This is a genomic window from Hymenobacter sp. BT559 (assembly GCF_017571525.1).
Taxonomy (GTDB): domain Bacteria; phylum Bacteroidota; class Bacteroidia; order Cytophagales; family Hymenobacteraceae; genus Hymenobacter; species Hymenobacter ginsengisoli.
In genome coordinates this window covers 1-115,343 of sequence record NZ_JAGETY010000008.1, presented here as the reverse complement: position 1 = coordinate 115,343, position 115,343 = coordinate 1, and the positions used below count along the sequence as shown (strand labels likewise).

93 protein-coding genes and 1 tRNA gene (1 of these 94 running past the window's edge) are annotated in these 115,343 nt (G+C 59.4%); 48 read left to right on the top strand and 46 right to left on the bottom strand.

Annotated elements, in window-relative coordinates:
• From J4D99_RS12645 to J4D99_RS12590, 12 genes are all read left to right on the top strand, one after another.
• Window positions 1–757 carry the 3' portion of a bifunctional riboflavin kinase/FAD synthetase gene (locus J4D99_RS12645; RefSeq protein WP_208132078.1) on the top strand. 194 nt of this gene lie to the left of the window's left edge, so only the last 757 of its 951 coding nucleotides appear in the window; its start codon lies off the left edge, out of view; it ends in the stop codon at window positions 755–757.
• Between the two features lie 64 nt (window positions 758–821).
• Window positions 822–2,039 carry a carboxypeptidase-like regulatory domain-containing protein gene (locus J4D99_RS12640; protein WP_208132077.1) on the top strand — a complete coding sequence of 406 codons (1,218 nt, stop codon included), beginning with the start codon at window positions 822–824 and terminating at the stop codon, window positions 2,037–2,039.
• Between the two features lie 59 nt (window positions 2,040–2,098).
• The gene (locus J4D99_RS12635; protein ID WP_208132076.1) at window positions 2,099–3,313 is read left to right on the top strand and encodes a carboxypeptidase-like regulatory domain-containing protein; all 1,215 of its coding nucleotides are present in this window, start codon (window positions 2,099–2,101) and stop codon (window positions 3,311–3,313) included.
• Complete coding sequence (locus tag J4D99_RS12630) at window positions 3,310–4,011, top strand: CoA transferase subunit A (RefSeq protein WP_208132075.1); 702 nt, start codon at window positions 3,310–3,312, stop codon at window positions 4,009–4,011. The genes J4D99_RS12635 and J4D99_RS12630 overlap by 4 nt, the downstream gene beginning before the upstream one ends.
• Window positions 4,012–4,034: 23 nt before the next feature.
• Entirely contained in the window at window positions 4,035–5,345 is a 1,311-nt protein-coding gene (locus tag J4D99_RS12625) for a serine hydrolase domain-containing protein (protein WP_208132074.1), read from the top strand.
• A 20-nt stretch (window positions 5,346–5,365) separates the two neighbouring features.
• Window positions 5,366–6,034 carry a 3-oxoacid CoA-transferase subunit B gene (locus J4D99_RS12620; RefSeq protein ID WP_208132073.1) on the top strand — a complete coding sequence of 223 codons (669 nt, stop codon included), beginning with the start codon at window positions 5,366–5,368 and terminating at the stop codon, window positions 6,032–6,034.
• A gap of 310 nt (window positions 6,035–6,344) precedes the next feature.
• Window positions 6,345–7,892: a bifunctional GNAT family N-acetyltransferase/carbon-nitrogen hydrolase family protein gene (locus J4D99_RS12615; protein ID WP_236018653.1), complete on the top strand. Its 1,548-nt coding sequence runs from the start codon at window positions 6,345–6,347 to the stop codon at window positions 7,890–7,892.
• A gap of 278 nt (window positions 7,893–8,170) precedes the next feature.
• Entirely contained in the window at window positions 8,171–9,025 is an 855-nt protein-coding gene (locus tag J4D99_RS12610; protein WP_208132071.1) for a hypothetical protein, read from the top strand.
• A gap of 81 nt (window positions 9,026–9,106) precedes the next feature.
• On the top strand, window positions 9,107–9,790 hold the full coding sequence (locus J4D99_RS12605) for a response regulator transcription factor (protein ID WP_208132070.1): 684 nt from the start codon (window positions 9,107–9,109) through the stop codon (window positions 9,788–9,790).
• A gap of 37 nt (window positions 9,791–9,827) precedes the next feature.
• Window positions 9,828–11,237: a histidine kinase dimerization/phospho-acceptor domain-containing protein gene (locus tag J4D99_RS22095; protein WP_208132069.1), complete on the top strand. Its 1,410-nt coding sequence runs from the start codon at window positions 9,828–9,830 to the stop codon at window positions 11,235–11,237.
• Between the two features lie 327 nt (window positions 11,238–11,564).
• Window positions 11,565–14,750 carry a SusC/RagA family TonB-linked outer membrane protein gene (locus tag J4D99_RS12595; protein WP_208132068.1) on the top strand — a complete coding sequence of 1,062 codons (3,186 nt, stop codon included), beginning with the start codon at window positions 11,565–11,567 and terminating at the stop codon, window positions 14,748–14,750.
• Window positions 14,751–14,762: 12 nt separating this feature from the next.
• Window positions 14,763–16,250, top strand: coding sequence for a RagB/SusD family nutrient uptake outer membrane protein (locus J4D99_RS12590; protein ID WP_208132067.1), 1,488 nt, complete (start codon window positions 14,763–14,765; stop codon window positions 16,248–16,250).
• Window positions 16,251–16,421: 171 nt separating this feature from the next.
• On the opposite strand, the gene J4D99_RS12585 is transcribed toward J4D99_RS12590, so the two are convergent.
• The gene (locus tag J4D99_RS12585) at window positions 16,422–17,153 is read right to left on the bottom strand and encodes an RDD family protein (protein ID WP_208132066.1); all 732 of its coding nucleotides are present in this window, start codon (window positions 17,151–17,153) and stop codon (window positions 16,422–16,424) included.
• 96 nt (window positions 17,154–17,249) lie between these two features.
• Between J4D99_RS12585 and J4D99_RS12580 the strand changes: the two genes are divergently transcribed.
• From J4D99_RS12580 to J4D99_RS12530, 11 genes are all read left to right on the top strand, one after another.
• Window positions 17,250–18,212 carry a stage II sporulation protein M gene (locus tag J4D99_RS12580; protein ID WP_208132065.1) on the top strand — a complete coding sequence of 321 codons (963 nt, stop codon included), beginning with the start codon at window positions 17,250–17,252 and terminating at the stop codon, window positions 18,210–18,212.
• 3 nt (window positions 18,213–18,215) lie between these two features.
• Window positions 18,216–19,232, top strand: a complete 1,017-nt coding sequence (locus tag J4D99_RS12575; RefSeq protein ID WP_208132064.1) for a hypothetical protein — start codon at window positions 18,216–18,218, stop codon at window positions 19,230–19,232.
• Window positions 19,233–19,294: 62 nt separating this feature from the next.
• Window positions 19,295–20,101, top strand: a complete 807-nt coding sequence (locus J4D99_RS12570) for a DUF4129 domain-containing protein (RefSeq protein WP_208132063.1) — start codon at window positions 19,295–19,297, stop codon at window positions 20,099–20,101.
• Between the two features lie 23 nt (window positions 20,102–20,124).
• Window positions 20,125–21,198, top strand: coding sequence for a glycosyltransferase family 4 protein (locus J4D99_RS12565; protein WP_208132062.1), 1,074 nt, complete (start codon window positions 20,125–20,127; stop codon window positions 21,196–21,198).
• Between the two features lie 12 nt (window positions 21,199–21,210).
• Window positions 21,211–22,554, top strand: a complete 1,344-nt coding sequence (locus J4D99_RS12560; RefSeq protein WP_208132061.1) for a DUF4350 domain-containing protein — start codon at window positions 21,211–21,213, stop codon at window positions 22,552–22,554.
• Between the two features lie 180 nt (window positions 22,555–22,734).
• Complete coding sequence (locus J4D99_RS12555) at window positions 22,735–23,781, top strand: AAA family ATPase (RefSeq protein WP_208132060.1); 1,047 nt, start codon at window positions 22,735–22,737, stop codon at window positions 23,779–23,781.
• 32 nt (window positions 23,782–23,813) lie between these two features.
• A complete protein-coding gene (locus J4D99_RS12550; RefSeq protein WP_208132059.1) occupies window positions 23,814–24,257 on the top strand; it encodes a hypothetical protein in 444 nt (147 codons plus the stop codon).
• Between the two features lie 68 nt (window positions 24,258–24,325).
• Window positions 24,326–25,678, top strand: a complete 1,353-nt coding sequence (locus J4D99_RS12545) for a DUF58 domain-containing protein (protein ID WP_208132058.1) — start codon at window positions 24,326–24,328, stop codon at window positions 25,676–25,678.
• 101 nt (window positions 25,679–25,779) lie between these two features.
• A complete protein-coding gene (locus J4D99_RS12540) occupies window positions 25,780–27,693 on the top strand; it encodes a beta-N-acetylhexosaminidase (RefSeq protein WP_208132057.1) in 1,914 nt (637 codons plus the stop codon).
• Window positions 27,694–27,758: 65 nt separating this feature from the next.
• A complete protein-coding gene (locus tag J4D99_RS12535) occupies window positions 27,759–28,181 on the top strand; it encodes a carboxypeptidase-like regulatory domain-containing protein (RefSeq protein WP_208132056.1) in 423 nt (140 codons plus the stop codon).
• Between the two features lie 16 nt (window positions 28,182–28,197).
• Window positions 28,198–28,401: a hypothetical protein gene (locus J4D99_RS12530; RefSeq protein WP_208132055.1), complete on the top strand. Its 204-nt coding sequence runs from the start codon at window positions 28,198–28,200 to the stop codon at window positions 28,399–28,401.
• A 12-nt stretch (window positions 28,402–28,413) separates the two neighbouring features.
• On the opposite strand, the gene J4D99_RS12525 is transcribed toward J4D99_RS12530, so the two are convergent.
• A complete protein-coding gene (locus J4D99_RS12525) occupies window positions 28,414–29,376 on the bottom strand; it encodes an XdhC family protein (protein ID WP_208132054.1) in 963 nt (320 codons plus the stop codon).
• Between the two features lie 12 nt (window positions 29,377–29,388).
• On the bottom strand, window positions 29,389–30,237 hold the full coding sequence (gene pucL, locus J4D99_RS12520) for a factor-independent urate hydroxylase (RefSeq protein ID WP_208132053.1): 849 nt from the start codon (window positions 30,235–30,237) through the stop codon (window positions 29,389–29,391).
• A 70-nt stretch (window positions 30,238–30,307) separates the two neighbouring features.
• Between pucL and allB the strand changes: the two genes are divergently transcribed.
• The 6 genes from allB (at window position 30,308) to J4D99_RS12490 (ending at window position 36,479) form a co-directional block, all read left to right on the top strand.
• Window positions 30,308–31,642: an allantoinase AllB gene (allB, locus tag J4D99_RS12515; RefSeq protein WP_208132052.1), complete on the top strand. Its 1,335-nt coding sequence runs from the start codon at window positions 30,308–30,310 to the stop codon at window positions 31,640–31,642.
• Between the two features lie 73 nt (window positions 31,643–31,715).
• Window positions 31,716–32,966: a Zn-dependent hydrolase gene (locus J4D99_RS12510; protein ID WP_208132051.1), complete on the top strand. Its 1,251-nt coding sequence runs from the start codon at window positions 31,716–31,718 to the stop codon at window positions 32,964–32,966.
• A gap of 199 nt (window positions 32,967–33,165) precedes the next feature.
• Entirely contained in the window at window positions 33,166–33,912 is a 747-nt protein-coding gene (gene allE / locus J4D99_RS12505; RefSeq protein WP_208132050.1) for a (S)-ureidoglycine aminohydrolase, read from the top strand.
• Between the two features lie 265 nt (window positions 33,913–34,177).
• Entirely contained in the window at window positions 34,178–34,681 is a 504-nt protein-coding gene (gene uraD / locus J4D99_RS12500) for a 2-oxo-4-hydroxy-4-carboxy-5-ureidoimidazoline decarboxylase (RefSeq protein ID WP_208132049.1), read from the top strand.
• Entirely contained in the window at window positions 34,678–35,016 is a 339-nt protein-coding gene (gene uraH, locus J4D99_RS12495; RefSeq protein WP_208132048.1) for a hydroxyisourate hydrolase, read from the top strand. The genes uraD and uraH overlap by 4 nt, the downstream gene beginning before the upstream one ends.
• A 23-nt stretch (window positions 35,017–35,039) precedes the next feature.
• Window positions 35,040–36,479 (top strand): DUF6986 family protein, encoded by a 1,440-nt coding sequence (locus tag J4D99_RS12490; RefSeq protein ID WP_208132047.1) that lies wholly within the window; start codon window positions 35,040–35,042, stop codon window positions 36,477–36,479.
• Between the two features lie 100 nt (window positions 36,480–36,579).
• On the opposite strand, the gene J4D99_RS12485 is transcribed toward J4D99_RS12490, so the two are convergent.
• The 22 genes from J4D99_RS12485 to J4D99_RS12380 all read right to left on the bottom strand — a co-directional run bounded on the left by J4D99_RS12485 (window position 36,580) and on the right by J4D99_RS12380 (window position 67,280).
• Window positions 36,580–37,047: a hypothetical protein gene (locus tag J4D99_RS12485; RefSeq protein ID WP_236018644.1), complete on the bottom strand. Its 468-nt coding sequence runs from the start codon at window positions 37,045–37,047 to the stop codon at window positions 36,580–36,582.
• A gap of 400 nt (window positions 37,048–37,447) precedes the next feature.
• Window positions 37,448–39,736, bottom strand: coding sequence for a xanthine dehydrogenase molybdopterin binding subunit (locus J4D99_RS12480; protein ID WP_208132046.1), 2,289 nt, complete (start codon window positions 39,734–39,736; stop codon window positions 37,448–37,450).
• 133 nt (window positions 39,737–39,869) lie between these two features.
• A complete protein-coding gene (locus J4D99_RS12475) occupies window positions 39,870–41,393 on the bottom strand; it encodes an FAD binding domain-containing protein (RefSeq protein ID WP_208132045.1) in 1,524 nt (507 codons plus the stop codon).
• A gap of 83 nt (window positions 41,394–41,476) precedes the next feature.
• Complete coding sequence (locus J4D99_RS12470) at window positions 41,477–45,313, bottom strand: DUF8818 domain-containing protein (RefSeq protein ID WP_208132044.1); 3,837 nt, start codon at window positions 45,311–45,313, stop codon at window positions 41,477–41,479.
• A gap of 146 nt (window positions 45,314–45,459) precedes the next feature.
• Complete coding sequence (locus J4D99_RS12465; protein ID WP_208132043.1) at window positions 45,460–45,864, bottom strand: hypothetical protein; 405 nt, start codon at window positions 45,862–45,864, stop codon at window positions 45,460–45,462.
• Window positions 45,865–46,009: 145 nt separating this feature from the next.
• Window positions 46,010–49,741 (bottom strand): sensor histidine kinase, encoded by a 3,732-nt coding sequence (locus J4D99_RS22325; RefSeq protein WP_208132042.1) that lies wholly within the window; start codon window positions 49,739–49,741, stop codon window positions 46,010–46,012.
• Window positions 49,742–49,953: 212 nt separating this feature from the next.
• Entirely contained in the window at window positions 49,954–50,205 is a 252-nt protein-coding gene (locus tag J4D99_RS12455; RefSeq protein WP_208132041.1) for a CAMCR motif-containing small membrane protein, read from the bottom strand.
• A gap of 34 nt (window positions 50,206–50,239) precedes the next feature.
• On the bottom strand, window positions 50,240–50,821 hold the full coding sequence (locus J4D99_RS12450; RefSeq protein WP_208132040.1) for a DUF420 domain-containing protein: 582 nt from the start codon (window positions 50,819–50,821) through the stop codon (window positions 50,240–50,242).
• Window positions 50,805–51,497, bottom strand: coding sequence for a hypothetical protein (locus J4D99_RS12445; protein ID WP_208132039.1), 693 nt, complete (start codon window positions 51,495–51,497; stop codon window positions 50,805–50,807). Before J4D99_RS12445 ends, J4D99_RS12450 begins: the two co-directional genes overlap by 17 nt.
• A gap of 8 nt (window positions 51,498–51,505) precedes the next feature.
• Complete coding sequence (locus tag J4D99_RS12440) at window positions 51,506–51,862, bottom strand: cytochrome C oxidase subunit IV family protein (RefSeq protein WP_208132038.1); 357 nt, start codon at window positions 51,860–51,862, stop codon at window positions 51,506–51,508.
• Between the two features lie 70 nt (window positions 51,863–51,932).
• Window positions 51,933–52,709, bottom strand: a complete 777-nt coding sequence (locus J4D99_RS12435; protein ID WP_208132037.1) for a cytochrome c oxidase subunit 3 — start codon at window positions 52,707–52,709, stop codon at window positions 51,933–51,935.
• A gap of 43 nt (window positions 52,710–52,752) precedes the next feature.
• On the bottom strand, window positions 52,753–53,343 hold the full coding sequence (locus J4D99_RS12430) for a cytochrome c oxidase subunit 3 (RefSeq protein WP_208132036.1): 591 nt from the start codon (window positions 53,341–53,343) through the stop codon (window positions 52,753–52,755).
• Window positions 53,344–53,435: 92 nt separating this feature from the next.
• Complete coding sequence (gene cyoE / locus J4D99_RS12425; RefSeq protein ID WP_208132035.1) at window positions 53,436–54,287, bottom strand: heme o synthase; 852 nt, start codon at window positions 54,285–54,287, stop codon at window positions 53,436–53,438.
• 55 nt (window positions 54,288–54,342) lie between these two features.
• Window positions 54,343–55,434, bottom strand: a complete 1,092-nt coding sequence (locus J4D99_RS12420) for a COX15/CtaA family protein (RefSeq protein ID WP_345229273.1) — start codon at window positions 55,432–55,434, stop codon at window positions 54,343–54,345.
• 176 nt (window positions 55,435–55,610) lie between these two features.
• Entirely contained in the window at window positions 55,611–57,467 is a 1,857-nt protein-coding gene (locus J4D99_RS12415; protein WP_208132033.1) for a cytochrome c oxidase subunit I, read from the bottom strand.
• A 29-nt stretch (window positions 57,468–57,496) separates the two neighbouring features.
• Window positions 57,497–58,594, bottom strand: a complete 1,098-nt coding sequence (locus J4D99_RS12410) for a cytochrome c oxidase subunit II (protein WP_208132032.1) — start codon at window positions 58,592–58,594, stop codon at window positions 57,497–57,499.
• A gap of 90 nt (window positions 58,595–58,684) precedes the next feature.
• Window positions 58,685–59,992 (bottom strand): quinol:cytochrome C oxidoreductase, encoded by a 1,308-nt coding sequence (locus J4D99_RS12405; protein ID WP_236018643.1) that lies wholly within the window; start codon window positions 59,990–59,992, stop codon window positions 58,685–58,687.
• 7 nt (window positions 59,993–59,999) lie between these two features.
• Window positions 60,000–60,749 carry a c-type cytochrome gene (locus J4D99_RS12400; RefSeq protein WP_208132031.1) on the bottom strand — a complete coding sequence of 250 codons (750 nt, stop codon included), beginning with the start codon at window positions 60,747–60,749 and terminating at the stop codon, window positions 60,000–60,002.
• Between the two features lie 2 nt (window positions 60,750–60,751).
• The gene (locus J4D99_RS12395) at window positions 60,752–61,348 is read right to left on the bottom strand and encodes a DUF3341 domain-containing protein (RefSeq protein WP_208132030.1); all 597 of its coding nucleotides are present in this window, start codon (window positions 61,346–61,348) and stop codon (window positions 60,752–60,754) included.
• Window positions 61,341–62,819: an NrfD/PsrC family molybdoenzyme membrane anchor subunit gene (nrfD, locus tag J4D99_RS12390; protein ID WP_208132029.1), complete on the bottom strand. Its 1,479-nt coding sequence runs from the start codon at window positions 62,817–62,819 to the stop codon at window positions 61,341–61,343. Before nrfD ends, J4D99_RS12395 begins: the two co-directional genes overlap by 8 nt.
• A gap of 48 nt (window positions 62,820–62,867) precedes the next feature.
• Window positions 62,868–65,933 carry a TAT-variant-translocated molybdopterin oxidoreductase gene (locus tag J4D99_RS12385; protein ID WP_213019561.1) on the bottom strand — a complete coding sequence of 1,022 codons (3,066 nt, stop codon included), beginning with the start codon at window positions 65,931–65,933 and terminating at the stop codon, window positions 62,868–62,870.
• A gap of 114 nt (window positions 65,934–66,047) precedes the next feature.
• Window positions 66,048–67,280 (bottom strand): cytochrome c3 family protein, encoded by a 1,233-nt coding sequence (locus tag J4D99_RS12380; protein ID WP_208132028.1) that lies wholly within the window; start codon window positions 67,278–67,280, stop codon window positions 66,048–66,050.
• Window positions 67,281–67,761: 481 nt separating this feature from the next.
• On the opposite strand from J4D99_RS12380, the gene rpsF reads away from it, so the two are divergent.
• The 6 genes from rpsF (at window position 67,762) to priA (ending at window position 75,865) form a co-directional block, all read left to right on the top strand.
• Window positions 67,762–68,145: a 30S ribosomal protein S6 gene (gene rpsF / locus J4D99_RS12375; RefSeq protein WP_208132027.1), complete on the top strand. Its 384-nt coding sequence runs from the start codon at window positions 67,762–67,764 to the stop codon at window positions 68,143–68,145.
• Between the two features lie 19 nt (window positions 68,146–68,164).
• Window positions 68,165–68,437 carry a 30S ribosomal protein S18 gene (gene rpsR, locus J4D99_RS12370; protein ID WP_151085757.1) on the top strand — a complete coding sequence of 91 codons (273 nt, stop codon included), beginning with the start codon at window positions 68,165–68,167 and terminating at the stop codon, window positions 68,435–68,437.
• Window positions 68,438–68,447: 10 nt separating this feature from the next.
• Window positions 68,448–68,891 carry a 50S ribosomal protein L9 gene (rplI, locus tag J4D99_RS12365; RefSeq protein WP_208132026.1) on the top strand — a complete coding sequence of 148 codons (444 nt, stop codon included), beginning with the start codon at window positions 68,448–68,450 and terminating at the stop codon, window positions 68,889–68,891.
• 77 nt (window positions 68,892–68,968) lie between these two features.
• Window positions 68,969–71,146, top strand: coding sequence for a GSCFA domain-containing protein (locus tag J4D99_RS12360; RefSeq protein WP_208132025.1), 2,178 nt, complete (start codon window positions 68,969–68,971; stop codon window positions 71,144–71,146).
• A gap of 58 nt (window positions 71,147–71,204) precedes the next feature.
• Window positions 71,205–73,247 carry a thioredoxin domain-containing protein gene (locus J4D99_RS12355; RefSeq protein ID WP_208132024.1) on the top strand — a complete coding sequence of 681 codons (2,043 nt, stop codon included), beginning with the start codon at window positions 71,205–71,207 and terminating at the stop codon, window positions 73,245–73,247.
• A gap of 71 nt (window positions 73,248–73,318) precedes the next feature.
• Window positions 73,319–75,865: a replication restart helicase PriA gene (gene priA / locus J4D99_RS12350; RefSeq protein ID WP_370551425.1), complete on the top strand. Its 2,547-nt coding sequence runs from the start codon at window positions 73,319–73,321 to the stop codon at window positions 75,863–75,865.
• A gap of 76 nt (window positions 75,866–75,941) precedes the next feature.
• Here the strand turns inward: priA and J4D99_RS12345 are convergent, their stop codons facing one another.
• Window positions 75,942–76,553, bottom strand: coding sequence for a hypothetical protein (locus tag J4D99_RS12345; RefSeq protein WP_208132023.1), 612 nt, complete (start codon window positions 76,551–76,553; stop codon window positions 75,942–75,944).
• 272 nt (window positions 76,554–76,825) lie between these two features.
• On the opposite strand from J4D99_RS12345, the gene J4D99_RS12340 reads away from it, so the two are divergent.
• The gene (locus tag J4D99_RS12340) at window positions 76,826–77,539 is read left to right on the top strand and encodes a class I SAM-dependent methyltransferase (RefSeq protein ID WP_208132022.1); all 714 of its coding nucleotides are present in this window, start codon (window positions 76,826–76,828) and stop codon (window positions 77,537–77,539) included.
• Window positions 77,540–77,598: 59 nt separating this feature from the next.
• Here J4D99_RS12340 and J4D99_RS12335 read toward each other — a convergent pair whose 3' ends face one another.
• The gene (locus J4D99_RS12335; protein WP_208132021.1) at window positions 77,599–78,888 is read right to left on the bottom strand and encodes an aminopeptidase P family protein; all 1,290 of its coding nucleotides are present in this window, start codon (window positions 78,886–78,888) and stop codon (window positions 77,599–77,601) included.
• 119 nt (window positions 78,889–79,007) lie between these two features.
• Between J4D99_RS12335 and J4D99_RS12330 the strand changes: the two genes are divergently transcribed.
• Entirely contained in the window at window positions 79,008–79,685 is a 678-nt protein-coding gene (locus J4D99_RS12330) for a phosphatase PAP2 family protein (RefSeq protein ID WP_208132020.1), read from the top strand.
• Here J4D99_RS12330 and J4D99_RS12325 read toward each other — a convergent pair.
• Window positions 79,682–80,749 carry a fatty acid desaturase family protein gene (locus tag J4D99_RS12325; RefSeq protein WP_208132019.1) on the bottom strand — a complete coding sequence of 356 codons (1,068 nt, stop codon included), beginning with the start codon at window positions 80,747–80,749 and terminating at the stop codon, window positions 79,682–79,684. The two genes, J4D99_RS12330 and J4D99_RS12325, sit on opposite strands and share 4 nt — an antisense overlap.
• 403 nt (window positions 80,750–81,152) lie before the next feature.
• Window positions 81,153–82,208, bottom strand: a complete 1,056-nt coding sequence (locus J4D99_RS12320) for an acyltransferase family protein (RefSeq protein ID WP_208132018.1) — start codon at window positions 82,206–82,208, stop codon at window positions 81,153–81,155.
• Window positions 82,209–82,561: 353 nt separating this feature from the next.
• Between J4D99_RS12320 and dnaE the strand changes: the two genes are divergently transcribed.
• Both dnaE and trxA read left to right on the top strand, forming a co-directional pair.
• Window positions 82,562–86,278, top strand: coding sequence for a DNA polymerase III subunit alpha (dnaE, locus tag J4D99_RS12315; RefSeq protein ID WP_208132017.1), 3,717 nt, complete (start codon window positions 82,562–82,564; stop codon window positions 86,276–86,278).
• A 120-nt stretch (window positions 86,279–86,398) separates the two neighbouring features.
• The gene (trxA, locus tag J4D99_RS12310; protein WP_144849028.1) at window positions 86,399–86,728 is read left to right on the top strand and encodes a thioredoxin; all 330 of its coding nucleotides are present in this window, start codon (window positions 86,399–86,401) and stop codon (window positions 86,726–86,728) included.
• 94 nt (window positions 86,729–86,822) lie between these two features.
• Here the strand turns inward: trxA and J4D99_RS12305 are convergent, their stop codons facing one another.
• Window positions 86,823–87,140, bottom strand: a complete 318-nt coding sequence (locus J4D99_RS12305) for a hypothetical protein (RefSeq protein WP_236018642.1) — start codon at window positions 87,138–87,140, stop codon at window positions 86,823–86,825.
• Window positions 87,141–87,320: 180 nt separating this feature from the next.
• Here J4D99_RS12305 and J4D99_RS12300 point away from each other — a divergent pair, with 180 nt between their 5' ends.
• Together J4D99_RS12300 and J4D99_RS12295 are read left to right on the top strand one after the other, a co-directional pair.
• Window positions 87,321–87,746: a hypothetical protein gene (locus tag J4D99_RS12300; RefSeq protein ID WP_208132016.1), complete on the top strand. Its 426-nt coding sequence runs from the start codon at window positions 87,321–87,323 to the stop codon at window positions 87,744–87,746.
• 100 nt (window positions 87,747–87,846) lie between these two features.
• A complete protein-coding gene (locus tag J4D99_RS12295; RefSeq protein WP_208132015.1) occupies window positions 87,847–89,763 on the top strand; it encodes an SPFH domain-containing protein in 1,917 nt (638 codons plus the stop codon).
• Between the two features lie 80 nt (window positions 89,764–89,843).
• Here J4D99_RS12295 and J4D99_RS12290 read toward each other — a convergent pair whose 3' ends face one another.
• Window positions 89,844–90,332 (bottom strand): Lrp/AsnC family transcriptional regulator, encoded by a 489-nt coding sequence (locus tag J4D99_RS12290; RefSeq protein WP_208132014.1) that lies wholly within the window; start codon window positions 90,330–90,332, stop codon window positions 89,844–89,846.
• Window positions 90,333–90,801: 469 nt separating this feature from the next.
• Between J4D99_RS12290 and J4D99_RS12285 the strand changes: the two genes are divergently transcribed.
• The gene (locus J4D99_RS12285; protein ID WP_208132013.1) at window positions 90,802–92,130 is read left to right on the top strand and encodes a hemolysin family protein; all 1,329 of its coding nucleotides are present in this window, start codon (window positions 90,802–90,804) and stop codon (window positions 92,128–92,130) included.
• A gap of 69 nt (window positions 92,131–92,199) precedes the next feature.
• Here J4D99_RS12285 and J4D99_RS12280 read toward each other — a convergent pair whose 3' ends face one another.
• Window positions 92,200–92,826 carry a TM2 domain-containing protein gene (locus J4D99_RS12280; protein ID WP_236018641.1) on the bottom strand — a complete coding sequence of 209 codons (627 nt, stop codon included), beginning with the start codon at window positions 92,824–92,826 and terminating at the stop codon, window positions 92,200–92,202.
• Window positions 92,827–93,130: 304 nt separating this feature from the next.
• Window positions 93,131–94,369, bottom strand: coding sequence for a carboxypeptidase-like regulatory domain-containing protein (locus J4D99_RS12275; RefSeq protein ID WP_208132012.1), 1,239 nt, complete (start codon window positions 94,367–94,369; stop codon window positions 93,131–93,133).
• A 138-nt stretch (window positions 94,370–94,507) separates the two neighbouring features.
• Here J4D99_RS12275 and J4D99_RS12270 point away from each other — a divergent pair, with 138 nt between their 5' ends.
• Window positions 94,508–96,988: an MG2 domain-containing protein gene (locus J4D99_RS12270; RefSeq protein WP_208132011.1), complete on the top strand. Its 2,481-nt coding sequence runs from the start codon at window positions 94,508–94,510 to the stop codon at window positions 96,986–96,988.
• 34 nt (window positions 96,989–97,022) lie between these two features.
• On the opposite strand, the gene J4D99_RS12265 is transcribed toward J4D99_RS12270, so the two are convergent.
• The 7 genes from J4D99_RS12265 to accD all read right to left on the bottom strand — a co-directional run bounded on the left by J4D99_RS12265 (window position 97,023) and on the right by accD (window position 102,680).
• On the bottom strand, window positions 97,023–97,550 hold the full coding sequence (locus J4D99_RS12265; protein WP_208132010.1) for a gamma carbonic anhydrase family protein: 528 nt from the start codon (window positions 97,548–97,550) through the stop codon (window positions 97,023–97,025).
• Window positions 97,551–97,554: 4 nt separating this feature from the next.
• The gene (locus J4D99_RS12260) at window positions 97,555–98,538 is read right to left on the bottom strand and encodes a radical SAM protein (protein WP_208132009.1); all 984 of its coding nucleotides are present in this window, start codon (window positions 98,536–98,538) and stop codon (window positions 97,555–97,557) included.
• A gap of 101 nt (window positions 98,539–98,639) precedes the next feature.
• Window positions 98,640–99,410 carry an endonuclease III domain-containing protein gene (locus J4D99_RS12255; protein ID WP_309509627.1) on the bottom strand — a complete coding sequence of 257 codons (771 nt, stop codon included), beginning with the start codon at window positions 99,408–99,410 and terminating at the stop codon, window positions 98,640–98,642.
• Between the two features lie 173 nt (window positions 99,411–99,583).
• On the bottom strand, window positions 99,584–100,297 hold the full coding sequence (locus J4D99_RS12250) for a YiaD family glycine zipper/OmpA-like lipoprotein (RefSeq protein ID WP_208132008.1): 714 nt from the start codon (window positions 100,295–100,297) through the stop codon (window positions 99,584–99,586).
• Between the two features lie 210 nt (window positions 100,298–100,507).
• Complete coding sequence (locus tag J4D99_RS12245) at window positions 100,508–100,783, bottom strand: YMGG-like glycine zipper-containing protein (protein ID WP_208132007.1); 276 nt, start codon at window positions 100,781–100,783, stop codon at window positions 100,508–100,510.
• A 141-nt stretch (window positions 100,784–100,924) separates the two neighbouring features.
• Window positions 100,925–101,668 carry a YiaD family glycine zipper/OmpA-like lipoprotein gene (locus J4D99_RS12240; RefSeq protein ID WP_370551430.1) on the bottom strand — a complete coding sequence of 248 codons (744 nt, stop codon included), beginning with the start codon at window positions 101,666–101,668 and terminating at the stop codon, window positions 100,925–100,927.
• Between the two features lie 166 nt (window positions 101,669–101,834).
• On the bottom strand, window positions 101,835–102,680 hold the full coding sequence (gene accD, locus J4D99_RS12235; RefSeq protein WP_208132005.1) for an acetyl-CoA carboxylase, carboxyltransferase subunit beta: 846 nt from the start codon (window positions 102,678–102,680) through the stop codon (window positions 101,835–101,837).
• A 252-nt stretch (window positions 102,681–102,932) separates the two neighbouring features.
• Between accD and J4D99_RS12230 the strand changes: the two genes are divergently transcribed.
• Complete coding sequence (locus tag J4D99_RS12230; RefSeq protein ID WP_309509626.1) at window positions 102,933–103,934, top strand: OmpA/MotB family protein; 1,002 nt, start codon at window positions 102,933–102,935, stop codon at window positions 103,932–103,934.
• An 86-nt stretch (window positions 103,935–104,020) separates the two neighbouring features.
• The gene (locus tag J4D99_RS12225) at window positions 104,021–105,454 is read left to right on the top strand and encodes a hypothetical protein (RefSeq protein ID WP_208132004.1); all 1,434 of its coding nucleotides are present in this window, start codon (window positions 104,021–104,023) and stop codon (window positions 105,452–105,454) included.
• 72 nt (window positions 105,455–105,526) lie between these two features.
• Here the strand turns inward: J4D99_RS12225 and J4D99_RS12220 are convergent, their stop codons facing one another.
• The 4 genes from J4D99_RS12220 to J4D99_RS12205 all read right to left on the bottom strand — a co-directional run bounded on the left by J4D99_RS12220 (window position 105,527) and on the right by J4D99_RS12205 (window position 111,865).
• Window positions 105,527–108,337 (bottom strand): TonB-dependent receptor, encoded by a 2,811-nt coding sequence (locus J4D99_RS12220; protein WP_208132003.1) that lies wholly within the window; start codon window positions 108,335–108,337, stop codon window positions 105,527–105,529.
• Window positions 108,338–108,841: 504 nt separating this feature from the next.
• Window positions 108,842–109,831 (bottom strand): MBL fold metallo-hydrolase, encoded by a 990-nt coding sequence (locus J4D99_RS12215; RefSeq protein WP_208132002.1) that lies wholly within the window; start codon window positions 109,829–109,831, stop codon window positions 108,842–108,844.
• A gap of 53 nt (window positions 109,832–109,884) precedes the next feature.
• The gene (locus tag J4D99_RS12210; RefSeq protein WP_236018640.1) at window positions 109,885–110,499 is read right to left on the bottom strand and encodes an SGNH/GDSL hydrolase family protein; all 615 of its coding nucleotides are present in this window, start codon (window positions 110,497–110,499) and stop codon (window positions 109,885–109,887) included.
• A gap of 226 nt (window positions 110,500–110,725) precedes the next feature.
• Window positions 110,726–111,865 (bottom strand): cystathionine gamma-synthase, encoded by a 1,140-nt coding sequence (locus J4D99_RS12205; protein ID WP_208132000.1) that lies wholly within the window; start codon window positions 111,863–111,865, stop codon window positions 110,726–110,728.
• Window positions 111,866–112,023: 158 nt separating this feature from the next.
• Here J4D99_RS12205 and J4D99_RS12200 point away from each other — a divergent pair, with 158 nt between their 5' ends.
• The 3 genes from J4D99_RS12200 (at window position 112,024) to J4D99_RS12190 (ending at window position 113,926) form a co-directional block, all read left to right on the top strand.
• Window positions 112,024–112,932, top strand: a complete 909-nt coding sequence (locus J4D99_RS12200; protein ID WP_208131999.1) for a DUF2167 domain-containing protein — start codon at window positions 112,024–112,026, stop codon at window positions 112,930–112,932.
• Between the two features lie 86 nt (window positions 112,933–113,018).
• On the top strand, window positions 113,019–113,729 hold the full coding sequence (locus tag J4D99_RS12195; RefSeq protein ID WP_208131998.1) for a TVP38/TMEM64 family protein: 711 nt from the start codon (window positions 113,019–113,021) through the stop codon (window positions 113,727–113,729).
• 123 nt (window positions 113,730–113,852) lie between these two features.
• Window positions 113,853–113,926, top strand: a tRNA-Arg gene (locus tag J4D99_RS12190).
• 444 nt (window positions 113,927–114,370) lie between these two features.
• On the opposite strand, the gene J4D99_RS12185 is transcribed toward J4D99_RS12190, so the two are convergent.
• Together J4D99_RS12185 and J4D99_RS12180 are read right to left on the bottom strand one after the other, a co-directional pair.
• A complete protein-coding gene (locus J4D99_RS12185; RefSeq protein WP_208131997.1) occupies window positions 114,371–114,640 on the bottom strand; it encodes a DDE-type integrase/transposase/recombinase in 270 nt (89 codons plus the stop codon).
• Window positions 114,641–114,986: 346 nt separating this feature from the next.
• On the bottom strand, window positions 114,987–115,196 hold the full coding sequence (locus J4D99_RS12180; protein ID WP_208131996.1) for a transposase: 210 nt from the start codon (window positions 115,194–115,196) through the stop codon (window positions 114,987–114,989).
• Between the last annotated feature and the right edge of the window lie 147 nt (window positions 115,197–115,343).

Below are 115,343 nucleotides of genomic sequence, written 5' to 3'. Positions count from 1 at the left end.
CTCGCACCCCGAGCTGCTGGAGTTGCAGCTGCTCAATACGTTGGAGGAGCGCGTGGCCCGGCTAGCTGAGTTTGGGGTTGACTATTTATTGGTAATGCCGTTCACCCGCGAATTTGCGGAGTGGACTTCGGAGGAATACATCCAGGAGTTATTGCTCAAAACCGTGGGTACCAAGCACCTGGTAATTGGCTACGACCACCGCTTTGGCAAAAACCGGGAGGGCGGCTTCGATTACCTCAGCCGGCACGCGGCGCGCTACGGCATCACGGTAGAGGAAATTCCGCGCCAGGACGTGGACGCGGTGGGCGTAAGCAGCACCCGCATCCGCAAGGCGCTACGCGGCGGCGACGTGGCCACCGCGACCGCCTACCTGGGCTACCACTACCCCGTGACGGGGCTGGTCGTGACCGGCCAGCAGCTGGGCCGCACCATCGGCTACCCGACGGCCAACCTGGAGGTACCCGAGAAACTAAAGCTGGTGCCGGCACAGGGTATTTATGCGGTGTGGGCCACCACAGCGGCGGGCACGCGCCATCCGGCCATGCTCAGCATTGGGGTGCGGCCCACCATCGGCGCGGGGCTAGCGCAAACCATTGAGGTAAACCTACTTGACTTCAGCGGCGACCTATATGGGCAATTCCTGACGCTGGAATTCGTTGCCTGGTTGCGGGGCGAGGAAAAGTACGACGGCCTGGCGGCCCTCACGGCCCAGCTGGCGCTCGATGCGCAGGCTACCCGCGCGGCGCTGGGCGTGTAGGCCGGTCCTCGGCCCGACTATTGCAACGCGCCGCTAGCCTGCCGGGCTACTACCTACCTTTTTTATGCACAAGACACTCGCCTTTCTTCTGTTCTTATTGCCGGGGCTAGCCCTGGGCCAGGGCCGCCTCAGCGGCGTGGTGCAAGACTCGGCCACCCACCAGCCGCTGGCGTTTTCGAGCGTATTTCTGGCCAACACCACGCTAGGGGCTACGACCGACGACCAAGGCCGGTTCGAGTTTCCGAAGGTGCCGGCCGGCACTTACGAGGCGGTGGGCACCTACGTGGGTTACCGGCTTAGCAAGCAGACCATTACCATTGGCAAGGCCGCCGCGCCGCAGCAGCTTACCTTTTTGCTAGGCTCGGCCGGGCCGCAGCTGGGTGAGGTGGTGGTGCAGGCCAACCCGCACCGCGAGGAAGACTTCAAGAAGTTCACCAGCTACTTTCTGGGGGAGAGCACGTTTTCGCAGCAGTGCCACATCACCAATCCCAAAGACATTGTGGTGTACACCAACGACTCGACCAAGGAGCTGACGGCGGCGGCCAAAAACTTCGTGCAGGTCGAAAATGAGGCGCTGGGCTACCGGCTCAAGTATTTCGGCATGTTCTTCACCTACAACCCCGAAACGGACTTTGTGGCCTTCAGCGGCTCGCCGGTATTTGAGGAAATGACGCCCCGCGACGCGGCCCAGCAGCGGCAGTGGGAAGCCAACCGCGCGACGGCCTATATCGGCTCGTTTCCGCACTTTTTGCGCAGCGTGTACACCGGCCAGCTGCGGGCCAATGGCTTTATGGCCCAGCAGGTGCGCATTATGCCCAACAAGCGTTTTGAGCGGCTTGAGCCGCTGTCGCGCCGCCCGGCCGGCTCGCTCACCGATGCTGAGCAGGATTCGCTCGAAGTGCTGGGCAAGCTGGCGCCGGCTTTCGCCACGCTCTACCCGGCCGCCAGGTCTCTCGACAGCCTGCGCCGGGTGGCCGATGGCCGCGTGTACCTGCGCTTTACGGGCGAGCTGCAAGTGGCGCACTTTGGCGAGGCGCCCGACCGCAACTACTCGGAGCCCATGGCCACGCTAGGGCCCGAGCCGCGCAAGCAGCCCTACCCCGCCCAGCGCGAGGTGTCGCGCCTGCGCCTGCAAACCCGCGAGGCCGAAATCAGGCCCAACGGCACGCTGCGCAACCCGGCCGATGTCTCGACCGGCGAGTACTGGGGCTTCGAGAAAATGGGCGAGTTTCTGCCGCTCGACTACCAGCCACCCGTGCTAGCCCCCACGCCGGCTAAGTAACCGCGCCGACCGCCGGCTGGGGCAACTTTTGCCCGGCCGCTTGGGTACATGGGTGCGCAATGCGTACGGTGCTGGCCTTTTTCTGCTTGTTGCTGCCGGGGCTGGCCTTGGGCCAGGGTCGCCTCAGCGGCGTGGTGCAAGACTCCGTTACGCACGAGCCGCTAGCCTTCGCCAGCGTGTTTCTGGCCAATACCACGCTCGGCGTCACGACCACCGAGCAGGGCACTTTCACCTTTCCGAGCGTGCCGGCCGGCGGTTATGATGTGGTGGCCTCCTACGTGGGCTACCGGCTAGCCCGCCAGGCAGTTACGATAGGCGCGGCGCCCCAGCAGCTCACGCTACGGCTAGCCCCTTCGGCCAATAAGCTGGGTGAGGTAGTGGTGCGTCCCAACCCCAACCGGGCCAGCGACTACCAGAAATTTTTGGACCTCTTCTTGGGCCGCAGCACCTTCTCGAAGCAGTGCCGCATTGCCAACCCCGACGATGTGCTGCTCGACTACGACCCCAAGGCCAACGAGCTCACGGCCTCGGCCTACAAGTTTGTGCAGGTCGATAACAGCGCGCTGGGCTACCGCGTCAAATATTATGGACTGCGCTTCGTGAGCAACTTCACCGAGCAGGTCGTCACGTTCTACGGCCAGCCGGTATTCGAGGAAATGACGCCCCACTCGGAGCGCCAGCGCCGCACCTGGCAGGCCAACCGCGTGCGCGCCTATCTGGGCTCGCTGGCGCACTTTCTGCGCAGCGTGCGCGACAGCCAGATGACGGCCCAGGGCTTTGTGGCGCGGCGGCTGCGCGTGGTGCCCAACCCGCGCTTTGCCCCCGCCGATAGCGCCCGCAAGCAGCTGCTTCGCCAGCGCCGCGCCTATTCGGCCGCCGAGCAGGATTCGCTGAAACGCTGGGCTAGCGTGCCGCCCAGTTTCGCCTTGCTCTACACCGCGCCGCGCCACCTCGATAGCCTGCGTCACGTGGTATCCGGCGGCCAGCGCGTGTTTCTGCGCTTCCGCGACCATCTGCAAGTGACCTACTTGCTGGTGGGCCCCGATGCCAACTACCACCCGCAGCCTTCGCCCTTTGCCCGCAGCGCGGCGCCTCCGCCGCAAGACCGGCAGGTGTCAGAACTCATGCTGATGCAGCCCGAAATTGAGATTCAGCCCAACGGCCAGCTAGCCAATCCGCTGGCCGTATTTATTGACGGGTACTGGGGTTTCGAAAAAATGGGTGAATTTTTGCCCGTCAATTACCAGCCTCCCGCCTCTTCCTCCCACCCATGATAACCAAAACTGTGGCCGACGCCCAGGCCGCCCTAGCCGGCCTCGCCGACGGTATGACCCTGATGCTCGGCGGCTTCGGCCTCTGCGGCATCCCCGAAAACGCGATTCAGGAAATTCTGCGCCTCGGCGTCAAAAACCTGACCTGTATCAGCAACAACGCGGGCGTCGATGACTTCGGCATCGGGCTGCTGCTGCAACAGCGCCAGGTCCGCAAGATGATTTCGAGCTACGTGGGCGAAAATGCCGAGTTTGAGCGTCAGTTGCTGGCCGGCGAGCTTGAAGTAGAGCTTATTCCGCAGGGCACCCTAGCCGAGCGCTGCCGCGCCGGCGGGGCCGGCATTCCGGCCTTTTATACGCCGGCTGGCTACGGCACGGAAGTGGGCGAAGGCAAGGAAAGCCGCGAGTTTAACGGCAAGATGTACCTGCTCGAAACTGGCCTTACCGCCGATTTTGCCCTGGTAAAAGCTTGGAAGGGTGACACCGCGGGCAACCTCATCTACAAGGGCACGGCCCGCAACTTCAACCCCATGATGGCCACAGCCGGCAAAATCACGGTGGCCGAGGTAGAGGAGCTGGTGCCCGCCGGCGAGCTCGACCCCAACCAGATTCATACGCCGGGTATTTTCGTGCAGCGCATTTTTCAGGGCAAAAACTACGAGAAGCGTATTGAGCAGCGCACGGTGCGCGCCACTGCCTAGCGAGGACTTTTAGCACAAGCGGTATGCGTAAAAACTTCTTCGCTAGCCTGCTATTCAGCAGCTTAGTTGCCACAGCGGCGCTGGCCCAGCCGGCCGCGCCACCTTCCGTTATGCTGCCAGCAGCGGCGCCCGCTAGCGTCGGTGTCAGCCCCGAAGGCTTACTTAAAATCGACCAGCTGCTGCAAGGCTACGTGGCCGATGGCCGGCTGCCGGGCGTAATCGCCCTGGTGGCCCGCGATGGCAAGGTGGTGTACCGCAAAGCCTTTGGCTACGCCGATGCTCAGGCCAAGACGCCGCTGCGGCCCGACGCCATCGAGCGCATCGCGTCCCAGACCAAGGCCATCACGAGCGTGGGGCTGATGGAGCTCTACGACCAGGGCAAATTTCAGCTCGATGACCCCATCTCGAAGTACCTGCCGGCTTTCGCGCACCCGCAGGTGCTGGCCACCTTCAATGCCAAGGATACAACCTTTACGACGGTGCCGGCGCGCAGCGAGATTACCATTCGGCAGCTGCTGACGCACACCTCGGGCATTGGCTACGCCGTCATTGGCTCGCCCGAGGCGCGGGCTATCTATGCGAAGGCGCATGTGCCTTCGGGCGTGGGCTCGCCTTCTGGCACCCTAGCCCCGGCCATTGATGCGCTGGCCCGGCAGCCGCTGATGAACCAGCCCGGCGAGCGCTTCACCTACGGCCTGAGTGTGGACGTGCTGGGCCGCCTGATTGAGGTGCTAAGCGGGCAGCCGCTCGACCAGTATCTGCGCGCCCACGTGTTTGAGCCGCTGGGTATGCGCGATACGTACTTCTACCTGCCCGCCGACCGGCACAGCCGCCTCGTGCCGCTCTACACCGAGTACCAGGGGCGCACTGTGCCCATGCCGGCTAGCGGAATGCTGGGCTTGCGGCCCGACTTCCCGAACCAAGCGGGCACCTACTTTTCGGGGGGCGGGGGCTTATCATCGACTATTGATGACTACGCCGTTTTCCTTCAGATGATGCTAAACGGCGGCACTTACAACGGCCATCGCCTGCTGAAACCCAGCACGGTGGCCCTCATGACCCAGAACCAAATTGGTGACGTGAGTCAAGGGCTCAACAAGTTTGGCCTCGGCTTCAGCATCGTGACACCGGCCGGCGCGGCTCAAACCGGGCAGTCGGTGGGTAGCTACGAGTGGGGTGGCGCCTTCGGCACCGACTACTGGGTTGACCCCAAGGAAAAGCTCGTAGTGCTCATTTACACCCAAAAATTTCCGCATACCAATACGCCCGACCTGGTGCCTCGCTTCCGCAAGGCCGTGTATGCGGCCCTAGCCAAGCGCCAGGCGGCCAAGTAATCCTTCTTCCCTTCCCACCCATGCCCCTCGACAAACACGGTATCGCCAAGCGCATTGCGCAAGAAGTAGAAAACAATTCCTACGTGAACCTCGGCATCGGCATTCCAACGCTGGTGGCCAACTACATTCCGCAGGGCATCAACGTAGAGCTGCAAAGCGAAAACGGGCTGCTGGGCATGGGCCCCTTTCCCACCGAAGACCAAGTTGACCCCGACCTCATCAACGCCGGCAAGCAGACAGTGACTACGCTACCGGGCTCCTCCATTTTCTCGTCGGCTGACTCGTTTGGCATGATTCGCGGCGAGCACGTCGACCTGACCATCCTGGGCGCGATGGAGGTGAGCGAGCGCGGCGACATCGCCAACTGGAAAATCCCCGGTAAGATGGTGAAAGGCATGGGCGGCGCCATGGACCTGGTGGCCTCGGCCAAGAACATCATCGTGGCTATGCAGCACGTGGCGCGCGACGGCTCCAGCAAGCTACTCACCGACTGCACCTTACCCATCACTGGCCTGCGCTGCGTGAAGAAAATAGTGACTGAGTTGGCCGTGCTCGATGTGACGCCCGACGGCTTCGTACTGCGCGAGCGGGCGCCCGGCGTGAGCGTGGCCCAGATACGGGCGGCCACGGCCGGCCGCCTGCTAGTGCCTGTGCCCGACGAAGCCGTGCCTGAGATGACGGGCGTGTAGCCCCAGCGTAAACTTGCGCACCTATCTGCCCGTTTAGCAGTTATACGTCCCGCTGGCGGCTAGCCAGCGGGTTTTTTCTGGGGCAATTTCACCCAGTATTCCCCTATTTGCTTCGATTTTTTAAGTTGTTATGGCTACTTCTTCCAACGGCAAGGCCGCCCCTAACGGCGCGCACCACCACAAAAAAAGCGGCAAGCTAGGCCCCGCCCTCACGGCCATCGACGAGCGCCTGACGCCCACCGCCGTGCCGGCCCACAAGCTGGTGCTGCGCCAGCTGCGCCGCAACGACTTCAAGGCCATCAAGGCCATTATGGAAAAGGTGTACTCTAATATGGAAGGCGCCTGGGCGCAAGAGGAATACAACGCGCTGCTCAAGAAATTTCCCGAAGGCCAGATTTGCATTGAAGACAACGGGCAAGTAGTGGCCGCCGCACTGGCTATCATCGTGGATTACAGCAAGTTTGGCGACAAGCACACCTACGCCAAGATTACCGGCCACGGCAAGTTTGATACCCACGATGCCGAGGGCGACACGCTCTACGGCGTCGATGTATTTGTAGACCCCGAGTACCGCAGCCTGCGCCTGGGCCGGCGCCTCTACGACGCCCGTAAGGAGCTGTGCGAGAGCCTGAACCTGCGCGCCATGGTGGCCGGCGGCCGCATTCCTGGCTACGCGCAGTACGCGGGCGAGATGACGCCCGCCAAATACGTGGAAATGGTGCGCAATAAGGAGCTCGTGGACCCCATTCTCACGTTCCAGCTCTCGAACGAGTTTTACGTGCGCAAAATCATCCGCGGCTACCTGCCTTATGACTCAGAGTCAAAGGCTTACGCTACGTTGCTGGAGTGGATTAACGTGTACTACGATGAGGAGTTTGATAAGCTCATCGGCAACCAGAAGTCGAACGTGCGCATCGGCATTGTGCAGTGGCAGATGCGCGCCACCAAGAGCCTGGAAGACTTTTTCCAGCAAATTGAGTTCTTTGTCGATACCGTGAGCGGCTACAAGGCTGACTGCGTGCTGTTTCCGGAGTTTTTTAACGCCCCCATGATGGCGCTGACCAACGAGGAATCGGCCTCGGCGGCCATTCGGGGCATGGCCGCCTTCACCGAGCCCATTAAGGTGCGCATGATGGAGCTGGCCGTGAGCTACAACATCAACGTAATTGCGGGCTCCATGCCGGTGTACGAAGATGGCAAGCTCTACAACGTGAGCTACTTGTGCCGCCGCGACGGCACCGTAGACGAGCAGTACAAGCTGCACGTGACGCCCGACGAGGCGAGCTACTGGGGCATGCGCGGCGGCGATAAAATCAAGTGCTTCGATACCGACTTTGGCAAAATCGGCATTCTGGTGTGCTACGATGTGGAGTTTCCGGAGCTGAGCCGCATTCTGAGCGACGAGGGCATGAAAATCCTGTTTGTGCCCTTCTGGACAGATACCAAAAACGCCTACCAGCGCGTGCGTATCTGCGCCCAGGCCCGCGCCATCGAAAACGAGTGCTACGTGGCCATCACGGGGTCGGTGGGCAACCTGCCGCGCGTGGAGAATATGGACATTCAGTACTCGCAGTCGGCCGTGTTCAGCCCCTCCGACTTTGCCTTTCCGCACGATGCCATCGTGGCCGAGGCCACGCCGAATACAGAGATGACGCTCATCGCCGACCTCGACCTTGACCTGCTTAAAGACCTGAACAGCAGCGGCGCCGTGCGCAACCTGCGCGACCGCCGCAAGGACCTGTACTCAGTAAGCTGGATTGCCAAAAAGACTGAGCGCGACGACGAGTTGCTGGCCCAGGGCGAGGAGCGCCAGCCCGCCGTGAAGCCCAGCCGCCGCAAGGCCGTGGCCGCCGGCTAGCCCCCACTGGCACAGCTATTTTCGGCTAAGCCCGTCAGAGGTGACCAAGTCACTGCTGACGGGCTTATTTTATGTATTGGCGCCGCTGGCTGCCCTAGCGGTGGCTGCTTATTCGTGTTAGGGGTTTCTGTGATGGGTATTTAAAAGCTCGCGGGCTGAAGAAAAATTAATGTGGGCTTAAGCCGGGCCTCAGGCGATAGTAGAAATTTTGTAGCGTCGCAAGGGCAACCGGAGCCCGTCGGCCCCCACTTTATCCCGTTATTTTTTTCTTACATCCCATGCAAAAATCATTGTCAGGCCTGGCCCTCCTCACGGCCGCCCTGCTCACCAGCCCCACCGCCCACGCCCAGCAAACGGTGGTAAAAACCAAAACGAAAATGTCGAAAAACGCTAAGTCGACCGCGGCAGCACCGGTGCTGCCCCCCGCCCCCGGCATGGCGCCCCCCGCCGACGGCCCGGCCGGCCCGCCGCCCCCGCCCTCCGGCGGCACCCATGGCGAGCGCGGCCCCGGCCCCATGGGTGGCCCCGGTGGGCACCGTGGTCCACGCGGCGGCCAGGTGCAGGTGCTAAGCGACGTGCGCGGCACCCTAGCCAGCTATCAGGCCCGCAACGACGAGCAGGTGTACGATGCCTTTGTGCTGCGCCCTGAAGGCAGCGCCGCCTCCGATACCATTCACTTTCCGCGCCACCTGGGCCAGCAGCTGACCGCGGCCGTGAAGGCCGGTAGCACCGTGACTGTGACCGGCTTTCGGCAGACCGGGCCCGACGGCCGCAGCCGGTTCCACTTCGTGAGCCTGACCAGCGGCAGCCAAACCGTGCGCGACACGCGCCCCACCCCCCCTAGCACTCTGCCCACCGAGCAGGCAGCCACGGTGAAGGGCACCATTCGGGAGCTGCGGCGCGGCCCCCGAGGCGAAATAAGAAGCCTCTTGCTCAGCGACCAAAGTATTGTGCAGCTGCCGCCCCGCGCCGTGGAGCAGCTGGCCGATAAGCTCACGCCGGGCGCCAGCCTCGAAGCCAGCGGCACGCTGCGCACTGCCCATCCGGGCGAGGCCCTGGCCAGCACCACGCCAGTGCATATTGTACGGGCCGAAACGCTGACACTCGGCGGCAACAAGTACTTGATACGTTAGTAAGCAGCAATTTATAATAAAACGTCAGCCAGAATGCTCTGGCTGACGTTTTGGGTTTTTACCCTCTTTCTTCTTCAATTCATGCGCATTCTCGTTGTCGAAGACGAAAACCGGCTGGCTGGCTTTATCCAGCAGGGCCTGGTGCAGGCCGGGCACGTGGCCGATGTGGCTGGCACCGGCCCCGAAGGCCTGGAGCGGGCGGCTACTACGCCCTACGACGCCATTTTGCTCGACCTGATGCTGCCCGGCCAGAGCGGGCTCGACGTGCTGCGGAACCTGCGCGAGTTTGGCATCAGCACGCCGGTGCTCATCGTGAGTGCCCTCACCGATAGCAAGCATGTGGTGGGCGGCCTCGAAGCCGGCGCCGTGGACTACCTGCGCAAGCCCTTTGCCTTCGACGAGCTGCTAGCCCGCCTGCATATTATCGGGCGCAAAACGGCCGCGCCCGCTGGCGCCGAGGCCCTTCGCCTCGCCGACCTGGTGCTCGACCCGCTGGGCCGCGCCGTGACGCGGGCAGGTAAAGCGCTCAGCCTCACTAACCGCGAATTTGCCGTGCTGGAATTGCTGCTACGCAATGCCGGCCGGGTAGTAAGCAAAACCCGCCTGGCCGAGAAGGTGTGGCAGGTAGACTATGATATGGGCTCTAATGTGATTGAGGTGCATATTTCGCAGCTGCGCCGCAAGCTGGACCGCGATTTTGCCCCGGCCCCGGCCCTGCTCGAAACGGTAATTGGCCAAGGCTACCGGCTGCGCACCGATGGCTGAAACGTCACTAACTACTAGCCCGAACTTGCCTTCGCAAATGGCCGCCGCACCGCACCGCCACTGGTGGCGCCTGGGTCTGCGGGGGCAGCTCCTGCTGGTATTTGGGCTGGTGCTAGGGCTAGCCACGCTGGCCGCCGGCGGCTACCAATACCGCAGCCTGCGCCGCCAGCTCACCCACGCCGACGATGCCCTGCTGCGCGCCCGCGCCCAGGAGCTGCTGGCCCGCGTTAGCCTCGACCCCTTGCCGACCCTGCCCCTGCCCGACCAGAAAGGCGAGGTAATGCGCGTGGTATTTGCCGAAGATGGCCAGCCGCCGCGGGAAGTATTCCGGTCGGCGCAGTTTCCGGCCGCGCCGGCACCCGCTTTGCCCTCGCCGGGTGGCCCTGGGGCCGCGCTAGGCCCCCTGCACCGGGCGGTAGCCGTGAGCCGGGCAGCGGCCCCGCCCGGCCCCGGCGCCGACAATGCCTTGGCTACCGGCCAGCTTACGCTGTGGCTAGGCCACCCGACCGCCCCGCTTGAGCAGGCCCTGGCCCGGGTGCGGCGCACGGTGCTGCTGGGCCTGGCCGGCAGCCTGGCGCTGGCGGCCTTGCTGGCCCCACTTGTGGCAGCGGCCGTGCTGCGGCCGCTGCGGCGCATGGCGGGGCAGGCGCGCCGCATTCAGCAGGCGCAGGATATTGCGCCGCTCGCCGTTCCTGCCACCGGCGATGAGATACAAGAGCTCGCCGAAACCCTGAACCAGCTACTGGCCCGGCTGGCCGAGCAGGCCACGGCCCAGGCTAACTTTCTGGCTGCCGCCGCCCACGAGTTGCGCACGCCCCTGGCCACCCTGCAAGCTGGCCTCGACGTGAATGGCCGCGACCCTGCTTTGCCCGCCGCCACTCGCGCGGCGCTAGCCGGCCACGATGCTGAGTTGGCCCGCCTGGGCCGGCTGGTCGATGACTTTCTGCTGGTGGGCCGCCTGGGGGCGGGCGTAGCCTCGGCCACTCACCGCCAGCCCGTGGCCCTCGATGAGTTGGTGCTAGCCCTGGCCGACCGCGAGCTGCCGCGCTTTCGGGCGGCAGGGCGCACGCTTACTATCGAGCTGCCCGACGAGGCTGCCACGGCTAGCTTGTCGGTCAGCACCGATGCCGACCAGCTGACGACTATTCTGTTAAATCTGCTTGACAATGCCCGCAAGCACGGTGCGCTCGGCACCCCGGTGGCACTGCGACTGCTAGCCCCCACTCCTGGGCACGGCCTGGCAGTCGCCATTGAGAACGCCTTGGCGACTCCGCTCGGCCCCCATTTAGCGCAGCTTACTGCCGCCTGGTACCAAGCCGACCCGCTAGTCCCCGGCACCGGCCTGGGCCTGTGGCTGGCCGGGCGACTAGCCCAGGGACTGGGACTAACCCTGCAGCTAACCGAAGCAGAAGGCACGCTGGTAGCACGGGTCCAATTTGCAGGCTAGCAGAAATAGCCGGCACTACAACTTAGGGTTCAGACTATTGCCAGACGAATTTAAACTGAACCATAAATTTTGTTTTTTTACACTTTCCTCTTAACTAGCCCCGAATTTGACACCATTTGCTGCTTTTTACTAAACAAAGCGTTTAGAACGCCCCATTTCTAAAGGTTATTCCCAAATTAATTGCCTGAAATTTCTACTGTATCCTTATAAATTATAAGGATAGTCTGTCATCGGATATATTTTTTGAAGTTATGATGAAGTTGAAGTTCAGTTTACCCGTGTATCTTCGCCCGGCCTGCTAATTTTTTTCTAACCATTTTTTAATACATGCTAAAACACTTACTTCCTCTCTCCGCCATTGTAGTAGTGATGGGAGCGCGCGACGTACATGCCCAAACTCGTGCCGTATCGGGCACGGTGAAGGGGGCTGATGGTGCTGCCATTCCGGGCGCTACCGTCTTGGTAAAAGGCACTTCGCTGGGTACTTCTACGAATGCCGACGGTCGTTTTGACATTCAGGTGCCTGCTTCGGCAACCGCGCTGGTAGTTTCCTACGTGGGTTACGAAAGCAAGCAGGTTGCTATCGGCGACCAATCGACGGTGAACGTGACGCTGGCTGCCACTCAAACCGGCCTTAATGAGGTGGTAGTGGTGGGCTACGGTATTGCGCAGGCGCGCCGCGAGCTTACCGGTACCATTGCTACGGTAGGCGGCAAGGAAATAGCCAACCTGCCAGTGCAGAGCTTTGACCAGGCGCTGCAGGGCCGCGCGGCCGGTACCAACATCACGACGCCCAACGGGGTACTGAATAACCCGCCCGTTATCCGCATTCGCGGCCTGGGCTCGCTCAACCTGAGCTCGCAGCCGCTGGTGGTGATTGACGGTATTCCGACGTTTACGGGCAACAACTCGGCGGTGGGCAGCGTGCCTAATAACCCCCTGGCCAGTATCGACCCCAACGATATTGAGAACGTAGAAGTGCTGAAAGATGCCGCCTCCACGGCTATCTACGGCTCGCGCGGCTCCAATGGCGTTATCGTCGTGACCACCAAGAAGGGCAAGGCTGGCCAGAGCCACCTCAACTACAGCTTCTGGGCGGGGCTTACGCAGCCGGTGCGCTTGTTCAACATGCTTGGCGCTGGAGACTATGTAGCCATCAAGAATGAGGCGGTAAACAACCTGTTTGCCAACCGTGGCCTCCCGGCCCCGACCACTCCTTACTTCAAGCTCGCTACCGACGCCAACGGCAATCCTATTGATACCCACTGGTACGACTACATCTATCGAAACGGTGTGTCGACTAACCACAGCCTGGATTTCTCAGGCGGTAATGACAAAACGACTTACTACGCTTCTATCAACTACAGCAACCAGCGCGGGATGCTGAAGAAAAACGAGTTTCAGCGCTACGTGGGCCGCATGAACATCGACCACAAGGTGTTTAGCCGCCTCACGGTGGGTGCCCGTTTCAGCTACTCGTTTACTCATAACCTATCGCCTAATTCGGGCTCGATTTCGGGTGGCGCGTTTGGCACGGCTGGCCTGGGCCGCCTGCCGCTGGTACTCCCCCCAAACGTTGGGCCTTACAACGCTGACGGCACCTATAACACCAGTGGTGCTGGTATCGGACCGGGACCTAACCTTAATCCTAACAATGGCGCACCGCTGCTGCCGGGCTACTACAACCCGGTGGTAGACCTCGACAACAACTACTTCACTTCTGATGCCAGCCAGGTTCAGGGCAGCGTGTATGCCGATGCTGAACCCCTGACGGGCCTGCACCTGCGCTCCAACTTCGGTATTAATAATATTTCGTTCGAGGATAAGGCTTTCTACACGGCGCTGGCCGGCGACGGCTACTCAAGCAAGGGAGAAGCAGACAACTACTACCGTACCAACAAGCTTTCGGACTGGCAAAACACGGCGAGCTACGCGCACACGTTTGCCGAAAAGCACAACCTGAGCATTGTGCTGGGCAACGAGCAGCAGTTCGTGCAGCAACAGCGCTGGGGGGCTAGCCGCACCAACATAGCCGACCCCTTCTTCACCACATTCCAGGGCAACTTTACCAATATTGCGGCGTCGGGCAACTTTGCGGGCCAGAATTACCTGGTGTCGTTTTTCAGCCGCCTCGACTACAACTTCAACCGCAAGTACCTCATCTCGCTCAACGCCCGCCGCGACGGCTACTCGGCCTGGGCCCAAAAATGGGGTAACTTCTTCGGTGGCTCGGCGGGCTACATCATTTCGGAAGAAGACTTCTGGAAGAACTCGGGCATTAACAATACCCTCAACTTCCTGAAAGTATCGGCCAGCACCGGCACCGTGGGCAACAACCAGGGTATCGACGACTTTGCCTCGCTGCAGTTGTATGGCTCGGGCCTGTATGCTGCCAACCCCACCCTCTACTACTCGCAGGCCGCTAGCCCCTCACTCACCTGGGAGAAGGCTCGCAAGACTGACATCAGCCTGAACATGGGCTTCTTGCAGGACCGCCTCACGGTGGAAGCGACTTACTACCGCAACCTGATTAACGGGCTGATTCTGCCGGTGCCGGCGGCGGCTTCGCTGGGTATTCCGGGCGGTGGTCCCGGCGGCTATTCGCTCACCATCCCCGCCAACGTGGGCTCGATGCTGAACCAAGGCGTGGAGGCCAGCGTGCGCTTTAATGCTATCCGCAACAAGCCGTTTACCTGGACTGTAAACGCCAACCTGACCACGCTGAAAAACGAGGTATTGACCTTGGCTGACGGCCTGGCCTACGTACCGGGCGCTACTTCGGGCCTCGAAACGGTGAACTACACCACGGCCGGCCGCTCGGTAGGCTCTATTCTGGCAGTGCCGTCGGTGGGCGTGAACCCCGAAAACGGCCGCCGCATGATTCAGAAGGCCGATGGCACTGTGGTGCAATACCAACACCTGGCCGCCACGCCCTGGACTACCCTCGATGGCAAGGCAGCCACAGCCCCTAGCCAGCTGGTAGATGGCCGCTACTACGGCCCGGTGCTGCCTACCTTCTACGGTGGCCTCGACAACACCTTTACGTTCAAAGGCTTTGACCTCGGCGTATTTATCCAGTACTCGGGGGGCAACTACATCTACAACGGTACCAAGGCCGGCCTGCACGACCAGCGCTTCTGGAACAACGCCGCCGATATCAAAGACCACTGGACGCCCACCAACCATAATGTGCAGTATCCTGCCGTGGTGTACGGCGACAACGTGTCGAACGGCTCGGCGCTCGTGATGTCGTCGAACATCGAGAAGGGTGACTTCGTGCGCCTGCGCAACGTGTCGCTCGGCTACACCTTCAAGTCGGAGATGCTGAGCAGCGTGAAGCTAGCCAGCGCCCGCATCTATGTGCAGGCCCAAAACCTGGTGCTGCTGACCCGCTACACGGGCAGCGACCCCGAAATATCGACCAACGGCGCGCAAAATACCGCGCCCGGCGTCGACCGCAACTCGGTGGGCCAGGCGCGAACCTACACGGCCGGTGTTATTGTTGGCTTTTAATTCGTCTTCCTTATGCAATTAGTAGTTAAAAAACCTTTGGCCGCGGTGGCGGTCGCTCTGCTGGCGCTGGGTAGTGTATCGTGCCAGAACGATGCACTGAACCCAGTACCGCAAACTCAGATTTCTGATAAAGTCGCCTTTGACACCCCTACCCGCGTGGCATTGCAGGTAAACAGCCTGTATTCCTTCGTCAAAACCGGCAACTTTTTGGGCGGGCGTTTCCAGATTTACAACGACATCCGGGCCGATGAGTTTATCAACCTCACGTCTAATGCCGTAACCGGCTCGACGGTGTGGAACCACACCGAGACCGAGACGAATGCGAACGACGTGGCCAACTGCTGGATATACGGCTACCAGGCCATTAACCAGGTTAACGTATTTCTGGCCGGCCTCGATGATAACGCCAGCAAGTTTGTAGCACCCGTTTTCCCGGGCAATTTCGCTACTACCGCCAACCAGTACCGCGGCGAGGCCCGGTTGCTGCGCGCGCTCTGCTACTACTCGCTGCTGCAACTGTACGCCCAGCCCTACAATAAGGACGCGGGCGCCAGCCCCGGCCTGCCGCTACGCCTGCTAGCCGAAAAAAGCGCGGCAAATAATTCGCTGGCTCGCAGCCCGGTAAAAGATATTTATGCCCAGATTCTGGCCGACCTCAACTTTGCCGAAACCAACCTGCCGGCTACGTATGGCGATGCCTTCACGAACACTACGCGGGCGCACCGCAACACGGCCATCGCGCTTAAAACCCGCGTGTACCTGAGCATGAGCAACTACACGTCGGTTATCACGGAGGCTAATAAACTGGTGCCTGCGGCTGCCCCCTTCGTGGCAACCAGCGGTGTAGCCAACGGGCTCAATTCGTCGGTAGCCGCCGTGTTTGCTCCCCCGCAAACGACTAGTGAGAGCATTCTCTCTTTCCCCTTCACGGCCAATGACCAGCCCGGCACCCAGAATCAGCTAGCCTACTATTACCTTCCCTCCTCGCTGGGTGGCAACGGTGAGTATAGCCTGAACACGGCCACCGGTATTGTGGCCGACCCGGCTTTCGCGGCCACTGATGCCCGGCGCACGAACTTCATCGTAACAACCTCGGGCGGCACCTTCCTCAAGAAGTACCCGACCGGCACTCCATACACCGACAATGCGCCGGTCATTCGCTACGCCGAGGTAATGCTGAACCTAGCCGAAGCCCGTGTGCGCTCAAGCAACACGGTAGATGCGCAGGCGCTAGCCCTGCTCAATGCGGTGCGCGGCCGCTCTAACCCAGCCGGTGTATATGCCACTTTCACCTCGGCCAGCGACTTGCTCAACGCGATTTTGCTAGAGCGCCGCATCGAGTTTCTGGGCGAAGGCCTGCGGAATATTGACCTGATGCGTACGTTGAGCCCTATTCCCGCTAAGGGCATTGTACGGGCCATTCCGACCACTGACCCGCTTTACATCTGGCCTATCCCACAGGCAGAGCTATCGGCCAACCCGGCTATGACGCGCAACTAGCGCATCCTAGCCAGCACAAAAAAGCGGCTTACCCAACGCTGGGCAAGCCGCTTTTTTGTGTCTACAGCTGGCAGCCTCGCCTACAAGCCACGCCTAGGAAAGGCTGTGAAGGAGCCATGCCGGCATTCACGGTGCATTTGTTCGGACGAAGTTTACCAGAACTCAGTGAACCTACTGCGCTACCAAGTGCGCATGGTCGCGCAGAATGGTGCGCAGAAAAGCCTCGTCGCCCAGGTCGCTGTGTATCCCGAGTAGCTGCTTGATTTTGAGGGCGGTTTCGTGCAGTAGCAGAAAATTATCTTGCTGCAGGCTGCGGCCCAGCAGCTGGCGCAGCAGGGCCACGTCGTGGTCGCTGAGGTCGGCGGCCTGCATAAATACCGGCTGGTAGCCGACCGGCGTGGCGGCTGCCGTTAAGTCGGCTAGCTGCGTGAGGGGCACTGCGCGGGGCCGCACATTGATGACGGTGGTACCGGCGGCCAGGTCGCCCAGCCGCTGGCCCTTGCCATTGAGGGCGATGGTAACCACAGCCACTAGCCCGCTGCCAAAGCCAAAATCGACCAAACGCAACAGCCAGCGCAAAAAGTAATCGCCCAAGCGCGGGGCCGTGCCATCGAGGCGAATTACCCGCAGGTGCTGGGCTTTTTTACCCAGGCTTTGGCCGTTCAATAACACTTCGCAGGCCAGGTGGTAAAACACGAAGGGCAGCCCGATGAGCACCCCCATCGTCCAGGCGGCCACCTGACCGTGGCGGCCCAGCAGCCACGTCACCAGCCCCCCCACGGCAAAGGCCCAAGCTACGAAAATAAGGTTGTCGAGAATGGTAGCCACGATGCGGCTGCCAATGCTGGCTACCTCATATTCGAGCGTGACATTTTGGGTGGTGTGGATGCGAATAGTCGCCATAAAGCCGGGAGAAGAAATCGGGCGGAAAAATACAGCATTACTGCTGAGTAGCTATTCGGCCGCTGCCTACCTTTAAGGCCCTAACCCCGCCTATTTATGCGCGAAGCCGTTTTTCTGCGTCAAAACCAGGCCCGCTGGCACCTCTACGAAACCCAGCCGCCTGCCAACCCCGACGAGCTGGCCACGCGCTTCGTGGCCCTCACCGACGACCTGGCCTACGCCCAAACCTTTTACCCGGCCTCGCCCACCACGGCCTATCTCAATACCCTAGCTGGCAAGCTGCAGCAAACGCTCTATCGCAACAAGCCCGAGGAGGGCCGCCGGCTGGCCTACTTCTGGGCGGTGGAGGTGCCCCTAGTGGTGGCCCGGCATCAGCGGGCGCTGGCCTGGGCCATGGGGCTATTTGTGCTGTTCACGGCGCTGGGCGCGCTCTCAGCGGCCTACGATGCCGATTTTTTGCGGGTAGTGCTCGGCGATGACTACGTAAACCAGACGCTGGCCAACATTCGGCGCGGCGACCCGATGGCCATCTATAAGACGGGCGGCTCGGCGGTGATGTTTGTAGGCATTGCGGCCAACAACCTGTTCGTGGCGCTGCGCACCTTTGCGCTGGGCGCCACGCTAGGGCTGGGCACCCTGTATTCGCTGTTCTTTAACGGCCTGATGCTGGGGGCATTCCAGTATTTTTTCTACCAGCAACACGTGTTGCTCCCCTCGCTGCTCACCATCTGGATTCACGGCACGCTCGAAATTCCGAGCATTGTGCTGGCTGGGGGCGCGGGGTTCATCCTAGGGGGTGGGCTGCTGTTTCCGGGCACGTACACCCGGCGCGAGTCGCTGGCCCGCGCCGCCCGCGATGCCGTTAAACTAGCCCTGGGCCTGGTGCCCGTCATTGTGGCGGCGGCTTTCCTCGAAAGCTTCGTGACGCGCCACACCGAAATGCCGCTCGCCCTGAGCCTGGCCATCATCGGCGGTTCGGCGGCGTTTATTATCTGGTACTTTGGTATTTATCCGCGCGTGGTGCAGCGCCGCGTGCTTCCTTTGCCCCTTATTTCCTAACCTATGAAAAATACGTTTACTACACCGGCCGACTTCTGGCAGGAGCGAGATTTTGGCGCCAAGATTTCGGCCGTCTTCGAGTTTATCGGGGCGCACTGGCGGGCGCTGGGCAAGTGCCTGGTATACTTCGTGCTGCCTGGTGCACTGCTCATGGGCATCGGCCTGGGGATGTTTACCAATAAGCTATATGACTTCACCGGGCGGGCTACGGCGGCGCAGCGCGCCGGCACCCAGCTACCGCACATGAACTCGCCGTTCGAGTTTTTCAATTTTGCTGGGCTAGCGCTGGCCATGGTGGGCGGGCTGCTGGCGTTTCTGCTACTCAGCGGCACGCTTTATGGCTACGTGAGAGCACGCATGTATTCGCCTGCCGACGAGCCCATTACCCCGGCCCGCGTGTGGGCTGAGCTGCGTGCCCGCCTGGGCCGCATGGTGGGCGGCACGCTGCTGCTGGGCCTGCTTGGCGGCGTGGGCTTCGGGGTAGTGTTTGGCGTGCTCATGGCCTTCGGGTCTACGCTCGGGCGAGGCAGCTTTGCAGGGCCGGTGCTGGCAGTGCTACTCGGCTACACGCTAATTGGCTACATCAGCGTTTCGCTGGCGCTCTACTACCCCGTGCTGTGGCTCGAAGACAACGACGTATTTGCTTCCATAGGCCGTTGCTTTCAGCTTATAAAGGGCAAGTGGTGGGCCACCTGCGGCCTACTATTCACGGCTGTGTTTCTACAATCAATGTTCACCATTGTGTTTGCTATTCCGCAATACGCCGTGATGATGGGCAAGATGCTGCAGCTGCCGGGCCTGAATTCGGATGTGCTAGGCCTGGCGGCACAGTGTCTTTACGCAGTTGGCATCATCTTCACCTACTGTATTCCGCTGCTGGCGCTGGTTTTCCAGTATCTCAACCTTGTGGAGCGGCAGGAAGGCGTGGGCCTGCGCCTGCTCGTCGACCAGCTGGGCCAGGGCCATACCCCCGCCGCCGAGTCGGGCCACTACCGCCCCGACGAGCTGGGCGAGTACTAACCCGTTTTATTCCCCGCTAGCCCCGCCGCATGGGCTAGCGGAGCTTTTCCTTGGGCACTTGCATGCGCCACCTTCCCCTACTTTTACTCCTGACCCTAGCGGCTAGCCCCGTGCTGGCGGCACCGCCGCAGGTGCCCCTCGTGCTGCGTCGTTTGGCCCAGGCGCCCGCCGATACTACGATGGCCCCGGCTCTGCCGCCCGCTGCCGCCCCGGCGGTGGTGCGCCGCCCGGCCGCTGCGCACCTGCGCGAGCTGCGCGGCCAGCGCGAGTTTGACTACCGCGAAGTGGTAGCCGACGAGCCCGCCCAGGCCAGCCTGTGGCAGCGGCTGCTGGGCTGGCTTTTGCGCTCGCTAGCCCCGCTGCTCGATACAAAAGGCGGGCGCATTGCCTGGAAAGGCTTATTTTATGGCCTGATGGCCGCCGGGCTGGTGTTTGCGGTGCTGAAGTTTTTGCAGGTCGATATCACCCGGGCGTTTGGGCGGACATCGCGCCGCGTGCCGCTCGCCTACGAGGCCGGCCAAGAGAACATTCATGAGCTCGACTTTCCGGCCGCCATTGCCGAGGCGGAGGCCACCGGCAATCATCGCCTGGCCCTGCGCCTGGGCTACCTGCAGCTGCTCAAGCAGTTCACCGACCGCGATTTTATTGCCTGGCAACCCGATAAAACCAACCAGGCTTACCTGCACGAGCTGGCCGCCAGCTACCCTAGTGCCCGCCCTGCCTTTGCTGAGCTCACCCGGCAGTTTGAGTATAGCTGGTACGGCGAGCTAGCCGTATCGCCCGACCTTTACCAGCGGGTGCGCGCCGACCAGCGCCGCCTGGGCCAGCAGCTAGGGGCGGCTGCGCCCGGCCGGCCCCAGCCGGCGTAGCTTTTGGATTCCGCTTTTTCCTGATGTCGCTTCCCCGTATCCTGCTGGACTGTGAATCGCTGAAAGACCGTAACAGCGGCTTCAGCCACTTTGTGGTGCCGCTGGCCCACGAGCTCATTCGCCAGAATACCCGCTACCAGCTCTATTGCTACGTGCCGCCTCAAGAGGTGGGCGGGCTAGGCCGCCAGGGCGTGCGCTACCTCACGCAGCGCAGCTTTCACAAGTACTTCAACCCCGCCAGCTACGGCCTGCGGCTGTGGCACGCCACCTCGCAGCTGAGCTGGTACGTGCCCACCAGCCCGCTTACCAAGGTGGTGCTTACGGTGCACGACCTCAATTTTTTGCACGAGAACCCCGATGAGCGCACCTACACCCGGCAGCTAGCCATGGTGCGCCGCAACATTCGGCGAGCCGATTACCTGGTCACCATCTCCGACTTTGTGCGCCAGGATATCTTGCGCCACGCCGACCTGCTTGGCTACACCGGCCGCCAGCCGCTGCGCTACGTGCCGCGCGGCGTCGAAGACCTAGCGTCGGTGCCACTCGGCCACGTGCCCGCCTACGTGCCGCGCCGGCCCTTCCTGTTTGGGCTCGGCACCATCAATTCGAAGAAGAACTACCACGTGCTGGCCGCGCTGCTTCAGGGCACTGACTACGAGCTGGTACTTGCCGGCAGCTTTGCTGAGGCCGACTACGTGGCGACCATCCGAGCGGCGGCCGCGCAAGCCGGGGCGGCCGACCGCGTGACGGTGCTAACGCGCATCAGCGAGGCCGACAAAACGTGGTACTACCAGCATTGCCTGGCTTATATGCAGCCCTCGCTGGCCGAGGGCTTTGGCCTGCCGGTAGTGGAGGCTATGCAACTGGGTAAGCCCGTTTTTCTGAGTCGCCTCACGTCGCTGCCCGAAGTGGGCGGCGCGGCGGCTTATTATTTCGACGATTTTTCACCTGAGCACCTGCGCCAGGCCCTAGCGGCCGGGCTAGCCCGCCACTCGCCCGCCCGCGCCGCCGAGGCCCAGGCCCAGGCCCGGCAGTTCAGCTGGGCGCAGGCCGCCGCCGATTACCTTACCGTTTACCAAGAGCTCCTAGGCCGCTAACCGTTTCGCACCTTGACTACTTTTCGCTGGTACCTGCTCGGCTTGCTTGCGCTGTTTGGGGGCTACGTGGCTCTTGAATACTATCGCCCGAAGCCCCTCGACTGGTCGCCCTCGCTTAGCAGCAAGGATAAGATTCCGTACGGCACCTACGCCCTGTTCGACGTGCTGCCCCAGGTGCTGGGCTCCGACTCGGTGGCTAGCGTGCGCCAGCCTCTTTACAACCAGTTGTTGGGCGCCGAGGAGCCGCACCTGAAAAGCGGCCGGTCCTCCAACGTAGACTTTGCCGACGACTCGGTAGACGCGGCCAACGACCGGGCTGCCGCCGAGCTGGAGGCAGCCTCGCTGCCGCTGGTGAGCACCCGCGCCCATTACCTGTTTGTCAATCAAGAGTTCACAGCTACTCCGCTCGAAACAAATGCCCTGTTGCGCTTCGTGGCACAGGGCCACGACGTGTTTATTGCGGCCGAAAACTTCGCTGGCCGCCGCGGCCACGCGCTAACCGATACTCTCGGCTTCCGCACCTACCCGGCCGACTCAAGCTTTGCGCAGGTGCTAGCCCCCGGCGCCGGCCGGGCCGACTCGGTAGCGCTGCACCTGCTGCGGCCGGTAGCGGGCGGGCCTCAGCAGTTCTGGTTTAACGCGGCGGCGGTGAGTTACCGGCTAGCCCTCATGGCGCGCCCAGCGCACCACGGTGCCACCCTAGCGGCCGATGCCAAGGGCCGCCCCGTGCTGCTGCGCCTCCACCACGGGCGGGGCCATTTTTACTTGTGCTCGGTGCCGCTGGCCTTCGGCAACTACTGGCTGCTGCGGCCCCGCACCGCCGACTTTGCCTTTGCATCGCTTTCCTACCTGCCCGCCGGCCGGCCCGTGTGGTGGGACGAGTACCAGAAGCAGGGCCGCGCCGGCAGCCAGTCGGTGCTGCGTGTGGTGATGGCCCACCCTGCCCTGCGCACCGCCTACTACCTGCTGCTGGCTACCGGCCTACTCTTTGTGCTGGTAGAAGCGCGCCGCCGCCAGCGTATCATTCCCGTTATCAAGCCACTGCCTAATACTACGCTGCTTTTTACGCGCACCGTGGCGGGCCTCTATAAGCAAGGGCGTAACCACTCCAGCATGGCTGAGAAAAAAACGGCGCTTTTCCTCGACTACCTGCGCACCCGCTTTCACGAGCCCACCCCCGACCTAGCCGATGAGGAATTTCGCGAGCGCCTCAGTCAGAAGTCGGGCGTGCCGCGCGCCCGCGTCGATGAGCTAGTACGCTACATAAATTTCGCCCGCACCGCGCCCATTGTCACCGACCGCGAGCTGTTAGTAGTGAGCCGAGCCATGCAGGATTTCAAGCGCGAAAGCCAATGAAAAATGCTTTTTGCACTGTACCTAGAATTGGCAATTTTTACTAATTGCACTTTTCTAATAATATTGCTTAATAAGCTTAAAAGGCACTTTTTACGGCTATTTCTACCCTTTTCATGGCTGCTTTGGCCCGCAAGATAAGCGTACTGCCCAGCCTATTTTATCTGTTATTAGACCTTTAGTATGGAAGATAATTTTTTGCCCGGTAGCCAGGAAACACTGGCTACCTCTCCTACTCCCAGCATCGACGCCCCTGTAGAGCCAGCCTTCGCTCCGCGCACTGACCTGGCCCAGCTCACGGCCCGTACCGAGGCCGTGCGCCAGCAAATCGGTCAGGTGATAGTGGGTCAGCAAGACTTGCTGGAGCTACTGCTCACTGCGCTGCTTGCCGACGGCCACGTGCTGCTGGAAGGTGTGCCCGGCGTGGCCAAAACCCTTACCGCCAAACTGCTGGCCCGCACGCTCGATGTGCCGTTTAGCCGCATCCAGTTCACGCCCGACCTGATGCCCGCCGACGTGCTGGGCACCAGCGTATTCCGGCCAGCGCAGGGCGATTTTGAGTTTCGGCCCGGTCCCATTTTCGCCAGCGTGGTCTTGATTGACGAAATCAACCGCGCCCCGGCCAAAACGCAGTCGGCGCTCTTTGAGGTGATGGAAGAGCGCACCGTCACGCAAGACGGCACGGCGCACCGCATGGACTCACCCTTCGTGGTGCTCGCCACCCAAAACCCCGTGGAGCAGGAGGGCACCTACCGCCTGCCCGAAGCCCAACTCGACCGCTTCCTCTTCAAGCTCAACGTGGGCTACCCTACCCTAGCCGAGGAAATCCAGATACTCCAGGGCCACCACAGCGGCTTTGGCGGCACACCCCTGGAAAAGGTGCAGGCCGTCCTCACCGCCCAGGACCTGGCTGCCCTGCGCCAACAAGTGGGCCAGCAGCGCGTGGAGGCCAATGTGCTCGAATACATTGCCAAAATCGTGGGCCAGACGCGCGCCCACAAGGCGCTGTACCTGGGTGCCTCGCCCCGCGCCAGTATCGCGCTGCTCAACGGCGCTAAGGCCCTAGCGGCGCTACGCGGCCGCGACTTTGTGACGCCCGAAGACGTGCAGTTTCTGGCCGCGCCGGTGCTACGCCACCGCATCATGCTCACACCCGAGCGCGAGATGGAAGGTGGCACAGCCGATGACGTGGTGAAGCAGATTGTGCAATCGGTAGAGGTACCGCGGTAAATTCAGGGCGATACCCTCGTAGTCAGCATACTATGCATCCCAACACAGAACTAGCCAATCGCATTATTCAAGAGAAATTGCTAGGGTCTACTGTTGAAAGCTTTGGACTTACTCATCAATTTTTGACGCTGACATTCAGAGATAAAAACGCCGATGACCATACAATATGGATTGATACTGAGGTAACATCTAAGTCCTACCCTTTTCAAGAACTCAATCTTGATGAAACAGGGGCTGCTTTGCTATTATTCAATAGTGTGAACCTGAAGGAAGTAGTTGCCATCCAATGCAATGACGAAGCAACTTTAGAGATACAATTCGACAACGGCATTCACATATTTTTTGCTGGTTCACCTGCCGAGGAATCAATGATTGAACCTTGGTCGCTCGGCACTGAGATGAGTAATGCTGCCTCTAGTATCATAGCTACGCATGGTGGTGGGTACATCATTTTTGAAGGCAGACAAGACATGTGACAAATTCTTTACCACGTGCATCTGATGTGGCATCTGCGCCTGCTGCCAGTGATTAGCCTATTTACTAAATGTCCTTCTTCCTAACCAAGCGCTTTTTCTACCTCTGCACGGCGCTCATCACGGGTTTTGTAGTGGCCTTCTTCCTGCCCTGGCTGCTGGGGCCGCTGGAGATTCTGCTAGGCGCGGCTGCGTTGCTAACGCTGCTCGATGCGGCGCTGCTCTACGCGCCGGTGTCTGGCGGGGCAACCCCGGTGTTTGGGCGCCGGGCGCTGGGCGAGAAGCTCTCGAATGGCGACGACAACGACGTGCAGCTATTTATCGAGAGCCGGTATCGCTTCGGTATTCAGGTAGAAGTGATTGACGAGATTCCGCATCAGTTTCAGCGGCGCGACGTGCTATTCAAGGCCGACGTTCAGCCGGGCCAGACGCAGATTATTAAATACCAGCTGCGGCCCACCAAGCGCGGCGAGTACGAGTTCGGGGCCTTGAACATCTACGCCGCCTCGCCGCTGCGGCTGGTGCGGCGGCGCTTCCGCTTTGGGCGGGAGGGAAAGGTGGTGCCGGTGTACCCATCGTTTTTGCAGATGCGGCAGTACGAGCTGCTGGCCATTCACAACCGCCTTACAGAGGTGGGCGTGAAGCGCATTCGGCGGGTGGGCCAGAGCATGGAGTTTGAGCAAATCAGGCCCTACGCCAGCGGCGACGACCCGCGCACCATCAACTGGAAGGCCAGCGCCCGGCGCGCCACCGGCGGGGAAAGCGATACGCTGGTAGTTAACCATTTTCAGGATGAGCGCGCCCAGCAGGTGTACTGCCTCATCGACAAAGGCCGGGTAATGCGCATGCCCTTTGAAGGCCTGAGTTTGCTCGACTATGCCATTAATGCTACCCTAGTGATGAGCAATATTGCGCTGCTCAAGCACGACAAGGCGGGCCTCATTACCTTCTCGAACAAGCCGGGCGCTACGGTGCCTGCCGAGCGCCGGCCGGGCCATTTGCGCACCTTGCTAGAGGTGCTCTACCGCCAGAAAACGCAGTACCTCGAAACTGATTACGAGCTGCTCTACGCCACGGTGCGCGCCAAGATTAAGCAGCGCAGCCTGCTCATTTTGTTTACCAACTTCGAGACCTTGCAGGGAATGGAACGACAATTGCCCTACCTGCGGGCACTGAGCAAGGCGCACCTGCTGCTGGTCGTTTTCTTCGAGAACACCGAGCTGCGCACCTACCTCGACGCGCCGGCCGAAACGACGACCGACGTATACAACCAAACCATCGCTGAGAAATTTCAGCAGGAAAAGCGCCAGATTGTGCTCGAATTGCAGCGCTACGGCATTCAGGCGCTGCTGACGCCGCCGCAGGCGCTGACGGTGAATACTATTAACAAATACCTGGAATTCAAGGCCCGGGGACTGATATGAGCACGCAAGGTTTCGCCAGGTTGAGCAAGGTTTCGCTAGGTTTTTTAAAAGGTAGGTTCTGCGACACCCTGCTCAACCTGGCGAAGCCTTGCGCGCTGGCTTTGCTGCCGCTACTAGCCCAGGCCCAGCGCCCGCTGCTGCCCGTGCCCGCGCAGGCCACTTGGCAGGCCGGCTACTACGCTTTCAGGACTGCGCCGCTGCTAGCCCTGCACAAGCAGGTAACGGGCCCGGCCACCTCCCAGGACGAGAGCTACCGCCTGCATATTACCGCCACGGGGGCTAGCCTCACGGCCCCCGGGCCGCTGGGTATTCAGCGGGGGCTAGCCACGTTTCGGCAGGTTATCGAGCACACACCGCAGGGCTGGCGGGCACAATTCTGTGATATACAAGACCAGCCGCGCTTTGCCTGGCGGGGGCTGCTAATTGACCCGGCCCGGCACTTCCTGCCAGTGGCCGTCATCAAGCGCAACCTCGACGGCATGGCGGCCGTGAAGCTCAACGTGCTGCACTGGCACCTGTGCGACGACCAGGGCTGGCGCGTCGAGAGCAAGCTGTTTCCGCGCTTGCATCAGGTGGGCGGCGCCACCGGCTACTACACCCAGGCTGAGGTGCGCGAGGTGGTGCGCTACGCCGCCCAGCGCGGCATTCGGGTGGTGCCCGAGTTTGACCTGCCGGGCCATGCGGGCGCGCTACTCACGGCCTATCCGCGGCTCGCCTCCAACGACTCTATCAAGACCCTACCCGTGCGTTGGGGCGTGCTCAACATCGCCCTCGACCCCACCCGCGAGGGCACCTACACCATGCTCGACTCGGTGCTGACGGAGATGAGCGGGCTGTTTCCAGACAAGTACTTCCACATCGGCGGCGATGAGAACGACGGCCGGCAGTGGCGCCACAATCCGCGCATCGTGGCCTTTATGCAAGCCAAAGGCTTTGTGAAGCCCGGCACGACTACGCCCGATAAGCATCAGCTCCAGAACTACTTCAACCGACGCATGCTCACCATTGTGCAGAAGCTGGGCAAAACGATGGTAGGCTGGGATGAGATACTGGGCCCCGACCTGCCCCAGCCCATTGCCATTGAAAGCTGGCGGGGCCCCAAGGGTGTGCTCGACGCCGTGCGCCAGGGCCACCCCGCCCTGCGGGCCCACGGCTATTACATCGACCTGTACCTTACCGCCGCCAGCCACTACGCGGCTGACCCGCTGCAAGGCATTCCCGACTCATTGGCCAGCCGCGTGCTGGGCGGCGAGGCCACTATGTGGAGCGAATTTGCCGATAGCGTGCTTTATGACAGCCGGGTGTGGCCCCGCACCGCCGCCGTGGCCGAGCGCCTTTGGAGCCCCGCCGCCCTCACCCAGGATGTACCCGATATGTACCGCCGCCTGGCCTTCGTGAGCACCGAGCTGGAGCGCTTGGGCCTGCGCCATCGCCGTGCCCCCGCTGCCCTGCTGCGCCAGCTGGCTAGCCCCTACCCCGCCGCCTTGCCCAGCCTACAAACCCTGGCTAGCGTGGTCGAGCCGGTGAAGGAATACAAGCGGCACTTTCAGGGCTTTAAATACACTACTGAAACGCCGCTTACTCGCCTGGTAGATGCGGCTCCCGCCGAGTCGGACGCCGCCCGGCGCTTTGGCGCCACCGCCGACAGCCTGCTGGCCAGCCTTAGCATCGCGGTGCCCACCTTCCCGGCTACGCCCCCCAAACTGACGCCAGCCGCCACGCGCCAGCTGGCCAGCCTACGCCAGCAGGTGACGGAGTGGCAGCGCGCCACCGAGGCCCTGCCGCCGCTCTTCGTGACTAGCCCTAGCCTAGCCGAATATGCTCCTCTAGCCGCCCAGCTAGGGGTAGTGGCCAATCTGGTCGAGCAGCGCCTCACCCAAGTTGAGCAGGGTCAGCCAACGATACCCGCCGCTCAGGCTGCCGCCAAGCTGCAGCTCGATGCCGCTCAGAAGCCAGTCGGGCAAGTTGAGCTGGCTGTTATTGGGGCTGCGCGGCGACTGCTCGGGATGCCCTAATGCACTTCACCGACGGTTGAAATAAGCAGTTGCAAACAAGCTAGTTGCAGCGCTCTCTTTGTGGTATGAAAGCTGTTTTCTATCTGGCATCGGTCTTGTTGCTGTCGGCCGGTTGTGCAGCATCTAACAGGGTTAGCTTACCGACCTTTTCTTACAACCAGCGCTTTCGCAATAGACTAATCGTCAACAGGATTCCGCATTATGGCGATGGCAATCCCGATGGCTGCATCGTGGAGTCGCAGTTTGCTTTGGCGTTGCGCGCTGACGGGGATTCTATTGCGGGCATAGTGACGGATACCGAAACTAAAAAGCCGGTTTTCTACGCTATAACCACGCTTTTTTCGGCCAATACCCCTGCGCCCCGCTCGGCGCTTGTCAGTCCGGCAGGGCGCTTTGCCTTTAGCCGGGCCCAACAGGTGCGGCGCATTACCGTGGCGGCTATCGGCTACCGCACGCTGACAGTGGATGTACAACCCATTAGCAACTAACCTACGTAGGCAACCTATGCAACCCGATTCGCCCCTACCTCCCGATACCAACCCACGTACCGAGCCCAGCATCCTGGAAGAGATGGCCGCCCTCACTGGCCTTTTCAATCCGGAGATAATCTGGCAGGAAGAAGAAATACTTGATGATATGGACGAGCAGGATGCGGCCAGTGCGGCCGAGCACGCAGCGCCTACCGGGCCCGCTACTGACCAACCCTAGCCAGCTGGTTCCTCACCGGCTATTGCGCACCGCAATCAGCTCGGCGGCCACGCTCACGGCAATTTCCTCAGGCGTGCGGCTATGTATTGGCACGCCAATCGGGCCGCGCAGCCCGGCCAAATCGGCGCCTGAGAATCCTTCTTCGGCCAGCACCCGGCGCAGCTCGGCTACTTTGGTGGCGCTGCCCATTACGCCCAGGTAGGCGTAGGGGTGGCCTAGCAGCCGGCGTAGGGCCACGGCATCGGTGCGGTAGCCCACCGTCATCACCACCACATACTGATGCGGGCTGGGCGGCACTACCAGCGTATCGTAGCTCGCCACGCGCTGGCGGTGGTGGGCAAAATGGTTGGCGTCTAGCGTAGGCAAATCGGCGCGGTCGTCGAGCACCGTTATAGCAAACTCCAACTGGCTAGCCAAGCGCGATAGCGCCAGGCTCACGTGCCCGCCGCCCACAATCGTGAGTTGGTCGCGAAAGCCCAGCCGCTCGCCGTAGCGCCAGGCCGGGCCAGGCTGGTAGGTATAAAAATCAACCGGTACGGCGCTGGCTAGCCGCAGGCCGTTCGCTTCGCTCACCTCCCAAGCTCCGTCGCCCACCGTCTGCAAGGCGGCCTCAATGGCGGCTAGTACCGGCAAATCGGCGGGCCGCAACGGCCACAGCAGCACTTCCTGCTCGCCGGCGCACATCATGCCCGAGCGGTCGGCTGGCGCCTCGCGCCGGTGTATCTGCGGGCGCAGCAGCGGCGTGTAGTTGCCCTCACGCAGGCGCAGGCGGGCTAGCTCCACCCACTTGTGCTCCATAATGCCCCCGCCAATGGAGCCGGCCACTGCATCGGCCGTCACTGTCATTTTGAAGCCCTGGCGGCCGGGGCTGCTGCCTTCGCTACGCACCACGCACAGCAGCGCGGCCGGCTGCCCGGCACGCAGGGCCGCGGCAGCTAGGGTCCAGGCGGGCAGGTCGCGGGGGGTAGCGGGCATTATTTCAGTAAATTACCCCCGCACCACCGTGCCCGTGATGTAGCCAAACGGCGCATCGGTCGCCACAAATACTTCATTGGTATTGGCCTGCCCAAACGGCTCCAGGTTGAAAGGAATGTGGTGCTTGTTGGGCATAACGAGGCTGATTTCCTTTATCTCTTCCGTTTCCTCCAGGATTTTCTTGCCGATGGCGTAGAGGGTGTGCTGCACCGAAAGGCTCTTATGCTCGGAGAATGTGCGCAGGAGGCTAGTCCGCACTTTCTGGTAGAGGGACTCAAAATCGAGGTCGGCGCTGGTGTACTCCCACTCAGCCTCGCACTTGGTAGCCAAGATGCGGTCGGTGGTTTCGGGCAATACCGTGTACTCGTCTTTGGGATAGCCCACAAAGGCCGAATCGGTAGTTTTGAGCAGCATCAGGCCCTTGATGCCGGCCCACACAGTGGCGGTGCACTCAGCCGTTAACGCTACCACGGCGCGGCGCTTTTCGGAGCCGCCGCCCGTGAAGCTGTGCGGGTGGGCCTGCCCGTCAAATTCCATGCGCTGCCACAGGTGCTCGACTAGCTCGATGCGCACCTTGCGCACCTGCGGATTACGCGACACAAAGTGCCGGGCCAGCACCAGCCCATACGCTTCGATGGTGCCCGTAAAATGCTCCTTGGCCAGCGCATACACCGTGTTCTTCTGGGTATCGGTGGGCAGGATGAGCGAGTTGTCGCCCAGCGTGTGAGCCGCGTCGAAATCGCCCGTTAGCTGCACGCTCACCGACACTTGCCGAAACTCGTGGTGGCTGCCGTGGCGGATAATGCGCGACAGATTGACGGCATTTTTGCCGTAGGCATTGGCTCCGAGTTTAATGGGCATAGCGCGTAGATTGCGGGGCAAAAAAAGAGCGGCAATATAGTTGCCAGCCGCTACCGTAGTTCTTGGTCTCATGCCCGATTTATTCCTCAAAAGCACGGCCGTGGTGACGCCCCAGGGCCAGCGCCCGGCCGTGCTGGCCCTGCAAGGCGGCCGCATTGCCGATGTGCTGCCCTACGACGCGGCCGTGGCTAGCCCCGTGCTCGACCTTGGCCACGCGGCGGTGCTGCCCGGCGTCATCGACCCGCACGTGCACCTCAACGAGCCCGGCCGCACCGACTGGGAGGGCTTCGATACGGGCACCCGGGCCGCGCTGGCCGGTGGCCTTACCACGCTGGTAGACATGCCCTTGAACTCGGCACCCGTTACCACTTCGGTCGAAAACCTGCGCCTCAAGCAGGCCGCCACCCAGGGCCAGCTACACACCAACGTAGGCTTCTGGGGCGGCATCGTGCCCGGCAACGCGGCCGAAATTGAGCCGCTTATAGCCGCTGGTGTGCTGGGCTTCAAGGCCTTTTTGACGCATTCGGGCATCGACGATTTTCCCAATGCCACCGAGACCGACCTGCGCCGCGTGATGCCGCTGCTGGCTAGCCACGGCCTGCCGCTGCTGGTGCACTGCGAGCTTTCCCAAGACAATGACGAGTGGAAGAAAGGCGACACCCGCTCCTACCCCAACTACCTGGCCTCGCGCCCCAAAAGCTGGGAAGACGAGGCGATAAAGCTGATGATTCGGCTCTGCGCCGAGTACCGCTGCCCGGTGCACATCGTGCACCTGTCGTCGGCCAACTCGCTAGCCCCCATTGCCGAAGCCAAGGCCCAGGGCTTGCCCCTGACGGTGGAAACCGGCCAGCATTATCTCTTCTTCAATGCCGAAGACATCGTCGACGGCCAAACGCAGTTTAAGTGCGCGCCGCCCATTCGGGAGCGGGCCAATAATGAGCAGCTGTGGCAGGCGTTGCAAAGCGGCCTCATCGACTTCGTGGCTACCGACCACTCGCCCGCCCCGCCCGCGCTCAAGCAGCTAACCAGCGGCGATTTTGCCACTGCCTGGGGCGGTATCGCGTCATTGCAGCTAGCCCTGCCCGTGCTCTGGACGGCCGCCCGCGAGCGCGGCGCCACGCTACCCGACCTGGCCCGCTGGCTCAGCCAAAACCCTGCCCGTCTCATCGGTCAATTGCACTACAAAGGCCAGATTAGCAAAGGCTACGACGCCGACCTACTGGTGCTGGCGGCCGATGAGAAGTTTACCGTGACGGAGGCGCTGCTGCACCACCGCCACAAGGTGTCACCCTACCTGGGGCGCGAGTTGGCCGGCGTAGTCACGCACACTTTTTTAGCCGGTGAGGAGGTTTTCCGCCACCCCGATTTTTTGCATCTCAACCACGGGCAGCTGCTAAGCCGCTAGCCGCGCATATTTGCGATTTGGCCCCGGTAGCGCGAAGCTTCTGCTTCGCGCTACGTTTTTTGCTATTCTTCTAATGACTGACTATCACACCCGCACCACGCACATTCTCAGCCGCATCGATGAGCTGGCCACCATCAGCGAAGACGCCACGGGCGCTACCGTCACGCGGCGGTTTGGCACGCCGGCCTTTTTGCGCGGCCGCGACCTGGTGCAGAGCTGGTTTGAAGCGGCTGGTCTCGAAACGCGGCTCGATGGCATAGGCAACTTGCGCGGGCGACTGGCTAGCCCCCGGCCGGGCGCCAAAACCTTCGTGCTGGCCTCGCACATCGATACCGTAGTGAATGCAGGTAAGTACGACGGCCCGCTAGGGGTTCTTATGGGCCTCAACTTGGTAGAAAGCATTATTCAGCAAGACATTGAGCTACCGTTTCACCTGGAACTGATGGCCTTTAGCGACGAGGAAGGGGTGCGCTTTCACACCACTTACTTGGGTAGCAAGGTGGTAACCGGCGCCTTCGAGCCCGCGCTTTTGCAACGCACCGATGCCGACGGCATCACGCTGGCCCAGGCCATTGCCGACATGGGTGGCAATGCCGCTAGCCTCGCCGCCGATGCCCTACCCGCCGAGGAGTGGCTAGGGTACTTCGAGCTGCACATAGAGCAGGGGCCGGTACTGTGGGAAAGCAAGGTGCCGATTGCGCTGGTCACGGCCATTGCCGGCCAGCAGCGCGTGGAGCTGACCTGGACCGGCATGGCCGGCCATGCTGGCACCGTGCCCATGCCCATGCGCCAGGATGCGCTGGCCGCCGCCGCCGAGTTTGTGCTCGCGGCCGAAGCCTTCGCGCTGGCGCACGGCCGGGGCCTGGTGGCTACGGTGGGCCAGCTGCGTATTCCATATTCGGCCAGCAATGTCATTCCCGGTCAGGCAATCCACAGCCTCGACCTGCGCAGCCCCGATGCCGGCCAGCTCGCCACTGCCTACACCGACTTGCAGGCTCGGGCTGAAGCCATCGCCGCCCGGCGCGGGCTAGGGCTAAGCTGGGAGCTGGTGCAGTACACCGCGCCCGTGGCCTGCGACCGCGAGCTGAACCGCCTGCTCGGCCACGCCATTGCGGCCAGCGGCTACGAAGTAGATGGCCTGGTGAGCGGCGCCGGCCATGATGCTGTGCCTGCCTCGGCCGTGGCGCCGGCTACCATGGCGTTCATCCGCTGCTACAAAGGTATCAGCCACAACCCCTTGGAAAACGTGGAGGCGGCCGACGTGGCCGCCGCGCTGGAAGTAGCCGAGCGGTTTCTGGTTGAACTGAAAAACAAGCACAGCTAAATCACCTGTCCTTGCGAGCGCAACGCAGTGGAGCGCGGCAATCTCTTCTTGTCGTCCTCGGCACTAGGTATAGTACTTCTAGCGTGAAGGGAGTATTGCCGCGCTCCATTGCGTTGCGCTCGCAATGACAAGTGATTTTTATACTTTCTCGACAAGCGATTTTTACGATTCTCCCATCCTCTTTCGCCCCTCCCACCTCATGGAACTAGGCTCTACTACCCGCTCCGTCGTGCGGCGCAACCACGCCATTATCGCGCCCGATGGATACATCAACAGCAACGTGCCAGGCTGGACGGGCTGCACCGTCAATGTCATCATCAACGAGCAGATGGGCGCCCGGCTCTGCCAAACGCTCGTCACCCTCACCGATGCTGGCCAGCTAACGGGCGCCACCGAGGCTAGCCAGATTTTTTTCTACGTGGTGCAGGGCCAGGTGCAGGCCACCATCGGCGACGACAGCCGCATCCTGACGGCAGGCAAGTTTGTGTACGTGCCTATCGGTCAGAGCTATACCTTCAAAAACCCTACAGCGGGCACGCAGCTCCTCACCTTCCACAAGGTGTACGAGCCGCTGGCCGGCTACGCCACCCCCAGCGTGTGCTGGGGCGAAAAGGACGACAGCAAGGCCCCCGTTTATATGAACGACGAGGCGCTCCGCATCCAGGAGCTGCTGCCCAATGAGTTGGGCTTCGACATGGCCATCAACATTTTCACCTACCAGCCCGGCGGCAACCTGCCGATGGTGGAGACGCACATCATGGAGCACGTCCTGCTCTATTTGCAGGGCAAAGCCATTTATATGCTTGACCAGCAGTGGTACCCGGTACAAAAGGGCGATTCTATCTGGATGGCACCCTTTTGCCAGCAGTGGGCCGCTAGCATCGGCAAGGAGCCGTCGGTGTACATCTATTACAAGAACGTCAACCGCTTCCCGACAGCGATATAGAGTATTTATATGGCCTATACATCACCTAAAGGACTACACTTTGACTTAGCCAGTGACCCTGATACCAAGTACTTGCACGCAGAGGTCTATTTCAATGACTACTCCATATGTGATGTTGACACTGAAAAAGGAGGGTTTAGTGTCAGTTTTTCAGCTGACCCACGCATTAACCCCGGCCATGAATCTATCAGCCTCAATCTGAGTGGCTTTGCAAGAACTTTGGAAAGGGCGAAAGAAGAATTGCTAAAGCACTACAACAGAATAAATGACCCTCTCTGACCTTAACGCGCTCACACCCGCTGCCCGTGCCGAGGCCCTAGCCACCTGCTGCGGTGCCACGGCCTGGGTAACTACCCTAAACGAGCAGTTTCCTTTCGACTCCGCAACTGCGCTCTACGAAGCAGCCGAGCGCACCTGGTACAACCTCACCGAAGCTGACTGGCGCGAGGCGTTTTCGCACCACCCGAAAATCGGTGATGTGAATGCGTTGAAGGAGAAGTTTGCCAGCACGGCCACCTGGGCAGCCGGCGAACAGGGCGCCGTGCGCCAGGCTTCGCAAGCCACGCTGGAGGCCCTAGCGGCTGGCAATGAGGCCTACGAGCGCAAGTTTGGCTACATCTTCATTGTGTGCGCCACTGGCAAGTCGGCCGATGAAATGTTGGCTTTGCTGCAAGCGCGGCTGCCAAACGACCCTAGCCAGGAAATCCACGTTGCGATGGGCGAGCAGGCTAAAATCACGCGCTTGCGCCTCGAAAAACTACTCGCATGAGCCAGCTCACCACCCATATTCTCGACACCACCAAGGGCCGCCCGGCGGCGGGCGTTGCCATCGCGCTCTACGAGCCCAACGGCGATGACTGGCGCGAGCTGGCGCGCGGCACCACCAATGCCGACGGCCGCCTCCCCGGCCTATTGCCCAACGATAAAATCCTGGCTCCGGGCGTTTACAAGCTCAAATTTTTCACCCAGGAATACTTCGAGCGCGACGGTCTGACGCATTTTTATCCCTTCGTTGAAATCTGTTTTACCGTGGCCGACGCGGCCCATTACCACGTACCGCTGCTGCTCAATCCCTTTGGCTACAGCACCTACCGTGGCTCGTGAACGCTAGCAATTCCCTTCCTTTTATGAAACTCAGCCTCCAGGACTCCGATAAAACCGCTTTGCTCGACCAGCTCGGCGAAGCCAACCAGCGCTTTCAGCACACCTACCCCGGCGACCGGCCCGACCGCCAGCCCGTGCACACTGTGTATGGCGGCGCCAACCTCTTCAAGGCCGATACCTGCGTGCGGATGGGCGAAATTGCCCTGCGCAACCTCCAGACCTACGCCCCCAATTTTGTGGAGCTGGCTAGGGTGCTGGGGCTAGCCGGCCACGAGCACCTGCCCACGCTCGAAAAAGACATCCACGACCTCACCGACTACCTCGACAAGCTGCCCGCCGACCAGCGCCGCCAGGAGCCCGCCTGGCTAGCCTACACCGTCTATAACAAGATTGTGCAGAAGCTCAAAACCGAGGCCGTCGAAGATTTCCGCATCGATTTTGAGGATGGCTTCGGCAACCGGCCCGACGCCGAGGAAGACACCACCGCCGTGCAGGCCGCCCACGAAGTAGCCAAGGGCATGGCCCAGGGTACCCTGTCGCCCTTCATCGGCATTCGCATCAAGCCCTTCACCGAAGACCTGAAGGCGCGCGGCGTGCGCACGCTCGACATCTTCCTGACCACCCTACTCGAAGCCACTGGCGGCAAGCTGCCTTCCAACTTTGTGGTGATGCTGCCTAAGGTGACCATCCCCGAGCAGATGACCACGATGGTGCGCTTCTTCGAGCTGCTCGAAAAGGCCAACCACCTGGCGCCCGGCACCCTGAAGATGGAAACGATGGTAGAGGCCACCCAGATTGTGATGGACGACGAGGGCCGCAACCCCTTGATGCGCATTATCCGGGCTAGCGAGGGGCGCTGCATTGCGGCGCACTTCGGCACCTACGACTACACGGCCTCGGCCGGCATCACGGCCAAGTACCAGACCATGGCGCACCCCGTCTGCGACTTTGCCCACCACATGACCAAGGTGGCGCTCGGCGGCACCGGCATCTTCCTCAGCGACGGCGCTACTAACGTGATGCCCATCGGCCCGCACCGCGGCGAGCACCTGACGTTTGCGCAGCAGCGCGAAAACCAGGAAGCCGTGCACAGTGGCTGGCGCCAGGCCTACGGCCACACCATGCACTCGCTCATCGGCGGCCTTTACCAAGGCTGGGACTTAAACCCCGCACAGCTGCCCATGCGCTACGCCGCCACCTACAATTTCTTCCTCAGCAGCTATGAAGGTGCCGTGCACCGCCTCAAAACCTTCGTGGACCGGGCGGCCATCTCGACGCTCACCGGCGATATCTTCGACGATGCTGCCACCGGCCAGGGCCTGCTCAACTTCTTCCTCAAAGCCCTGAACTGCGGCGCCATCTCGGAAGAAGACATCGTGCCCACCGGCCTCACTGTTGAGGAAATCGAAACCCGGTCGTTCTACCGCATTCTGCAAGGGCGCCGCCGGGCCAAAGGGGCCTAGTTGCGCAGGCAGATTACCAACCACTAAAAAAGGCTTCTCGTGATGAGAAGCCTTTTTTAGTGGCCCATGTAGTGTAAAGCCCGTTTGCTAGGCGGCAAGCCTAGTACTGCGTTTGGGTGCTGGCATAAACTTTCTGTTCGCCCGCCATACTTTCTGTGTAAAGCTTATAGTACGCCGTGGCTTTTTCGGCGCCGTAGGCTTTCTTCAGCAGGTTTTCTACGTCGTAGTCGGACCCTTTCTGCACAGGGTCCATGATGAACAGGTAGACGTAGGTGCCGTCGGCCTGGGGCTTGGTGGGATTAAGCACCCGCGTGTGGCGAAAGGCCTGCTGGTCGGCCGTTCCCACTTTGGCCGCGCAGGGCCAGAAAATCTCGTTGATGAACCGCTCGTACTGCGCACGTTTGTCCGCCTTCACCGGCGTCAAAACAACCCACACGGTTTGACCGGTAGTAGCCATGGCACGCGGCGGGGTTTTAGGCGAGGTAGCAGTGCTGCCCAGCACTACGCTGACCGCTAATAAGAGAAACGCCGCCCAGCGGCCAAACCGGTAAGTTGAGGAAGGGTGCATAAAAGTAGAAAGAGGGTGAAGGTGCCGCAAGCCGACGAACGACACGCGGTCAGGGCAAACATAAATAATATGAACCAGCAAATCAAGTACCTTATACTGAACCGCTTTACCACAAAATCAACTCAAATTCTTACCTATTTTGCTAGCGCACCAGCGATTTCAACAGAAACCCATTAAGGCGCCTGCCCTCCTCTTTCCCACCCCGGTTGCGCTTTGGCCAAACTCCGAACCGGCGCCATGTCACGGCTAGGCTGCCCGTGCCCCTGCTGCCCACATTGTACCCGGTGCTTAGTCTGCGGCGAGCGGGCCGTACTCCTTGCCCGGCCCTGCTGGCGGCCCCGGTGGTTACGCTGCCTCACGCGCTGCTCGCAGCGCGAGCCCGCGCCGCACTAGCCTCCGCTCAGCCAGCTACCGCCGAGCTGGCTAGCTGCGCTACCAGTTCGGGATACAACCCACCGAGCACGCGCTCGGGCGTCATGGGCGCCACCAGCGGCAGCACCCCACCGGGCTGGAAGGCTCGCACCGCATCGCGCAGGGCGAAGTAGGCGCCGATGCCATACATCAGCGGCGGCTCGCCCACGGCCTTGGAGCGCAGGATGGCGTTGGGGTGGCCGGGCGTATCGAGGAAGTGCACGTCGAGCACGGCGGGGGCCGAGTAGAGGTCGGGTATCTTGTAGCTGTTGAGCGAGTTGCTGAGCAGGCGGCCTTCGTCGTTGTAGCTCACTTCCTCCAGGGTCATCCAGCCGATGCCCTGCACGGCGGCGCCCTCAATCTGGCCGCGGTCGATGGCCGGGCTGAAGCTCTGGCCGAAGTCGTGGGCAATTTGCACGCTGTCGATGGTGTAGGTGCCACGCAGGCAATCGACGGTGGCCGTGGTGAGGGCCGTGCCATACACGTGGTAGGCAAACGGGTGGCCCTGCTCCACGCTGGCATCAAAATGCACGCCGGGCGTGGCGTAGTGGGCATTTTCGGTGAGGGCTACGCGCCGCACGAAGGCGCTGCTCACCAGTTTTTCCCAAGTAGTTTCGGCCGGGATACCGGCGGCCAGCACCTGCTCATCTTCTATTGTGATGCCTTCGTAATCAACCTGAAACTCGGTGCTGGCGTGGCGTAGCAGGCGCTCGCGCAGGGCTAGGCAGGCTAGCTGGGTGGCCTTGCCGTTGAGGTCGGCGGTGGCGCTGGCGGCGCTGGGCGAGGTATTGGCTACGCGGGTGGTGTTGGTGCTCTCAATTTTGATGCGGTTAATCGAAATGCCCAGCGTAGTGGCCGCCACCCGCGCGATTTTGGTGTTCACGCCCTGCCCCATCTCCACCGCGCCGGTGCTGATGCCCACCGAGCCATCGGTATAAATGTGCACCAAGGCCCGCGTCTGGTTCATGAAGGTCTTGGTGAACGAGATGCCAAAACAGATGGGCATCAGGGCTAGCCCCTTCTTAAACAGCTGGTTTTCCAGATTGTATTTCGCCACGGCGGCCCGCTGGCCAGCCAGGTCAAACAGGCTGGCGGCCGTGTCCCAGGCCTGCTCGGCGTGGCAGCCCTCGGCCGCCTGGCGGTACGGAAACAGGTCGCCCTCGCGCAGCAGGTTGCGGCGTTGGATGTCGCTAGCCTTCAACCCCAGCTCCTCGGCCGCCTTGGTGATAGCCGACTCAATCACGAACATGCCCTGCGGCCCGCCGAAGCCCCGGAAGGCCGTATTGGGCGGCAGGTTGGTGCGGCACGAGTAGGCCGTGGCCGTCACATTAGGGATGTGGTAGGCGTTGGTGGTGTGGAAGAGCGTGCGCTCCAGCACGGCCGGCGAGAGGTCGGCCGCCGCGCCCGCATTCTGGTAATACATTACCTCATAGGCCAGAATTTTCAGGTCAGCGCTCAGCCCAATTTTGAAGTCGGACGAGTACGGGTGGCGCTTGCCGGTCATGCGCATGTCGGCCATGCGGTCAAGCACGAGCTTCACCGGATTTTTGACTAAAAACGCCCCTAGCGCGGCCAGGCAGCCCCAGGGCGTGGCCTGGTCTTCCTTGCCGCCAAAGCCGCCCCCTAGCCGCGTCACGTCCACCTCTACCTGGTGCATGCCCACGCCCAGCACCACGGCGCAGTGCCGCTGCACGGCCGTCGGCCCCTGGGTCGAAGAAATGATTTTGACCCCACCCAGCTCGGTCGGAAACGCATACGCTGCCTGCGTTTCAATGTACAAATGCTCTTGCCCGCCACTCTCGGCCACGCCGGCAAACACGTACTCGCACTGCGCAAACGCGCCGGCCGAGTCGCCGATGCGGAAGGTGCGCGGCGGCACGATTAGCTCGCCCTGCGCCGCGGCCCGGCGCGGGTCGGTGATGATAGGCAGCGGCTCGATATCAGCCGTGATAAGCTTGAGCGCGGCGTGCGCCTGCGCCTCGCTGCGGGCCAGCACCAGCGCCACCGGCTGCCCGCGAAAGTGCACGTGGCCCTCGGCCAGCAGCGGCTCGTCGGGCACGATGCCGCCGATTTGATTTTGGCCCGGAATGTCGGCAGCCGTGAGAATGCGCACCACGCCCGACGCCTTTTGGGCGGCTTCCAAGTCAAGGCTCCGCAAGATGCCATGGGCTAGCGGCGACTCGTACACGGCCGCGTAGAGCGTGCCCTGCTGCACGGGCACATCATCGAGGTACTGCGATTCGCCGCGCACATGGCGCTGGGGGTCGAGGTGGTTCATGGCTTTTTAGATGCTTCTCGTTTCACGTTTGTCATGCTGACGAAGGAATCATCTTATCACGGTTGAACGGCTCGTGCGAACCTGACAAGATGCCTCGCAAGCTCAGCATGACAAACGGAATCTGGAATTTAGTTTATACCAACTCCGCCAGGGTCATTTTCGGCGCGAAACGCAGGAAATGAGCAAACAGCAGCTGCCGCAGCAGCAAGCGCTTATAAGCCACCGTGCCGCGCACGTCGCTGATGGGGCTGATTTCTTCCTGCATGACTTCATTGGCACCGGCTACGGTTTCGGCGCTCAGCTCGCGGCCCAGCAGGTACTCGCCGGTGCGGGCCAGCAGCAGCGGCACTGGCCCTACCCCACCGGCTGAGAGCCTAGCGGCCGTGATGACACCGTTTTCAAGGCGCAGCCAGGCAGCGGTATTCACGCTGGCAATGTCGAGGTGGGTGCGTTTGGATACTTTCTCAAAGTTGAAAAAATCGCCAGCCTGCGGCGCCGGGAAGCTGATTTCGGTTACCTGCTCATCGGTGGCTTTTGCCAGCTTTTTGTAGCCCAGGTAGAGGCTAGTCAGCGGCAGCGAGCGGCTAGCCCCAGCTGCGTTGGCTAGCGTCACCTCAGCGCCCAGCGCCAAAAATAAGATGGTTAAATCGCCGATGGGCGAGGCATTTACGAAGTTACCGGCCACGGTACCCATGTTGCGGATGGGCGTGCTCGATACCAATTTCAGGTATTCGGGCAGGCGGGGCAGCAAGCCACGCATCACCTCCGACTCCAGCAGTTGGCTAGCCGTGGTGGCAGCGCCCAGCACTACACGGCCGCCCTCGTGGCGCACGCCGCGCGGGCCGTGGTCGAAGAGCAGGCGCACGGGCTGCTGGCGCAGTTCGTCGAGGCGCTGCACCAGCAGGTCGGTGCCCCCGCTCAGCAGCGGGTGGCTCGCGTGCGGAAAATGACCGCTGTCGTGGCCATTCTGGCTTTGGAAGTGGCCGTTGGGCGAGGTCGAGGCGCCGCTACCGGTGGCAGCGTGGCCGTTCGGGCCAGGGCTGGCGGGTGCTTCGGCAGCGGCCGTGTCGGCGCGGAGGCTAGCCAGCCGGGTGGGCATTTGCTCGAAATAAGCGGGCACGAACTGCTTTTCACTCAGCCACTTTACGGTATCGGTGCTGGGCCGCTCGGCTAGCCCGGCGCTGAGGCTGGCAGCGGCGCGCTCCAACGACTTGTAGCCGGTGCAACGGCAGATGTTGCCGTCGATGGCGGCGCGGGTACTTTGCGCGGTAGCGGGCTTTTCGGCCAGGCTGTGGCCGGTGAGCGACATCACGAAGCCTACCGTGCAGAAGCCGCACTGCGCGCCGTTATGGTCCACGATGGCTTGCTGCACCGGCGTGAGCTGCCCGCTAGCCTGGTTGATACCCTCTACCGTGACCACGTGCTTGCCGTGCACGTTGCCGAGCGGCGTGAGGCAGCTCGTCATGCTTTGATAGGCAATGCGTTGGCCATCTGCCCCTAGCTCGCCCACGAGCACGGTGCAGGCGCCGCAGTCGCCCTCGCGGCAGCCGATTTTGGTGCCCATGAGGTGCTCGTGGTAGCGCACGAAGTCGAGCAGGGCACTGCCCGCCGGCTCGGTGGTGTGGATGGGCTGGTCGTTGAGGAAGAAGGCAATCATGGGCAAAACCCTTTGCCTCAGTGGCGAAAGGGTTTCCAAGTTAGTACCCTAGCTGAGTTTCTGCAATTTGCAACCCTGTTTTCCTAAAACAACACTGCCACCTGCATCCTGCCGGTGTGCACTACCCCTAGCCCGCTGGCTTTGCGGCCATCGTAGGCTACGTTGATATTTAAGCCGTTGGCTAGTCGCTGCTCTAGGTTCAGGTTCCAGGTGTAGTTGGTGCCGGGGCGCAGGGCTTGCAGGATTTCGAGGCCTACTACCGACGATACATCGCCCTCGAACGCCACCCTGGTGACGTGCGTGGCCGCCGTGAGCGTGCGCTTGCTGACCTGGCTCACGCGGGTTTCGAAGCCTAGGTCATCGAAGGTGCCGCTGGCATCGGCATCGCGGGAAGCCAGGATATTCATCTTGCTGGTATGCAGCAGCGAGCCGGTGAGGCGCAGCGCTGGGCTGGGCTGGTAGCTGATTTCGGGCTGCGCGGTGTAGATAAGCAGCTTGAAGTTGCGAGCCGTAGAGTACGTGGTTTGGGCCTCGCGAATGTCGCGGGCCGTGGTGAGGCGACCCGTGAACGACTGCGCCAGGGTGCGGCGCAGTAGCAGGCTTTGGGTAGCGAGGTTGCGCAGGTCGAAGCCCTGGGTGAGCAAGGTTTTCTGCTGGGTTTGCTGCACGGTGAGCTCGGCGCCGAAAATAGGATTGGCGCGGTTGAAGTACAGCGTATTGCGGAGTAGCTGGTTAAAGGCCAGCAGCTTGTCATCGCCCTTGGCAAAGCTGAAGGGGCTGAGGCGGGCTAGCAGGTCGTCGCTAGTGGTGCGGCGGTCCACGGTCACGCTGCTCACGCTGCTGAGGCGGGCTAGCGCAGCGCGCCAGGCGCCGGCCTCGCGCCAGCCACGCGGGGCGTTCACGGTGAGGCGGTAGCTGAGGCGATTCTGGTAGGCGATAATGTAGTCGGCGGTGGGTAGGTACACCTTGATGTAGGTACGGTACTGGGCATCCGGCGTTTGAGCTTCCAAAAACTCGTCTTTGTCCTGCACCCCGTTCTTATTTAAATCGCCGGCGTAGTAGTGCGTGCCCTGGCCGGCGGGCACGGCCAAGAAAGAAAAATCGCGGCGCAGCTCGCGGCCGGTTTGCACGCTGTAGCTCAGCTCGGAGCGAATCTGGTTTTGGAGCAGGCCCAGGTTGTGGTCGAGCTTGCCGAGCAGGTTGCGCTGGCGGGCGCTGTCGGGGCGGCTCACCAGGTTCACGTCGCGGTAAGTAGCGATGAGGCGCAAATCCTGGGTGCGACTCAGGCGCGTGATGAGGCTGCCCTGCACGGTCTGCGACTGGTTGTGCAGGTCGAGGTTGTTCTGGTCGGCGGTGGGCGTGCGGTCGCGGCGCAGGGCGTAGCTCAGGCTGTAGCGGGTGCGGCCGGTGTCGGGGCTTTGCAGGGCCAGCGTGTGCTCGTCGAAATAGTTGGCCGAGCGGATGGTATCGCCCCGCGGCGAGATAACCCGGTTTTTATCAAAGCGATAGGTGTAGCTCGGAATAAGCCGCCCGCCGCCGTAGCGTACGCTGCCCTCCCCTCTGGCCCAATCAGAATGAAATCGTCCGGCCTGCGAGTTGAGCAAGAACAGTGAGCCGCGCACTTCTAGCCGGCCCACCTGCTGGGCCACGTCGAGCCACTGCTGCACCCCGCTTACTTCGCCGGGCCGATAGCGGCGGCTCACGCGGTAGTTGATGGCGTGGTTTACATCGCGGGTAAGGCCTAGCGCAAAGTTGAAGATGTTGTCCTCGCGGGCGTCGGTGGTAGTGGCGTTGGCGGTGCTGGCGGCGCTCCAGTTGCGGTCAAACTCGATGTCGCGGTAGCGGTCGATGGGCGCAAACTTGGGCGCGGTGTACTCATAGTCGAGGGCCGAGCGCAGGCGGTACTGGCGCATAGCGGCGGGTGCCCACGCGGGCAAGGCCCGGTCTTGCACCGTGTACCCTAGCCGCATGGCCTGGCCCTTGTCTTCGGTGCCCACCGCAAAGCGGTTGCGCTGCAATTGGGAGCTAGCCAGGTCTACAAACACGGCGGCCGTGGGGTCAAGCTGATACGTAGCGCCGGCGGTAGCCATCTGCTTGAGCAGCGGCGTGGGCAAGATGCGCACGGCCTTGTAGCGGCCCAGGCTCGTGCCCACGTATTGGTACACGCGGCCGTTGGCATTTACGTTGGTGGTGCTCAAGCTATAATCGCCCTGCCCCGCGCCCACGTCCGTAAAGCGCACGGTGTACACGCCTCTAAGCGAATCGGTTGCGTACTCAAAGGCATATACCCGCTGGCCAGTGCTAGGGTCGGTGCGGGCCACGCGGTGGTATTGCACCAAAGTGCGGTTGAATACGGCCGAGTCGGCACCCGGGGCCTGCACCAAGCTCACGTTGCCGGCCCCGCGCAAGAGCTGCTGGTCCTGGAAAGAGAGCGTAAGGTTGGCCGCGTTGTCGGGGTTGTCCGATTCCTGGTAAAAATTCCCGCGCAGATTCAGCTTGCCCACCTGCTGGTAGTGGCTCACCGTGTAAAGCGAGCGGGCATAGTTGAGGTCCGAATACTCAAAATCGACCTTCAGGCGCGTATTGCTGGTAATGAGGTGGCGGGGCGAAAACGTAATTTCGGCCAGGTTATAGTCGATAACGTAGTCGTAATCAAAGCCCCGCGTTTGCAGGCGGCCATCGAGGTACACGCGCTCCGAACCCGCCAGCACGATGATAAACTGCTCGCCATTGGGCCCCGTGAGGCGGTACGGGCCCTGCACGTTGTCGAGCGGCTTGAGGTCGATGCTGGCAAATTTGCCCTTGGCTACGCCGCCCGCCACCAGGGTCGAGGAGCGAATCTGGCCGAGCTTATCCAGAATCGTAACCGAGCCCGTACCGCTAGGCAGCGCCGGCGCGCCGGGCAGCGGCTGGCCGGGCGGCACGGCCGTGGTAGGCGGGGCTAGCGGCGCGGTGGCCGTGCCGGGCGGCGCGGCGCTGTTGTTGGTCACGCCGTTAGTATAGGTCGTAAACGACGAGGGAGGCGCGTTGCTGACACTGTTGTTGGTGGTACCAGCTTGCAGCGGCTGCGGACCGGGTGCGCCCAGGTTGGCCTCCACGGCCGCGCCCTGGATGTTTTTGTAGTAGCGCAAAAAGTAGTCGGGCTTGTTGCGCAGCACTACGTCGCCCGCCGTCAGGTTCCACTGCGGGCCGGTAAGGGTGATGTAGATTTTGTCGAACTGCTGGAGCGTCTGGGTATTACCCTCGGGCTGGAAGGGCACGTTCTGGTCCGAGATGGCGGCCGTAAGGCGGATTTTCTCGGTCAGCTGCCCTTCAAGCTGCAGGTTCAGCGCCGAGTTCACAAACACGTTCTGCGTATTGCCAAAGGAAATACCCCGGCTCAGATTACCGGTCTTATTGATGCCTGGTGTGCTGAGAATCTGCTCTTTCTGCGAAAAATCTTCGTAGCGCAGCATGGGCCGGTCGCGGAAGTCGAGGCTGTCCATGAGGCGGCGCGGGCGGCGGTAGCGGGCTAGCCCCAGCTGCACCGGCAGCACGCGGTAGCAGAGCAGCACCGAGTCGGGTAGGGCTGCGCCGCTGCTGTCGCGCCGCACGGGCTGCACCAGCAGGTAGCGGTCGAGGCGCGGGTCGTAGCGCACCGGCCGGCCGGTGGCCGTGACGGAGGCCGGCACCACAGTCAGCGTATCGTGCAGGGCAAAGGTGGTCGTGTCGTGGCCCAGGGTCAGGCGCAGGTAGCGGCAGCGCCGGCTGCTGGGCGGGGCGGGCTCGGCGGTGGCCTTTGGTGCCGCAATAGGTGCGGGCGCTAAGGCTGGTGCCGTAGGCTGCCCTGGCTGCTGCGCCCACGCAGCTGGCCCCAACCCAAACACCGCCGCCAGCAGCAAGGCCACAAAGGCACAGCATAGGCGGTAGCGTTGGGTCATAGTGTAAAGTTCGGCAGCAGCGGCAGCACAACGCTCCGCCAGTCCGGTTTGGTGCCTGCCCGGGGCCAATAGAAAGGCGGGGGAAGAAGCGCCGCGGGGCTGCTTCTTCCCCCGCCTTTCTATTGGGGTTTTGCGCTAAAAAGAGGCTAGTGGCGCTGCACCACCACGGGGGCATCGGCCGGGGCCACGGGCTCGTCGAGCTGCAAAAGCTGATGAAACTGCGTGGGCGTAAGCACTTTACCCATATCGGCGTAGTAGCGGTAATCCACATTTTCGTAGGCCGACGATGCTTCCTGCCCCGAAGCAAACAGTAAGTGGCCTAGCATATCGGCCGAGTCAAGGCGCTTTTCTACGGCGGCGCGCAGCTTGGCGGTCTGGCGGGTATTCAGGCGTAAGGCATCGGCCAGGTAATCAGCCATGCGCTGCGCGCGCTGGGCCACGCTCAGTGTGGCCTGGTCGGCGGGCAGTATTGTTTGGGCCGACGCGCTGAGGCTACCGAGCAATAGCCCAAGCAAGACCAGAACACCACGTAAACGAAAACAAATTGTCATAGCGCAGGAAAGAGTTGGATTAAAACCTGACCAAAGCTACTACTAGCCCCGCGACTGATGCAAGCTGCTTAGTAGATAGTTCTCCTTGGTAGCCGAACACCCGTTTTAACAAGGTGAACTATGCGGTCTGCTCGCTCAACCCACCCTAGCCTGCTAACGGCAGCTCGATAAAGAACGTTGTGCCACTATCCACCTCCGTTTCAAACCAGATGCGCCCCCCGGCGTTCTCAATGCCCCGCTTGGCCACGGCCAGCCCAATGCCCGAGCCGGTAGCCTTGGTGGTGAAGTTGGGCCGAAACACGTGGTCGCGCACGTCATCGGCAATGCCGGCGCCGTTGTCGGCGATGGTAATCAGCACCTTGTCGGCAGCGCTGGCTTGCAGACTAATTTCCTGGCGCGGAGTGCGGCCGGGCGGCACAGCCTGCTTGGCATTGAGCAGCAGGTTGTTGAAGGTGCGCACCAACAGGCTTTCATCGGCAAACACCGTGAAGGTGCCATCGGGGGGCAAGTGCAGGTGCAGGGCCCCACTCTCGTCGCCGTCGTTTTGGCGAAACAGGTCGGCGCAGTGGCGCAGCACGGCCACCAGGTCGAGGCGCGCCGGGCGCATAGTAGGTAGGTTTGTAAACGTGCTAAATGAGGTAGCGATATCGGAAAGCACGTCAATCTGGGTGATGAGCGTTTCGGAAATGCGCCCAATCAGCGCCTCAGCATTGGGGCGTCGCTCAGCAATGGTTTTTTGCAAGTACTGCAGGCTCAGCTTCATGGGCGTGAGCGGGTTTTTAATTTCGTGGGCCACTTGGCGGGCCATTTCGCGCCAGGCGGCTTCTTTTTCCTGGGTGGCCAGCTCGCGCTTGCTCGCCTCCAGCTTGCCGAGCATGGCATTGTACTCGCTCACGAGCAGGCCAATCTCGTCATCGGTGCTGCGGTAATCGAGCACCTCGTTCTGGCCGGTGAGCGTGGTGCGCATCAGGCGCTGCGTGAGCAGCTTAAGCGGCGCCGTAAGCTGGCGCGTAGCCACCACCGCCAGCCCCAGAAACACCAGAAACATGAGCGTGGAGATATTGAGAATCGTGGTAAAGAGCTCGGTCAGCTTGTTGTCCAGCTCTTTTTGCGAGTCAAAAAACGGAATGCCTACGTAGCCCTGAATAGGCCCGGCCGGCCCTTCGGGGCTAGCCGCCCGCACCGGCAGGTAGAGCGAGCTAAATGAGAGCGTGCCCGCCTGCTCAGTGAGCAGCGTGCGGTTGAGGCCGCGCTCATGCAGGTCTATCATCGCCTGGGGGTTGAGCAGGGGCCCTAGCAGGCCGGCCTCAAAAATGAGCGGCTGCGAGCTCACCAGCAGCTGGCCACGGGCATCGTAGAGGTTAAGGTCAGTTTCGGTGAGGGCCGCCACATTACGGGCTAGCGCCGTGAGCACTGGGCGGGCTGTGGTATCGCTGAGCTGGTTGTGGTGGTGTAGCAGGCTTTCGAGCGCAATGTGCCCGCGGCGCTCATACGTGCGGTGCAGGTCGCGCCGGTAGCCCGATATAACCTGGCTGGCCGTGGCTACGCTCACGATGAGTAGCGGAACAATAATGCCCAAATTGAGCAGCAGCTGAATACGAGCGCTAAAGTTGAGGCGCAGGCCGTGGCCGCTGCGCCGCCCAAGCAGGTAGGCACTGCCCCCCAGCAGCCACACCAACATATTGAGCAGCAGTTGAAAGGAGAAATTGGAAAACCAATCGGACAGCGAATAGGTACTCGTGGTGACAACTACCACGCGCCGCCCTGTGCCATCGCGCATGGCTAGGTGGTGAAAATCACTTATTATTAAGCCATTGGTAAAAAGCCTGGGGTCTTGTAGCACCTGGGCCGGCAGGTTATTGGCATAGTCAAAATCGCCCTCGCTGTACACGAGCCGGCCTTGGGCATAGCCTGCATAGCTAAGGTCGGCAGCTAGGCCGGGCTGGAAGAACTTCTGGTCGACGAGCAGCTCGGGCAGCACGCTGTAGCTAGCCAGCTGCTTGAGACTGAGCGTAAGTAAGATGGTACCGGCCGGCGCGGGCGGCCCGATGCCCCCAGGCGCGGGCTGGGTAATGGGTATTACCGCCACGTAACGCCGCGAGCTAAAGGAATTGTCTGACTTCAGTAGGTACACCCCGGCCTGGTCGGTAGGCGTAGCCATGCGCGACAGTCGTATTCGGGTTTGGTCGAAGGTCAGGGTGTCATCGGCCTCGCCCCCCACGGGCTCGCCGCTAGGGTCAAAGAGGTCGATGGCTTCTTCGTACTTATCAAAATACGTGCGCAAATACTGCCGCTCGATGCGCCGCCGCACGGCCTCGGTGCGTACCGGGGTACTGGTGAGCAAGCGCACAATAGTGGGGTCGGAGGCCAGCTGGCGCAGACGCTGGCCTAGCAAAAATTCACCTTGCAAATCATTGTCTACTAACAGGTTGCTAGCCAAGCGTTGTTTATCAAGCAGCAGCTGCCGCTCGAACTGCTCATAGAGTGCCAATGCCCCTACCGCCGAGGCCAGGCTCAACCACAGCAGCAGCAGCAAATAGCGCGGGCCACCCTGCGTGGCGCGCTTTTCGAGCTTGCCGCTGCGCATCAGCAGCAGGCACAAGATGGTCATGCCGGGCAGCAGTAGCATCATTTCGTGCAGCAGCACGCCCTGGGCCAGCAGCAGCAGGGCCACGAGCAGGCCACCCAGCAGCAGTGGCCGCCGGGGCAGCCGGCGCAGGTCTGGAGCCAGCAGTTCGGTCCAGAGGTAAAAGCCTGTGGCAAAGGCCGCCGTGTGCAGCAGCACCGCCAGCAGCAGCACCAGCCGAAAGCCGCTCATTTGCATACTCTGGGTAATATCCAAGCTGAGCTGACTATTGCTAAACGCACTGCTGTAATAGCTGTGCAGCGCGGCCACCGTAAGCAGCAGGCCTAGCAGGGCAGGAACGCCCCAGGTGCCGGCCTCGGCCCGCTGCGCCCGCGCCGGCAGCTTGTAGTGCCGGCTCACTACTACCGACAATGCAGCCAGCAGCGCAGCTAGTAAGCCATTGAGCAGCAAGTCGCCCAGCGACGGTGCCCAGCCTGACACGGCGTAGATGCGGGGGTCGAAGAGCGGAATTTCGAGCCACACATACGGCAGGCCCAGGTACAGCAGTACCAGCCGCAATACCAGCGGCGTGCCGGCCAGCACCGCAATAGCGAGGGCCACGCGGCCACTTTGCCACCAGCGGTACGCCAGGCCCAGCCAGCCCACGGTATAAAACCCAATGCCCAGCACCAGCAGCACCAGTGGCAGAATGCGCCCCGTAAGGGCATCGCCCGGTAGCTGCACCACCGAAAACAAGTAACGCCCCTGAGTATCGACCAAAGCTGCTACCAGCCCGTGCGTTTCGCGGGGCTGCACTGGGGTGGCGCGCACCTGCACCTCCATGCCTTGCAGCAAGGCCGGCTCGGCGCCTTCGCGCAGGTAGCGGTTGCTGATGCCGTAGCGGCGGGCCAGCGGTACATAAGTCAGTATCACTACCCGCCCCACCTTCCGCCGCACCGTCAGAAATTCACCTAGCGTCGTTTGCGACAGCCGCTCCGAAACCGTGTCGGCTAGCTCGGCCGCTGTGGGAGCCGGCCCCGAGGCCGACCACGCTACCAGTTGGCTATCAATGGCTACAAAGGTGGGATAAGAGCACTGCGCCAGTAGCCGCCGGAAATTGGGCGCGGCGGGTGGTTGGCTTTCCAGCGCCACCTGCTGGGTTTCGCGGCCTGCCCGCCTGGCAGCTTGGTTCACCAGCTTCTGTAGGCGTGCCGCACTCGGATACAAGGGGTTAGTGCCCGGAAGCTGCCAGTAAGTATTGGCCAGCCAGCTCGCACCAAAGCTTAGCAAGGCCAATAGCAGCAACGCCATTGGCCACCGGCTAGCCACCGAAAAACGAGATTCTTGAAAAAGAGACAAAGCTGCAAACTCCTACGTGGGGCCGCGCCGCAAGAGTTGCGCCGGCCAGCTTTCTGCAAGCTAGGGCTAAAATCAGCCTTAGCCAGCCGAAAATACAAAAACCGTCGGCACGGTGCGCTGCACAATGCCGACGGTCTACTTACTTCGGGAAATAAGCCTCGCGCTTAGGCCTGGTGGTCGGCCGGACGCTTAGGGTGCGTGCGGCGATACCAGAAAAAGCCTACCGCGCCCATCAGGATGTAGGGCACGGTCATCATGTACACAATGCCCTTGTTGAGTCCTGCTACATCGTAGTCGTCGCGCTCGGCACGCGCCGCTTCTACCTGACTTTTGCACATTACGCATTGCGCCTGAGCAGGCAGCAGCGAGCCTAGCGTGAATAGGCTAAGAAACAAGGCAAAAAATAGCTTTCTCATAAATACAAAACGGTCAGTAAGTCAGAATGTTCGGCTAGCCCGCCGGGTAATACGGCGCAATCATAAAATACACGATAACGCCCGTAATTGATACGTAGAGCCAGATAGGAAACGTCCAGCGGGCGATGCGCTTATGCTTGGTGTATTGCCCAGTGAGGGCAAAATAGAGGGTAAACAACACCAGGGCCACCGTCACGGCCGCCAGGCTGATATGAGATAATAGCAGCAGAAAGTAGATTCCCCGTACCACCCCGGCACCCCCAAAATGCGTGCTGGCCACCTGCGAATGGTAGGCCACGTAGGAAACCAGAAACAGCCCCCCTAGCGCAAAAGCAGTGCCCATGGCGGCGCGGTGCGCCAGCACATTTTTTTGCCGGATAAAGTAGAAGCCTACCAGCAGCGCCGCAGCCGTCAGCGAATTCAGAACCGCGTTTACAGCAGGTAGCTTACGTAGGTAGGCATCGGCGCCTTCAATGCGGAAAAGGCCGTGGTAATAAAACAGTACTGCTACCAGCAGCGGCACTACCACGCCGAGTGTACCCAGGATAATTTTATACTTGGTATAATCGCCCGGCTCCAGCACGGGCGGGTGCAGCTGCTCAGCGGCGGTTGTCATAAGTATAGAGCAAAACGTTGACTTCGGTAATAAGGCGCTCGACTTCGTACTTGTCGGTGGCGTCATAGTAGCCGCGCACATGCTGGGCTTTATCAACCAACAACAAGCGGCCAGGCAAGAGGTTCCCCGGCTCAGTAGCGGGCCGGAAAGGAAAATGCTCGGGCCGCAGGGCAGTTTGCCCAAACTCATATTGCGCTAGCCGCCGTAGCGTGTCTACCGGCGCTGCTCCTATTACCCATTTGCCTGCAATGGTGCCGTATTGTTCCCCAAGCTTTTCAAGCTTCGTGTCGGTAGCAGCAGTAGTGCCCTCGGTTGGCATCAGGGTCAAGAGTCTTACTCGCGGCTCGGGCCGAAAACGCTCTTGCAGGCGGGCCAATGCCCGGCTGGCCGCTTCACCAGCCTCACCCGGCGCATAAAACTGCACTATGCACAGGTCTTTGCTCACGTCGGTGCTTACTAGTGAGCGGCCACTTACCATGCGCATATAAAAAGGGCGCACCCGGTGAAAAACAGTATCGCGCTGCCACCCTCCTGCCGGGGTACGGACCGAGTCCGACCGCTCGGGCAAGTAGGTTGGCAGCGCGTAATGGTTGCGGCCGAAGCCATAGAGAAACAAGAACGCCAGTACCGGCACCAGCAGCAGCAGGCCCAGCAAGATGGTCTGGCGTGGTCGCATCCTCTACCCTAGCGGCTGAACATGTGCGACAGTACCTCGCCCACGTAAGAGCCTTCAGTAACGAGCGCCACTACCAGCCACACTAGCAGTGCCGTTGGCACCAGGATAGTCCAGATGAGGCTCTTCACTTCATGCTTTAAGTGCATGAACTCGCCTACAATAAAGAACGCCTTCAAAATCGTCATTACGATGAAGATGGAGTTCCGGACAGTGCGCAAGCCTGGCGACGTCATGCTGAACGCGATGGCAAACTCGACGGCCGTGATAATAACCAAAACCCAGAAGGTTTTCCAAATCCAAGCAGTATTTGGCTTGGCAATTTCGCCGGTGAAGGCGCCGTGTTCGGGGGCAGCGTGCGAAGACATAGGGTAGTTGCTGATTGTTGGGAGTTGATTGATAAGTGACTTCGTCAGTCAGCAATCGACAATCAACGAATTAAACGAGGTAGAAGAACGTAAAGACGAATACCCACACCAAGTCTACGAAGTGCCAGTAGAGGCCGATTTTCTCAATCATTTCGTAGTGGCCGCGCTTCTCAAAAGTACCGTTGGTAGTAGCAATAAAGCACCATACCAGTAGGCACACGCCCGAGAATACGTGGGTGCCATGGAAGCCCGTGATAAAGAAAAACAAGTCGGCAAACAGCGGCGGGCCATACTGATTCACAGCCAGGTTGGCGCCGTGCATGATAGTGCCGTCGGCCATGCGCGTGCCAGGGCCTTCGCCCCCAATAAAGTGCGTCCACTCAAGAGCCTGGCTGCTAAGGAACATCGAGCCAAAGAGGATGGTCCAGAGCAACCACTTCTGCACGTCAGCCTTGTCCATGCGATGGCCGGCTTCAACAGCCAACACCATGGTCACGGAGCTGAAGATGAGAATCATTGTCATCAGGGCCACGAAAGCCAGCGGCAAGTCTACCCCGTGCATACCAGGGAAGGAATTAAATACCTTCTCAGGAATGGGCCAGTGCGCAGTGCTGAAGAAAAAGTCTTTGGCAGCGCCCGTATACACCCCGTGCTTGTGACGAATCAGGCCGTAGGCCGTCAGAAACGCCCCGAAGGTGAAGGTATCCGACAGTAGAAAAAACCACATCATCAGCTTGCCATAGCTTGCCTTGAAGGGTTCGTTGCCACCATCCCAGGTACCGGTGCGCGGGGCATCGGTATAGGCGGCGGAGGCAGCGCTGGGCTGCAAAGTGGTAGATTGGGCCATAACGGACAACAGTTGGACAGGCGGGCTTACGCCAAAATCCCGTTTAGTGGTTCAAAAGTAGGAACAAATACAGGTACAGCCAAAGCCCACCCAGGAAGTGCCAGTACAAGGTAGCGTTGCCAATCGAGAGCATTGCCCGCGAATGTACCTGATACTTAAGGCTGCGCTTCAAAACCACGCCCACGAAAATGAGGCCCGTAATGAGGTGGAAAGCGTGCACGCCCATCAGCACGTACACGAACGAGCCCGAAGGGTTAGCGTCAGCACCGCCAAAGAAGGTGTGCCCCGCCACCAGGTCGCTCCACGAGTGCAGCTGCCCGAACAGAAACACCACTCCTAGCACTATGGTAAGGAGCAGGCCTAGATTAGCACGCTTTATTTCGTCGTGCTTGGCCGAGTAGTAGGCAAACTGCATTGCTGCGCTACTAAGGGCAATGACGATAGAGTTGAACAGCAGGCTCATGGGCAAGTCAAACTCGCGCCAGTTGCCTTCGTCGCGGCGCACGATGTAGCCGCTGGTAAACGCAGCAAACATCATGACGATGCTGAAAATCAAGAGAATGAGCAACACCCGCTTAGGGTGCCAGCCTAGTCCCAATTCTTTATCGGCCAAGGTGGCTTCAGAAGTATTCATGTCAGAAAAATATTGGGTTATAATCAGTGTCAGCTAGGGTCGTTGTCCGTGAGTAGCTGCCTACTTCCTAACAACAAATGCCCAACTAAAAATCAAACTTTATCTAAAAGCAGCGCGATTTGCACGATGGGCAAATAGAGAAACGAGGCAAACATGATGCTAAGCGCAGCCTTACGGTCTTGGGTACGCATAAGCCGCACCGTAAGCATAGTAAATAACACCCCGCATACCAGCGCTACCCCTGCCGATACACGCCCCGAGATGCCCAGTACCAGCGGCAGCAACGACACCGGAATGAGCAGTACCGTGTAGGTCATAATCTGGAAAGCCGTGCGCAAATCGCGCTCGCCGGGCGAGGGCAGCATCTTGAAGCCAGCTCGCTTGTAGTCGTCATCAGCTACCCAGGCAATGGCCCAGAAGTGCGGAAACTGCCACATAAACTGGATTCCAAATAATACCCATGCTGCCTCTCCTAAGTAGCCGGTAGCCGCTACCCAGCCAATGAGCGGCGGTAGCCCGCCCGGAATGGCTCCTACGGCCACGCACACCGGCGACACGGTTTTGAGCGGGGTATAGATGAACCCGTAAAGAATGAGCGAAAGCAGCGAGAGCGCCGCCGTGAGCGGATTGAAGAAGTAGGCGAGCAAGGCTAACCCTGCCACCGCTAGCACTACACAAAAGACCCAAGCCTCAGTGGGCGAAATGCGGCCGGTAGGCAACGGCCGGTTCTCGGTGCGCTTCATCAGCTTATCAAGGTCTTTCTCGAAAACCTGATTGATAATATTGGCCGCTCCAGTAACAAGTAGCCCGCCTAGCAGCACTAGCAGCGCCCGGCTCCAGTTCGGTGTGGCTAGGCCCAGTAGGTAGCCTAGGGCACTCGAAAACGCTACCGTAAAGGAAAGCCGGAACTTGAGCAGTTGAAAATAGGCGCGGGCCTTCGTCATTAACCTGAGAGAATTGCTGCTGCAAAGGTACGCCTTACCGGGGCTAGCCCGGGCATTACTGGGCAGCTTGCAGCGTATGGGCAACCGGAAGTGCTCCCAGCTTGGCCAGTCTTCGCAAAGCCAATAGCGTCAAAAACTGGGCACCAAAAAGCAATGTTGCCAACGTCAGATGCACAGGCTGCTCAAAAGCCGGCAGTGCATAATAGGCTAGCGTAATACCAACCACCATTTCCAGCCCTAGTATCACCCAGGTGGCCACCAAAAGCTTTCGTAACACTGGCACTTCCAGTTGCCACAGCTGGTATCCTACATATACGTTTACGAGCACCACAATCGCCGACAGCGTGCGGTGAGACTCGAATACACTACCTAGCTTATCAACCCAGGTGCTACGCTGCGCATAGCCTGCCGCCGAGGCAATCTGGTCAATTTGCTCACGTACCTGTGTGCCGAGAATAATCTGAACAAACGTTACTAACAAGGCTATCCACAGCAGCCAACGCAGGCCAGTGGCCGTGGCTACCTCTTCATCATCCTGCCCCCCTAGCGTCTCCAATTCTATTTGCCGGTTCAACGCCTCTTCAGCATTGGCCCACCGAGCCCGGTGCGCTGCGTATAGCAGCAGTGCCACAATAAGCAGCGCTAGCCCCATATGAATCGTCACCATGATGGGTAACAAGTTGGTCGAAACAACTAATGACCCTAGCCACCCCTGAAAGCCAGTGAGCAGCCAGCTCACTACTGCCAACCAGAATACAGAACGGTCGCGCCGCCAATAAGGTAGTGCTACTACTGCTGTCACGAAGACAAAGATGCCGATAAGTGCCCCTAGCAATCGGTTTACATACTCAATCCAGGTTTTAGTGGCATTAAAATCGGTCTCAATGTATTGCGTAGGGTGCGCGAATATTTCTCCGGCCACTTGCCGAAAACCCAGGCTAGCCAGTGTACGAGCCAGCTTTTGATTTTTGGCTACGCGCTGTGCGGTATATACCTGTTTATAATCAGCAGGAAGTTGACTGGCCTCGGTAGGTGGCACCCATTGCCCAAAGCACTTAGGCCAATCGGGGCATCCCATACCCGAACCCGTAGCGCGCACGATTCCACCTACCAGAATTAACAGGTAGATGCTTGCCACCGTTAGCACACTCCAAAAACGAAAACGGCGCCCAAATCCGGATTCTTCCATAATGCTATACTTTTTGAAATAACATCGGGCACGTAATACAAAGTCCGGCAGACTTGATAAAATGTGCGCTCAGTAGTAAAAGAAACGGGCCGCCGTGGTGCGGCGGCCCGTTCAGGCAAAGTCACTTTAAGCTACTACTCGGCCAGTTCCCGCTCATAAGGCAGGTTTGAAGAAGGCGTCTGCGAGTATGGTACATTTTGAGGGATGAAGTCAACCTCCGAACCGGGCTTGCTATAGTCATAGGGCCAACGGTACACGGCCGGAATCTCACCAGGCCAGTTGCCGTGGCCGGGCACGATGGGCGTCGTCCATTCCAGCGTCGTCGAGTTCCACGGATTTTCTGTAGCGCGACGGCCGCGGAAAATGCTGTAGAAGAAATTGAAAATGAATACGAACTGCGCGAAGAATGCTAGGATAGCAGCAATCGAGATAAACTTGTTCAGGTCAGCGAATTGCGAGAAAGCATCAAAGCCAGTCCAAGAATAGTAACGACGGGGGAAACCAGCAATGCCTACGTAGTGCATCGGCATGAACACCAAGTACACCCCTATAAAGGTCAACCAGAAGTGGATATAACCTAGCTTCTCGTCCATCATGCGGCCAAACATTTTGGGGAACCAGTGATATACCCCAGCAAACAAGCCGAAGAATGCCGACGAACCCATTACTAAGTGGAAGTGAGCTACCACGAAGTACGTGTTGTGCATCTGAATATCAAGGGTAGCGTTGCCAAGGATAATACCCGTGAGGCCGCCCGAAATGAACAGCGATACAAATCCAATAGCGAACAGCATAGCTGCAGTAAAGCGGATGTTGCCCCGCCATAAAGTAGCTAGCCAGTTAAATACTTTAACCCCAGACGGCACGGCAATAATCAATGTCAGGAACATGAAAACCGAGCCTAGGAAGGGATTCATGCCGGTCACAAACATGTGGTGAGCCCACACAACGAATGACAGCAGCGAAATACCAATCAGTGAGCCAATCATAGCGCGGTAGCCGAAAATAGGCTTGCGGGCGTTGGTAGCCAGAATCTCTGATACCATACCCATTGCTGGCATGATTACGATGTAAACCTCGGGGTGACCCAGGAACCAGAACAAGTGCTGGAACAACACAGGTGAACCACCCTGGTTGTGCAATGCCTGACCAGCAATGTAGATGTCTGACAGGAAGAATGAAGTGCCAAACGAGCGGTCGAAAACAAGCAGTAGAGCCGCCGAGAAGAGTACCGGGAACGACAGGATGCCGAGAATAGCAGTAAGGAAGAAGGCCCAAATGGTGAGCGGCAACTTACTCATGCTCATACCGCGGGTGCGCAGGTTAATAACGGTAGTCACATAGTTTACCCCCCCTAGCAGCTGCGACACGATAAAGAATACCATGCTTACCAGCCACATCGTCATGCCCATACCTGAACCAGGAATGGCTTGAGGCAAGGCGCTCAAAGGAGGATAGATAGTCCAACCAGCTGAGGCGGGGCCTGTCTCCAAGAACAATGAGCAGAACATAATCACGCTCGACAGGAAGAAGAACCAGTACGAGAGCATGTTCATGAAACCCGATGCCATATCGCGGGCACCTACCTGCAGCGGAATCAGGAAGTTAGAGAATGTACCTGACAAGCCAGCTGTCAGCACAAAGAACACCATGATGGTGCCGTGCATAGTCACAAGCGCTAGGTAGAACTCAGGGTTGAGCTTACCACCTTCAATCCATTTGCCGAGCAGTGGCTGTAGCCAATCAAGCGTAGCCTCAGGCCAGCCTAGCTGCAAACGAAAAAGGCTTGACAACACCCCACCGATGATAGCCCAAAGCATCCCTGTAATGAGGAACTGCCGAGCAATCATTTTGTGGTCTTGGCTGAAAACGTATTTCCACAGCCAGTGCTGGTCATGGTGTTCGTGGTCGTGCAGATGGTCGTCGTGCTCGGTATGAGGAACCGGAGCCGTGCCAATGCCCGCCGTAGTAGGTCCAGCGTTAGAAGACATAGTGTATGAATTAACTATTTAGAAAAACCTTACATCGAAGCTTGCGCAGCCAGCGGAGCAGGCGTTTCGCCAGTCTCCTCTATTGCGTTAGCTTTAGCTCCTTGGCTACCGCCCTTACCTAAACCAGTTTGCTGGCTCATTTGCTTATAAGAGGCCATCAAATCAGCATTTTTAGACACTGGGCTCTGAGCTGCAAACCAGGCTACATAGTCATCGGGCTCATCTACCACAATGTTCAGCTTCATAGCAAAGTGACCTTTACCACAAATTTGATTGCAAGCCAGTTCGTAGTTAAACTTGGGGTTACCCAACTTAGCACGCATCTCATCAGTGGTAGTCGTAGGCGTAAACCAAAAACGAGTTGGCATACCTGGCACTGCATACATCTGTACCCGGAAGTGAGGCATATATACCGCGTGCAACACATCGCGCGAGCGAATTTTAATCAGTACCGGGTGGCCTTTAGGAACGTGGATTTCTGAAGCAGTGAAGTCATCCATCGAAGCTTTATCGCTGAGGTCAAATCCAAACTCGTTGGAAGCATCGATAAGCCGGTAGTTTACTACACCAAGCTTCATATCGCGACCGGGATAACGAACCAGCCAGTTGAACTGCTTACCCATTACCTCAAGCACAATAGCATCTTTAGGAGCTGGGCCAGTAATACGTGTCCAAGCTTTCCAGCCAGCGAAAATCAGCGAGGCCATTACAATAGCCGGGATAATCGTCCAGATAACCTCGATTTTGTTGTTGTGCGAGAAGAAGTAAGCACGACGTCCTTCCTTGTACTGGTACTTATAGGAATAAACGAACAACAGCACTTGCGTCAGAACGAAAGCAATGCCAATGACTATCATTGTCGTCCAGAACATGCGCTCCATTGCATGGCCATGAATGGAAGCAATGGGGGGGTTCATTTTATCGAAATTATCGGCAAATGACCAGAAGAAAGCAGCTCCACCGACAACCATGAATACAAGCATCAGCACCGCATTTACGCGGTTACTGGTGCCTATCTGACGCACGTAGGAACCAGAGAAAATAGCTGTTAGTATCTGGAGGCGGAACAACAGGCCGAATACGACCAGTAGCAGCACCAGAACTAGCAGGATAGTTAAAGAAGTCATTGGATAAAAGGTAGAATTCTGAACTTAGAGCTTAGGGCTAGCAGGCTCTTACTTGCCAAGCTCTAAGTTCTAAAAATCTAAGCTCTTGAATTAAGTGGTGTGATGAACGCTTTCTTCAACAAAGGGGTGATTTACTGGAATCAACGAGGCCTCGGCCAAACGACGAGTTACCAGAATCAAGAAGGCTCCTAGGAAAATCATTGCAATGCCAATCTCAATGAGGAACCCGTTATCACCCTTCATAGTGCCCGGCATTATCATTAAATAGAAGTCGGACCAATGGCCTATGAGAATAGCGATACAAACGATTTTCATGATAATCATTTGGCGCTTAGCATCACGAGTCATCAACGCTAAGAAGGGGAAGGCAAAGTTGATAACGAGGTTAGCGTAAAACAACCACGTGTAGCGGCCTTCAAAGCCACCTAGGCGCTGGTTGAAGTACACCGACTCTTCGGGTAGGTTGGCGTACCAAATCAGCATGAACTGAGCAAACCACACATATGTCCAGAAAATGCTGAAGCCAAACATTAGTTTGCCCAAGTCATGGAAGTGGTTAGCGTTCATGAAGCGTAGGTAACCAGCCTGCTTCAGAAAAATGGCAATAAGCGTGGTAGCCGCAATGCCTGATACCCACCAAGAGGAGAACACATACCAGCCAAACAGTGTGCTGAACCAATGCACATCGACTGACATTACCCAGTCCCAAGCTGCCATAGATGAGGTCACAGCAAATAAAACCAGGAAAAGCGCAGCAGTGGTTATACTGGTATGAAAGTAGCTAGTGCCACCGTTTAGGTCTTCGGCCAGTGAGAGTTGACGCAAGCGCCACGTAAATACACCCCAGATAACCAAGTAGGAAATCATTCGCACGAGGTAAAAACCAAACGTGAGAAACCCTGATTTACCAGCCACAATCCGGTCGTAGTTGGCTGAACCCTTAGTCATGATGCCCTCATGGGTCCAGTGGAATATGTCGTGGCGGCCAACAACAAAAAGGACAACCAGCAATACTCCACCAGGAATAAGCCAAGCGCCCAGCGCTTCATTAATACGCTTCACTACAACCGACCAGCCGGCATAAGAAACGTATTGGATAGCCATGAACACCGTACCCACTACCGAGATACCGATGAAAAATACGTTGCTCTGCCAAAGGCTCACAACTAGGCGGCGGACAAGTACCGAGTGACCTTCGTGCGTGTCGGCGTCATGGGCAGCATTTATATGCGTAACCACTTCGTGGCTCTCGCCCCAGTGCATAAGGGCAGCGATAATGCCGAGTATCAGTACCAATACTCCGGCACCAATAATGGTCATAAACGTCCGCTGAGCCTTTGGGCTATGCGCTAGCTGCTCAATGGCGGCGGGTTCGTGATGATGAGTCAGAGTTGCCATAAGTCAGTTACATCTTGCCGTTGCGGGCTTTATCACCCTGGCCGGGTGTGTCGGAATGGGTCTTGGCGTTGGCTTTGCCTTCACCTTTCTGGTTGGTTGGGTCAGTCATTGCTGATGCATTACCAGCCGACGCGTCGGTAGCATCTACCGGGGCAGTGACTTTTACAATCTTGGGAAGGTCAGCCGGGTCATTGTTGAGCTGCAGTACGTGTACGTACATCGCAATTTTCCAACGCTCCTCAGGGTTCACTTGTGAGCCGTGAGGCATCATCCGGTTTTTGCCCCATTCGATGACGTGGTAGATATGACCATCGTTCATCGTTTTGTAAGCACCTGTGGAATAATTGGGCACACCTTTATATTTCTGCCCTACTAGCCCCTGTCCATCGCCTTTTTCACCATGGCAGTGTTGGCAGTAACGAGTGAAAAGTACTTGTCCTTCCTCAATATTCGCCTTGGTGTAGGCATAAGGATTGCGGAGTGTACGTTCAGCGATGCCCACACTGTCTTTAGGGATGTGGTCGAAGTAAGCCAGCTTTCCACGCGGCACCGTGCCACTAGCGGGCGTGCGCTGGTTTATACCAAACGAATTAATCGTATTGAAGCTGATTTGGCGCAGCGGCTCATACGGAATCGACTCGTACATCTCGGGCGCATATTCAACGCCGGGGCTATTAGGGTCGGGTGAGCACGATGCCACGCCAAGGCTCAGGGCTAGCGAGGCCGCGGACAGCCCGTATTTGAGGGAAGGCGACATCATTAGAATTTGGTCATTTCCTTTTGATTGACTTCGCTAGCCCCGTTTTCGCGGAATAGCTGGGTCAACTTGGGCAGTTGAGAGCTTTGCTCGTCTAGTTCGATGGCTACTACAAACTTGTCATCGGTCGAGCGGACGTCTAGTACTGGCGTTTTGAAGCGTGGATAAAGCTTGGAAATCATGTAGAAGGTGATTACCATGCCGTGGCAGGTAAAGAACACTGTCAGCTCAAAGCTTACTGGAATCCATGCGGGCAGCGAGATGTGCGGCTTGCCACCGATAATCATCGGCCAGTCGAAGCCCAGTGTATAAAACTGGAGCCATAGTGCAAAGGCTAATCCGCACATGCCATAGAAGAACGCAGCAATTGGCAGGCGTGAACGCTCAATACCTAGTGCATCGTCGATACCGTGCACGGGATAAGGAGAGAACACATCGTAAATCTTTACGCCAGCAGCCCGAATGTTGTCGATGGCATGAAGTAGCACATCTTCATCGTCGAAGATACCTAGCGCGAAGCGCTTGGTAGAACTGTGCGTGGCCGGCTCGGTGTGCACAATAGTAGCTGGCACGGCAGTGGTAACGGCAGGGCTAGTCATTTTGCTTATCGTAGTTTACGGGTGCCGAAGCCGGAACGCCGGGCGTAGAATAAGGAGCAGGCGAGGTATGAAGGCTAGGGTTTCGGCTGCCATCATTAGCGCCTCCATAAGTAGGACCATCGTTTACGGTGTACTTCAGGATGGTTTTTACCTCGGCCATGTTGATTACCGGGAAGAATTTGGCAAACAGCAGGAATAGGGTAAAGAACAGGCCGATAGTACCCACGTAAATACCAATATCAATGATGGTAGGCGAGAACATAGCCCACGAAGAGGGAAGGTAGTCGCGGTGCAGCGACGACACGATGATAACGAAGCGCTCGAACCACATGCCGATGTTCACGATGATAGACAGGATGAACGTCATCGTGATGCTATAGCGAATGCGGCGAATCCACACGAACTGGGGCGACAGCACGTTGCAGCTCATCATGCTTAGATAAGCCCACCAGTAGGGGCCGGTAGCACGGTTGATAAAGCAGTACTGCTCGTACTCAACCTGAGAGTACCAGGCAATGAAGAACTCCGTGATATAAGCCACGCCTACAATAGAGCCAGTTACCATCATGATTTTATTCATGAGGGCGATGTGCTCCAGCGTGATATAGTCTTCCAGCTTAAATACTACGCGGGTAATGAGCATCAGCGTCAGTACCATTGCAAAGCCCGAGAAGATAGCACCAGCCACGAAGTAGGGCGGGAAGATAGTGGTGTGCCAACCAGGTACAACCGAGGTAGCAAAGTCCATCGATACAATAGTGTGCACCGACAGTACCAGCGGCGTCGAAACCCCCGCTAGAATCAGCGATACCGTTTCGTAGCGCGACCAGTGCTTAGCCGAGCCGGTCCAGCCCATGCTGAGTAGCGAGTAGCTTACGCGGGCAATTTTGCCTTTCGCACGGTCACGGATGGTAGCAAAGTCAGGTACCAGACCCGTGTACCAGAATACCAGCGACACCGTGAAGTAAGTCGAGATAGCAAATACGTCCCACAACAACGGTGAATTAAAGTTTGCCCAGAGCGAACCTAGCGTGTTTTGCAAAGGGAACACATAGAAGGCTAGCCAAGGCCGACCCATATGCAGAACCGGGAACATTGCTGCGCAGATTACAGCAAAAATCGTCATAGCTTCCGCAGCGCGGTTAATAGACGAACGCCACTTCTGACGGAACAGCAGCAGTACAGCTGAAATCAGCGTTCCGGCGTGGCCGATACCTACCCACCATACGAAGTTGGTAATGTCCCAAGCCCAACCGATAGTTTTATTCAGGCCCCACTCACCGATACCGTACCACAGCGTCCGGTATACGGAGTAGAAAAATATCGCTAGGCCAATGAGCGCTACGCCCAAGGCACCCATCCAGCGGATGTTTGGCGCAGCTTCTACCTGGTAGCAGATATCCTGCGTGACGTCGTGGTACGTCTTACCACTCGTTACGAGCGGTTCACGTACTGGTGATACGTACTGCATAGTGATGAATATTTATGACTTAACTCTTACTTAACAGGCAGTGGCGGCTTAGGCGTTTTCTTTTTCTTCGGTAGGGAAGAACTCAGCCGCACCGTTGCGAATTTTGGTCAGGTACGTGATGTTGGGCTGTACGTTGATAGAATCGAGCACGTGGAAAGCACGTTCGCCATCCTCACGGCGCAACAGTTGGCTGATGCGGCTAGATGGGTCACGCATGTCACCAAAGAGGATAGCCTCGGTAGGGCATGACTGAGCGCAGGCCGTCACGACTTCGCCATCCTTCGGGCGACGCTTCTGCTTCTTGGCTTCGAGCTTACCAAGCTGAATACGTTGCACGCAGAACGAGCACTTCTCCATCACACCACGAGCGCGAACCGTTACATCAGGGTTCAGCACCATGCGGCCGAGGTCAGTGAACATATGGCCGTTCACGTCTTCGAACTTTTCATTAGAATAGTACGAGAACCAGTTGAAACGACGCACTTTGTATGGGCAGTTATTGGCGCAATAGCGCGTACCTACACAACGGTTGTAAGTCATCTGGTTCAAGCCTTCCGAGCTGTGGGTAGTTGCCAGTACAGGGCATACCGTCTCGCAAGGGGCATGGTTGCAGTGCTGGCACAGCATCGGCTGGAAGATTACCTGCGGGTTGTCGGCAGGGTCTTCCATAGCTGCGTATGTTTTCAGCTTGCCTTCCTTCTCGAACTCATCTTCGTGGTGAGCTGAGCTGTAGTAGCGGTCAATACGCATCCAGTGCATCTCGCGGCGGTTAATAACCTGCTGCTTACCTACTACGGCAATATTATTTTCGGTCTGGCACCCAATCACGCAAGAGCCGCAGCCAATGCACGAGTTAAGGTCGATAGCCATACCCCAGTGGTGGTCATTGTACTGATAGTCTTGCCATAGCGAAACCTTATTAGGCTTTTCCAAACCTTCAGGCGTTGCGATGCGCTCGTACTCAGTTACCTCCTTTGGGTTCTCACGGTATTTGGCCAGAGTATTTTCCTGTACTACCTCATGGCGGTCCATGATAGTGTGGTGGGTTTGCGTTTGAGCAATGGGGCTAGTGGCACCCGTTTTCTCCAACGTAACGGTGTTGTAGTACATCACACCGGCAGGGGTAGCCTGGGCCAGCGGGAATGCATTAGCACCAACCGTATCACCTACTTTACCAACTTTGGTGCGGCCGTAACCAACAGCAATACCTACTGTACCATCGGCCTGGCCAGGCTGCACAAGTATCGGCAATTCAATACTCTTACCACCAGCCGTTACTTTCACTACATCATTCTGCTTCCATTTCTGCTCCTCGGCCATCTTGCGCGGCACAGCCACGTAGTTGCCCCAGGTAGCTTTCGAAATGGGGTCAGGTAGTTCGTGCAGGAAGGGGTTATTTGCTTCTACCCCACCCTCACCAATACCAACCTTTTCGTACAGTACGGCTTCGATACCTGACTTAATACCACCGCCCAAGCGACCAGTTGCATCAGCAATGCTTAGTGCTGGCGTAGTAAAAGCGGTGGTAGTGAGCGCCGAGCCAGTAGCTACACCATCGTGTACAGCCTTGTCCCAGGCAGTTTGGAAGCCGCTACTCCCTAGCACAGTACGCCAGCCATCTTTCAGGAAGTTGTAATACGACTCGTTAGAGCCGCCCCAACGCAGGAAGGTTTCTTGGGCCTGACGGGTTTTGAAAAGCGGCGTGATAGCCGGTTGTGCAAGGCTCAACGAGCCACGCTTGGGTTCGAAGTCGTTCCAAGATTCAAGCCAATGATGGTCGGGTGCCTGATACTGGCAAAGCCAGCCAGTCTCATCAAGGCGGTCATTGAGCGAAATTGTGAGTGCTGCCTTATTGCCTTTCAGTGCCTCCTCAATCTCTGCACCACGCGGGTGGTTAAACACCGGGTTAGCATGGTAAAAAATTACCGTGCCTACTGCTCCGCTCTTCAGGTCATTAATGAACTGCGTCATGCGGGCGTCTTCGCCCTGGCGCACATACGACGGTGCCGTAAGGTTGAGTGTAGTGCCTACGTTACCCAGCGATTGGTTGATGGCAGCGACTACCGTTTGAATAGCCGGGTCGTTCGAGCCCGATACGACCAACGAAGCACCGCGGTTAGCTTGGAGCTCTTTGGCGGCTTGGGCTACTTGCTTTTGAGCAGCAGGCGACAAGCCAGCTACCGAGCCACCGCCCGCTACCGTGTTATACAGGGCTAGCGCTACGGCGCCCATTTCCGAAGGCTTAACCGGCACGCGCACATCGGCGTTAGAACCAGTCAGCGACAGCGTAGTCTCGAACTGGAAATGGCGCGACATAGTACGCTTGTCGCTACTTACCTTACGGTTAGTGATATACTGACGCGAATACTCGACTGGCGAAATCCAAGTACCTAGGAAGTCAGCGCCTAAGCTAACTATAACATTAGCGCGGCTGAAGTCAAAAGCTGGCAGTACGCCACCATTTGCTTGGATTAACGCCGAAGCCGAGTTCACGTCGTACATAACGTGCTCGAAATTGCGGGCGCGGCCGGCCATCACGGCAATGGCACGCTTGGTACTTGGGCTGATGATAGTCGGCGAAACCAGCACGGTTTTACCTGTAGTGCTGGCTAGGCCGGCACGCACGGCGCGGTCAAGCTCATCGAAGTCTACCTGCTTGCCCTTCGCCATGAAGTGCCGCAAGCGGCCACCATCGTAGAGGTTAAGCACGGCAGCCTGGGCGCGGGCCGACAAGCCACCACGCGTCACCGGAGACTCGGGGTTACCTTCTAGCTTAATTGGCCGACCATCGCGGTTTTTTACCAGCACCGCGTTGTAGTCCGACCCAGTGAAGTAGGTAGAAGCGTAGAAGTTAGAAACCGTAGGGTCGATTTCTTCCGGCTTGTTGAGGTAAGGAATAGCCTTGCGCACCGGCGTTTCGCAGGCAGCTAGGGTAGCTGCAGCCACGCCAAAGCCCATGAGCTTTAGGAAGTCGCGGCGCGGGGCTACCGACGAATCATCGGCGTGACCGGCGCGGCCTTCTTTTACCGGCAAAAAGTCGGGAAACTCGGCGAAGGCGTTCTTTACGAACTCCGGTGAGTTGTCCAGCTCTTCAATTCCCTTCCAGTATTTCATTTTATCAGGTATGAGACATTTGCAGTGAGGTAAGAGGCGGTGCAGCTGCCACTAGGGGGCTAGCTGCGCCCGCTGCCTAACTCATGTCCTTTATAAAAGCTTAGCTAGAAAATATTAATAGTGGCACTTCGAGCACTCGGTACCGCCGTTCGACGACACAGTGAAAGGCACGGCATTGTTCGACTTGTCGTGCAGCTTCACGAGGTTGTCGTAATAGGCATTGCCTTTCGTATTGAGGGGCGTCTCGCGGTGGCAGTTGATACACCAGCCCATGGTCAGAGCCGAATACTGGTACACCACTTCCATGTTTTGAATGGGCCCGTGGCAGGTCTGGCACTGAATGCCACCTACCTGGGTGTGCTGCGAGTGGTTGAAGTAAGCAAGGTCAGGCAGGTTGTGCACGCGCACCCACTGAATGGGTTGCTTGCGCTCGATAGCCCGGTAGATTTTTTTGATTTCCGGCGACTCTGTCTTAATCTGCGAGTGGCAGTTCATACAGATGTTGGCCGAGGGGATGTTGGCCGACTTAGCCTTGTATACCGAGGTATGGCAGTAGGCGCAGTTAATTTGATTTTCGCCGGCGTGGATTTTGTGCGAGAAGGCAATCGGCTGGGTTGGCTGGTAGCCCTGGGTCAGACCTACAGCCATTACACTTTGTACGCCTTCATAAAGAAGCACTAATGCGAACACGGTACCTACGATGCCGCGTAGCACGGGCGAGCGGTAGAGGCCAGCCCAGTCGAAGCGTTGATTGAGCACTTCAATGTCGCGGCCATCCAAGTCTTTACGGCCTTGTAGCACGTCCTTCATCAGGTTAGCGATGATGGCTAGGGTCACTACCAGCACAATCAGCACTACTACTAGCACGATGAGCAGCATATCGGTGTACCCACCAGCGGCAGCACCGGCAGCGGCACCGGTTTGGCCATCGGCCGCGCCAGCATTGGCCGCAGTAGCACCACCAGCGGTTTGGTTAGCGCCACCTTCCTGAGAAGTTACCCATGCTACGATGCTAGTGATTTCTTTGTCCGACAACTGCGGGAAAGCAGGCATTTGCTGCTTTCCGTTGTCGTTGAACAGCTTAACAGCATACTCATCGCCACTGGCAATGACTTTGCTGGAGTTGTGTACCCACGGAATAATCCAGGAGATAGGACGACGCTTGCTGATACCAGCCAGTGCCGGGCCTACTACTTTATCGTTTACAGCGTGGCACTGGGCGCAGTTGTTTTTAAACAAGGCATCGCCGGCAGCGATAGCGGCGGCATCGCCACCACCAGCACCCTGCGCGCCAGTTGGTGCGGCGGCAGCGGCCGGAGTGGCAGCTGCTGCGGTACCAGGCGTCATGCCGTTTTTGCTAACGGTGGCTTGCTGAGCCCAAGCCGGGGCCGATACGGCCAGAAATAGTGCTAGCACCCAAGAACTGGTGCGTGATAGAAAGCTATTCATCATCCAAACGAACCGGTAAAACGGATTTCGGGCGTACCCTTTCCGGGGTGCAAATGTAGGCTACGAATCTTGGGCGGCAAAGGTGGGAATGGCATTTTCAAGACCTCTCAGCTTATTTGGAAGCAAACTAAACTTGATTTTGTGCCCTATTTTACACCCCTTGTAGCACTAAGCCCTTGGTTGTTTGAGCAACTTGCCTGTTATGGCTTTGTTTTTCTTAGAGGACTGCTAAGCTTTGAAATTATCTGTTTTACAGGCAAACGTCTGATAGCTCTCAGGCACTTATCTTATTAATAGCTGCCGCTATTGGTAATGCGCCGGAAAATCAGTACCTTTGCCCCCCAATTCATTTTTTTCACTTTCAAAATCAACCCCGTCAATGGACGTAAGAAATTACGAGACGGTCTTCATCCTCACCCCCGTGCTGAACGAGGGCCAGGTGCAAGAGACGGTCGAGAAGTTCTCGCAGGTGCTTAAGGAAAATAGCGCCGACCTCATTTCTACTGAAGCCTGGGGCTTGCGCAAGCTGGCTTACCCGATTCAAAAGAAATCCACCGGTTATTACTTCACGCTGACTTACAATCACAGCGGCGAAGGCAACATCGTAGACGTGCTCGAGCTGGCATTTCGTCGTGACGAGCGGGTAATCCGCTTCCTCACCACGGTGCTCGATAAGCACGCCGTGACGTACAACGAGCGCCGTCGCAACGGCGAGATGAACCAACAGAAGGCGCCCCAGGCTGCCGAAGCTGTAGCTCAGTAACCCTCTAGCACGCAACACGATGGCTACGCAAAATAACCGCAACAACAACCGCGACAACGGCAACAAGCCGGTTGACACGCGCAACAAGTACTGCCGCTTCAAGAAGAACGGTATTAAGTACGTAGATTACAAAGACCCGAACTTCCTGCTGAAGTTTGTGAACGAGCAGGGCCGCTTGCTGCCCCGTCGCATCACCGGCACCAGCCTGAAATTCCAGCGCAAAGTGGCCCAGGCCGTAGCAAAAGCTCGTCACCTGGCGCTGATGCCCTACGTAACTGACGCCCTGAAATAGACCTGAAGACATGGAAATCATTCTGAAAGACGACGTTAAAGGTCTGGGCTACAAGAACGACCTCGTAACGGTAAAATCGGGCTACGGCCGCAACTATCTCCTGCCGCAGGGCCTAGCAATTCTGGCTGACAAATCGGCTAAGAAAATCGTAGCCGAGAACGTGCGCCAGGCTGCTCACAAAGCCGAGAAGGTGAAAGCTGATGCCCAGGCAGTAGCTGACCAAATTGGCGACCAAGTATTTGACCTGCCCGCTAAGGTGGGTGAAACCGGCAAAATCTTTGGCCGCGTAACCACGCTGCAACTGGCTGAAGCGCTGAAAAACAAGGGTATTGACGTAGACCGCAAGCGCCTGAGCTTCGACCAGGAGCCCACCACGGCCGGCGACTACACCGCTACCTTGAACCTGCACAAGGAAGTGAAGCACACCATCAATTTCCGCGTAGTGGCTGCCTAAGGGCTAGTTACTAGCACGTTAGAAAGACGCCCCGCCGCAAGGTGGGGCGTCTTTTTTTGGGCCTACCTTTGCGATTCATGTTTCGGACTGAACTAACTATTGCGCCGCAGGAGCGGCAACTAGCCCGCACGGCGCGGGTGCTCACCGTAGGCTCGTGCTTTGCCGACAGTATCGGCACGCGGCTACGGCTGAACAAGGTGAATGCGCTGGTCAACCCTTTTGGGACGGTGTTTCAACCGCTTGCCCTAGCGCAACTCTTGCGCGCCGCCGCTGGCGAAGAGCAGGACTGGCAGCAGCACGTGGTAGAAGCGCGGTGCCGCTGGCAGAGCTACGACTTTCATAGCACCATCGGGGCTGAGTCGCCGGTCGAGCTACTGCAACTTATCCAAGAAACAGTGCACCGAGTGGGCGACTTTGCGCGCACTGCCGATGCGGTGGTACTGACGCTAGGCACCGCCTGGGCCTACCGCCTGCGCGAAACCGATGAACTCGTTAGCAACCTGCACAAGCTACCATCCAGCCTTTTCGAGAAAGAGCTACTGACGGCCGATGAGATTGTGAATGGGCTAGCGGAAGTGCATGCTTTGCTGCGGCGACTTAACCCGAGCATCCGCATTGTGCTTACGGTAAGCCCCGTACGCCATATCAAGGATACGCTGCCGCTGAATGCCGTAAGTAAGTCGGTATTGCGTGTGGCCTGTCACTACCTCAGCGAGCTGCTGCCGGGTGTGAGCTACTTCCCGGCTTACGAGCTGCTAACGGATGAGCTGCGCGACTACCGCTTTTATGCCAGCGACATGCTTCACCCCTCAGAAGTGGCCGAAGACTACATCTGGGACAAGTTTGCGCGGGCTTACTTTGATGCGGACTTTGGGCGCTTCCGCAAAGAGTGGACGGCCGTGCGGCAGTCGCTAGGCCACCGGCCGCTGCACTTGGGGGCACCCGAGCATCGCACGTTCCTCGACCAGACGGCCGAGCGCCTCGAACGACTTGGTAGCCAAGGCGTAGATGTGCGCCAAGAGTTGCGCGATGTCCAGCGCCAGCTGGCCGCCTTGCCACCGCCCAAGCCGGTGCGCGCGCCCATGGTAGAGCCCGACGACGATGAGGAGCGTATTGACATTGGCGGAGAAGTTGAGGATACGGAGGCCGCTCGCCCGCTAGCCCCCGTCGCGCAGCCCGAGCGCCGTGAGGATAATCGCCGCAATGGACGGCGCAATGACCGGCCTACCCGTACTGAGCGTGACCGCCGCACCCAGCAAGAGCCCATACCCGTAGTGCCTGCCAGCGAGGGTGAACTGGATAACAAGAGCTCCTTACCTACCGAGGTAGCTGCTGATGCCGAGGCGGTACTGATGGGCGCCGAGAACGCGCTCCTACCTGCGGACCAAAGCACTGCTTATCCGGCAAAAAAGAAAAAGCGCCGCTCGCGGGGTGGCGCCAAGCGCACGGCTCGCAAGAACGCTGCTCGCCTCGCAGCCGAGCAAGCTGGCACAGAGGGCCTAGCGGCCGAGGAGTTGTTGGAGGAGCTTGCTCAGGAAATAGCTGGCATTACGCCCGAAGATGAGGCAATAGTCCATGCAGCCGAAACGGACTCAGGCGAAAGCGCTGCTTCATCAGAGGCTAGCGAAACGATACCTCAGCACCTGCCGGAAAACGGGCCAGCCCAACTACCAGCGGTGCGCAAGCGTGGCACGGGGCCTACGCCCAAGAAGTCGAAGGTTATCACCAAATCAGGGCTAGTGAAGCGTGGCGACCGTCGCAGCTTGTACCGCTCACCGGCCCCGGACAATACAGCCAGCGTTGACGCGCCTGCTTTACCCGAAGTAGTACCAGCTACGGCGCCGATTATCTCACCGCCGATTATTCCGGTGGCATTGCTAGAGCGGCCAGCCGTAGCGGAAGCAGTATTCGCAACACCGCCCGAGCCTATCGCGCCGACGGAGCCGGCCGCGCCAAACGCCGAAACACCGGCGCCTGCGAAGCCTCGCCGGGGACGGCCCAAAGCCGCTAAGCCGGCTACTGCTCCGGCCATTGAAGTGGAGGCCACTCCCCCACCTGCCCCTGAACCCGAAACTTCACTAACCCGAGCTAAGAGGCCTACCCGCGCAACCAAAGCTGCCAAGCCGGCCGACACTAAGCCAGCTGCAACTAAAAAGGCGCCTGCAAAGAAAAAAACAGCGGCCAAACCCGCGGGCTCACGTCGCCGGGCAGCTCCTTCAAGCGAGCCGCCAGCGCCTGAAACACCCGCCAGCTAAGCTTTTTCGAAACCCAGCCCCACCGGCTGGGTTTTGTTTTACCCAGCCTTGCTTCACTATGTCTGCCTCCTCAACCAATCGGCTAGCCCACGAAACCAGCCCTTACCTGCTGCAGCACGCTCACAACCCCGTGGACTGGTACCCCTGGGGCACGGAAGCGTTGGCTAGGGCCCAGGCCGAGCAAAAGCCCATTTTGGTGAGTATTGGCTACGCGGCGTGCCACTGGTGCCACGTGATGGAGCGCGAGTCGTTTGAGAACGAGCAGGTAGCGCGGGTGATGAACGAGCACTTCGTCTGCATCAAGGTAGACCGTGAGGAGCGGCCCGATGTAGACCAGATTTATATGGACGCCGTGCAGGCTATGGGTATTCAGGGCGGCTGGCCGCTCAACGTGCTGCTTACGCCCGAGGCCAAGCCCTTCTATGGCGGCACGTACTTTCCGCCATCCAACTGGGTCAAATTGCTCGAAAACGTAGCCCAAGCCTATGCTGGCGAGCACCGCGCCGAGCTCGATGGCTCAGCCGAGCGCTTTGCGCAGGTGTTGCAGGCTAGCGAACTGGAGAAGTACAGCGCGGCCGCCGAGCCCGCCAGCGCCGGCGTGAGCGATGAGGAATTTAAGCTGCTGGCCTACAACTTGGCCCAGCGCTTCGACCGCGAGCGCGGCGGTACCAATCGTGCTCCCAAGTTTCCGATGCCCAGCATCTGGCGGTTCCTGCTACGCACCTACCACATTTCGGGCAGCCCGCAGATGCTGGCCCAGGTCAACCTCACGTTGCGCGAAATGGCCTGGGGCGGCCTCTACGACCAGGTGGGGGGCGGCTGGGCCCGTTACTCAGTCGATGCCGAATGGCTGGTGCCGCATTTCGAGAAAATGCTCTATGACAATGGCCAGCTGCTGAGCCTTTATAGCGAGGCCTTTCAGGTAACGCAAGACCCGCTGTACCGCGAAGTCGTGTTTCAGACTGTGAACTGGGTGCGACGCGAGCTGACCAACCCGGAAGGCGGTTTCTACTCGTCGCTCGATGCAGATAGCGAGGGCGAAGAAGGTAAATTCTACGTCTGGACGCGCGAGGAACTGCAACAGCTTCTAGGCGATGAGGAGCCGCTGGCCTCCGCTTACTACCACTGCACGGGCCTGGGCAACTGGGAGCACGGCCGCAACATCCTGCACCGCCGGCAAACCGACGATGAGTTTGCCCAACAGCACAACCTGGAGCCGCACGTGCTGGCCAAGCTCATTCACGGCTGGCAGAAAGCCTTGCTGGCGGCCCGTGCCAAGCGCGTGCGGCCGAGCCTCGATGACAAAGTATTAACTGGCTGGAACGCGCTCATGCTCAGCGGGCTGCTGGCTGCTTACCGGGCATTTGGCGAACCCGAATTTCTGGTGCTAGCCCTCCGCAATGCGGAGTTTTTACAGGCGAACCTACGCCAGGGCCCACGGCTCTACCGCACCTGGAAGAACGGCCGCGCCACCATCAACGGCTTTCTGGAAGACTACGCCTTGGTGATTGAAGCCTACGTGAGTATCTACGAAGCCACGTTCACCGAAAGCTGGCTGCGTGAGGCCGAAACATTGACCAGCTACGTGCTTGCCAATTTTTTTGACCCTACCGAGCAGCAGTTTTTCTACACCGATGCCAGTGCCGAGCCGCTGATTGCCCGCAAGAAAGAATTGTTTGATAACGTTATTCCTGGCTCCAATTCGGTGATGGCGCACAACCTGCTGCGCCTGGGCCGCCACCTCGAAAACGCTGAATACCAAGACCTAGCGGGCACTATGCTAGCCCAGGTACAAGCACTAGTGGTGAAGGAGCCGCAACACCTCACCAACTGGGCCAGCCTCTACGTGGCGCTGCTACGGCCGGGCGCCGAAGTAGCCATTGTGGGCCCCGAGGCCGAAGCGTTTCGTCAACGGCTCAGCCGGCAATTTTTACCCAACGATGTGCTAGCTGGCGCCCTAGCGACCAGCGAGTTGCCTTTGCTCCAAGGTCGCAGCGGCACTGCTCAAACTACCATTTACGTGTGTCGTAATCGGGCCTGCCAGCTGCCTGTGCATTCGGTGGCCGAGGCGCTACAGCAGCTAGCCCTGGCGGAGCAATAAGTAGCTTTTTAACGCCCCATCTCCGCCCGGTCGGGGTTATCTTTACTATTCGCCTGCCCTAGCTGTTGCCCGTGTCGCTTACGTTTGAATTTGCTTCTCCCACGCCCGCCCCGGCGGCGATGCCCGACCGGGTCACGCTGTTTGTGGACGTGATTTTGCCCTTGCCGCTGCCCAAGCTCTACACCTACCGGGTACCTTACGAGCTGAACGACAACGTGGTAATCGGCGGCCGGGTCATTGTGCAGTTCGGGGCCAAGCGCACGCTTAGCTGCATTGTGGCCGCCGTGCACGAAACACCACCCAAAGAGTACCAGGCCAAGTACATTCTGGAGTTCATCGACGACGCGCCCGTCGTGACCCAGCCGCAGCTCAAGCTATTTCGCTGGATAAGTGAGTACTACCTCTGCACACTCGGTGAAGTCATCAATGCCGCACTGCCGGCTGCGCTCAAGCTCAGCTCCGAGTCGCGTATTCAGCTGCACCCCAGCTACCTCAACGAGGGGAGCCCCTACCCGCTCGATGAGAAGGAGCAGCGCATTGTAGACAATCTTCGCACCGAGGATGGCAAGGCGCTCACTTTTACTGAGGTGGGCGATGTGCTGGGCATTGCCTCGTTTCACAAGGTCATTAAGTCGCTGATGCAGAAAGATATCATCTTTCTGTTTGAGCAGCTTTCCGATAAATACACGCCCAAGGTGCTGAAGAAGGTGCGGCTAGCCCACCACTACGTGAGCACGGCGGCGGTAGAACGCCTGTTTGAGGACCTGGCCAGCAAGCCTAAGCAGGTAGACGTGCTGCTCAAGTACTTGCAGCGCGTGCCGGTACACCACAACGAGCACCTCAACCACCAGGGCATCGAAAAAGCGTATCTCACCAGTTCGCCGCACTTATCGGCTTCGGCGGTGAACACGCTGATAAAGAACGGCGTGCTGGAGCAATTCGACCAGATTGTGTCGCGCTTTCCGCTGGAAGAAAACCCGCTAGCGCAGATGCCTTTTCAGCTCAGCGAGGCGCAGACGACGGCCCGCGATGAAGTAATGACGCTGTTTGATCAGAAGAACATCGTGCTGCTGCATGGTGTCACGGGGTCGGGCAAGACGGAGATTTACATCGACCTCATCCGGCAGGCGCTTGATGGCGGTGGGCAGGTACTCTACCTGCTGCCCGAAATCGCGCTCACGGCCCAGATTGTGACCCGCCTGATGCGCGTATTTGGCTCGCGGCTAGGGGTATATCACTCCAAGTTTTCGGACAACGAGCGCGTAGAAGTATGGAATGGCGTGCTTTCGGGCCGCTTCCAGGTGGTAGTGGGCGTGCGCTCGGCGGTGTTTCTGCCTTTTGATAACCTGGCGCTCATCATCGTGGATGAGGAGCACGAAAGCTCCTACAAGCAGTACGACCCCGCCCCACGCTACAACGCCCGCGAGGTGGCCTTGATGATGGGCAACTTCCAAGGGGCCAAGGTGCTGCTGGGCTCGGCCACGCCGGCCGTCGAAACCTACTACCAGGCCCGGCTAGGCCGCTATGGGTTAGTTACGCTGAGCAAGCGCTTTGGCGAAGCGGGCATGCCCGAGATTGAGCTCATTGACACCCGCAAGCTGCGCGAGGCCAAGAAGATGCACAACCATTTCTCGGCCGACCTGCTGACCGCGATGGAAAGCAAAATCGCGCAGGATGAACAGGTTATCTTGTTTCAGAACCGGCGGGGCTACGCGCCTGTCACGGCTTGCCAGGATTGCGGCTACATTCCGAAGTGCCAGAGCTGCGCCGTGAGCCTGAGCTACCACAAGCACGCCCACGAGCTGCGCTGCCACTACTGCGGCTACCACGAGGGCATGCCCACTAAGTGCCCGGCCTGCGGCTCGCGGGCGCTGCGCACCCAGGGCTTCGGCACCGAGAAGCTGGAAGACGACCTTAAAATCATGCTGCCGCAAGCCAATGTGCAGCGCATGGACCTGGATACGACCCGCGCCAAAAACGCTTACCAGCAGATTATCGGCGACTTTGAGCAGCAGAAAACCAACGTGCTTGTAGGCACGCAAATGGTGACCAAGGGCCTCGACTTCGAAAATGTGAGCTTAGTGGGCATTGTCAATGCCGATGCCATCATTCACTACCCCGACTACCGGGCGCACGAGCGCGCCTACCAGATGTTTGTGCAGGTGAGCGGGCGCGCCGGGCGCAAGGGCAAGAAAGGCAAGGTGTTGATTCAGACTGCCGACCCAACGCAGGTAATCTTCGACAAGGTTATCCGCAACGACTACCTGGAGTTTTACGAGTACGAAATCCTGCAGCGGCGCGAACACGAGTACCCGCCCTTCACGCGGATGATTAAAATGACCGTGAAGCACATGGACCAGGAAATAGCGCAGAAAGCCGCCATCTTGCTCACGCAGGAGCTGGCCGAGCGGCTGGGGCGTGGGCCCGTGCTAGGGCCCGAAGCGCCCTACATTTTCCGCATCCGCAATTTCTTTTTGCAGGAAATCGTCATTAAGCTCAGCCGCGAGCACACGGTGCTGAAGGCCGCCAAGCTGGCCATTTGCGCCGCGATGGATGTGGTGCGCGACCAGAAAGGGTTTCGCCAGGCCCGCCTGATAGCCGATGTGGACCCGATGTAGCCTCACCAGACTATGAAAAAGCCCCGGCCGCTTGAGCGGCCGGGGCTTTTTTGGTCATTGAGGGGCCTAGCGAATTCTACAATTCGTCAAGCAGCCAGAGCACGATGAAGATAACGCCAACCAGCGCGATGATGAGGCCGATGATGTTGCTAAAAATGCCCACAATCAAACCAATCAATAGCAGAATGAGGCCGGTGCGCAGGTTACCGTTGATGCGGGCCGTGTGGGCTATATTATCGCCCTGCTTGAACTGCGACTTGGTGGCCAGCTTGTTGAGCTTTTTGGTTACTTTGGCCAGGGCTATGCGCTGCACGAGGCTAAGCTTTTGCGGAGCCGGCGTGGCTACCGTAGCGGTAGCCGGTGCGGCAGCTACTTCGGCAGCTTCGGTGGCCGGAGCTGCTGCTTTCGGGACAGTTGCGGCGGGCCTAGCGGCTGCTGGCGCGGTAGCCACCGTAATTTCGGGGGCAACGGCCGGACCGGTTATCGGACTGGCCTCTACGGCTTGTGCGGGCGTGGTCACAGTGGCTACTGGCGCGGCGCGGCGCACTTTGGGTGCGGCCGTGGCAGTGCCCAGGTAAGAATCACCTTTGGGCAGGAAAGCGTAGTCGGAACGACTGCACGAACCAAGCGCCAGGGCGCCGGAAAGGACCACCACAAAGCGGCCCAGGGTAGTAGTTAGATTTCGCATAAGGTGGAAAGCTAGCGGGTTGATGAAAGAATTGTGCTCCGATTACGTTAGCAAAGCGAATTTGGCTGAGTATTGCGCCATTTTTTTTATTCAAACAAATAGCTTAACACCCCTAGCTTCGCTAACCAACGCTGAACGCTGCGCCTTGCCCAGTTGTTGTGCGGCTGGCAAAAGCCGGTGTCAGACTGAATTATTCACTTATGAAAAATGCCGTAGTGCTTTGGGCTGGACTGGGGGCCGCAGGGGCTGTTGCCGCCTGCACGCAGCTTCCCATGGAGTCGAATGTCGTGAATGCGGCTAGCCTGCGGGCAACCACCATTACGGCTCATCCACCCGATTCGACGGGCTATGTGAGCCGCCCCGCGCGCGACCCCAACGGCATAGGGCGCTACTACGAGGGCCGGCAAATTGCCCACGTAATGGGACATGAAGGCGCCGACTGGCTGGAGCGCAATGACCGCACGCGGGAAGAAGGCACCGAGTTGCTCATCAATGAGCTGCACTTGAAACCTACCGATGTGGTGGCCGATATTGGGGCGGGCACGGGGTTTTTCTCGTTTCGGCTAGCCCCCTTGGTGCCACGCGGCCGCGTACTGGCCGTCGATATTCAGCCCGAAATGATAACCGAGCTGCGGCAGCGCCAGGCTAAAAACGGCCTGCACAATGTGGAGCCCGTGCTAGGCACCACCACCGACCCGCACCTGCCGGCCAGCGCCGTCGATGTAGTGCTCATTGTGGACGCTTACCACGAGTTTGACCACCCACGCGAGATGGGTCAGGCTATCAGGCGGGCGCTGCGGCCGGGCACCGGGCGGCTGGCCCTGGTCGAATACCGGGCCGAAGACCCGAATGTGCCCATCAAGGAGATTCACAAAATGACGGTGGCGCAGGCCCGCAAGGAGATGGCCGCCGTAGGGCTGGAGTTTGTGGAAGTGCGCGAAACCCTGCCCCAGCAGCATCTGCTGCTGTTCCGGCGGCCACAGTAATTTATCCACAAAAAAGCCCTTGCCAGTGTGGCAAGGGCTTTTTTGTGGGCTAGCCAAGCTTAGCGCTTCATCAGGCGCTCGATGTCGGCCAGCTCCAGCGGGATGTCGGCCATGAGGTCCTCGTTGCCGCTAGGGGTGATGAGGATGTCATTTTCGAGGCGAATGCCCAGCTTCTCTTCGCGGATGTAGATGCCCGGCTCGTTGGTGTACACCATGCCAGCTTCAAACTTGCGGTACTTATAGCCCACATCGTGCACGTCGAGGCCCAAGTAGTGGCTGGTGCCGTGCGGAAAATACTTTTTGTAGAGCGGCGCGTCGGGGTCCTGGTTTTTGACGTCGCTCTCGCTCAGCAAATCCAGTTTGATAAGCTCCTGGGTCATGGTTTCGCCCACAGCTTTGTGGTAAGACTCAATTTCGTTGCCCACGACCAGCTGAGTTTTCGCAAACTTAAACACCCGCAGCACGGCCTCGTACACCTGGCGCTGGCGCGGCGTGAAGGTACCATTAACCGGAATGCTACGTGTGAGGTCGGCGGCGTAGTTGGCATACTCGGCGCCAAAGTCGAGCAGCAGCACGTCGCCGTCCTGGCACTGGCGGTCGTTTGAGATGTAGTGCAGAATGGTAGCGCTTTCGCCGCTGCCAATGATGCTGGTATAAGCTGGCCCACGCGAGCCGTTTTTCACAAACTCGTGCAGTATCTCGGCTTCAATCTCATACTCCCACACGCCGGGCTTCACAAAGCCGAGCAGACGCCGGAAGGCATTGCCGGTAATTTCGCAGGCACGGCGCATGAGGCGGATTTCTTCGGGGCTCTTGATGGCGCGCAGCTGGTGCAGGAGCCTAGCGGCGCGGCGGTACTGGTGCAGCGGGTAGCGGCGCTGCAAGTCTTTGATAAAGCGAGCATCGCGGGTTTCGACCTCCACTACCGAGCGAATGTGCTCGTTCGAGTTCAGGTACACATACTCGGCCTCGTTCATGAGGGCGGCCAGCACGGCGGGCAGCTGGTCGAGCCACATCACGGTTTTGATGCCCGACACTTGGCGGCCTTCCTCCTTGGTGAGCTTGTAGCCTTCCCACACCAGAATGTGCTCGGAGGTTTCGCGCAGAAACAAGATTTCGCGGTGCTTCTCAAGCGCCGCATCGGGGCAAATCAGCAAGATGGTTTCCTCCTGGTCGACGCCCGAGAGGTAAAACAAATCGGTGTTTTGCTTGAGGGCGAGCGTGCCGTCGGCGTTGGTGGGCAGGATATCGTTGGCGTTGAAAATGGCTAGCGAATTAGCCGGTAGCAGCTCGCGGAAGCGGCGGCGATTCTCAACAAACAGCTCGGGAGCGATGGGACCGTAGCGCATAAGGTGGCGGGAAAAACGGGTTAGGGGCCGCAAGTTACGGCCAGCCCCAAACGCGACCCGGCCGCCGCGCGGTAATTTTGCTAGCCCCTAGCTGGCCGCCTCGGCCGCGCTCTTCGCTTATGCTTGCACTGCTCCGGCACACCCGCACCTTCCTTATGCCCTACCTGGTGCTGCTGCTGGCGGTGGGTGCCGTGCTCCTGGCCACGCCCAAGCACACAGCTTTTTTCTGGGTAAATGGCCACAACACTCCCTTTTTCGACCAGTTTTTTCGGCCATTCACCAACGTGGGCGATGGCGTATTCTACGTGCTCGTGGTATTGGCGCTGCTATTTGTGCGCTTTCGCTGGGCACTCACGGCCTTTGTGTGCTTCGCCCTGACGTCGCTAGCGGCCCAGATAGGCAAGCAGCTGATTTTCACGGGCCACCCACGGCCCTTCCGCTACTTCGCCGAAAACCCTGGCTTTCCGCCCCTGCACGTGGTAGAAGGCGTAGTGATGGGCACGCTCAAAAGCTTCCCGTCGGGGCACTCTACCTCGGCGTTTTCGGTGTTTCTGGTGCTCACCTATTTTGTTAAGAATAAGAACTGGGGCTACGCTTTCGTGCTGCTGGCTGCGCTGGCCGCCTACTCGCGGGTGTACCTGGCCCAGCATTTTGAAGAAGACGTAACGGCCGGCTCCATCCTGGGCACCGTGCTCACGCTGGCCGTGCTAGCTTGGCTGGAGCCCTGGCTCGACCGGCACCCTCGGCCCTGGCATCGCTGGCGCCTGCGGCGGCCCGGCCAAGCGGCGCGAGGCTAGGCCAGCTGTGGCACCAGCACTGCCCGGCCAATGCGCTGGGTGCGGCGGCGCAGCAAGCCAGTTACCTCGGCCTCGGTACGCTCGGTGCCATCGAGCAGCACAAAGTGGCGGGCCAGCAGGTCGTAGCGCTTGGCCATAAGGTAGAAGAAGATGTGCAGAAAGTGGATGCCATCGAATACAATAGCTTCATTGTCGGCATACTGCGCTAGGTTTTGGCGGAAGTGGTGCGGATGGTCGGTCCAGTGCAGGGCCGGCTTGAGGTGGTGGCTGATGTGGTAGCCATCGTTCCAGCACTTATGGTTGTAGCTGGTGTTGATGCAGGTTACGCTGTTGCGGTAGCAATTTTCGGGGCTAGCGGCGTCGATGAACGCGTGCTGCGCCCAGTTGCCGAGCATCATGATAACCCGCGACAGCAGGAAAGGCAGCACGAACACGGCCAGCGTAGCAGGCAAGTTTACGAAGGCCAGCCCGATGGTAACTAGCGCATACACAGCCTCGCCCCGCAGCAGGCGGTAGCGCAGCGTGGTTTTGTTGCGCTTCGTAAAATAGCTGGCTAGCTTAGCTACTCCCAGAAATAGAAAGTCGCCGAGGTAGCGCAAAAAACCGCGCAGCGAGTCGCGCTGGTAGAACATGGTCGAGCTTTCGTCGTCGGGCAGATTATTCTCGGGGTGGTGCATGCCTAGGTGGTGCACGAAGTACGACTCTGGCGTTTGGCCAAAAAGTGGCCCTAGCACCCACGGAATGTAATTATTCAGCCAGCCATATTTCTTTTTAAACAGCATCCGGTGGCTGGTGCAGTGCAGCATCAACCCAAATGGCCCTTTGAAGCGCGCATTGCTAAAAAAGAAGAACAGCCCAAATGCCGCCCACCACCACGGCCCGCGCAGCGCCGGCACAAAAAGCAGCACCGCTAGGGGCAGCATGGTGGCCGTTATCTTAAAAATGAGGTAGGCGAACGGCAGGTCGCGCTCGTCTTGCAAGTAGTGGACAAGCCGCTTGTCGAGCCAGGAAGGAGCAGCCGGCCGGGTATACACCGGGTCGGTAGAGGCGGCCAATACTTTCATAAATGCGTCGATGGGAAAAGCTACCTGAAGCAAATCCCCCGACCCCGGCTTTTCTAAAAAGAAAAACCAAGCGAAAGCAAGCGCAGTGGGCAGCGGGAAGAACTGAACGCAGCCCTAGCGGTGGGCCAGTGTGGCCCATGTGGCGAAGGTAACGGGCAATGCTGCGAACGAGTTCGACAGTCTGCCAAAATACAGTGCTCATTTTCAGGACCTATTCCCGCTCAGGCAGCAGCCCAACACTAAAACTGGCCCGGCGGCAATTTTACGCAGTCGCATTCCTACCTTCCCTGCTCCCACTCACATGCGTTTTTACGCCGCTACAAAGAGAATTTCCTGTCCGGCAGGAGCTAGCAAACCCAACCTGTTAGGGAGCGCCCAGCCATGAACTGTCTGGCAGCCGATGCTAATTAAACCGCTGCTTGAGTCGCAGGAAAGGCCGCTCAACAACGTAGTACGAAAAGATGGCGCAGGCTGACAAACCAGCTACATTGAGCGGGAAATGATTAAACCAAAACATGGGGCGCATGACAAATATTTGCTGCCACAAATACAGTCCATAGGAAATCTTACCTATAAAACTTAACGGCCGGCTATTCAGCAACCGGAACCAGGGCCCGCGCGCAACATAAACGGAATACAGCAGCACACAACCCATTGCCAGAAAAGCCAATGTACCATGGCGCTGGCCAAGTAGCCCCCAAATGGCACTTAAATGGGGTACGGGGTCAGTGAGGCGGTTGACATAGCCTAGCCCAAAAAGCACTAATACTGACCCAATAGCGAGGGCCCGCCACACCTCTGGCCGAAAGGCCGCCAGCAGCGGCTTGCAGTAAAATGCAAGCAAACAACCCAACGCCAGCGCATCGATGTTCATCAGCAGCGACAGGTCGTCGAACATCTCAGCGGGCACGCAGTAGCTATATAGCCGCAGCAGAGGCACACCGGCCAGCATAATGGCGCACCCATAGCGCCGGGGCCTGTCGCCCCAGCAAAATAGCAGCGGCCAGATTAAGTAAAACTGCTCCTCAATGCTCAGTGACCAGCCGTGGGCCGTGTACCAGTCTTCATGCCAATTGAGATACTTAGTAAACGTGAGCGCTGTGAACCACGAGGCGGGCTCAATCTGCAGGTAGCCTAGCTGCTGCGCCAGGTAGTAAGCGAAGAGCAAAAAGTAGTAGGCCGGCACAATTCGCAGCAGTCGGCGCACATAAAAGTTACGCAGATTGATAGAAGAATGTCTCTCTTCCTCCGCCAGCAACAAACGTGTGATAAGGAAGCCCGACAGGATGAAGAACATGCTCACACCCATACCACCGTCGCGCACAAAATCCAGCCCTGCCCGCACGTAGTGGTAGCGATAAACCGCGTTAAAAATCCCGGTATGCCCAAGGTGCCCAGCAATAACCATGGCGACACTCAGGGCGCGCAAGCCATTGACGCTCGGAAGCTTTTCGTGCATCGGATGCAATTCTTGAAAAAGATGCCTTTAGGCTACTGGCTTGAGTTGAGCAGCCTATGCAGCCAAAGGTAGGGCCAGCCTGTTTCCCCTATGCTAAGAATGCAAGCGTGAGCCAACCCAGCCTGCTTTGCAACTTTAGCTTTGGCAGCAGCAGCCCATACTGCTACTCGCTTCGTGCTGGCACAGCTCTGAAATCCAACGCCCACAGCCTCAGCACTCCACTGACTGGCGCTTGGAGTAGCCCCGGCTCAGCGGTAACTTTAGGTTTCGATGAACACCCAGATATTAGGGGCTAGCGGCAAACTCAGCACCTCTGTTTTCTTGTTCTTTGCTCACTGTTACCAACTTGCCTCATGCCCGTCTTCTCGCACCTGCACTCGCACACCCAGTACTCGCTGCTCGATGGCCAGGCCAGCATTGGCGCGCTCATGAAGAAGGCGCAGGCCGATGGCATGCCCGCCGTGGCCCTCACCGACCACGGTAACATGTTTGGGGCGTTCAACTTCGTGGCCGAGGCCAACAAGTACAACGTGAAGCCCATCGTGGGCTGCGAATTTTACATGGTGGCCGACCGCCACAAGAAGACGTTCCTACGCGAAAAGGGCGAAAAAGACAACCGCTTTCACCAACTGCTACTCGCTAAGGACCAAGCCGGCTACCACAACCTGGCCAAGCTCTGCTCTCTGAGCTTTATCGAGGGCGTGTACTCCAAGTTTCCGCGCATTGACAAGGAGCTACTGCTCAAGTACCACGAGGGGCTCATTGCCACCAGCTGCTGCATCGGCGCGGAGATTCCGCAGGCTATTTTGTTTGAGGGCGAGGAGAAGGCGGAAGAGTTGCTGAAATGGTGGCTCGACGTATTTGGCGACGACTACTACATCGAGATTCAGCGGCACGGGCTGATGAACTTCGACGGCACCGGCAAAAGCCAGGAAGACGTGAACCAGGTGCTGCTGGGCTTCGCCAAGAAGTACAACGTCAAGGTTATCTGCACCAACGACTCGCACTACGTAGACCAGACCGACTACGCGGCCCACGACCTGCTGCTGTGCGTGAACACGGCCGAAGAGCGCAGCATCCCGGTTGGCGACTTCGAGACGAACTACTACACCGTGCTCACCGCCGACCAGCGCGTGCACTACGACACGCTCGACAACCTGCGCAGCGCCCACGCCTACGATGAGAACGCCCGGCGCATGCTGGCCCGCATCGACGAGGAGCTGCAGAAGCCCCCTAAGCAGCGCCGCCGCCGCTTCGGCTTCGCCAACGACCAGTTCTTCTTCAAGAGTCAGGAGCAGATGAACACGCTCTTTGAAGATGTGCCCCACAGTGTGGATAACACCAACGAGATTGTGGATAAGATAACGCCGCCCAAGCTGGCGCGCGATATCCTGCTTCCCAACTTCCCCATCCCGCCCCAGTTTGCCAACGCCGACGAGTTTTTGCGCGAGCTGACCTACGTAGGCGCCTTCGGGGCTAGCGCTGGCAACGGCTCCGTAACGATGACCAAGCCACCGCGCTATGGCGAGCGCACGCCCGAGGTAGAGGAGCGGCTAGACTACGAGCTGCGCATTATCCAGACCATGGGTTTTGCGGGCTACTTCCTCATCACGCAGGACTTTATCAACAAGGGCCGGAGCATGGGTGTGGCGGTGGGTCCCGGCCGCGGCTCGGCCGCCGGCTCGGCGGTGGCCTACTGCGTGGGCATCACCAACATCGACCCCATCAAGTACTCGCTGCTGTTCGAGCGCTTCCTGAACCCTGAGCGCGTATCAATGCCTGATATCGACATTGACTTTGACGACGTGAACCGCCAGAAAGTCATTGACTACGTGGTAGGTAAGTACGGCAAAACGCAGGTAGCCCAGATTATCACCTTCGGCACGATGGCCGCCAAGTCGTCCATCAAGGACGTGGCTAGGGCCATGGAACTGCCCCTGCCGGCGGCAAACGAAATTGCCAAGCTGGTGCCTGAAAAGCCGGGCACTACCCTAGCCGGCGCCTTCCGCGACGTGCCCGAGCTAGCCGCTATTCGCAATGACCAGAGCGACCTCAAGGGCCAGATTCTGGCCCTAGCCGAGCGCTTGGAAGGCTCGGTGCGTAACACCGGCATTCACGCGGCGGGCGTTATCATCGCGCCCGACGATATCACGAACTACATCCCCGTTTCGACTTCCAAGGACTCGGACCTGCTTATTACGCAGTTCGACGGCAAAGTGATTGAGTCAGCGGGGATGCTGAAGATGGACTTTCTGGGCCTTAAGACCCTGACCATCATTGTGGATGCTCTGAACTTGATTGAGCGCAACCACGGTATTAAAATCGACATCGACGAGATTCCGCTCGACGACCCCAAGACCTACGCGCTTTACCAGCGCGGCGATACGATTGGTACGTTCCAGTTCGAGTCGGAAGGAATGCGCATGTACCTCAAGGACTTGAAGCCGACCAACATCGAGGACTTGATTGCCATGAATGCGCTGTACCGGCCCGGTCCGATGCAGTTCATCCCCGACTTCATCAACCGGAAGCACGGCCGCGAGCCTGTGGAATACCCGCATGACCTGCTTAAACCCATTCTGGAATACAGCCAGGGCATTATGGTGTACCAGGAGCAGATTATGCAAACGGCCCAGATTCTGGCCGGTTACTCGCTAGGGGGTGCCGACTTGCTGCGCCGCGCCATGGGTAAGAAGGACATGAAAAAGATGGCCCTGGAGCGCGAGAAATTCGTGAAGGGTGCCGGCGAGATTCATAAAATCCCGGCGAAGAAGGCCAGCGAAGTCTTCGACGTGATGGAGAAGTTTGCGGAGTACGGCTTCAACCGCTCGCACTCGGCTGCCTACTCGGTAGTAGCATATCAGACTGGTTACCTGAAGGCTAACTACCCCGCCGAGTACATGGCCGCCGTACTCACCAACAACATGGGCGACATTAAGAAGGTGACCTTCTTCATCGAGGAAGCCCGCAAGCAGGGCGTGGCCGTGCTAGGCCCCGATGTGAATGAAAGTGAGCAGAAATTCAACGTACCCCGCGAAAACCAGATTCGCTTCGGCCTGGCTGCTGTGAAGGGCGCAGGTGAAGCCGCGGTACTCGAACTCGTGGAAGAGCGCAAGAAAAACGGGCCGTTCTCGGATGTGTTCGACTTTGCCAAGCGCGTGAACCTGCGCTCGGTGAACAAGAAAACCTGGGAAAGCCTGGCCCAGGCCGGCGCCTTCGACAGCTTCGAGAAGTACAACCGCCGCCAGTTTATGGACGCCCCGGCCGGCGACCAGAACCTCATTGAAAAGGCGATGAAGCTGGGCCAGCAGCACCAGGCGGCCAAAGAATCGGCACAGCACAGCTTGTTCGGGGCTAGCGCGTTTGGCGCAGTAGCCGCGCCCCTGCCAAAGGTGCAGGACCTGGAAGAATGGAGCGCCCCGGAGAAGCTGCGCCGCGAAAAGGAAGTAGTAGGCTTCTACCTCTCGGGCCACCCGCTCGATACCTACCGCATGGAAATCGACGCCTATTGCACTTGCCCGCTCGATAAGCTAGAAGGGCAAAAAGGCAAAGACGTGAACGTGGCGGGCCTTGTATCGGGCGTTCAGTTCCGCACGACCAAGAGCGGCCAGCCGATGGCCTCGTTCAACATCGAAGACTACGATTCGAGTATTAACCTGGCGCTGTTCCGCGACGATTACACGCGCTTCGGCCCGCTCATCAACCCCAAGAACTACCACAACGAGCAGGTGCCGCCGCTCTTCATCCGGGGTAAGATGGAGCTGCGCTACGGCACCCAGGACCAGTGGGAGTTGAAAATCAAGACGATGGAGCCCCTAGCCCAGGTCGCCGACAAGCTCAGCAAGGGCGTGCGTGTGAAACTCGACCTGCGCACCGTGACCGGCCCCATGATAGACCGCCTGCAGGAAGCCATCGAGCACGCTAAGGGTTCGAAGCGCCTGGAGATACAATTTGTGGAGCCTCACGAGCGGCTGGCGGTCGATATGTTTTCGCGTCGCTTTCAGATTGAACCTAAGACGTTTATCGAGAAGATGCGTGAGTTTGAGCTCGATGTGTGCTCGTTGCTATAGCCAGCCTGAACATCGGCTGAACTTTCCCCTACCCCGTTTGTTTTACTCCAACTCCGCTACCTTGCAGCCTCGTTGGCTGTACACGCCGGACGTTTTTTCACTAACATTTTCCCTAGCGTCATGGCGCACAAAGCAATTGAAATAACCGACGCCAATTTCGAGGAGATTATCAACTCGGACAAACCGGTACTTGTGGACTTCTGGGCCGAGTGGTGCGGCCCCTGCCGCATGGTAGGCCCGGTGGTAGAGGAGCTGGCCGGCGAATACGAAGGCAAAGCCATCATTGGCAAGGTAGACGTGGACGCCAACCCCCAGACGTCGATGAAGTTCGGCATCCGCAGCATTCCCACGCTGCTGGTGTTTAAGAACGGTCAAATTGTGGACAAGCAAGTAGGCGCCGTGCCCAAGCACGTGCTCGCCCAGAAGCTCGAAGCCCAGGTTACGGCCTAAGATTCGCGAAGCTTTCGGCTTAGCCTGAAAAATCTAAAAGCCCCGTGCTAGCAGTAGCGCGGGGCTTTTGGCGTTTAGGCCTTGAAAAGGGGAGCTAGCGCACTTGGCCGTCGTGCTTCTGGCGATGGATGGCGCGGCTGGCGCGGTTTTCGGTGCGGCGAATGTCGCGGCGCTCGCCGGCCGTTACGTTGCCATCGGCGCGGGCGGCGCGCTTCTCGGCCGTGATACCGGCCTCGCGGCCGCGCAGGCGGGCCGCTTCGGGGCGCGTGAGCTCGCCCGAGCGCACCCCCTGGCGGATGCGGGCGCGCTCAGTGCGCTCGCGGGCATTGAGGATGGGCGTCTGGGCCGTGGCGGCCAGCAAGTGGCAGGCTAGCAACGTGGTAGCCGCTGTGCACAACAAAATATTTTTCATAAAAAAGGGCTTGAAAGCAAGAATTTGCACCGTAAACTCGCGGGTTCGATGTGCAGATGTCTTCGGAGTTTAACCGCGGCCATTGCCGCTAGCTAATCTTGCTAACGAAGCACCTATATTTCGGCACATTTTCTGCCAGGTACGGCAGAGACTTTTCCATCCACTTTTTCTTCCTACACCATGAAACGCTTTTTCGGATTTCTCGCTGCTTTGCTAGTAACTGGTGGCCTAGCCGCCCAGGCCCAGACTGCCCCAGCTACCGGTACGATGAGCAGCAGCTCGTCGAAAATGACGACTACCAAAATGTCGCAGGTGCCCGCCACCACTACTACGCACACTTCGACCTCAACTAACCCGGCCGGCATGAGCAAGTCTTCGACTATGTCGAAGAGCGGGGCCACCATGAGCAAGTCGAGCTCGATGACCACGCCTTCGGGCATGACCAAGACCTCGACCAGCACGCACATGAAGGCCGACGGCACGCCCGACATGCGCTACAAATCGAGCAAGACGGTAAAAACCGGCCCCATGAAGGCCGATGGCACGCCCGACATGCGCTACAAAGCCAACAAAACAAAAACCACGACTACCAAGAGCGTGATGTAATGCCCACCCTGGGCTAGCGATAAAGTCCTTCCCGGCCAGTCTGGGAAGGACTTTTTTATGCCTTTACTTTGATACTTCTTCGCTCTCTCCCCTTTTTTCTATGTTGCTAGCCCTTACTGTCCCTGTTTTTCTTACGTTTCTGGGCGTGCTCACTGGCGTGCTGGTGGTAATACTACTGGCCAAGTCCCTGCTCGGCATTGTCGTTATCGGCGAGCTGGAAGTTGGCATTGTAGCCAAGAAATTTGCCCGCACCTCCCTGGCGGCCGGCCGCCTCATTGCCCTCGAAGGAGAAGCCGGCTTGCAGGCCGATACGCTAGCCCCCGGCTGGCACTTCTTTTTATGGCCCTGGCAGTTTTCGGTGAGTAAAGAGCCGGTGACGGTAGTACCGCAGGGCGAGATTGGCCTCGTGGTAGCCAATGGTGGCGCGGTTATTCCGCCCTCGCACATGCTAGGCCGGGTGGTGGAGTGCGACGACTACCAGGATGCGCGGGCATTCTTGACCAAGGGAGGCGAGAAGGGCCGGCAGCTCGGCATTCTCACGGCGGGCACCTACCGCATCAATACGGCCCTCTTCACCATTCTAACGCGGCGCAATGCCGAGAGCATGGGCATGAACCCGAATGAGCTGGTAGTGTATCGCGTGGTGCCCGATGCTGTGGGCATTGTCACCACCCTCGATGGTGTACCTATCGAGCCGGGCGAAATTGCCGGCCCTGTTATTCCCGAGCACGATAACTTCCAGGATGCCCAGCGCTTCCTGGTGGCCGGGGGCCGGCGCGGCCTGCAAGAGCAGGTGCTGCTGAGCGGCGCCTGGAACCTGAACCCCTGGTTTTGCCGCGTCGAGCAGGTGCCTATGACGGAGATTCCTATCGGCCACGTGGGCGTGGTCATTTCCTTTGTGGGCCGCCCGGCGCAGGACGTAAGCGGCGCCGACTTTACCCACGGCAACCTCGTGGAAGTGGGCCACAAAGGCATCTGGGTGACGCCGCTCTACCCCGGCCGCCAGCCCCTGAACACCCGCATTATGCGCGTCGAGCTGGTGCCCACTACCAACATCGTGCTCAACTGGGCCAACCGCACCGAGGCGCATGGCTACGACAACTCCTTGAGCAGCATCACGGTGCGCTCGCGCGATGGCTTCTCCTTTAACCTCGACGTGGCCCAGATTATTCACGTAGGGGCGCTGGATGCGCCGCGGGTCATTTCGCGCGTGGGCTCTATGCAGAACCTGGTAGACCACGTGCTGGAGCCGATTGTGGGCAACTACTTCCGCAACAGCTCGCAGGAATACACGGTGCTCGACTACCTCACCAACCGAGCCGAGCGCCAGCGCGATGCAGCCAGCTTTATTCGCACTGCCCTAGCCACCTACAATGTGCAGGCCGTGGATACGCTCATCGGCGATATTGTGCCGCCGCAGCAGCTCATGACCACCCAAACGGACCGCAAGCTGGCCGAGGAACAGCGCAAAACCTATGAGGTGCAGCAGGCTGCCCAAACCCAGCGCCAGGCCCTGGTGCGCGAAACGAGTATTGCCGATATCCAAAGCGAGCTGGTAAAAAGCGAGCAGGGCGTAAATATCGCCGAGCTCAATGCCAACTCCCAGGTAAAAAAAGTGCGTGGCGAAGCCGAAGCCGCCAAGCTGCGCGCCGGTGGCGAGGCTGAAAGTACCCGCCTGCGGGCAATCGCCGATTCAGAAGCTACGCGCCTGCGCGGTGTGGGCGAGGCCGAAGCCATCCGGGCCATTGGCCAGGCCAAGGCTGAAGCCTACCAGGTGGGCGTAGCTAGCCTCGGCACCCGCGAGTTTACGGCCCTGCAATTGATGCAGATTATCGGCGACCGCCAGGTAAAAATTACGCCCGATGTGCAAGCCAATGGTGGAGGGGCCGGCAGCGGCGCAGGCGGCCTGGTCGAGGCCCTGGTGGGCCTACTCGTACAAAGCCAGCAGGGGGCCTCGCCAGTACCAGCACCACCACCTCAGCCGGGCCCAGCTGCCCCCAATGAGCCTGCCGCTTAACTAGCTAGCCCCCAACGCAGCGCCTCCCCAGTAGAGGCGCTGCGTTGGGGGCTAGTACTAGTAAGAGGTCCTGGCCAGGATTACTTGGCCACATCCAGCGATACTTCTTCGAGCTGCACGGTGCGGCTAAACACTTCTTCGAGCGAGATAAGCGTTTCGGTGCGCTCTACACCTTCTATCTGTTGCACGCTGTCGTGCAGCACGTTGCGCAGGTGCTGAGTGTCGCGGCAGGCTAGCCGGGCAAATAGGTTGTAGCTGCCCGTAGTGAAGTGCACGCTAATAACCTCCGGGATGTCGCGCAGTCGCGCAATCACGGAGTCGCAATAAGAGCTTTTGAGCAAGAAGATGCCCAGAAAGGCCTGTATCCCAAAACCTACCTTGGTCAGGTCGAGGTCGAGGGTAGCGCCGCGCACTATGCCCTGCTCTTCGAGGCGCGTCATGCGGCTGTGAATGGTGCCGCCCGACACCCCTAGCTGGCGCGCTATCTCGGAGTAAGGCAGCTTGGCATCCTGCACCAGCAGGCCCAGAATACGGCGGTCAATATCATCTAATTCGTATGGGCGGGACATGGGCAAGTAATTGAGAAGGGAATCAAAGATAACTCTCCCACTTAAACATTGTTAAAAAATGTCATATAAACTGAAGATTAAATAATTTTCAAGGTTTTTTTTGATAAAATTTGCAAACACAGAATGTAATGCCCTACCTTTGACACATCAAAACGCAAACGGCGTGGCGACCCAAACCTTGTAGTGTGGTGAAACTGGCAGACACGCCCTCCTATCTCGGGGGTGAAGACTAGGGGATAAAGCAGCGGCTTCTCGGAGCCACCGCCTAACTTCTTCGTGGAGGTTCAAGTCCTTCCGCTACAGCTTTTTTAGAAGAGGCGCTTTCCCGGCCGGGGAGGCGCCTCTTCTTCATTTAAGCGCTACCAAATGGCTGAATTATAGCGCCCGCCGCTAACCCACCCTGGCAGCGTGCGTACTTTTGCATTACGTAGGCTACCCCGGCGGTTCGTATCGGTGGCTAGTCCGGCTCATGGGCACCCAATTACTCTTCACGTTTCTCCTCATTTTAGTAAACGCCTTCTTTGTTGCGGCCGAATTCTCCCTCATCCGGGTGCGGCTTTCGCAGCTAGAAGTAAAAGCCAAAGAAGGCAGCCGCTTAGCGAGCCAAGCCATTAGCGTGCTGCGGCGGCTCTACGACTACCTGTCGGCTACGCAGTTTGGCGTCACGGTAGCATCGCTGCTGCTGGGTGCCGTGGGCGAGGAAGTCTTCACCAAGATTATCGAAGACCTGCTGCCCAAGCTGCACCTCACCTTTAGCGAGGCTACGGTAAAAAGCATTGCCTTTGCGGGCGGGCTCACCATCCTCACGTTTTTGCACGTGCTGTTTGGTGAGCTGTTTCCCAAGGCCTTAGCCATTCAGCGGCCCGAAAGCGTGAGCTTGGCGCTGGTGCTGCCACTGCGGGCCTTTTACATCGTCACGCTGCCGCTCACCTGGTTTTTGTCGAAAGCCTCCAACCTACTACTAGGGGCGGTGGGCCTGCACAACAGCGGCCACGGCACCGAGGCCCACACTTCTGACGAGCTGCGCCTGCTCATCGACCAAAGCAAGGAGAGCGGCGAGATTCAGGATTCGGAACACGAACTGATTGAGAACGTCTTCCAGTTCAACGACCGGATGGTGAAGCAGATAATGGTGCCCCGCACCAAACTGGCTGCCCTGAACGTGCACGCGCCCGAGGAAACCATTCTGGAAACAGTTTTCAGCGAAGGCTACTCGCGCATGCCGGTGTACGAGGGCAACATCGACAATATCGTGGGAGTACTCTATGTCAAGGACTTGCTGCCCATTATCCGGCGCGGCGAGCCGCTGGAGTTGGCTCGCATTATGCGTCCGGCCTATTTCGTGCCCGAGACGAAGAAAATCAACCGCTTGCTGCGCCAGTTTCAGCGCAAGCACATTGTAATGGCCATCGTGAGCGACGAGTTCGGCGGCGTGTCGGGCATCGTCACCATCGAGGACATCATGGAGGAACTGGTAGGCGAAATCCAGGACGAGTACGACAACGAGGTACCGGTGGTGGAGAAGATTTCGGAAACCGAGTACCGCGTAAACACCGCTACGGCCATCCCCGATGCCAACGAATTTCTCCCCTACCCCTTGCCCGAGGGTGACGACTACGAAAGTGTGGGCGGCCTGCTGAATGTGCTCTACGGCAACATTCCGGAAGTCGGCGACGTGGCCGTGCTCGACCCCTACGAGTTTCGGGTGCTGAGCCGTACCGGCCGCGTGGTCGAGATGGTGCAGCTGCGGGTTATCAGCAACACTGCTCCGGCCGAAACAGACCCCTTGGCTGCCTAGACTTAGCACTACCCACATAAAAAAGCCTCCCGACTTGGGAGGCTTTTTTATGAACGTGTATTCGGCAGATTAGTTATTGAAAGTCTTACCGTACTCACCGTTCTTTGGCTTGAGCTTACCCGTGATGATACGAATCAAGTCAATGATTTCGAGCACAAACAAGGCAATGCCTGGCAGGATAAGGAAAGAGGTCAGGAATAGTGCGATGTACAAAATGCCCCGGCCCACATACCCTAGATAAAACCTGTGCACCCCGAGAGCGCCCAGGAAAATATTCAGCAATAGTGCAGTCAGTTGGCTCTTGCCATCGGCAGTTGTGCCCTGCGGAGCCGCTGCCAGTTGGCGCTTCAACTCTTTCTTGAGGGCTTTGCGGTCAAGTTTGGCAACTACTTCTTTTTCAACAGCGGCCGGGGTGCTCGTTACTTCTTTTGCAGCGGTAGAGGCGCTAGCCTGATGCGCAGCGCGACGGGCACTGTGGCGAACCGGGGCTGCTGTGGCTACTTGCTGCGCAGCTGCTGCAGGAGCAGCAGTCGTCACCTCTTCAGAGGCAGATTTACCGGCAACTGGTGCCTGCATTTGCTCCGAGCCTAAATAGGCGGGGGCAGTGTTGTTAAAGGCATAGTTTGCGCGACTGCACGACGACAGTGAGATAGCAGCGATACCAAGACCTACTACAAAACGGTAAGCGTTTCTCATAAAAGAGAATAAATAAAAAAATGGTGAAGGGTAGAACTTATCGGCAAAGCTATTTGCTCAACAACCCAACTTCCTATTCCTTCCTGAATATTTTAACGCTTTTTATCAGTTTCCTTACTAGGGTTCTATTAGGCATTGCTATCGGCCTAAAACCAACTGGCATACAACCGGTAATGGGCGGCGGTGCGGTGCAGGCCCGCCGCTTATACTTCGCTCACGGGTTTGATTTTGCGGGCCGGCACGCCGGCATAGAGATAGGGCTACTTTGAAATATTTCTTTATTATACCAATAACATCTAAACGTTTATTTCAGCGGCGCGGGAGTGTAATCAAGTGGGAGCGCCTCGCCGATTCTTTCGAAGCTCCAGTAACCATCTACTTTCACGCTGAGCGGATTGGTCAGGTAGCCATTCGGGAGAATGATAGCGTCAGGGCCAAGTAAGCGTAGCTGTGATTGCTCCAACACGGGTTCGTAGAGCGCCTTTCCTAAGGCCGTTTTCGTTTGGCCGCCAAGCCACCTATTGGCTAGGGCATCCTTCAGATTGTTGCTTCTGGTTTCGGTCACGTAGGCCACGTACATATCATCGGGCTGCTCACGCTGATACGTAACTTGCAGACTATTAGCAAACAGTAGCCTAGTCCTCGCCGGGTTGCCTTCGCTGCGGCAAACCTGGGCCGCTTGCAGTGGCTGGCTATATACGCGTGCCAGCAGGCCTGGCTCGGGCTCCAGCACCGCAGCGAGCGAATCATTGGGCTGCGCTAAACGCTGCCGGGCTTCAGTAGAGCTCAGCTCACGTACCATACGCTGCACCAGAAAGCCGTTTTCTGCCAGGCTGTTTTCGCGCACGCTGCGCAAAAAATGCGGCAGCGAACCGGCATATGCCTGGCGGCGGCTTTCGCTCCAGCGTTGCTGCTGCCTGGCATCGACACTGTTGAGCTCCTCAAACCGAGGCGCCCCTACAAACTCACAACGATTATCGCGGTAGAAAACCTTAAAATCGAAGTTATAATAGGTAATACGGTAGCCGAGCGCTTGGTTGAGCACGCGCAGGTTGCGCGGAGCCACCGCCGTCAGTTCGCGGTGGCCCTCATCGTAGACCACGACTACATCTTCCGGATTTTCAATGCGACACTGCCTCGACAGCGCGCTATTACCCAAGAATTGCACTAAAAACTTCTGGTAATCGGACGGGCGGTTTTTACGGGGCCGCACCACCACCTCGTCAAGCTGCGTGGGGCTCGGCTGCAGAAGAATTGTCAGAGTCGCTGCTGCTGACACCTCTAGCTGCTTTTTATAAAGCTGATAGCCTACGTAAGAGGCCACCAACTCATATTGGGCATCCGGAATACCATCCAGCACGAAGTGGCCCGTCGAATCAGTAGTAGTCCCGTAGGTTGAATTAGCGAAGAATACACTGGCGTAGGCTAGCGGCTTCTGCGTGCGGGCATCGCGCACTTGTCCGTCTAGCCTGTGCTGGGCCTGGGCCGCCCAGCTCCCAAGTAGCGCGGCTAGTAGCCACCCGCAAAAGAAGGAAGGACGCATAGGTGAAGGAAGCGAATAAATCTGGCAGAAGTATACAACATTTTCTCTACTTTGCAGCAGCTAGCCTCCAGCTTCGAATCCGGCGTTTCGTTCTTGGCTCACAGGTAGTTCATCTTCTAAGCTAATCGCTGCTACCTCATGCCTGCATCCGTACGCCAAAGCCGATTAAAACCAATTTTTGTATGCTTCCTGCTGCTAGGGTTAGGAGCCTTTACGTTTCCTACTGCTGAAGACCCATTTCTCCAAATTATCAAGCGCGTGGGCGTTTTTTACGCTACCGCACTCCCTGAGAAGGCGTATCTCCACCTCGACCGGTCGCTCTATGCCGCGGGCGAAACCATTTGGTTTAAGGGGTATGCAGTAGAGGCTGACTCGCATCGGCCCGATACGCTCAGTAAGGTTTTGTACGTCGATTTGCTTTCCCCCCGGCGGCAGCTGGTGGCGCAGCGCACCCTGCGGCTCACGGGTGGGCTAGCCCACGGCGATATCGCCTTGCCCGACTCGCTGCCTACCGGTACTTATCAGGTGCGGGCCTATACCAATTGGATGCGTAATGCGGGCCCGGCGTTTTTCTTCACGCGGCCCCTCGCCATCGTTAGCCCCACCGGCAAGCAAGCGGTAGCGACGAGCAGTTCGCCGGTCGATATCCGCTTTTTTCCCGAGGGTGGCAATTTAGTTGAAGGACTAGAGAGTGAAGTTGGGTTTAAGGCCACGGATGCGCGGGGCCACGGCGTAGCCGTGCAGGGCACAATAGTGGATGCGCGCAACCAGGTGCTCGCTAGCTTTAAGAGCCGCCACCTTGGCATGGGGTCGTTTCGCCTAACGCCCGCGGTTGGCCAGCAATACCGGGCCTTGGTAATGCTGCCCGGCGGGCTGACCACGACCGTTGCCTTGCCCGGAAGCCAGCCCGGCGGGTACGTGCTGCACGCAAGCGAAACCGATGCTGATTTTTTCATCACCATTCGGCGGCGGCTAGGCGCAGGGGTGCCCCCTAGCCCTGCCCTACTGCTAGCCCAGGTGCGAGGCACGGTGGTTTTTGCCTCCCGCGTGCCGCTGAACGATGCCGCGCCGGTTGCAGTCAAGCTACCCAAGGCAAAGTTTCCGCCGGGCCTGGCTCACCTCACGCTTTTTGATGAGCAGAGCACCGCGCAATGCGAACGGCTCCTCTTCACTCCTAACCCGCCCGGTGTTCGCTTGGCGCTCCTGCCCGACAAGCCTGCTTATGGCCCCCGCGAGGCGGTACACATTCGCCTGACGGCTACCGATGCGGCGGGGCAGCCCGTAGCCGGGCATTTTTCCGTGGCCGTTGCGGCGCAGGCGCCAGGCCCTGACTACGGGCCAACTATCGTCTCGCATTTACTACTTAGCTCTGATTTGGCCGGGGTAATTGAAGACCCAGGCTATTACTTTCGCGAGCCAGCCAATCCAGAAACGCAACTGGCGCTGAACGACTTGCTGCTTACGCAAGGCTGGCGGCGCTTTGTGTGGAAAGAGCTGCTGGCCGGCCAGCTTCCCGAACGACGCTTTGCGCTCGAGCAAGGCCTGAGCGTGAGTGGGCAAGTGTTTACTGCGGCTAATCAGCCAGCCGCCGCCCGCCCGATTTCATACCTGCAAACTAGCCCCAGGCGAGAAGCGCAGACCGTGACCGACGCGACCGGCCACTTTTTATTTCGCGGGCTCGATGGACTTGATACTACTGCCGTTGTGCTGCGAGCACAGCCCGCAAAAGGCGAGAAGGAGCTCAGCATTCGCCTGCTGGCTCCGCCGCCCGGCGAGGTGCAGCCACCCGATGCGCTGCTAGCCTCGGCCCTGCCCGCCTACCTACGCCGTAGTCAGCAGCGCCTCCCACTAGGCAGCCAAGCCTCGCCAACTGAACCGATTAAGCTCGGTGGGGTAAACGTGAGAGGCTACCGTAGTACGGGCCCAACCGATGGGGCCGTGCGTACTTACGCCAATCCTAACGTTGTGGTAATACCGATTGCCGGTCAGGTGCAGCAGGGCGATACGCGCAACATATTCCAGTACCTGCAGGGGCGGATGGCGGGGGTAGCGGTGACGGGCAATCACATGAACATCCGCCAGGCTTCGACCATGCAGGACCAAAGCACCGGCAAATTCAAACTAATTGAGCCACTGTACCTCATTGATGGCTCGCCGGTATCGGCCGAATTGTTCGCTTCATTTCCGATAAGCGATATCCAATCCGTTGATATTATGAATCAAAATTCGGGTGCCATCTTCGGCTTAAACGCCTACGGCGGTGTGGTGGCTGCCTATTCACGCCGAAATGGCACCCTCCCTGAACAGGGCTCGGCAGATGTCCTGCCCGTAGCTCGTTCAGGTATGCAGATGGTAAAAGTGCCAGGCTATTATCAAGCCCGGGAGTTTTATGCGCCCCGCTACAGCGCGGCTACTGCCAGTTCGCTCCCCGACCCACGCTACGCCACCCTCTACTGGGCCCCCGAGTTGCAGACCGATGCAAAAGGGCAGGCACAGCTATCATTTTTCACCTCCGATGCGGGCGGCACTTTTCAGGCCGTTGCTGAAGGATTAAGCCCCCAGGGGCTTCCGCTACAAGGCAGTGCTACGCTCCTTGTGAAAGCGCCAGCCACGAAATAAGTGCGCTGCGCGCGGAAATTATCGCTAGCTGTCGCTAGTCGCCGGCGCCCACGGTAAACCAGTTAGCATACAACCGGTAGTTAGCCGCCGTGCGGCGCAGCCCAGCCGCCTGCGCCTCGCTCACGGGCTTGATTTTTTTGGCGGGCACACCGGCGTAGAGGTAGCCGGGCTCGCAGACGGTGTTTTCGAGCACTACGGCCCCGGCGGCGATAATGCAGCCCACACCCACTACTGCATGGTCCATCACGATGGCGCCCATGCCAATGAGCACGTCGTCTTCGATGGTGCAGCCGTGTACCAAGGCGCGGTGGCCAATGCTCACGCGCGAGCCGATGGTGAGGGACGCTTTCTCGTAGGTGCAGTGCAGCACCGCGCCATCCTGAATATTGGTTTCGTCGCCGATGCGGATGCGGTTCACATCACCCCGAATCACGGCCGTGAACCACACCGTGCAGCCGCGCCCCAGCACCACATCGCCCACTAGGGTCGCATTGTCGGCCAAGAAGCAGTCGGGGCCGATAGTAGGCGAAATGCCGTGGACAGGAAGGATGAGGGCGGGCATAGTATTACTGAGTGAGCAGGCGCTTCCAAGTACCTTTTTCCCAGTTGTATTTCAGGGTGCTGGGCAGGGCCTGCCAGAAATATTTGCTGGTTTCGACCGCGAAGCTAGGCTGCATGTAGCAATTGATGGTGCAGCCCTCGCACTGCGGCAGGCGGCCTTCGAGGGCAGCTAGCTGCTGGGTAGCGGGTGCGTTATACACGTCGAAGAGCTGGCCGTTGATGGGAAATTTCTGCTCGCCGAGGTGGTAGCAGGGCAGCACGAGCTCGTTGCTGGGCGAGATGACGAGCGTGGTGCTGGCAGCCCGGCACACGGGCGCGGCTACGTGGTTGCCGCCGTCGCGCCGCAGCGCGATAAAGCCTTCGTTGAGGTACACGCCTTTGCGCTTGCCGAAAGCCGACAGATAATCCAGCTCGGCCTCGGTGAGCTGCTCGCCGGTTTCGACCTCACCATATTCAAAAGCCGGGTTTAGAATGAGTACTAGGCCGTTGGGCTGCGTGATGTCGCGGTAGACGGCCTCCAGGTCGGCCAGGTTTTTCCGAAAAACCGTGAACAGGATGTCGGGCCGCTCACCCAGCTCCTTGGCTACCCGAATGCTTTCGAGCACGAAGTCGTAGCAGGCCACGCCGCGGCCCAGGTCGTGGGTGGCGCGGTCGGCCGAGTCGAGCGAAAAGTGCAGCATGTCGACCTTGCCGCGCAGCTTTTCGGCGTTCTTGGGGTAGAGCAGGCCGTTGGTCGTCACGGTGGTGATAAAGCCCATAGCGCGGGCTAGGCCCAGAAACTCGGGCAGTTGCCGGTGCAGCAGCGGCTCACCACCGGTGAAGTCAATCACCTTGACCCCTAGCCGCTTGAGGTCGCGCAGGTTGGCTTCTACATCGGCCAGGGTGATGTAGGGCGAGGGCTTTTCCCAAATGTCGCAAAACGCGCACTTCGCATTGCAGCGGTACGTGACGTAGTAATTGCAGAGAACTGGGTGGCGAACGAGACGCATAAGCTGTAGCGCAGGCTTGGTAGCCCGCGTAATGGGCGGAGTAATGCTGGGCCGACCAGCAGCGTTCCGCCACGTGAACTACAAAGTTCGCGCTACTAAAGTTAATGCGGCAGCTTGCCCCAGGCTGCCGCGTCCCAATGCGTGGGCGTGGCTGCTAGGGCCTCGGGCGTGGCCTCACCGTAGTGCTCCCGGTAATAGTTGCAAAACCCCTTGAGCGGGCAGCGCGGACAGTTCGGCTTCTGGAAAAAGCAAATCTGCTGGCCGTGCCAGTAGTTATGCTTGTGAAAATTGAACAGCCCCTCGGGGTCGAGGTGGGGCTTGAGCAACTCCAGCAGCACGGGGTGCGCCTTCTCGACCGACACCTTGGGGCCTAGCACGCCGAGGCGCTGCATCACGCGGTGCACGTGGGCATCGACGGGCAGCACGGGCTTTCGGAAGTTGAAGAGTAGTACCAGCGAGGCCGTTTTGAGGCCGATACCGGGCATATCGGTCAGCCACTGCATGGCGCGCTCGGTATCCCAGTCGGCCAGAAAATCGAGCGAGAAGCTACCGCCGGTTTCGGCCTTGATGCGGCCCAGGATATCCTGGATGCGCGGCGCCTGCGTGGCCGGCCAGCGCGTGGTCCGGATGGCATGAATCAGGTCGTCGAGCGGCGCGTGCAGCACGCCCTCCCAATCGCCAAAGGCTTCGAGCATACGGTCGTAGGCCAGCTCTTCGTCGGCATGGGTAGTGCGGTGCGAGAGCAAGGTCGAAATGAGCTCGCGCATGGGCGTGCGGCGTGCGGCGCTGGGCACCGGCCCAAAAAACTCATTCAGAATAGCGTGGTCGGCCAGGGCCTTCTCAAGCGGCGGGGAAACGTATGTCTGAACCACGGATTCGACGGATTTTTCGGAGTAATCGGATTTTGCAGCTGGCCACCTGGCGCGCAGGCCCCGCTCTGCAGGTTGACACGATACGAAAAAAGCCGCCCGGTAGGCGGCTTTTTAATTAACATCCACAAAATCCGATTACTCCGAAAAATCCGTCGAATCCGTGGTTTGGACGCTTACAGCTGGCCTTTTTTGGCGGCTTTCTGCATCTTCTCATTGGCAAAGATGGCTACTTCTACGCGGCGGTTTTGGGCTTTGCCGGCTTCGGTAGCATTGCTAGCCACCGGCTGGCTCGAGCCGTAGCCCGTAGCCGTAATGCGGCTGTTATCCACCCCTTTGGCGGTCAGCTCATTGGCCACGGCCTGAGCGCGGCGCTGGCTCAGGGGCTGGTTGATGGCATCGGAACCCGACGAGTCGGTGTGGCCGTCGATTACGATGTTGGTATCGGCATACTTCTGGAGCGTAGTGGCCAGCTCATCGATGTTGCCGGTAGCGGCCGACGTGAGGTTAGACGAATTGCTGGCAAACAGGATGCCCGAGGCAAAAGTGATTTTGATGCCTTCGCCCACACGCTCTACCGTAGCGCCTTCGAGGTCGCGGCGCAGCTCGGCGGCCTGCTTGTCCATTTTGCGGCCGATGAGTGCACCAGCGCCGCCCCCTACTACTGCTCCCAGAATAGCGCCTTGGGCAGTGTGTGACTTGCCAAACGCACGGCCAACGGCCCCGCCTACCACAGCCCCGCCCAAGCCGCCCAGGAGGCCGCCTTTCAGGGACTTGCTCATGCCCTTGGGCTTATCGGTGCTAACTGTGCTGGTTTGTGCCTGCGCAAAGTGGCCTAGCAGCAGCAACATCGCCAGCAGGTAAGAAAAAGAAAGTTTGAGGGTTTTCATCGAAGAAAATAATAAAAGAAAAAAACTGCGCCCAGCATAAAGCCAACGCGGCGGCAAGTTCGCCATTTGCAACCACCTTGCCAAACTCGCACGGACCAGCTGCCCGCTTTCCCCGATTTATGCTGATTCTTCCTGGCTAGCCACAAAAAAAGCCTGGCCACAGGCCAGGCTTTCGGTTGTTCTGAGGGGCGCGGGGACCACCACCACCGCCTACTTGTTGCGGTAGCGGTTGTAGCGAGCAGGGTCTTTTTTCTTGTCCTGGTTGCGGCCCACCAGGCCACCACCTACCACGCCAGCGCCAGCCCCTATCAGGGCGCCTTTGCCACCGCCTAGCAGGCCACCAAGCACGGCCCCACCGGCACCGCCGATAGCAGCGCCTTTCGCCTTGCGGCTCCAGCCTTTGGGTTTATCCTGCGCCTGCGCTACTGTGCCGGCCAGCAGGAAGAAGGCCAGCAGAAAAGTGAAAAGTTTCGAGAAGGATTTCATATGAGTACGAAGCGTTTAGAGAAGAAAAGCGGCAGCTGAGCCGACAAGATTTTAACGCAACTCGAAATAGCCGGGTTGTGCCCGCCCACCAAAAAGCCTGGACCTACGGTCCAGGCTTTTTGGCTAATGCCGCGTAGCAGCTTACAAGGTGCCGTTTTCGGCAGCTTTCTTCATTTTTTCGTTGGCATAAATGGCTACCTCTACACGACGGTTGGCTTGCTTGCCTTCGGCCGTCGAGTTGTCGGCCACCGGCTGGCTCGAGCCATAGCCTTTGGTAGTAATGCGGCTGCTAGCCACACTCTGGGCCGTGAGAGCACTGGCCACTGACTGGGCGCGCTGCTCGCTCAGGGGCTGGTTGATGGCGTCGGTACCGGTATTATCGGTGTGGCCTTCTACCAGCACGTTGGTGTCGGGATATTTCTGGAGCGTAGCGGCCAGCTTGCTGATGTCGGCCTGCGAAGTAGCACGCAGCGCACTGCTGTTGGTGTCAAACAGAATGCCCGAGTCGAAGGTGATTTTGATGCCCTCGCCTACGCGCTCCACCTTGGCGTTGGCCATATCGCGCTGCAACTCCTGCGCCTGCTTGTCCATCTTGCGGCCAATGAGTGCGCCCGCACCGCCACCTACGGCGGCACCCAGGATGGCGCCCGCCGCCGTGCCCTTGCCACCGCCCAAAATACCCCCTAGCACGCCGCCTACTACGGCGCCGCCACCCGCACCCAGCAGGCCGCCTTTGGTGGTTTTATTCATGCCGGTTTTGCGTACGCCAGTACCATTATTGCTCGACAGGTCAGGCTGCGTAGTGGTTTGGCGCGACGAAGCGCACGAGCCCAGCAGCAGCACAAAGGCTAGCAGCACGGCTACGAAAGACTTGGAAGAAGTCATCATTTTTCTGAAGGATGAGTGAAGAAAATTAGCATCACCATCGGAGCCTTATACGCAAAAGCCCGCACTGGTTACCAGTGCGGGCTTTTCCAAAGTCGTGCCAAGGCGCGCCGAACAGCTGAGCGTGCGGGTAAATACCCTAGCTAGGCGGCGGGCGCCTGGCTCTTTATGCATTCACCATCGACAGCAGGTCGGCGAGGCGCTGCTTCAATTCGCGGCGGTCGACAATAAAATCGAGGAAGCCGTGCTCGAGCACAAACTCGGCACTTTGAAAACCCTTGGGCAGGTCCTTGCCTATAGTTTCCTTGATAACGCGCGGGCCGGCAAAGCCAATGAGCGCGCCGGGCTCGGCAATATTAAAGTCGCCGAGCATGGCAAAGCTCGCCGTGACGCCACCCGTGGTAGGGTCGGTGAGCAGGCTCACGTAGGGCACCTTGGCCTCGGCCAGCAGGGCTAGCTTGGCCGACGTTTTGGCCATCTGCATCAGCGAGTAGCCGGCCTCCATCATGCGGGCGCCGCCCGAGCGCGAAATCATCAGAAACGGCACACGGTTCTGGCGGGCGTAGTCGATAGCGCGGGCTATTTTCTCACCCACCACCGAGCCCATCGAGCCGCCGATGAAGCGGAAGTCCATGGCGGCCACTACTAAAGGCTGGCCGGCGCTCAGGCCGTGGGCCGTGCGCACGGCATCTTTCAGGCCGGTATTTTTTTCGGTGGCCTGCACGCGCTGCGGGTAGGGCTTGGTATCGACGAAGTGCAGCGGGTCGCCCGAAGTCAGGTTGGCATCGAGCTCTTCATACTGGCTGTCGTCGAAGAGCAGCTCGAAGTAAGCCGAAGCGTCGATGCGGTCGTGGTAGCCGCAGTTGCCACACACGTAGTGCAGGCGCTTGTGCTCGGCCATCGTGGCCACGGTTTTGCACTCGGGGCACTTATACCACAGGCCGTCGGGCGTTTCCTTTTTCTGCTCGGTGGGGGTGATAATGCCCTTTTCCTGGCGCTTGAACCAAGCCATACTGGTGGGGAGGTGGAGAAATGACGAATAAAGAAGGGAAGATGAACGGCCGATTGCCTAGGCCGCGTCCTATTTTTTCTACTCTTCAGGCTAGCAAAATTACGCGATAGTTACCATCGGGGCGAAAGTAGCCGGGCACAAGCTGCCCCTGCGGCCCCAAAACCAGCGCGCCTGCCTGCGCCCGGCAAGACCAGCGCGGCCGTAACTTGCCCCTGCCATCATCTGGCTGCCACTCTACGCCCTTTTTTCTGCGTGAAAAAGATTCTGTATTTATCCCGCCCGCTGCTCGGCCTGGCGCTGCTGGCCGGCAGTGGGGCCAGCCTCAGCAGCTGCGTCACGGCCAAGCGCTACGAAGACCTGCAAGCCCGCCAGCAAAGCGAGGCCGATGCCCGCGCCGCCGCCGAAACCCAGCTGCGCCAAACCAAGGCTGATCTGCAAAAAACCGCCGACGCCCTGGCCGAGGCTCGCCTCGACCAGAAGCGTCTGGTAACCGATTCGACCCAGACCGGCAATGCCCTGCGCCGCACCCGCACGCTCTACAACCAGCTCACCGACAGCTACGACAAGCTGCTCAAAAACAGCGACCGCGCCCTGGCCGACCGCAACGCCGACTACGGCAAGCTGGCCAAAGACCTCGCCACCCGCGAGGCCGAGCTGGGCCAGCTCGACCTGAACCTGCAAAAAGCCAAATCGGACCTGAGTGCCCGTGAGGCCAAGCTAGCCGAGCTCACCCAGGCCCTGGCCGATAAGGACAAGGCCGTGAACGACCTGAAGGCCCGCGTGAGCAAGGCCCTGCTTAGCTTCAACTCCAACGAGCTGCAAGTCAAGCTCAAGGATGGCAAGGTGTACGTGTCGCTGTCCGAGCAGCTGCTGTTTAAGTCGGGCTCGAGCAAGGTAGACCCCAAGGGCCAGGAGGCGCTCAAGAAGCTCGCTACCGTGCTGCAAGAGCAAAAAGACGTGAACGTGGTAGTAGAAGGCCACACCGACAACGTGCCCATGCGCCCCACCGGCGGTATTCAGGACAACTGGGACCTGAGCGCGCTGCGGGCCACCGACATTGCGCGCCTGCTCACGGCCAGCGGCGTCGACCCCAGCCGCATCACGGCTTCGGGCCGCTCGCAGTACGTGCCGGTGGCTAGCAACGACTCGCCCCAGAACAAGGCCCTCAACCGCCGCACCGAGATTATCCTCACGCCCAAGCTCGACGAGCTGTTTCAGATACTCGACGGCAACAGCGCGGCCCCGACCAATTAAGTCTTTTTCAGCCAGCTTACCCCTAGCGGGCGCAAAATTCGTTGCTATATTTAAGGCAACATGTTTTGCTCACGCTAGGGTACGCTATGAAAACACTTCTTCGCTGGCGCTGGCTACTGGCCGGGCTTTTTTGGCTGGGCTACGGGCTGGCCGCGCAGGCCTCGCACATCAGAGGGGCCGATATTGCCTATACCTCGATAGCCTCCACCACACCCAATGTGCCGCGCTACCGCGTCACGCTGCGCCTGTTTCGGGATATTGTTGGGGTCGACCAGCCAGCAGTCACACTGTATGGCAGGGTGGGCGACTGCAACTCAACTGACCCGCGGAATTTCAGATTTGACAATATTCCCAAAGCGCAGAGTACGCGGCTAGAGCAGGTGGCTTGCGTGGGTAGTAACTCCCTGTTTACCTCGTCTTTTAATACCGACGTTTTTTTATACAACGTGGACGTTGACCTGCCACGGGGGCAGTGGACGCTGAGCTTTATAGGAGAGAACCGCAACTCCGCCCTGCCGGCTTTTCATAATATTTACGTAGCCGCTTTTTTAGATAATCGGCTCGTCACTCAGGATACCTCGCCTACTTTTCTATCAACGCTCCTGCCTTCGCTGCAAGGCAACCTAGCCCAGCGCTACAGCTTCAGCACCTATGATGCCGACCGCGACTCGGTAGCGTACAGCCTAGTTTCATCTCAAGAGGCCCTGGACGTATATACACCCTGCGGAACCCCCATCGCGGGCGGAGTATCGCCGCACTTCCAGCTAAATCCGGCTACCGGCGCCATTACGATACCGACGGGCGGCGTGCAGCAAGGCTACTACCTCGCGGCCGTGCGCGTGGACGAGTACCGGCAACTAGCTGGCACCTGGCAACACATCGGCAGCGTAACGCGCGACATCACCTACCTGGCGCAAAATATCGCTAACCAGCCACCCAGCTTCACTAGCCTAGCGGTGGGCACCGGTCCGGCCCAGTCGCCCAGCCAGACCATCAGCGCCCGCCCCGGCCAGACGCTGAGCCTTACCCTCACGGCTACCGACCCCGACGCGGGCCAGCACCTACGCTTCAGCAGCGAGGCTACCGGCATCATTCCGGGCCTGAGCCTGACCACCCTTAGCGCCACGCAGGCCCGGCTTACCTGGCAGGTGCCGGCTAGCCTGCCCCCGGGTTTTTATACGGCTACCATCGCGGTGTTTGACGATGGCTGCCCCAACAGCACGGTAGAGCAGACGCTTTACATCAGGGTAACGAACCAGACCCTAGGCACGCGCCCGGGCTCCGATGCGGCTAGCTCGGCATTTCCCATGCCCTTTCGCGACCAAGTGCAGTTTCAGGCGGCTAGCAGCGGGCAGCAGGTTGTCGTTGTGGATGAGCTAGGGCGCACCGTGGCGCAGCTGCGCGCTGGGGCCGATGGCCGCGTCCTGTGGCAGCCGGCCGCTAGCCTCCCCGCCGGCCTCTACCTGGCGCGGGGCGCCGATGGCCGCCCGCTAGCCCGCCTGCTGCACGCGGCCAACTAAGCAGCCCCTAGCGGATGAAAAAAGGCCCGTTCTGCAAGCAGAACGGGCCTTTTTGCTGAGGGAAGCGCTAGCTTACAGCGTGATATTCAGGCGTGTGAAGTAGTAGGCGCCGTTGAAGCCAAACTGGTTGGCACTGTAGAGGAAGCGGCCGCGGTTTGAGTTGTCGAGCGAGGAGCTATAGCTGGTAGTGGGGTCGACCGAGAAGTTGTTGGGGTTGTTGCGTGGGTCGACGTAAATCTTGTCGGGGTACACGTCGAACAGGTTATTCACCCCCACCGTGAGGCCTAGCTGCTTGGTAAACTGCGCGCTGAGCGTGAGGTCGGTAATCCACTTGGCCGAGAACGTCTGGTCGAGGTAGGCGCGGGTCGGGTCAGCGTCGGCGGTGCTAATCTCGCCAAAGCGCACGGTGCGGGCCTCGATGCCGAAGATGCCCACGGTATAGGCCGCCGAGAGGTTGATTTTGCTGCGCGGGTTGCCGCTTTCGAGGCGCGTGCGCTGGGCGCGGTCGAAGAGCGTGTTTTGCAGGTTGCTGGTCCCGGGCGTCACGTCGTTGTTCACCGTGGTCGAGCTGCTGTTGAAGCTTTGCACCTGCGTGTGGTTGAAGTTGGCAGCAGCAGTCAGCAACAACCGGCTCTTTTCGCCAAGGGCGATGCGCTCGTTGGCCACAATGTCGATGCCCCGCGTGCGGGTATTCACCGCATTGGCGAAGAACTGCACCCGGCTCACGGCCTGCGAACCCAGAATGGTATTCACGAGGGGGTTGGTGCGCGTGAATTGAGCTGAGAGCACAATGCGGTCGCGGATGTCAATCTGGTAAGCATCCACGGTCAGCGTAAACTGGCGGCCGGCGCTGGCGGTGAGGCCCACGCTGTAGTTGGTCGATTTTTCCTGCTTCAGCGGCTCCACGCCAAAGCCCGGCTGGGTGGGGTTAGTGAAGTCGTTGCGCACGATAGGGCTGTCATTATTCACCGTCAACACCTGATTGGGCAGGCCGCTCACAAACTGCGTGCTGGTGTTGGTGAAGTAGCGCTGCTGCAAGGAAGGCGCCCGGAAGCCGTTGCCGATGGCGCCGCGCAGGGCAATGGCATCGATGAGGCTGAGGCGGGCGGCTAGCTGGCCGCTGATGTTGCCACCAAAATCGCTGTAGCGCTCGGCGCGGCCGGCGGCGTGCACCAGCAGGCGCTCGGTGATGTCGCTTTCGAGGTCGAGGTAGCCGGCCACGTTGGTGCGCGACTTATTCACCTCATCCTGCGGCTGATAGCCGGGAAACACCTGCGAGCCCGAGGCCGTAGGCGCGTTGTTGTACAAGCGCCCGCCGTTGATGTACGACGCATACTCGCCGCGTCCAATCTGGAAGTTATCGAAGCGGAACTCGCCGCCGGCTGCCACGTTGAGGGTGGCTAGCGGGCCCAGGTCGCGAAATTTGCGCGACAGTGCCAGGTTGGTCGTGTTTTGCAGGAACGCCAGCTTGCCGGCGTAGAAGCTCGTGGGGTTTACCGTCACTAGCCCCGGCCCTTGCGGCAAAGAGGCATTGACGGTGCCGTCGATGTTGTAATCCAACTCGTTGCGGCCGAAAGTATTGCTCAGGTCCACAAATAGCTCACCGTAGCTTTTGCGAATGCCCGTGATGGCCGACTGGTCGTAAATCGTGGTATTGATGAACGGCAGGAAGCCATTCGGAAAGATATTGAGGTCGCTCTGCGTGGGCTGGTTAGGCAGGCGGTTGAAGCCCGGCCCGCGGCCCGTGCGGTACGAAGCGCCGCCGCCCACGTACACCTCGTAGCCCTGCCCGATGCGGTAGGCACCGTTGAGGTAGCCGCCGAAGTTGCGCGACGCTGACTGCCCCACACGCAAATCGACGCGGTTGAAGCCATTTTGGGCCACTAGGGCATCGTCCTGGGCTTTAAGGTCGCGGCGGGCCTGCTCAGTGTTGGCCGAAGAAGGATAGTTGCCGCCATTGGCCCCTAGGTAAATAAGCGGCGCGGTGTCGGTAAACGAGCGGTTGGTGTAGCCGCGGTTGATAAACTGCCCGCTCACATCGAGGTAGCCGCGGTGGTTCAGCCCCACGCCAAAGTTGAAATCGGCCTGCTCGGTTTTGCCGTCGCTCTGCGTCGTTTGGCCGTAGTAGCCAGTGCTCTGGAAGCCCGTCGAGTCGTCTTTGAGCTGAATGTTAATCACGCCCGCAATTGCGTCGGAGCCGTAGAGCGCCGCCGCGCCATCGCGCAGCACCTCAATACGCTTGATGCTGGCCGTCGGAATCACGCTCAGGTCGGTGCCCACCGAGCCGCGCCCGATGGTGCCGTTGATGTTCACCAGCGACTGCTGGTGGCGGCGCTTGCCGTTCACGAGCACCAGCACCTGGTCGGGGCCTAGCCCGCGCAGGCTGGCCGGGTCAATAAAGTCGGTGCCGTCGGAAATAGACTGACGCGACGACTGAAACGAGGGCGCCGCGTAGGTCAGCACCTGGCTCACGTCGGTTTGGGCGAAAGCCTTGATTTCGCGGGCCGAAATCACGTCTACCGGCGCCGTGGTCAAGATATTGGAGCGGCCTTCGGTGGCGCGCGAACCGGTCACTACCACGTCGCCGAGGTCGGTGGCAGAGGCTGTGAGGCGCACTTCCACGTTGGTCCGGCCATTCACTGCCACTTGCTGGGTAGCAAAGCCGATGGCCGAAATAGTGAGCGTGGCGCCCGGCTGCACGCTTAGCGTAAAGTCGCCGTTGGGGCCGGTCGAGGTGCCGTTGGTGGTACCGCGCTCCAGCACGGTGGCACCCGGCTGGGCCTCGCCGGTGGTGCTGAGCACGCGGCCCGTCACCGTCACGGTTTGCGCGTGGGCCGCTAGGGCCACCACCGCAAACAAGGGTGTAAGTAAGGTTTTTCTCATATACAGGGTAGAGGTTTTAGTGAAAGAAAGTGAAGCTAGGATGCAAGCAAGTTATCTAATTTTTTCCCAATAAGTTACCATTGCCGCGCACTGTGCACACCAATAGCCGGCCAGCGGCCAAACAGAAGGTATTGCCCGAAACAAGATGGGTGGGAAGGAATAGACGCTGCGGAGCACTATGAGTATCAGCCTCACGCAGGCCGGGTAAGGCTGACGCTCGCTGAGTAGCAGCTAGGCTACTCACTCATGTGCCACCGCTAAGATGGGTATCGGCGAACTAACGGGCTGTCATTTTGTTCAACAAAACTTCAGACCGAAGCCCACCACCTCATGTAGAGCCCTGCATCACAGAAGCTTACTACACCAGGCTATTTGAAATCGGCCGGACTGGTCAGAGCGCTGCAAGGGGTCCGACCGGTTGTCGTTGAGTACGCCAGCAAAGCCCTTTGGCATGTCGAGACCACGACCGGTCCGGCCGACTTGCTCAAGAGTGTTTACTTCACCTCACTTCCACCAGTACGAGGCTAGCGGACCAGCCGCCACGTCTACCCGCTGGCCCGGCGCAGGCAATAGCAACGTCACCTCAGGCCCGGCGGCCTCCATAAGGCGCTGCACCGGTTGCCGCCAGGCGTGAAACGCCAGGTTAAACGTGCCCCAGTGCAGCGGCAGCAGCGGCCCACCCCCTAGCAGGCGGTGTGCGACCAGCGCATTATCGGGGCCCAGGTGAATATCGGCCCACTCGGGGTCGGCGGCACCGATTTCGAGCATCACCAAATCGAATGGCCCATACGCTGCGCTAATCTGCCGAAACGCTTCATCGAACGGTCCCGAGTCGCCGCCGAAAAACACGCGGTGCTGCGGCCCATTCAGTACCCACGAGGCCCACAGCGTGCTGTCACGGTTGAGCAGACCCCGCCCCGAGAAGTGTCGGGCGGGCGTAGCAATTAGCTCAAAGTCGGGGGCTAGCGCAACTTTATCCCACCACGTAGCCTCCGTAATGCGCTCGGCGGCCACGCCCCAGCGGCGCAGGTGCGCGCCCACTCCTAGCGGGCAAAAAAACCGCTCGCCGCGCCCGGCCAGCGCCCGAATGGCCGCCTCGTCGAGGTGGTCGTAGTGGTCGTGCGAGAGGATGATGCCATCGAGCGGCGGCAGCTGGGCCAGCGGCAGCGGCGGCGCAAAAAACCGCTTGGGCCCCACCAGCTGCGAGGGCGAGGCGCGCTGGGCCCACACCGGGTCGGTAAGGAAGCGGCGGCCATCTACTTCAATCAGCGTGGTGCTGTGGCCCAGCCAAGTTACACGCAGCGCAGCGGGCGGCACGGGGGCAGCCAGGGCCGCCGCATCGGCCCGAAAGGGGCCTAGCGGCTGCGCCGGCTCACGTTCGGCTTTCTCAAAGAGGTAGCGGCCCAGCAGCTTGCCGTAGCCCGAGGGCGGGCTTACGCTGGTGGGCAGCACGTTGACGTATTTTTTACCGGTGTGGCGGGGCTGAAGCTGCATAGCGAAGGAAAAGAGAGTGCGGCAGACGCAGCCACGCGTCTTTTACTTTTTGCCTACTTCAGCAGGCCCTGCACCACTGGCAGCGCCCGGCTAGCCCACTGGCGCATTTGGGGGCCCGTGTAGTGCAGGCCATCGCTGGTAAACTGGCCAGCGGCGCCGGCAGCGGCGCGGGTAAGGTCCGTGACAGCCACAAAAGCTACGCCGGCCGCTTGGCACTCCTGCTGCGCCACGGCGTTAAACTGGTCGATTTCGCGGGCTATCTGCGCCGCGTCGCGGTCGTGGGCAAAGGGCGTCTGGCCCCAGTCGGGAATGCTAAGCACCACAACGTGGCCAGCCTTGCCGCCCGCAAACGCAGTAGCGGTGGCTAGCAGCTGCCGAAACTCCCTGCGGTAGAGGTCCACGCCCTGACCGCGGTATTGGTTATTCACGCCGATGAGCAGCGACACCAGGCCATAATCGCGGCGACGGTTGCCACTGGCCGCGATGGCCGCTTGCAGCTCCGCGGTGGTCCAGCCGGTGCGGGCAATGATGTCGGGGCTAGCCAGGTTCAGGCCGTGGGCGCGGGCCTGAGCAGCCAATTGCACCGGCCAACGGTCGGCCGCGGCGGCGCCTTCGCCAATGGTATAGGAGTCGCCGAGAGCGAGGTAAGAAATAGCAGCGGTGGGCATAGGGGCAGGTGGAGCCGGCACAGCCAGGCCAGGCGCCCGGCTGGTGGTGCAGGCAAAAAGAAAGCTGGCAAAACTAGCCAGCAGCACCCGGGTACACGATGAATAAAGCAACGACAGCATGGCCCGCATCTACGCCAGGGCGACCCGCTTCGGTTTGACCGAACGAAAAAGCGCCGAACCAGCCCTACGGCCAGCCCAGCGCTCCCCATTCCAACGGGGCTAGCCCCTACCCTATTGCCTGGGCCAGGTCATCAATCAAATCTTCCGCATCCTCGATGCCCACGCTCAGGCGAATAAGCGAGTCGCTGAGGCCAGCCTTGCGGCGCTGCTCGGCCGGGATGCTGGCGTGGGTCATAGTGGCCGGGTGACCGCTCAGGCTCTCGACGCCGCCCAGGCTTTCGGCCAGGGTGAAGAGCTGAAATTTTTCGAGCACCGCAATGGCGTCTTCCTGCTTATCGCCCTTTAGCACGAAGGAAATCATACCGCCAAAGTCGCGCATCTGCCTGGCCGCCACGGCGTGGTTGGGGTGGTTCTCGAAACCGGGCCAGTACACCTTCTCCACCTTGGGGTGCTGGCGCAGGTACTCGGCTATGGCGCGGCCGTTTTCGCAGTGGCGCTGCATGCGCAGGTGCAGGGTTTTGAGGCCGCGCAGCACCAGGAAGCAGTCCTGCGGGCCGGGCGTGCCGCCGCAGGCATTCTGGTAGAAGCTCAGGTCTTTCAGCAGCTGGTCGTCGTTAAAAACTAGGGCGCCCATCACCGTATCGGAGTGGCCGGCCATGTACTTGGTAAGGGAGTACACCACGATATCGGCCCCAAGCGCCAGCGGCTCCTGCAGGTAGGGCGTCGAGAAGGTATTATCGACGGCCAGCAGCGCGCCGGCCTCTTTGGCGAGGCTAGCGGCGGCCGCAATGTCGATGATGTTGAGCAGCGGGTTGGTAGGCGTTTCGACCCAGATGAGCTTGGTTTTGGCCGTCACTTTCTCGCGCACCTTGGCCATGTCGCCCATTGGCACGAAGTGAAACTTGATGCCTAGCGGCTCATACACCTTGGTCATAATGCGGTAGGAGCCGCCGTAGAGGTCGTCGGTCGAAATCACCTCATCGCCGGGCTTCAGCAGGCGCAGCACGCAGTCGATAGCAGCCATGCCCGAGGCGAAGGCTAGCCCGTGCTTACCGCCGTCGAGCGCCGCTAGGGCGTCTTGCAGCTGGGTGCGGGTGGGGTTGTGGGTGCGCGAATACTCGTAGCCCCGGTTATCGCCCGGCGAGCGCTGGGCGTAGGTAGAGGTCTGGTAGATGGGCGTCATAATGGCCCCGGTTTCGGGGTCGGGGTGCACGCCGGCGTGGATGGCTTTGGTGGCAAATTTCATCGCAGATTCAAACGGATTTAACGGATTGCGCAGCTACGCCCGCTAACGCGGGCTGGCTGCCGGGGGTGGGAAGGTGGGGTAAAATTACGGGCAATTGGCGCGGCGGGTGGCTACGCGTATCTTAGCCACGATATTTCAGTCTACCATTTTTCTAACGCATGAAGAAACTATTACTCTTGCTTGGCAGCTGCATTACGCTGTCTTTCAATGCCCAGGCGGCCCCGCCCAAGCCTAAGACCACACCCGCCGTAGTGGACTCGGCCGCTATTTACCAGGCGGCCGCCGATTCTATCAATAATAGCTTCCACTACCAGCAAGGCCACGTGCTGCTGCCTGGCGGGGTGGGCGAGCTAACCGTGCCCAAAGGCTTCCGCTACCTCGACTCGGCCCAAGCGGCCTACGTGATGCACAAGCTGTGGCACAACCCGCCGCAGGAGAGCCTAGGCATGCTATTTCCGCTTGACCGGGGGCCCGTGAGCGACAATAACTGGGCTTACCTCATTCAGTTTGACCCGATGGGCCACGTCAAAGACGACGACGCGGACGACATCAAGTACGACGACCTGCTGGAAGAAATGCAACAGGACACTGAGAACGAAAACCCAGACCGCCTTAAAGATGGCTACGACGCCGTGCATCTCATCGGCTGGGGCGCGCCGCCTTTTTACGATAAAAACCAGCATACCCTGCACTGGGCCAAACTCTTGCGCTTTGGCGACGGCCTCGACGAAACGTTGAACTACAACGTGCGCATTCTGGGGCGCAAGGGCGTGCTCATCTTCAACGCCATCGCCGTGCCGAAGCAGCTGCCCGAAATCAAGGCCAGCATTCCGGGCCTGCTCGCCAATGTTTCGTTTGTAAAAGGCCAGCAGTACAACGATTTCAGTGCCGGCATCGACGAGGTAGCCGCCTATGGCATTGGCGGCCTGGTGGCTGGCAAAGTGCTGGCCAAAGTGGGCTTCTTCGCCATTATCCTCAAGTTTTGGAAAGTCGCCATCCTGGCGCTGGGCGGCGCCTGGGCCGCTATAAAGCGCTTCTTCGGCTTCGGCGCCAAAGAGGCTGAGTAAGGGGGCTAGCAGACATAGCAGCGGGGCCGGCTGTTGCGTAGGTACTTTCGCCTACTCAATGGCCGGCCCCCGGCTTTTCCTTGCTAATGGCTTTTTTGCGCGAGCTTTTTCAAAAGAATTTTTCTACCTTCCTCACCATGGGCCTGCTGGTAGCGGTGCCCGTGCTGGGCTCGGCCTCCGTGCTAGGGCTGCTCTACGAGCGCCCCACGCTGCTGCAAGGCCTGTCGCTAGGCCAGAGCTTGCTGTATTTTCTGGTGGTGGGCCTCACCATGGCGCTGGCGCTCACGCCTACCACATTCGTGGCCATCGTCACGGGCTATTATTTCGGCTGGAGCGGGCTAGCGGGTATGGTGGCCGCCTATGCGATAGCCGCCGCGCTGGGCTATGAGCTGGCTCGCCGCCTCGACCACGGCAAGCTGCGCACCGTGCTACACCACTTTCCCAAAGCGGATGCCGTGCTGGCCGAGCTGCAAAGCCAGAGCTGGCCGCTTATCATCCTTACGCGCCTCTCGCCGGTGCTGCCGTTTGCACTTATGACGTTTGTGCTGGCCATTGTAGGCGTGGCGCGGCGCCGATTTCTAACGGCCTCGGTGCTGGGCATGCTGCCGCGCAGCCTGTTTTTCTACTGGCTCGGCACCAAAGCCCAGGATGTGCTAGCTCTTCTGCGCGACCCTGACGAAGGGACGCTCAGCAAGTTGGTACTGGTAGGCTTGGTGATAGCCTCGCTGTTTGGGCTCTATGTGGTATTCAACCGGGCTTTGCAGCGCGTGCTGCGGCGCAATGCCTCAGCCACCTAATTTTTTGTGGCTGATTATTACCAAATTGCCACGTTCGAGTCCATTTTCAATTGAAAATCTTCTCCCCGAATTTGTGCAGCCAAAAAATTTCTCCCTACCTTTGCACTCCCAACACGGGACAACGGTTGTATAGCTCAATTGGATAGAGCATCTGACTACGAATCAGAAGGTTTAAGGTTCGACTCCTTATACGACCACAAAACCCCCTCAGCAGCTTGCTGAGGGGGTTTTTTATTGGACCAGTATGCAGCACGCATAAAGGGAGTATAAAAGAGCTGAACTCTGCTGCTTTCCGGCGAAAGCAGTAGGCTCGAAAAAAACTGAAGACTTTAGGGCAGATTTAAAACTATCGCATTTTCAGAACCTATAAAGGGAAATTCCAACCCTATAGATTATGGAAATGACCCTTTCGCCGAACGAATTAGGCGTACTAGCCGACTAAATTTTAGCCTTATTCTGAGGTGGCCTAGCTAAGCCGGACAGAATTGGGAAGTTGTTTGGAGTTGGGTTTCGAAGTGGTTGGGCGAGTGGTACTCGAGCGCGGAATGCCGCCGCTCGGCAATATGGTAGCTGATTTCGAGCTTGGCTTCGGCCAGGCTGGGGAAGCTGCCGCCATCGAGTAGCTCAGCCGTAAAGCGGCTTCAGAACGACTCGGCGTGGGCGTTATCGTAGCAGTTACCGCGCCGGCTCATGCTTTGCTGCGCGCCGTGTTTGGCGACTAATTCTTTGAATCGCATAGCCGTGTACTGGCCGCCCTGGTCGGAGTGCACGATGAGCCCAGGGGGTGGGCGACGCACGGCCAAGGCTCGGCGCAAGGCCTCACTAACCAGGTCTTCGGCCATCGTGTCGCGTACGTCCCAGCCGACGATTTTACGCGAACAGCGGTCGAGCCAGACGGCCAGGTAAAGCAAGCCGCCCTAGCGCGGCAAATACGTGATGTCGACGGCCGACACCCGGTTGGGGCGGTGGGAGCTGGCTGGCCCAGCAAGCGGTTGGGGCCGCGCGCACGGCCGGGGCCGAGTCGGTGGTGCGCGGCACAAACGAGCGCGGCTACTTGTCAGGTCGGTTCGACCACCGGCAGCTGCCGGCGGCGCTGCCAGGCGTACTATACGGTCGGCGCCACGCGCAGCTCTAGTAGAGCTAGCGCACGGGCACTTGTGACTGGCGCTGGGCGATGTAGCGGTAGGTGCTCACCGGGTCGGTTGGCCGAAGATGACCAAGGCTTTTTTAATATGTCAGGCTCCTGCTCCGCCCGCTTCAGCCGGGCGAGCAGGGCACGTACCTCCGGGTCGCGGGCACTTCTTCGCTGCCCACCTCGGACACCAGTTGCGCCTGCTGCCAGCGGTAGCGCAGCTTGGGGCTGATGCCCAACTGCCGGGCCGCCGCCTGCGTGCTGCGGCTCATGCTGGCCAGACGCAAGGCTCCGGCCTTGCAGGTCTCGTCGTACTTGCGTCGTTTGTCGGTCACGCCCCGCTGGTTTTGGTTGCCATGACAGCAGAACTATACGTCCTTCTTCTGTCCGCCTTCCCTAGACCACCTTAGAACGTGTTTGGGAATCGGGTAGCCCCAAAGAAAACGAGCCAGTAAGCAGTAAGCGGAGTTCCTAGGCTCCGC

Coding starts and splice junctions, on each gene's coding strand:
- rpsF (WP_208132027.1), top strand. CDS start 67,762: ATGGACGTAAGAAATTACGAGACGGTCTTCATCCTCACCCCCGTGCTG.
- J4D99_RS12530 (WP_208132055.1), top strand. CDS start 28,198: ATGCAACCCGATTCGCCCCTACCTCCCGATACCAACCCACGTACCGAG.
- J4D99_RS12475 (WP_208132045.1), bottom strand. CDS start 41,393: ATGATTGCCTTCTTCCTCAACGACCAGCCCATCCACACCACCGAGCCG.
- J4D99_RS12570 (WP_208132063.1), top strand. CDS start 19,295: ATGCGCCACCTTCCCCTACTTTTACTCCTGACCCTAGCGGCTAGCCCC.
- J4D99_RS12380 (WP_208132028.1), bottom strand. CDS start 67,280: ATGACGCCTGGTACCGCAGCAGCTGCCACTCCGGCCGCTGCCGCCGCA.
- J4D99_RS12345 (WP_208132023.1), bottom strand. CDS start 76,553: ATGCGAAATCTAACTACTACCCTGGGCCGCTTTGTGGTGGTCCTTTCC.
- J4D99_RS12605 (WP_208132070.1), top strand. CDS start 9,107: ATGCGCATTCTCGTTGTCGAAGACGAAAACCGGCTGGCTGGCTTTATC.
- J4D99_RS12285 (WP_208132013.1), top strand. CDS start 90,802: ATGGGCACCCAATTACTCTTCACGTTTCTCCTCATTTTAGTAAACGCC.
- J4D99_RS12330 (WP_208132020.1), top strand. CDS start 79,008: ATGCTTGCACTGCTCCGGCACACCCGCACCTTCCTTATGCCCTACCTG.
- J4D99_RS22325 (WP_208132042.1), bottom strand. CDS start 49,741: ATGGCGTTGCTGCTATTGGCCTTGCTAAGCTTTGGTGCGAGCTGGCTG.
- J4D99_RS12455 (WP_208132041.1), bottom strand. CDS start 50,205: ATGAGAAAGCTATTTTTTGCCTTGTTTCTTAGCCTATTCACGCTAGGC.
- J4D99_RS12525 (WP_208132054.1), bottom strand. CDS start 29,376: ATGCCCGCTACCCCCCGCGACCTGCCCGCCTGGACCCTAGCTGCCGCG.
- J4D99_RS12245 (WP_208132007.1), bottom strand. CDS start 100,783: ATGAAATCCTTCTCGAAACTTTTCACTTTTCTGCTGGCCTTCTTCCTG.
- cyoE (WP_208132035.1), bottom strand. CDS start 54,287: ATGACGAAGGCCCGCGCCTATTTTCAACTGCTCAAGTTCCGGCTTTCC.
- J4D99_RS12325 (WP_208132019.1), bottom strand. CDS start 80,749: ATGAAAGTATTGGCCGCCTCTACCGACCCGGTGTATACCCGGCCGGCT.
- J4D99_RS12490 (WP_208132047.1), top strand. CDS start 35,040: ATGAAACTCAGCCTCCAGGACTCCGATAAAACCGCTTTGCTCGACCAG.
- rplI (WP_208132026.1), top strand. CDS start 68,448: ATGGAAATCATTCTGAAAGACGACGTTAAAGGTCTGGGCTACAAGAAC.
- J4D99_RS12545 (WP_208132058.1), top strand. CDS start 24,326: ATGTCCTTCTTCCTAACCAAGCGCTTTTTCTACCTCTGCACGGCGCTC.
- J4D99_RS12265 (WP_208132010.1), bottom strand. CDS start 97,550: ATGCCCGCCCTCATCCTTCCTGTCCACGGCATTTCGCCTACTATCGGC.
- J4D99_RS12550 (WP_208132059.1), top strand. CDS start 23,814: ATGCATCCCAACACAGAACTAGCCAATCGCATTATTCAAGAGAAATTG.
- J4D99_RS12580 (WP_208132065.1), top strand. CDS start 17,250: ATGCGCGAAGCCGTTTTTCTGCGTCAAAACCAGGCCCGCTGGCACCTC.
- J4D99_RS12555 (WP_208132060.1), top strand. CDS start 22,735: ATGGAAGATAATTTTTTGCCCGGTAGCCAGGAAACACTGGCTACCTCT.
- J4D99_RS12630 (WP_208132075.1), top strand. CDS start 3,310: ATGATAACCAAAACTGTGGCCGACGCCCAGGCCGCCCTAGCCGGCCTC.
- trxA (WP_144849028.1), top strand. CDS start 86,399: ATGGCGCACAAAGCAATTGAAATAACCGACGCCAATTTCGAGGAGATT.
- J4D99_RS12335 (WP_208132021.1), bottom strand. CDS start 78,888: ATGCGCTACGGTCCCATCGCTCCCGAGCTGTTTGTTGAGAATCGCCGC.
- uraD (WP_208132049.1), top strand. CDS start 34,178: ATGACCCTCTCTGACCTTAACGCGCTCACACCCGCTGCCCGTGCCGAG.
- J4D99_RS12290 (WP_208132014.1), bottom strand. CDS start 90,332: ATGTCCCGCCCATACGAATTAGATGATATTGACCGCCGTATTCTGGGC.
- J4D99_RS12215 (WP_208132002.1), bottom strand. CDS start 109,831: ATGCAGCTTCAGCCCCGCCACACCGGTAAAAAATACGTCAACGTGCTG.
- J4D99_RS12320 (WP_208132018.1), bottom strand. CDS start 82,208: ATGCACGAAAAGCTTCCGAGCGTCAATGGCTTGCGCGCCCTGAGTGTC.
- accD (WP_208132005.1), bottom strand. CDS start 102,680: ATGGCTTGGTTCAAGCGCCAGGAAAAGGGCATTATCACCCCCACCGAG.
- allB (WP_208132052.1), top strand. CDS start 30,308: ATGCCCGATTTATTCCTCAAAAGCACGGCCGTGGTGACGCCCCAGGGC.
- J4D99_RS12400 (WP_208132031.1), bottom strand. CDS start 60,749: ATGTCGCCTTCCCTCAAATACGGGCTGTCCGCGGCCTCGCTAGCCCTG.
- J4D99_RS12355 (WP_208132024.1), top strand. CDS start 71,205: ATGTCTGCCTCCTCAACCAATCGGCTAGCCCACGAAACCAGCCCTTAC.
- J4D99_RS12195 (WP_208131998.1), top strand. CDS start 113,019: ATGGCTTTTTTGCGCGAGCTTTTTCAAAAGAATTTTTCTACCTTCCTC.
- J4D99_RS12220 (WP_208132003.1), bottom strand. CDS start 108,337: ATGAGAAAAACCTTACTTACACCCTTGTTTGCGGTGGTGGCCCTAGCG.
- J4D99_RS12415 (WP_208132033.1), bottom strand. CDS start 57,467: ATGTCTTCTAACGCTGGACCTACTACGGCGGGCATTGGCACGGCTCCG.
- J4D99_RS12340 (WP_208132022.1), top strand. CDS start 76,826: ATGGAGTCGAATGTCGTGAATGCGGCTAGCCTGCGGGCAACCACCATT.
- J4D99_RS12635 (WP_208132076.1), top strand. CDS start 2,099: ATGCGTACGGTGCTGGCCTTTTTCTGCTTGTTGCTGCCGGGGCTGGCC.
- J4D99_RS12440 (WP_208132038.1), bottom strand. CDS start 51,862: ATGTCTTCGCACGCTGCCCCCGAACACGGCGCCTTCACCGGCGAAATT.
- J4D99_RS12395 (WP_208132030.1), bottom strand. CDS start 61,348: ATGACTAGCCCTGCCGTTACCACTGCCGTGCCAGCTACTATTGTGCAC.
- J4D99_RS12205 (WP_208132000.1), bottom strand. CDS start 111,865: ATGAAATTTGCCACCAAAGCCATCCACGCCGGCGTGCACCCCGACCCC.
- J4D99_RS12430 (WP_208132036.1), bottom strand. CDS start 53,343: ATGAATACTTCTGAAGCCACCTTGGCCGATAAAGAATTGGGACTAGGC.
- J4D99_RS12445 (WP_208132039.1), bottom strand. CDS start 51,497: ATGCGACCACGCCAGACCATCTTGCTGGGCCTGCTGCTGCTGGTGCCG.
- J4D99_RS12250 (WP_208132008.1), bottom strand. CDS start 100,297: ATGAAAACCCTCAAACTTTCTTTTTCTTACCTGCTGGCGATGTTGCTG.
- J4D99_RS22095 (WP_208132069.1), top strand. CDS start 9,828: ATGGCCGCCGCACCGCACCGCCACTGGTGGCGCCTGGGTCTGCGGGGG.
- pucL (WP_208132053.1), bottom strand. CDS start 30,237: ATGCCCATTAAACTCGGAGCCAATGCCTACGGCAAAAATGCCGTCAAT.
- J4D99_RS12435 (WP_208132037.1), bottom strand. CDS start 52,709: ATGGCCCAATCTACCACTTTGCAGCCCAGCGCTGCCTCCGCCGCCTAT.
- J4D99_RS12295 (WP_208132015.1), top strand. CDS start 87,847: ATGTTGCTAGCCCTTACTGTCCCTGTTTTTCTTACGTTTCTGGGCGTG.
- rpsR (WP_151085757.1), top strand. CDS start 68,165: ATGGCTACGCAAAATAACCGCAACAACAACCGCGACAACGGCAACAAG.
- J4D99_RS12240 (WP_370551430.1), bottom strand. CDS start 101,668: ATGACTTCTTCCAAGTCTTTCGTAGCCGTGCTGCTAGCCTTTGTGCTG.
- J4D99_RS12210 (WP_236018640.1), bottom strand. CDS start 110,499: ATGCCCACCGCTGCTATTTCTTACCTCGCTCTCGGCGACTCCTATACC.
- J4D99_RS12450 (WP_208132040.1), bottom strand. CDS start 50,821: ATGACAACCGCCGCTGAGCAGCTGCACCCGCCCGTGCTGGAGCCGGGC.
- J4D99_RS12470 (WP_208132044.1), bottom strand. CDS start 45,313: ATGACCCAACGCTACCGCCTATGCTGTGCCTTTGTGGCCTTGCTGCTG.
- dnaE (WP_208132017.1), top strand. CDS start 82,562: ATGCCCGTCTTCTCGCACCTGCACTCGCACACCCAGTACTCGCTGCTC.
- J4D99_RS12535 (WP_208132056.1), top strand. CDS start 27,759: ATGAAAGCTGTTTTCTATCTGGCATCGGTCTTGTTGCTGTCGGCCGGT.
- J4D99_RS12610 (WP_208132071.1), top strand. CDS start 8,171: ATGCAAAAATCATTGTCAGGCCTGGCCCTCCTCACGGCCGCCCTGCTC.
- J4D99_RS12480 (WP_208132046.1), bottom strand. CDS start 39,736: ATGAACCACCTCGACCCCCAGCGCCATGTGCGCGGCGAATCGCAGTAC.
- J4D99_RS12565 (WP_208132062.1), top strand. CDS start 20,125: ATGTCGCTTCCCCGTATCCTGCTGGACTGTGAATCGCTGAAAGACCGT.
- J4D99_RS12615 (WP_236018653.1), top strand. CDS start 6,345: ATGGAAAAGGTGTACTCTAATATGGAAGGCGCCTGGGCGCAAGAGGAA.
- J4D99_RS12620 (WP_208132073.1), top strand. CDS start 5,366: ATGCCCCTCGACAAACACGGTATCGCCAAGCGCATTGCGCAAGAAGTA.
- J4D99_RS12270 (WP_208132011.1), top strand. CDS start 94,508: ATGCCTGCATCCGTACGCCAAAGCCGATTAAAACCAATTTTTGTATGC.
- J4D99_RS12385 (WP_213019561.1), bottom strand. CDS start 65,933: ATGAAATACTGGAAGGGAATTGAAGAGCTGGACAACTCACCGGAGTTC.
- J4D99_RS12405 (WP_236018643.1), bottom strand. CDS start 59,992: ATGGCAACTCTGACTCATCATCACGAACCCGCCGCCATTGAGCAGCTA.
- J4D99_RS12590 (WP_208132067.1), top strand. CDS start 14,763: ATGCAATTAGTAGTTAAAAAACCTTTGGCCGCGGTGGCGGTCGCTCTG.
- J4D99_RS12585 (WP_208132066.1), bottom strand. CDS start 17,153: ATGGCGACTATTCGCATCCACACCACCCAAAATGTCACGCTCGAATAT.
- J4D99_RS12225 (WP_208132004.1), top strand. CDS start 104,021: ATGAAAACACTTCTTCGCTGGCGCTGGCTACTGGCCGGGCTTTTTTGG.
- J4D99_RS12625 (WP_208132074.1), top strand. CDS start 4,035: ATGCGTAAAAACTTCTTCGCTAGCCTGCTATTCAGCAGCTTAGTTGCC.
- J4D99_RS12275 (WP_208132012.1), bottom strand. CDS start 94,369: ATGCGTCCTTCCTTCTTTTGCGGGTGGCTACTAGCCGCGCTACTTGGG.
- J4D99_RS12640 (WP_208132077.1), top strand. CDS start 822: ATGCACAAGACACTCGCCTTTCTTCTGTTCTTATTGCCGGGGCTAGCC.
- allE (WP_208132050.1), top strand. CDS start 33,166: ATGGAACTAGGCTCTACTACCCGCTCCGTCGTGCGGCGCAACCACGCC.
- J4D99_RS12410 (WP_208132032.1), bottom strand. CDS start 58,594: ATGACTTCTTTAACTATCCTGCTAGTTCTGGTGCTGCTACTGGTCGTA.
- J4D99_RS12300 (WP_208132016.1), top strand. CDS start 87,321: ATGAAACGCTTTTTCGGATTTCTCGCTGCTTTGCTAGTAACTGGTGGC.
- J4D99_RS12200 (WP_208131999.1), top strand. CDS start 112,024: ATGAAGAAACTATTACTCTTGCTTGGCAGCTGCATTACGCTGTCTTTC.
- J4D99_RS12360 (WP_208132025.1), top strand. CDS start 68,969: ATGTTTCGGACTGAACTAACTATTGCGCCGCAGGAGCGGCAACTAGCC.
- J4D99_RS12510 (WP_208132051.1), top strand. CDS start 31,716: ATGACTGACTATCACACCCGCACCACGCACATTCTCAGCCGCATCGAT.
- J4D99_RS12595 (WP_208132068.1), top strand. CDS start 11,565: ATGCTAAAACACTTACTTCCTCTCTCCGCCATTGTAGTAGTGATGGGA.
- nrfD (WP_208132029.1), bottom strand. CDS start 62,819: ATGCAGTACGTATCACCAGTACGTGAACCGCTCGTAACGAGTGGTAAG.
- J4D99_RS12305 (WP_236018642.1), bottom strand. CDS start 87,140: ATGAAAAATATTTTGTTGTGCACAGCGGCTACCACGTTGCTAGCCTGC.
- J4D99_RS12465 (WP_208132043.1), bottom strand. CDS start 45,864: ATGACAATTTGTTTTCGTTTACGTGGTGTTCTGGTCTTGCTTGGGCTA.
- J4D99_RS12260 (WP_208132009.1), bottom strand. CDS start 98,538: ATGCGTCTCGTTCGCCACCCAGTTCTCTGCAATTACTACGTCACGTAC.
- J4D99_RS12280 (WP_236018641.1), bottom strand. CDS start 92,826: ATGAGAAACGCTTACCGTTTTGTAGTAGGTCTTGGTATCGCTGCTATC.
- J4D99_RS12485 (WP_236018644.1), bottom strand. CDS start 37,047: ATGCACCCTTCCTCAACTTACCGGTTTGGCCGCTGGGCGGCGTTTCTC.
- J4D99_RS12575 (WP_208132064.1), top strand. CDS start 18,216: ATGAAAAATACGTTTACTACACCGGCCGACTTCTGGCAGGAGCGAGAT.
- uraH (WP_208132048.1), top strand. CDS start 34,678: ATGAGCCAGCTCACCACCCATATTCTCGACACCACCAAGGGCCGCCCG.